Genomic DNA, 114309 nt, shown 5'->3' on the forward strand with positions numbered 1-114309 from the left:
ATACTGGAGAGCGAGAACGAGACCAACCATTGGGTCATGTGACCGACCTCGGTTGATACCTGCTGATAGACCGTGTTAACCGCCTCGGCCGAAATCAGATGGGGATACTCATCCGGAAGCAGTTCCATATAGGACTGCATTTCCCGAATGATCCGGGGAGTTTCACCAGCAAGATTACTGACCTGCGTCCAGATAAGCGGCAGCAGGCCAAAAATGAATCCGACCAGAACTCCCAGGAAAACAAAGAAAACACTGAGAATGGCGACCAGTTCGGGAACACCCAGCTTGATCAGCTTGGTCACCAGCCCCTGAAGAATGAATGCGATGATGAGCGAGGCAATCGCTGGCGCCAGCATGGCGCCAAACCAGATCACAAACACCGTTCCTATCACCAGGATCAGGAACAGGATGACAGCCTCTTCATCCGAAAAATATTTGTGAGCAAGACCCCGTAATACGTTAATCATATGTGTCTCCGAAGCCCTATCCGCCGCACTTGATGACAAACCGGTACTTTCCCCCACCCTCACTGCTACTCACCAGAGAGTGACGGGACAGCTCAATAAACGCAGGGATGTCGCGAGCCGAGCCGGAGTCTGTGGCAACCACCTCCAACTCCTCTCCCGCGACCATGGCGTTGAGCTCCAACTTGGTTTTCAACAGAGGCATCGGACACTGAAGCCCTGATGCATCCAACGTGCGATCAGCCATAAAACGGAAACACCTTGCCTGATATCAGTGTAAAAACATTCATGCAGGCATTATGCCGAGAGTGGTAATGTATTTCACTACAATAGTTTTTAATCGACGAGACCGAACTTTTTGTCAATTATTCCTGTCATTAGGGCCACCGGAACCGAGGACGCTTTGCTGTACATGATCCGAAAGAAAAGCCTGCGACCCAGCCTGGTGCCAGCGGCAAGTCTGGCTCTCATACTCACTCTGCCTCTCGATGCCGCGAAGGCCCAGGAAAATCCGCTCCCCACAATCGGCGGCGCAGGTGGTGGACTGATCTCGGACAAACTCGAATCCGATATCGGCCGGCAGGTGATGATCTCGATACGAAGGTCGACACCGAGAATCACCGACCCGCTGGTGTATGACTACCTGACCAACATAGTATACCGCCTGGTGCCTTCAGCCCCGCTTCAGAACCGGGACCTCACCCTGACACTCATCGACAATGCGGGCATCAATGCGTTTGCCGTCCCGGGAGGAATTGTCGGCGTCAACGGGGGGCTGTTCCTGAGCGCGGGAACGGAGCAGCAGTTTGCGTCGGTGCTTGCGCACGAACTTGCCCATCTGAGCCAGCGACACTTCGCACGCCGGATGGAACAACAGGAAGCCAGCGCACCACTGGCCATGGCCGGTATGATTGCAGGCATCATACTCTCTGCCGCCACGCAATCTGACATCGGCATTGCCGCCATCGCCGGCTCGCAAGCTCTGGCGATTCAAAACATGCTGGCATACAGCCGCGCACATGAGCAGGAAGCCGACCGTGTCGGACTCGAGATCCTTGCCAATGCAGGCCTCGACCCCAGAGGCATGCCCGAAATGTTTGAAATCCTGATGCGCGAGAACCGCCTTCAGGGCAACCAGATCCCCGAATACCTGTCGACCCACCCCCTGAGCCAGAGCCGGGTAGCCGACACGCGCAACAGGGCCGAACAGTATCCTGAAGAACGCATCCGGGATGATCAGGAATACCACCTCATACGCAGCCGCCTGCAGGTAAGGTACGCATCCTCTCCAAAGTTAGCGGTGGACACCTTCGAGGCTTACCTGGCGCAGACTACAGAAACACGGAACGATGTCGCTCGCTACGGCCTCGCCGTTGCCTATCAGCGCAACAACCAGGCTGGGAAAGCGATTGAGATTCTGAGGGACCTGCTCACACAGCAACCAGAGAGCATCACCTACACAGTAACCCTGGCAGAAGCGCTGCTAAGTGAAGATAAAATGGCCGAAGCCCGGGCCCTGCTACGAAGCGCGCTTGACCGGAATCCTGGCAACTACCCGATCACCTACCAGCTGGCCGAGACCGAACTCGCAGACGGAAGCGGCGAACAAGCCGCCCGACTGCTCCAGAACCTGACCCGGGATTTACCCGGCCAGGAGCACCTGTGGCTGAAACTCGCGGATGCGGAGGGTATGGCTCGTAACGTGGTGGGGGTTCACCGGGCACGAGCCGAATACGAAGCGCTGATGGGAGATCTGGAGTCCGCTCAACGACAATTGAGGCAGGCCCAGGAAAAACTGCCAGCCGGCTCTCCCGAGCGACAAATCGTCACTGAGAGACTGGCCGACATCACCCGACGCCTGAACGCCAAGCGAAGCGGTTAGCAGCCTCAGGCGTTGCCAGCGGCCTTAAGGTTCATGTTGGCCGTGAAATCCAGCATGCGCCGCAGGGGCCTGAGCGCCCGTTCGCGAAGCGAGTCATCCACAAAAACTTCCTGATCGCCCGTTTCCAGAACGTGCAGGAGGTTCTCGAGACCATTCATGGCCATCCACGGGCAATGAGCACAGCTGCGACACGTGGCACCATTCCCGGCTGTCGGAGCCTCCAGCAGGGTCTTGTTGGGCGCCAACTGCTGCATCTTGTAGAAAATGCCGTTATCGGTCGCGACAATGAACTTGTCGTTGGGAAGTGTCTGAACGGCATGAATGAGTTGGGACGTAGAACCAACCACATCCGCCATTTCCACAACGGCGTCAGGCGATTCGGGATGAACCAGGACCGCCGCGTCAGGATACAAGGCTTTCAGATCTTCAAGCCCACGATACTTGAACTCCTCGTGGACAATACAGGAGCCATCCCACAGGAGCATGTCGGCACCGGCTGTCTTCTGAACGTAATGACCAAGATGCTTGTCAGGAGCCCACAGAATCTTCTCACCGCGCGCATCGAGGTGCTCAACAATAGCCTGAGCACAACTTGACGTTACCACCCAGTCAGCCCGCGCCTTCACAGCAGCCGAGGTGTTGGCATACACCACCACGGTCCGATCCGGGTGCTGATCGCAGAATTCTGAAAACTCATCCGCAGGACAGCCTACGTCGAGGGAACAGGTCGCCTCCAGTGTCGGCATCAGTACGGTTTTTTCAGGATTCAGGATCTTCGCGGTCTCACCCATAAAACGAACACCCGCGACGACCACGGTAGAAGCGGGATGCTCGTTTCCAAAGCGGGCCATTTCCAGGGAGTCAGCGACGCAGCCGCCGGTTTCCTCAGCCAGCTGCTGTAGCTCGGGATCTGTGTAGTAATGCGCAACCAGAACCGCGTCCTTTTCTTTCAGCGCGGCTTTTATCTTCGCAATAAGCTCCACCTTCTCGTCAGCACTCAGCGGCTTTGGCTCCGCTGCGTGGGCGAGATGCTCCTGGACTAGAATGCGGTCTTCGGCTTGTGTCATTACTGCGTCTCTGTGTTGCTCACTATTGCCGGATTATACCATTTCAGGCCCGGTTTTCATGAATCACTCAACCCCGCAATGGAAACATTCACGGGGCACCTAAAAACCTAATTGGGAACTTATACGCAAAAAAAAAGAGCCCGGAGGCTCTTTTTTCAACGGATCTCTAAAATTGGAGAGATCCGGTATTGGTGGGTCGTGATGGATTCGAACCATCGACCAATTGGTTAAAAGCCAACTGCTCTACCAACTGAGCTAACGACCCGTAAACGGTGACCAGCGCTCATCCTGATCTGACCGAAAGCGAACCCAGGGTATCGCTTCCAGACTTGAATATGGTGGGTCGTGATGGATTCGAACCATCGACCAATTGGTTAAAAGCCAACTGCTCTACCAACTGAGCTAACGACCCAAGCGAGGCGCATATAGTAATGATTTTTTTGTGTTGATCAACCCCCATTTCGAAAGTTTCTCAACATTTTTTTCACGACGGCTCAGCCTGCCTCAGCGCCAAGGAATTTCCGAGCCAAATCGGCCGCACTGCTATCCGGATAACTGTCTATCACAGTCTGCATCCGCACCCTGGCCTGCTCTGCCTCTCCCAGTTTGTCCAGGGTCACACCGAGCTTGTACAGAGCATCGGGAGCTTTCCTGTGATCCGGGTAGCGCGTCGCGACGATGGTAAATGCTTGCTTGGCCTGTTCGAGCTGCGGTTTCACCAGGTAAACCTCACCCAGCCAATAATAGGCGTTTACGGTTAAATCGCCTTCTGGATAGGTATCGATGAACCCGTAAATCTGCGTGATGGCCTCATCGTAGTTTTTCTGGTTCCGGATCAAATCCTGAATCTCAGCATAGGCCTCACGCTCTTCCGCATCAGGCTGCCGGTATTCCCTGGCTTCGATCACCGGTGCTCCAGAGCCTGCTGACGAACCGGCCGATGCCGGCGCAGATGGCTGCTCCGCGAGCTTCTCTGACAAGCTCAGGATTCGCTGGTCCAGGTCGATATATCGATCCCGCCCCTGCTTTTGCAGACGGTCAATCTGGTACCGCTGCTCCTCGACTTCACCTCGTAGCCGACGAACCTCTTCCTGCAACTGCTGAATCATGTAGAACAGTTCGGCAGAACCCTGATTGTTGACCGCATTACGCTGGGCCGCCGAGTTGCCACTTTGAAAAGAGGGAGTAGATTGCGCCAGAGCCACTCCCGCCTGCCCCAAGGCAAACGGGAGTACCACTGTCGCCATGAGCGTCTTTCTCATGGACATACCTGTCATCAGGAGATCTTATTCAAACACCAGCTCCACACGACGGTTCTGAGCCCAGGAACTTTCGCTGGAACCCATAACAGCCGGCTTTTCTTCACCATAGCTGACGGTTTCGATCTGGCCACGCGAAGCGCCGTTCACGATCAGGAAACGCTGAACCGCATTGGCACGACGCTCGCCCAGTGCCAGGTTGTATTCCTTGGTGCCGCGCTCATCCGCGTGGCCTTCCAGACGAACCTGCTGACCCGGGTTGGATGCCAGGAAACGGGCATGGGCCACCAGAACATCACGAGCTTCCGGCTTGATTTCAGCCGTGTCGAAGTCGAAGTAGAATGTGGTGATTTCACGCAGCGCTTCCTGCTGGGCCTGCTGCTCGGCAGCCAGGCGCTCTTCTTCGGTCATCGCGGAAGAAGAAATGCCGCCATCCTCGCCGCCACCGTATACGGTAGCGCCGCCATCCTGATCAATTGCCGCCACGTCAGAGCCGTACTCACCTCCATCAGCTGTGTCACCAGTGGAGCTACATCCGGCGAAGAGGCCGACAGACAACATAACTGCAAAAGCCTTTGATTGGGCTGACAACTTCATAGTGCTTTCCTTTCGGTTGGTTAACTTTATGAATGAATCAATTGGCAGACGTTTTCAGCCTGCTACCGCACCAGCGGCCCCCACGCGGGCTCACGCACATCGCCCTCCGACGCGGGCAAGCTGTATGCTGCACCGCCGTCCGCAGAAATAACGGTGAGCACGCTGCTACCACCTTGCTTTGTGGCGTAGATCAGCATACGCCCGTTCGGGGAAACGCTTGGGGATTCGTCGGATTCTGTTCTGGTCAGAACGGTCTCCTCACCAGTTTCTAAATTGGTTCGTGCAATATGGAACGCCCTGTCACGTTGGTGAACATAGTACACGTATCGTCCGCTACTGTCCGGCCGTGGACGAGCGTTATAGCGACTACCAAAAGTGATACGTCTGGGCGCAGCATCAAGACGCTCCATGTAGTAAATCTGCGGGCCACCGGAACGGTCTGAGGTGAAGAACATTCCCCTGCCGCTGGCATCCCAGCTGGGCTCGGTGTCAATGGCCCAATGATTGGTTACCTTGGACAGCTGCCGGCTGGCCAGATCCATTCGGTAGATTTCCGCGTTGCCATCCTTTGACAGCGTCATCAGCAGCGAACGCCCGTCATCGGACCAGGCCGGGGCTGAATTAAGACCCGGAAAGTCGGCAATACGGGTACGCTGGCCAGTCGCCAGTTCGTGGACAAAGATCGCCGGCTTACCGGTCTCAAAGGATACATAGGCCAGCTTCTTGCCGTCCGGCGACCAGGCCGGTGACAGAATCGGCTCCCGGCTCTCGAGGCGGATAGACGCCCGCTTGCCGTCGACATCGCTCACTTGCAAGCGATACCGGGGCTGCCCATTAATCGATTCAAGCGTGATATACGCCAACTTGGTGGAAAAAGCACCGGGTACGCCGGTGATCGCCTGGTATACCTGGTCGCTGATGGCATGAGCCAGGGAACGGATGTTGGACAGAGAGGCTGAACTCGTGCGGCCCAGCAGGCGTTCCTCGGTACTCACATCGAACAATTCGTATCGGGCATTCACCCGATCGGCCTGGCGGGTGAGTTCACCCACCAGAACATAGCGCTGGCCAAGCAAACGCCAGTCCCGGAAAAACAACTCGGCACGCTTGGACGGCAGGCTGAGCATCTGGGACGGCGCCAATGGCTTGAATTCGCCACTCATGGCGAGATCGTCCTGAACGATGCTGCTGACTTTATCGCCCGGCGGAAAAGCGCTGCTTTCTGCAAATGGCACCACCGCAATCGGAATCGCGGCGTCAGCCCCTTCGGTGATACGAATGACCAGTTCCGCCCGAGCCACGCTGGCGCCCAGCAGAATCAGGCATGCGACAGTAGCGATGCCGCGTAACGATGCTTTCCAGATCCGTTGTCTCATAGAGCCGTCCGTTCCTTATTGCAATCCGCCCGGGGTGAATTCCAGGGTGAACTGACGAAAATATTGTTCAAATGTCTGCCGATCATCAGGGACCGGATATCGCCCAACAGCGCGGGCCGCGCTCAATGCCGTATTATCAAAAGCAGCATTTCCGCTGCTGCCAACCATCCGCACGTTAGCCAACTCGCCTGTTGGCAACAGCGTAATGCTCAGAGTGGTCTTCAGCCCCTCTGTGGCCGAGGATGGCTTGTACCACTCGCGCCTGACCCTCTCATAAATCAGGGCCCGGTATTTCTCGGCCTCGGTCAGCATCTGCGCCTCTTTGGCTCGTGCCGCTGCTGCCTCTGCCTGTCGACGAGCCTCAGCTTCCTCAGCCTTCCGGGCTTGCTCCGCCAATGCTTCCAACTGCTGTTCTTTCAGCCGACGTTCTGCTTCCTCGCGCTTTCGTTCCGCTTCCTTTCGCCGAGCCTCTTCTTCGCGACGCCGCTGCTCTTCCTGGCGCCGCTTTTCTTCCTCGGCTTTACGGCGAGCCTCTTCTTTGCGTTTTTCTTCCTCGGCCTTTCGACGTTCCCGCTCCTTGGCTTCCGCTTCGGCCTTTAGCCGCGCGGCCTCTTTGGCCCGCGCAGCCTCTTCCTCGCGCTTTCGACGCTCAGCTTCCTGTTTTTTACGTTCAGCCTCCTTGCGGGCGGCTTCTTCCTGTCGCTTTTTCTCAGCCTCGGCTTGTCGACGGGCTTCTTCCTGACGCTTCTGCTCTTCCCGGCGCTTTTGCTCTTCAAGCTTGCGTTCCTGCTCACGATCAACCTGCTCCACAGGTTCCACAACCTCGCTGGGAATTGGTTGCTGCTGAGTAATCAGGCGCGCGGAAATACTCCGGGGCGGAGGCTCCTGTTCAGGGCTGGTCCAGGACCACCCGGCCAGAGCTACACCTATAATGAGCGCATGAAGCCCGACCGAAAACGCTATCGGCGATTTCCATGGCGCATGCCCCGTGCTGATATCTTCGCGTTCGTGGCCTATCACAACGTTCCTGTCTGCGCCTGCATCACTTGTCCATGGCGGGAGCTTCGGTAATCAGCCCCACACTCGAAGCACCTGCCGCCTGTAATTCAGCCATGAGCCGAACCACAACCCCGTATTCCACATGCTCGTCTCCACGCACCAAGACCTCACTGTTGGAGCGCTGGGACAGGATTTTCGTGATTTGCTCGCGGATTTCCGGTAACGACATCGGGTCACTGCCCTGATCACCGATTTCCATGTAATACGCCCCATTGGTATCAACAGACACCACAATGGACTCGACGTCTTTGTCGGCCTGGATTGGCTCAGAGGTTGTTTCAGGCAACTCCACCTTCACGCCCTGGGTCAACATGGGCGCCGTCACCATGAAGATAATCAGGAGCACCAGCATCACGTCGATATAGGGTACGACGTTAATCTCCGACATCGGTTTGCGCCGATGCTGCGGCATCATTCCCATGCCTTTCATCGCGTCACCTCGGGGAACATATCGGAATCAATCACTTATACACCGCTTGCATCGCTACTGTGGACCCGGCGATGCAAAATGCTGGAAAACTCTTCCGCGAAGGTTTCGTAGTTCTTGAGCAGCGCATCGGCCATGGCCGAGAACCGGTTGTAGGCAATGACCGCGGGGATCGCGGCAAACAGGCCCATTGCAGTCGCAATCAACGCCTCCGAGATACCGGGAGCAACGGTCGCCAGTGTCGCCTGCTGAACCTGGGCGAGACCACGAAACGAATTCATGATGCCCCAGACGGTGCCGAACAGCCCAACATAGGGGCTGGTTGAACCAACGGTTGCTAAAAACGGAAGGTGCGTTTCCAAACGCTCCTGTTCCCGGGAGAACGCCACGCGCATAGCCCGTTGCGCGCCTTCCATCACGGCATCCGGATCACGGCTCTGCTGGCGAAGCCGGGAAAACTCCTTGAATCCCGCACGAAACACGGATTCCATACCAGAGAACGGGGTCGGTTCGGCACTGACCTCCCGGTACAACTGGCCCAAATCCATACCGGACCAGAACCGCTCTTCAAACTCATACTGTGACTGCTTGGCCTGACGGAATACCTTGATGCGCTGAAAAATGAGCGCCCAGGAAATGATTGATGCCAGCGCGAGCAGCAACATAACGAGCTGCACCAGTACGCCGGCGTTGGCAATGAGATACCAGACTGAAACTTCCGATTCCACCTTCTGCTCCTGGCTTATTGTTCGATCTGAATGTGTTTTTTCAGCATGTGCTGCATACTTTCAGGAAAGCGCCGGGGCCTACCCGTGTCCAGCGCCACACAGGCCACCCGTACATCGGCCGCGCAAAGCAGCTGCCTGTCTTCCGCCATCAGGACTTCCTGGCGCAGATCCATCCAGGCCCGCCCATAACCCACGGGCTCAGACGTGACCAGCAACTGGTCATCCAGTCGTGCGGGCCTGGCATAACGAATATTCATCTGACTGACCACATAGCTGATGTTCTCTACCAGCCCTGCCCGCAGCCCGACTCCACAACTACGAACCCATTCGGTTCTTGCGCGTTCCATGTAATGCAGGTACTTGGCATGAAACACAATACCTCCTGCGTCGGTGTCTTCTATATAGACACGCAGAGGCAACTCAAAAACGTTGGTCACCCCCTCTTCAACCAAAAGGCTCGCCCCCCGAACCAGATTTCGGCGGCACAACTCCAAAGTGCTGGTACGCACTGGAGGTCACCATCCGCCCACGAGGAGTTCGGACCATGAATCCCTGCTGAATCAGGAATGGCTCCAGAACGTCTTCAATCGTTCCCCGCTCCTCGCTGATGGCAGCGGCCAGGCTGTCAACGCCCACGGGACCGCCATCAAACTTTTCAATCATGGCCAGCAACAGGCGACGATCCATGTGATCGAAACCTTCGTTGTCCACTTTCAGCATATTCAACGCCTGATCTGCCACCTCGGCACCAATGTGCCCGTCAGCTCGCACCTCAGCAAAGTCTCTGACCCGCCGCAACAGTCGATTGGCAATTCGGGGCGTACCTCGGGAACGACGCGCTATCTCGAACGCACCGGCTTGGTCAATATCCACGGAACTCAAACGCCCGGAACGCTCGATGATATGGGTCAGATCAGCGGTATTGTAGAATTCGAGCCGCTGAACAATGCCAAAGCGATCCCGAAGAGGCGACGTCAGCAAGCCCGCCCGGGTGGTGGCTCCCACCAGCGTAAAGGGCGGCAGATCCAGCTTGATCGAACGGGCAGCAGGCCCTTCACCGATCATGATATCCAGCTGGTAATCCTCCATGGCCGGATACAACACTTCCTCTACAGCCGCGTTAAGCCGGTGGATCTCGTCGATAAACAGGACGTCGCCTTCCTCGAGATTGGTCAGCATGGCCGCAAGATCGCCGGCCTTCTCCAGCACCGGCCCGGACGTGGTCTTGATGGCCACACCCATTTCGTTGGCAATGATGTTCGCGAGGGTGGTTTTACCCAGCCCCGGCGGACCGAATATGAGCACGTGATCCAGTGCTTCCTGACGGGTGCGAGCGGCAGAGATAAAAATATCCATCTGTTCGCGCACCGTCGGCTGTCCGACGTATTCGTTCAGGAGAGTGGGCCGAATCGCCCGATCCTGTACTGCTTCGTAATCACCGGCCTGCGCTGAAATCAGTCGGTCGGATTCGATCATGAGATTGCCCGAGTGAATAAAAACAAAAATCGCCGCTTTCGCGCTTACCTGAACGATAACCTATTGTGACAATTGTACAAACCGTCCATCCGGTGTCACGTTACGCTCTATACAGGTTTGGCACCATAGAGGCGACATAGCAAGAAACGATTACTTGGTGGGAATCATGCTCCGGAGTGCCAGGCGAATCAGATCTTCGCTAGACATGCCCTCCTCCGCAACGCGCGTGATTGCCTTGGCAGCCTCCTGAGGCTTGTAGCCCAGAGCAATCAGAGCCGATTCAGCTTCATCGCGGGCATCCGATACCGACCCAGTAACCGGCTTAACAGCACCTTCCGGAAGCGAGCCGCCCCCGGCGGACGGCACAAACTGTCCTTCAAGCTGCTTGATGCGATCCGCCATATCGATCAGAAGCCGCTCCGCCGTTTTCTTGCCCACTCCGGGCAACTTGACCAGCGCGTTGACGTCCCGTGCTTCCACGCAACGAATGAATTGATCGGCGTCCAGCCCAGACAGAATGCCCGCAGCCAGCTTCGGGCCGACGCCATTGACCTTGATCAGCAGCCGGAAGAGGTCGCGATCCAGTCGCGATGCGAAGCCAAACAGACTCTGTGCATCTTCGCGAACGGCAAAGTGTGTATGGAGCGTGACTTCCTGCCCAGTGTCAGGAAGGTGAAAGAAGGTGGTGTAGGGAATATCAACTTCGTAACCCAGCCCGGAACACTCCACCAGGGCCTGACCAGGTGTTTTTTCTACCAGAATTCCTCGAATACGACCGATCAACGGGAATCTCCTGTCGCTCTTCAGAGCGGTTTATTGTTGTCTTACTCGCCCACCCCGGGCCCGGCCTTCGCCTCCGGCCACTCGCAGGATGCCTGCACTCATATGGGCATGACACAGCGCGATGGCCAACGCATCGGCGGCATCCGCCTGGGGCTTTCTAGACAGCCCCAATAGCGCCTGCACCATGTGCTGGACCTGGGACTTGTCTGCCCCACCCTTACCCACAACCGCTTGCTTTACCTGACGGGCAGAGTATTCATGAACGGGCAATCCACTGTTAGCAGCACTGACTATGGCCGCCCCCCGTGCCTGCCCCAGCTTGAGGGCAGAGTCCGGATTCCGGGCCATGAATACCTGCTCAATGGCAAACTGGTCGGGACGATATTCTCCAATCAGCGTGGCGAGACTGTGGAAAATAGCCTGGAGCCGCTCTGCCATGTTCTTGTCACCGACACGAATACACCCACTGTCGATGTATTCAATGCGCCGGCCCTCCGAGCGGATAACGCCGTAGCCGGTAATTCGAGATCCGGGATCTACGCCCAAAATAATGGCCAAACTGCTTCCCCAGCCACGTTAAAGTGACTCCATGATATCGGCAGATATGTCGGCGTTGTGGTAGACACTTTGAACGTCATCCAGATCCTCAAGCATATCGATCAACCTGAGGTTGGCTTCAGCGCCATCCTGATCAAGCTCGACCCGGGTTGCCGGGACCCAGGTAACCTCAGCGTTATCTGGCTTGAAGCCGGACTCGACCAGGGCATCTTTCACGTCCATATACCGATCAGGCGTGGTAACGATTTCAAAGGAACCATCACCCTGTTCCGCCAGATCCTCAGCTCCGGCACTGAGAGCCGCCTCCATCAGAGCGTCTTCCGATACATCCGGACCGTAACTGATCACCCCCTGCTTGGTGAACAGGTACGCAACCGAGCCTTCGGTACCAAGATTACCGCCCATCTTGCTAAAGGCATGACGGATTTCCGCCACCGTGCGGTTTTTATTATCGGTCATCGCCTCGACGAATATGGCGACCCCACCGGGCCCATACCCTTCGTACGTGAGCTCTTCGTAATCACTGTCGTCGCCACCACCGGCACCCCGTTCGACGGCACGCTCGATGGTGTCTTTCTTCATGTTTGCATTCAGCGCTTTATCGATCACCGCGCGCAAACGAGGATTGTCTTCGGGATTGCCACCACCCTGCCGAGCGGCCACGGTCAGCTCCCGGATAATCTTTGTGAAGATTTTGCCCCGCCTGGCATCCTGAGCTGCCTTGCGGTGTTTGATGTTGGCCCATTTACTGTGACCAGCCATGAAACGCCTCCATCTTCGTAGAGCCGGGGTGTAAAACACCCCGGCCTATTACCACTTTCCGAACTTACTCGCCGTCAGCCTTGTTGCCTTCAGCCTGCTTGGCAGACTTGCGCAGGCGGATATTCAGCTCACGCAACTGCTTTTCATCGACTTCACCCGGCGCCTGAGTCATCAGGCATGTGGCGCTCTGGGTTTTCGGGAAAGCAATCACGTCCCGGATCGAGCTGGAACCGGTCATCAGCATCACCAGACGATCCAGGCCAAAGGCCAGACCACCGTGGGGCGGGCATCCGAACTTGAGCGCGTCCAGCAGGAAGCCAAACTTCTCACGGGCTTCTTCGTCACCAATGCCGAGGATACGGAACACCGTTTCCTGCATGGTTTCGTCGTGGATACGAATGGAGCCACCGCCCAACTCGGTGCCGTTCAGCACCATGTCGTAGGCGCGGGACAGAGAGCCAGCCGGGTTCGCCTCCAGCTCTTCCGGCGTGCAGGAAGGCGCGGTAAACGGATGGTGGATAGCGGTCAGGCCGCCATCCGGCGTCTCTTCAAACATCGGGAAGTCCACGACCCACAACGGTGCCCACTCGCTGGTGAGCATGCCGAGATCGTGGCCCAGCTTCACACGAAGCGCACCCAGCGCCTCATTAACCACCGTAGCCTTATCCGCGCCGAAGAACACGATGTCACCGTCCTCAGCACCGACACGCTCCATGATCGCCATGGCAATGTCATCGCCCAGGAACTTGACGATCGGAGACTGCAGACCTTCCACACCGGCCGACAGGTCATTGACCTTGATATAAGCCAGCCCCTTGGCACCGTAGATGCCAACGAATTTGGTGTAGTCATCGATCTGCTTACGGGTCAGGTCGCCGCCCTTGGGCACGCGCAGTGCAGCAACACGACCTTTCGGGTCGATAGCGGGCCCCGCAAACACCTTGAAATCCACACTTTCAACGAGGTCGCCCACGTCCACCAGCTCCAGCGGAATACGCAGGTCCGGCTTGTCGCTACCAAAACGCTCCATAGCCTCGGCGTAGGGCATGCGGGGGAACTCCGGAAGATCAACCTCAAGCACGTCCTTGAACAGAGAACGAATCATGTCTTCGTTCAGCGCCATCAGGGAGGCTTCATCGATGAACGATGCCTCGATGTCGACCTGGGTGAACTCCGGCTGACGATCCGCCCGCAGGTCCTCGTCACGGAAGCACTTGGCAATCTGGTAGTAACGATCAACGCCCGACACCATCAGCAACTGCTTGAAGAGCTGGGGAGACTGGGGCAGCGCAAAGAAAGAACCCTGGTGAGTCCGGCTGGGAACCAGGTAGTCACGTGCGCCTTCTGGCGTGGCCCGGGTAAGAATTGGGGTTTCCACATCCATGAAGCCATTGGCATCCAGGTAGTTACGGATGTAGCTGGTGATCCGCGAGCGGAAGCGCAGGCGATTGATCATCTCCGGACGACGCAGGTCGACGAAGCGATAGCGCAGGCGAACATCTTCACCGACATCAACGTGCTCATCCAGCGGGAAAGGAGGCGTGGCGGCAGCATTCAGAATTTCCAGCTCTTTGCCCAACAATTCAACCTGACCGGTCGGCATGTTGTTGTTCTCGGTACCGGCAGGGCGACGACGCACCCGACCGGTGACCTTGACCACGAACTCACTGCGAATTTTCTCCGCCAGCGCAAAGCTTTCCGGGGTATCTGGGTCCACGACCACCTGTGACAGGCCATCCCGATCCCGCAGATCAAGGAAAATAACGCCACCATGATCGCGGCGGCGATGAACCCATCCGCAAAGAGTGACTTCTTGATCGATGTGGGATTCGTTGATCCCACCGCAATAATGACTGCGCATACCGGTTCCCGTTATGTCTGATATGTACTTGGTTTCTAGCAGGCAAAGATTGACGGCGGCCTGCTCTTCGGAAAATGCCGTGGCCGCAGAATAAGGCGACCACCTATTGGAAAAGCGGCCCATTATAAACACAATGACACCGAAAATCAGGCGGGATTCTACCCATCCTTGCGGGCAGGTGACTCACTGCGGACAGATGGCTAAAATGCCCCCTTACAGCAGTTAACGGAGTTCCACTTTGTCGTCCCGAGCCGAACAAAAATTACGCACCCGACGGGCACTCATGGACGCTGCACTGGCCCAGCTCAGTGCCGACCGCGGATTTGGCAGTCTAAGCCTGCGGGAAGTCGCGCGAGAAGCCGGTATTGCACCGACATCGTTCTATCGTCATTTCACCGAACTGGATGAGCTGGGCCTTGCCCTGGTTGACGAGGGAGGTGTCGCCTTGCGTCAACTGATGCGACAGGCCCGCAAGCGCATCGCAAGAAATGGCAGTGTCATATCCACGTCAGTTGATACCTTTATGGAGTATCTGGGCAACAATGCGAACCTTTTCAGGCTCATGCTGCGTGAGCGCACGGGGGTCTCGAAACCTTTCCGCACAGCCATAAAAGCCGAAATCGATCACTTCGTGACGGAACTGACCGTTGATTTAACCCGCGTCGCCGATGAGCGCAATCGACCTCTCTCCGATGCGCGGGCAGCTGCAGAAGCCATGGTTACCCTGGTTTTCAACCAGGGTGCGGAAGCGCTGGATGCGACGGCAAAAGAAAAAGAGGAACTCAAAGAAAAGCTCAAGATCGAGCTGCGGATGATTCTGACAGGCGCACAGACCCTGGCCCAAAAGAAACCAAACTGATCTCGCTGCCCTGACCTACTGAAGCTTGGTCACAATCGGCGCCAGCAGGCCCCGTACGCGATCCAGCTCAGCACTCGCGTACGGCACCGGCGCCTGCTTACCCCACACCGGCCCCGGCCAGGCCGGATCGTTCTCATGACGCACGATATGGTGCAGATGAAGCTGAGGCACCATGTTGCCCAGCGCCGCCACATTCATCTTGTCGCCGGAAAAAACATCCATCATGCCGCGACTGAGAAGGGATGACTCCCGGAGCAACCGCTGCTGCTGTTGCTCCGAAAGCTCATAGATTTCCCGGATGCCAGCCACCGCCGGCACCAGGATGACCCATGCCCAGGCACGATCATTCATCAACCGGATGTCACAAAGCTGGCTGCGGCCGAGACTGATTGTATCCGCAGCCAACCTGTCATGGAGATGAAAATCGGCGCCAGCCATCATCACTCCGGGCTGAACTGATTGGCACCACGACCGATGGCATAATAGATCAGGTCGTGACGGTCGAGCATTTCCGGCTCATAGAGATTTCGACCATCAAAGACAACAGGCTCATTGAGCGCAGTTGCGATAAGCTCAAAGTCCGGCGAACGGAATTCCTTCCACTCCGTGCAAATGACCAGAACATCCGCGCCCTTGAGCGCCTGCTCCTTGGTACCACACAAGACGAGCCCGTCGCGATCTCCATAGATCCGCTGGGTTTCTTCCATGGCTTCCGGGTCAAACGCCTGAACACTGGCACCCGCTTTCCAGAGGTTTTCCATAAGCGTTCTGGACGACGCTTCTCGCATGTCATCCGTATTCGGCTTGAACGCCAGCCCCCAGAGGGCGACAACCTTACCTTTCAGATCACCCTGGAAATAGTGACTGATCTTGTCGAAGAGCACATGTTTCTGGGCATAGTTTACGGCTTCGACTGCATTCAGAAGCTTCGCCTCATAGCCAATGTCGCCTGCCGTTCGCGCCAGGGCCTGAACGTCCTTGGGAAAACACGATCCACCGTACCCGCAGCCTGGGTAAATAAAGTGGTAGCCAATGCGGGGATCCGAGCCGATACCCTGACGCACGGCCTCAACGTCCGCACCCAGGCGCTCCGCCAGGTTGGCAATTTCGTTCATAAAGCTGATTTTGGTGGCCAGCATGGCATTGGCCGCGTATTTGGTCAGCTCGGCCGAGCGGATATCCATGAAGATCATCCGGTCATGGGAGCGGTTGAACGGGTAGTAGACTTCCCGAAGCAACTCCGCAGCCTTTTCACTGTCGGTACCCACCACAATCCGGTCAGGCTTCATGAAGTCCTGGATGGCAGCGCCTTCCTTGAGAAATTCAGGGTTGGACACCACGTCGAAATCCAGGTCCAGTTTTCGCTGGTCAAGCTCAGCCTGGACTGCCGCCCGAACCTTGTCCGCCGTGCCGACCGGCACCGTGGACTTGTCGATAACAACCTTGTAGTCATCCATGTGCTGACCAATGGATCGGGCTACAGCGGTCACGTACTGAAGGTCGGCGGAGCCATCCTCGTCCGGGGGCGTGCCTACGGCAATAAACTGCAAAACCCCATGAGCGACAGCCTCTTCCACATCTGTGGTAAAGGAAAGGCGGCCAGCCTCGACCGTGTGACTGACGATACTCTCAAGTCCCGGCTCATAAATGGGGATCTGCCCGTTCTTCAGGCGCTGGATCTTGCCTTCGTCCACATCCATACACAGGACTTCGTGGCCAACATCAGCCAGACACGCGCCCGTCACCAGGCCAACGTAACCGGTACCAAAAATCGTAATTTTCATTCGCTAAATCCCAATTCCTTCTCTGTAAACGGGTACACGCACCAACAGAACGTTCATCAGCTCTTAATGCGTTATTTTCTTCTTCTGCCAGATGGATTCCCAGTTAAGGGCGGTGCGCACGATGGTCTGGAGATCATCATAGTCCGGCGACCATCCCAGCACCTCGGTGATGCGCGTATTGTCGGCCATCAACGCAGCCGGGTCTCCCGCTCTGCGCCCTGTTTCCGTTACCGGGAAATCGACCTCGGATTCCTGCTTGACCACATCAATGACTTCACGCACCGTAAATCCGCGGCCATAGCCGCAGTTCAGCACCTGGGACTCACCACCCGCGGCCATATAATCCAGCGCCATAACGTGCGCCTTGGCCAGATCCTCAACGTGGATATAATCACGAACGCAGGTCCCGTCCCGGGTATCGTAGTCCGTACCGAAGATGTTCATCCCCTCACGCTGACCCGTGACACACTCGCAGGCCACCTTGATCAGGTGAGTGGCCTCCGGCGTGGCCTGCCCCAGCAACCCGTCCGGATTGGCTCCGGCCACATTGAAGTAGCGCAGAATGACATAGTTCAGGCTGGAGGCAGCGGATAGATCCATAATCATCCGCTCACTCATCATTTTGGAGGCACCGTAGGGATTGATGGGCGCCAGAGGCAGATCCTCGGTCAGCACGGTCTCAGCCGGCATGCCGTAAACGGCTGCGGTCGATGAAAAGACCATGTACGGAACCTGGTAGGCCTCAACGGCCTTAAGGAGGTTCAGCGTGTTACGCGTATTGTTACTGTAATACTTGAGAGGATTTTCTACCGATTCCGGCACCACGATGTTCGCGGCAAAGTGAAGCACTGCTTCAAACTTGTGAACCGCAAAAAGGTCGTTCAGGGCCGCTTCATCCGCCAGATCCCCGACCACGAGCTCGCCCGCTGTCACTGCCCACCGGTAACCGGTCGACAAGTTGTCATAAACAACGATGTCGTGCCCCGCCTGTGCCAATTGCCGAACAACATGGCTTCCGATATATCCGGCACCGCCGGTAACGAGAACTTTCATAAACTGTGTTACTCCTTCCCTGAGATTCCTTTACCCGGGATTGCTTTGCGCCTCTGTCGGATTTCCTTGCGCCGTGCGCTAAAAAAATCGCTCAACATCTGGCTACATCGATCCTGCAGCACACCGCCTGCAGATGAAACATTCCAATTGAGATGCGGCTCGTCCAGCGTGCGACGGGTGGATTCTACCGCGCCCGCCTTGGGTTCTATAGCACCATACACCAGCCGGCTTACACGGCTGTGAACCACCGCACCAACGCACATGGTGCAAGGTTCCAGTGTTACATACAGTGTGGCACCAGAAAGCCGATAATTCCCGACTCGCGAAGCCGCATCCCGAAGCGCGCGGATCTCCGCATGAGCGGTAGGGTCGCAACCGGTAATCGGCGCATTGAATCCCGCGCCGACCTCCCGCCCATCCAGAACCACAACAGCACCCACGGGCACCTCCCCTTTGCTGGCTGCCATGGCAGCCAGCTCAAGGGCCCTTTCCATCCAGTGCTCATCAGTGTTTTTGGGAGTCGATGACGATGTCATCTGTGACCGATCATTCCCACTCAATGGTCGCAGGCGGCTTGGAGGAAATGTCGTAGGTGACCCGAGACACACCCGTGATTTCATTGATGATCCGGTTGGATACGGTCTCGAGCAAATCATAAGGCAAGTGTGCCCAGCGGGCAGTCATGAAATCGATGGTCTCCACCGCACGAAGAGCGATTACATACTCATAGCGGCGGGCATCCCCTACCACACCGACAGACTTCACCGGCAAGAAGACCGCGAATGCCTGACTGGTCTTGTGGTACAGGTCGGCACGATGAAGTTCTTCGAGGAAGATCGCATCGGCCCTACGGAGAATATCGGCGTACTCCTTCTTAACCTCGCCCAGAATCCGCACACCTAGGCCTGGCCCGGGGAACGGGTGGCGGTATACCATGTCGTAGGGCAAGCCGAGCTCCAGACCAATCTTACGTACTTCGTCCTTGAAAAGTTCACGAAGCGGTTCGACCAGTTTGAGCTTCATGGTCTCCGGCAACCCACCCACATTGTGATGCGACTTGATCACATGGGCCTTGCCGGTTTTGGCAGCGGCGGATTCAATAACGTCGGGATAAATGGTGCCCTGAGCGAGCCAGTCCACGTCGGTGATTCGTGCCGCCTCTTCGTCAAACACGTCGATAAAGGTGTTACCGATAACCTTCCGCTTATCCTCGGGATCAGACACCCCCTTCAACTTGGACAGGAACAGGTCCTCGGAATCCGACTTGATGACCTTGACCCCCATATTCCGGGAGAACATGTCCATCACCTGTTCGCCTTCGTTCAGACGCAACAGGCCGTTATCAACGAACACACAGGTCAGTTGATCACCGATGGCCTTATGCAGCAGGGCGGCGGTTACCGAAGAGTCCACACCACCGGACAGGCCAAGCAGCACTTTGTCGGAACCTACCTGCTCACGAATCTTTTCAACCGCATCCTCGACAATCTTGGCCGGCGTCCACAGCGCTTCGCAACGACAGATATTCAGGGCGAAGTGCTCGAGAATTCGTTTACCCTGCAGAGTGTGGGTCACCTCCGGGTGGAACTGAACGCCGTAAAGGTGTCGGCTAACGTCCTGCATCGCCGCGATCGGCGCGCTTTCAGTGGATGCCAGCAGTTCAAAGCCGTCCGGCATGGCAACAACCTTGTCACCGTGGCTCATCCAGACATCCAGCAACGACGTGCCATTGGCGTCGAGATGATCCTTGATGTCCTTAAGCAGCGGCCCCTCGGCGCGGACTTTCACCTGCGCATAGCCAAACTCACGCTTTTCGGAGCTCGCAACACGCCCGCCAAGCTGTTCCGCCATAGTCTGCATGCCGTAGCAGATACCGAGGACAGGGATATTCCGGTCAAACAAACCCTCGGGAGCACGCGGACCGCCAAGCTCCGTGACCGACTCCGGTCCACCCGCCAGGATGACCCCTTTTGGATTGAATTCGTTCAACTCTTCGTCGGTAATGTCGAACGCTTTGATTTCACAATAAACGCCGATTTCCCGGACACGGCGCGCAATCAGTTGCGTGTACTGGGAGCCAAAATCGAGAATCAGGATGCGGTGGTCGTGAATGTTCTGGGCCATGGATTCCTCGGGTGCAGAATGAACAACGCGGCTCCGGGAGCCGCGTTCAAATATAGCGTTGATCAGCCAATACGGTAGTTTGGCGCTTCCTTGGTGATAGTCACATCGTGAACGTGGCTCTCACTCATGCCGGCGCTGGTAATGCGAACAAACTCGGGCTTGGTCCGCATTTCCTCCATGTTCGCGCTGCCGGTGTAGCCCATGGAGGCACGCAACCCCCCGACAAGCTGATGCACGATGTTGCGCATCGGCCCCTTGCAAGCAACCCGGCCTTCAATGCCTTCCGGAACCAGTTTTTCTATGCCTTTACTGGCATCCTGGAAGTAGCGGTCACTGGAACCCTGGCCCATTGCGCCAAGAGAGCCCATGCCACGGTAGGCCTTATAGCTCCGGCCCTGGAAAAGCTCCACTTCACCGGGTGCCTCATCCGTTCCTGCCAGCAGGCTACCGATCATGACACTGTGGGCACCTGCCGCAATCGCCTTAGCAATATCGCCAGAGAATCGGATACCACCATCGGCAATCACGGGAACGCCGCGCTCTTTCAGAGCTGCAGCCACATTGGAGACGGCTGAAATCTGGGGCACACCGATGCCCGCCACAATCCGCGTGGTGCAGATGGAGCCAGGACCAATTCCCACCTTCACAGCGTCTGCACCGGCATCGGCCAGGGCGATAGCCGCCTGAGAGGTCGCAATGTTACCACCAATAACCTGTACGTCCGGAAAGTTCTGCTTCACCCAGCGAACCCGCTCGACCACACCACGGGAATGCCCGTGCGCGGTATCCACAACGATCACATCAACACCGGCTTCTGCCAGCGCAGACACTCGCGCTTCCGTATCGCCACCGGTACTGACCGCCGCGCCAACACGCAGGCGCCCTTGATCGTCCTTGCACGCCAGCGGGTAGTCCTTGGCTTTCTGGATATCCTTTACGGTAATCAGGCCACGCAACTGGAAGGCATCGTTCACAACCAGAACTTTCTCGATGCGGTGGCGATGCAGCAATTCCTTCACCTGGTCAAGGCTGTCACCCTCCTTGACCGTAACGAGCTTCTCCTTCGGGGTCATGATGTCCCGAACCAGGGTATCCATCCGGCTTTCAAAGCGAATATCGCGACCAGTCACGATACCAACCAGATCATGCCCATCCACCACAGGCAGGCCAGAAATGTTGTTGGCCATGGTGATGTCGACCAGCTCGCGGACGGTTGTGTCCGGAGCAACGGTGATCGGGTCTTTCACCACACCGCTTTCGAATTTCTTGACCTTACGGACCGCGGCAGCCTGTTGCTCCACAGTCATATTCTTGTGCATGATGCCGATGCCGCCTTCCTGAGCCATGGCAATCGCCAGCTCGGCTTCGGTAACCGTATCCATGGCGGATGAAAGCAAGGGAATATTCAGGGTAATATCCCGGGTGAGTTGCGTCTGAAGGTCAACTTCGTGCGGAAGAACTTCCGAGTATCCAGGAACCAGCAGAACATCATCAAATGTGAGGGCTTCTTCGGCAATTCGCAGCATTGGGACCCGCCTTGTGAACATGCTAATTTGGAAATTTCAATGCTGCTCCAGGAGCGGAACAGCAAAGCAAAAACCGTAATCGATCTATTATAAAGTGGCTCAACTGGCCAGTAAACCGCACCCAAAGGGCATCAACTCCCCATCCCTTTGAAATAACAGTTTTTTTAAACATACGTCTCGGCTATTCCTTATGAATCAATCCGGTCCGCGCGCCCACATGCCCTCACTTGGCGATCCACGCCCCCGTGCGCTCAGTGTGAGTGAGTTGAATCACCAGGCTCGACACCTGCTGGAATCCAGCTTCATGCAGGTCTGGGTGGAAGGAGAACTGTCAGGGTTCTCGCGCCCCTCCTCCGGACACTGGTACTTCTCCCTGAAAGATGCCCGGTGCCAGATCCGCTGCGCCATGTTCCGGGGATTCAACCAGCGAATCCGCACCATCCCCAAGGAGGGCGACCAGGTTCGAATTCGGGGGAAAGTGACGCTCTACGAAAATCGCGGGGATTTCCAGATCATAGTAGAGCACATCGAACCCGCCGGACTGGGTGCACTCCAACAGGCCTTCGAGCAGCTGAAAGCCAAACTACAGGCCGAAGGCCTGTTCGACACGGCCCGGAAGAAACCCATTCCGGATCCGCCCAGACATATCGGCGTGGTCACCTCACCCACCGGCGCTGCGATCCACGACATCCTGACTGTGCTGGCGCGGCGCTGCCCGGCAATTCCTGTCACACTGTATCCGACCGCGGTTCAGGGAAACGAAGCAACATCAGACATCGTTCGCGCCATTGAGCGGGCGCAAGCCCACGGCAAAGCCGATGTGCTGATTGTCGGGCGCGGAGGCGGATCACTGGAAGACCTGTGGTGCTTCAATGAAGAGGCCGTGGCGCGGGCGATAGCCAACTGCACTATTCCGACTGTAAGCGCGGTCGGGCACGAAGTGGATGTCACCATCGCCGATTTTGTCGCGGATCTCAGGGCCCCGACACCATCCGCAGCCGCAGAGAAAATTTCACCGGACCAGAGCCACTGGCTGCGACAGATACGCGAGCAGGAGCTTCGGCTGGCCAACGCTGCCCGAAGAACCCTGAAGCGACTCGAAACCCAGCTTGGCCACCTGGGTGCCCGCCTGCGAGATCCACGCCGAACCCTGCAGGAAAAAGCACAACGCCTGGATGAGCTTGAAGTGAGACTGGCAAAAACCGCTCTTCAACGGCTCGAACAGAAAAAGATTCGCATTACGCACCTGGACCAGCGACTGGCCATGCAGTCACCCGTTCGGCAACTGGCGAACAGCGAACAGGCGCTCGGGTATGCTGCCAACACTCTGATGAACATCATGCGCCAGCAGCTGGAGCGACATAGTAACAAACTTGACCACACAGCTCAGACACTGCATGTGGTTAGCCCGCTGGCGACCCTCGGGCGGGGATATTCAATCTCACGAGATACCCACGGGCACATTCTTCGCGACACAACCTTACTGTCCCCGGGCTACACGGTAACCACCCGACTAGCCAGGGGGTCTTTTTCCGCCACCGTCACCAGAATTGATGATCAGGAGAATGGAACAACCGCTCAGGAAGACTAAGCCAATGGTCTACTAGTCCATGATTTCAAACCGCTTAGAGTTGGAGCTGTACAAGGGTTGTACAACAACAAGAAAAGATAAACGCGGTCTGAATGAAGGTGGAATGTATGGGCTACTACACGGAGTTCGGACGGTCTATCGACCATCCGGAAGACTTCTGGCGCGAACAGGCTGAACAAATCGACTGGATCAAGCCGCCGAAAACCATATGGCAACCGACGGAGAACGGACACGGCGTCTGGTTTCCCGACGGTGAACTCAACTCATCACACATTGCCCTGGATGCCAATATCGAAGCCGGCCGGGGCGACCAGACAGCGCTGATCTATGACTCCCCCGTCACAAACACCAAGCGCTCCTACACCTACCGCGAACTGACCGATGCCGTCGCCCGCTTCGCCGGCGCCCTTAAGAACCAGGGCATCACCAAGGGCGACCGGGTCATTATTTACATGCCCATGATCCCGGAAGCGGTCATCGGCATGCTGGCATGCGCCAGGATTGGCGCCATTCACTCGGTGGTATTCGGTGGCTTCGCGTCTCACGAACTGGCCGTTCGGATCGATGACGCCCAGCCCAAAGCGGTGCTGACGGCCTCGTGCGGAATCGAAATCAACCGAGTCATCGCCTACAAGCCTCTGGTGGACAGGGCCATTGACCAGGCCACGCACAAGCCCGAGTGCTGCATCATCTTCCAGCGCCCCGAGGTCCAGGCCGAATTTAATTCCGATCGCGATTTCGACTGGCAGGCAATCACCGAATCAGCTCAACCGGCTGACCCGGTACCGGTCAAGGCGACGGATCCGCTTTACATTCTTTATACCTCTGGCACTACCGGCAAACCCAAAGGCGTTGTCCGAGACAACGGCGGGCACGCCGTCGCCATGACCTACAGCATGAAGCTGGTGTACGACGCCAATCCCGGTGATGTCTACTGGGCCGCCTCGGATGTCGGCTGGGTCGTGGGTCACAGCTACATTGTGTACGGCCCCCTGTTTGCCGGTTGCACAACCATTCTTTACGAGGGCAAGCCGGTAAAAACCCCGGACTCCGGCGCCTTCTGGCGAGTGGTCCAGGATCACGGCGTCAACCTGCTGTTCACAGCACCGACGGCGTTCCGCGCCATCCGAAAGGAAGACCCGGAAGCCGACCAGCTGGCCCGTTACAACATCAGCTCACTGAAGCGCGTTTTCCTTGCCGGCGAAAGGCTGGACCCGCCGACCTATGACTGGCTAAAGGAACACACCAATCTGCCGGTACTGGACCACTGGTGGCAAACCGAAACCGGCTGGGCCATCTGCTGCAATCCGGTGGGCATCGAAATGATGAAAACCAAGCCCGGATCGGCCACGGTTCCCTCCCCGGGATTCAATGTGCAGATTCTGGATACCCGCGGCCATCAGTGCCCATCTGGCACTCAGGGTCAGGTTGTGGTCAAGCTCCCTCTTCCTCCGGGATGCCTGCTAACGGTCTGGGGCGACGACCAGCGCTTCCAGCAAAGCTATCTGAACCCCGCACCCGGCTACTACACCTCTGGTGATGGCGGTTTTATCGATGAAGAGGGGTATGTATTCATCATGGGCCGCACGGACGACGTCATCAACGTGGCTGGCCATCGGCTGTCGACGGGCGAAATGGAAGAGGTACTGGCCTCCCATCCGGCAGTTGCCGAATGCTGCGTTGTGGGTGCTCAGGATGAACTCAAGGGACAAATTCCGATTGGCCTGGTGCTGATCAAGGACAGCGCCACCATCAATCACGACGAACTTGAAGATGAACTGGTTGAAATGGTGCGGGAAAAGATCGGTGCCATAGCCTGTTTCCGCCGGGCCCTGGTCGTTGAACGCCTGCCCAAGACCCGATCCGGCAAGATTTTGAGGCGGGTTATCCGCCAGATTGCCGACGGCGAGGAATACACGGTACCAAGCACCATTGACGACCCGGCCATTCTGACGGAAATCAAAGAACAATTTGGCTAATTAGTGACCATTAACCTGTCAGCCAGCGACCTGAAAGGATCTGGATACTTTATCGACACACATTGCACAAACATTTGTTTTAAATAGCGAAATTTAATGACAAAAGGAGTGAAAATGCGTTGACGCCCAACTAAGTCGGTCTATACTGAAATTTGCTGTGAAAATGCAGCGGTATTTTGTGAATGTGATTTGACGTCCTGCCGAAGCGCTTTTCGTTATCCCTTTCTCAGTACTCCGTGATTTTCCCAGCACGCATTCCGAATGGAATAGAAGGTCCCCGTGAGGGAAAGATTGAAAAATACAGGAAAGATCATGTCCGATACAAAAACAGGCCACGTAAAGTGGTTCAACGACTCCAAGGGCTTTGGCTTTATCGCTCAGGACGGTGGCAGTGACGTATTCGTTCACTACAGTGCAATCAACTCATCCGGTTTCCGCTCCCTGGCCGAAGGTCAGCAGGTGCAGTTCACGATCACCCAGGGACCGAAAGGCCCCCAGGCTGAGAACGTGACCCCGGTGTAAGCTTGCCTTACCCGTCCACTGCCCCTCACGGGCATTGGAAATCTAAAAAGCCGGCATTCCTGCCGGCTTTTTTATGCTCAATTTTTGTGCTCGTATCTCAGGCGCCAAGGGCCACCGGATCCTCCTGCCGAGTTCCATGACGCTCTCCCACCACTTGGGCAACTGCAGACAACAGCGCCTGCAACGTAGCCGATGTGGTGTCTTCCGCCAGAGCCGCAGCGCTGCAATGCTGGTCGTTCACCGTCACCCGAATGCACGCCATGGCGTTGGCCTTGGTGCCTTCGCCCAGCGCAAACTCATCGTAAGCTTCGACGGCGATCGACAGATCGAACTGCCGCTCCAGGGCATCCGAAACCGCTTCGACCGCACCCAGTCCCTGCCCGGCCAGAGGCATGGCATTTTCCCGGCTACCCACGGAGATCTCGGCTTTCACCCCGGAGTCATCCCGGCGCAGGTCGTAAGATGACAAAGTCCAGCCTGCCGGTACATTCAGATAGCGTGACTCAAACAGGCGATGAATGGTTAGGGAATCAATCTCGCCACCATTGGTTTCGGCTTCACGCTGAACCACCTTGCTAAACTCAATCTGCAACCAGCGGGGCAGGCTGATGTCGTAGTCCCGTTCCAGCACGTAGGCCACACCACCCTTGCCAGACTGACTGTTGATGCGGACCACTTCCTCGTACCGGCGCCCCACATCGAACGGATCGATCGGCAAATAGGCCACGTTCCAGGTGTCATTCGACTGACGACGGGACAGGCACTTGCGAATGGCATCCTGATGGCTGCCGGAAAACGCGGTGAACACCAGCTCCCCGGCGTAGGGATGACGCGGATGCGTGGCAATCTCGGTACAGGCCTCGACCACTTCCGTGATTTCAGCCATACAGGCCAGATCCAGCTTGGGGTCAACGCCCTGGGAATACAGGTTCATGGCCATGGTGACCAGATCCATATTGCCCGTGCGCTCACCGTTCCCCATCAACGTGCCTTCCACACGGTCGGCACCGGCCATCACCGCCAGCTCTGCAGCTGCCACACCGCAACCACGATCGTTGTGGGTGTGCACGCTGATGCTCAGATATTCACGGCGCTGGATGTTATCGCAGATCCATTCGATCTGATCGGCGAACACGTTCGGCGTTGCCATCTCAACGGTAGCAGGCAGGTTAATAATGACAGGCTGCCCCAGATCCGGGCGCCACACCTCGGTGACCGCATCCACCACCTCGGCCGCAAAATCCAGCTCGGTACCGGTGAAACTCTCCGGCGAATACTGGAAGGTCCACTCGGTTTCCGGGTATTTGCCGGCGAACTCCTTCACCACACGGGCACCATTGACGGCGATATCGCGAATGCCCGCCCGATCCAGCCCGAACACCTGTTCCCGCTGAACCGTTGATGTGGAGTTGTAGACATGAACAATGGCTTGCTTTGCGCCTTTCAGTGCTTCATAAGTCCGCGCGATCAACTCCGGCCGGGCCTGAGTCAACACCTGAATCTTGACGTCATCCGGAATCCGGTTTTCATCGATCAACTTACGGCAGAAATCGAAGTCCGGCTGGCTGGCCGAGGGAAAGCCAATTTCAATCTCCTTGAAGCCCAGCTTCACCAGCAAATCGAACATGCGCTGCTTCTGCTGCACGTTCATGGGCTTGACCAGCGCCTGGTTGCCGTCTCGTAGATCAACTGCACACCACATCGGTGCCTTCTCAATGACCTTATCGGGCCACCGGCGGTCGGTTTTACCAATTGGTTTAAACGGTGCGTATTTACGATGATCAAAAGACATTTGAGTAAATCCTTGCATTAGCCAGGGCTGGATGGTGTCGATGTACCTAGCTTAACCTCACATCGTCAGAATTTGATTGCTATTTAGCGCCTTTAACTCTATTTTTTGACATATTATTTCAACCCAAATAAATACATAGCTATTTTATGTCAATCAAGTCTGAAACCCTGGTGAAAATCGACAAAACCGATCGCCGGATTCTGGAGCAGCTCCAGCAAAATGGTGCGCTTACCAATCAGGAACTGGCAGAAAAAATCGGCCTTTCCCCGTCGCCGTGCCTGAGGCGCGTCAGAGCACTGCAGGAAGCAGGCATTCTGCTGCGTACAGTAACCGTGCTGGACCATAAAAAACTCGGGCTGTCGCTCACAGCGATCATTCTGATCGGCATGGACAGGCACACACCGGAACGCTTCACAGCGTTTGAGGAACAGGTGTCCGAGTACCCCGAAGTTCAGGAGTGCTATCTGATCACCGGGCAGGATGCGGACTACATGCTGAAAGTCGTAGTGCCGGATATGGACCACTACCATCATTTCCTGTTGAACAGGATTACCCGCATCCCCGGCGTCAGCGGCGTCCATTCGAGCTTTGTATTACGACGGGTGATCGACAGTACCGCCCTGCCCCTGGGCTATCTTTCCTGACCAGCTATCGGCCCGATCAACCGGTTGAGAGATTCCATCCTTCCCGTCTGTACCTTGGCACAGTGCGTCCGTACAATATCGGCCACATGATATTCAGGCATGGGCCAACTACCCATTTCTGCCTGCCCACGAATCCAATAACTCTTGATTTGATCACACGGAAAACACCATGCGAGCAAGCCGTTATCTGATTGCAACCCAGAAAGAAACTCCGGCAGACGCCGAGGTTATCAGTCACCAGCTTATGCTGCGTGCCGGGATGATCCGCAAGCTTGCGGCCGGCTTGTACACATGGCTTCCCATGGGCCTGCGCACCCTCCGCAAGGTTGAGCGGATTGTTCGGGAAGAAATGGACAAGAGCGGTGCCCAGGAAGTCCTGATGCCAGCGGTTCAGCCGGCCGAGCTCTGGGAAGAATCCGGCCGCTGGGACCAGTACGGCGGTGAACTTCTGAGACTGAATGATCGCCACGGACGGGACTTCTGTTTTGGCCCGACCCACGAGGAAGTCATCACCGACCTGGTCCGCCATGAACTTAAAAGCTATAAGGAACTGCCGGCTAATTTTTACCAGATTCAAACCAAGTTCCGGGATGAGCGCCGCCCTCGCTTTGGCGTGATGCGGGCCCGGGAATTTGTGATGAAGGACGCCTATTCCTTCCACCTGAACGCAGAGTCTCTGGGCGAAACCTACGACGTCATGCACCGGACTTACTGCGCCATCTTCGACCGTCTGGGGCTCGATTATCGCCCGGTTCAGGCCGATTCCGGCGCCATTGGCGGCAGTGCGTCCCACGAGTTCCACGTACTGGCTTCCTCCGGCGAAGACGACATCGTGTTCAGCACCGAAAGCAGCTACGCCGCTAACATCGAAAAAGCAGAAGCGGTCGCACCGGCCGGCGAACGTGCCGCACCTTCTGAAGAACTCCAGGAAATCGCCACCCCGGACCAGCGCACCATCGAATCTGTCTCCCAATTCCTGGGTGTGGACACCACCCGCACCGTAAAAACGTTGCTGGTCAAAGGTGAAGAAGATGAGAACGGCCAGTCAGGTCTGGTGGCGCTTATCCTGCGTGGCGACCACACCCTCAACGAAATCAAGGCGGAAAAGCTGGAAGGCGTCGCGGAACCGCTGACCATGGCCACCGACGAGGAAATCGAGCAAGCCACCGGCTGCAAGCCGGGTTCCATTGGCCCCGTGAACCTGAACGTCCCGGTGATCGTCGACCGCAGTGCCGCTCACCTGGCGGACTTTGTGTGTGGTGCCAACAAAGAAGGCTACCACCTGACCGGCGTGAACTGGGATCGTGACGCAGACCTGGGACGCGTCGAGGACCTTCGCAACGTGGTTGAAGGCGATCCGAGCCCGGATGGTCAGGGCACCCTTGAAATCCGTCGCGGCATCGAAGTTGGGCACATTTTCAAACTGGGCGACAAGTACAGCCAGGCCATGAACGCCACCGTTCTCGATGAACACGGCAAGAGCATCGTGATGCAGATGGGCTGCTATGGCATCGGCGTTTCGCGGATTGTCGCCGCGTCCATCGAGCAGAATCATGACGACAAGGGCATTATCTGGCCGGACGCTATCGCACCGTTCGAGGTCGCGATTGTGACCCTGAATGCCCACAAGTCGCCGACCGTGGCCGAAGCCGGCGATAAGCTTTACGAGCAGCTGCGCCAGGCTGGTTTTGATGTATTGCTGGATGACCGGAACGAGCGCCCGGGTGTGAAGTTTGCCGATATGGAACTGATCGGTATTCCACACCGCTTTGTGGTTTCTGACCGGGGCTTGAGCGCCGGAACACTGGAATACAAAGGTCGCCGGGATACCGACAAGCAGGATGTGGCCATTGAAGACGCGCTGAGCTTCCTGATCAACCGCTCCCCGCGCAAAGGATTGTAAGTCAGACGATCCAGGCGGCCCGCCCGGGCCGCCTGGATTTATTCCCTCACCGCTTGGCTTACAACGCCGGGCTCCATTTCCAGCTTCACACCATACCTGGCTTTCACGGATTCCCGAATTTCCTTCGCCAGCGAAAGAATATCCGCTCCAGTGCCACCGGAGTGATTGATCAGCACCAGCGCTTGCCGGTTGTGTACGCCCACATGGCTGTTCCGAAACCCTTTCCAGCCACTCTGATCGATCAACCAGGCTGCCGCCAGCTTGACACCTTCAGGCTGGGGATAGCCGACCACCTCGGGAAACAGTGCCCTCAAGCGGTCGAACTCTGCGTTAGTAACCACGGGGTTTTTGAAGAAACTGCCGACGTTCGGCAAGGTCATAGGATCCGGTAACTTGCGGCGGCGAACGGCCATCACCGCCTCTACCACATCCATCACATCAATGTCCGAGGGAGCAAAATCACCGAGGTATTCCTGCAAATCCTTGTAACCGAGTTGCAGCGGTCTGTGGCGGGACAGGCGCAGACGGATATCCGTAATCACATACTGTCCGGGCTGCTCTTTGAAAAGGCTGTTACGGTAGGCAAACTGACACTCTTGGCCGGCCAGTTTCACCAACTCACCGGTGTGGCGGTCCAGTGCCGTCACAGATACCAGCGTATCGCACAACTCCACGCCATAGGCGCCAATATTCTGAACCGGGGCAGCGCCGGCCGTACCGGGGATCAACGCCAGGTTTTCAATTCCCCGGTACCCGGAACCAGCCGCATAGAGCACGGCGTCATGCCAGTTCTCGCCGGCGCCAAGTACCAGAGTTGCCTCACCGTCCGAGACATCTTCCCAGTACCTCGCACGGATACAGATGCGAATCACCAGCCCATCAAAGTCCCCATCGAACACCAGGTTGCTTCCACCGCCAAGAATCAGTGTCCGATACTGATTGGCGTCCGCCCATGCCAGTGCCGCCCGGAGGCTCTCGTTATCCGTCACCTCCACGTAGTATCGGGCGACAGACGCCACCCGGAGGGTATTGAGATCCTTCAGTTCAACCCACTCGCGGGGCTCCATCACAGCATTCAACTCAGGCGCTCCCGGATATCGGCCAACAGCCCTTCGCCGGCCTCGTGGATCAGGTCCAGAACCAGTTCGAAACCGTCCTCTCCGCCGTAGTAGGGATCGGGGACCTCGCGATGGGCCGACTGGCCGTAATCAAGGAACAGCTCGGGGCGGGTTCCACCGCAGCGATGCCAGGCCTCGGTAACATCCGTCAGATTCTGGCGATCCATCACCAGCACATGATCGAAACGGACGAGATCGTCACTGACGAACTGCCGGGCACGCAAATGACCAATATCGATACCCCGCTTTCGGGCCGCCTGAATAGCGCGGGCGTCCGGTGATTTGCCAACGTGCCAGCTGCCCGTGCCACAGGAATCCACCTCTACCCGATCGCTCAGTCCTGACTGGTCAACCAGGGATTGAAAAACGCCTTCCGCGCTGGGAGAGCGGCAAATATTACCTAGACACACAAACAGCACACGAACCTTGTCGGTCATTACTCCACCTTTCCCTGCATCCATTCACGAAGCCGTTCCAGGTCCGCCTCGGTATCCACACCTGCCGGTGGCGTTTCCGCCGCCACATCGACATGAATTCGGGCACCGTTGTACAGCGCTCTTAGCTGCTCCAGTGCCTCAACCCGCTCCAGAGGCGCCGGCGGCCAGCTGACAAATTGCTCCAGAACACGGGCCCGATACCCGTAAATACCAATGTGTCGGAAATACCCCACGGTTTCGGGCAAGGACACATCCGGATTTACCAGAGGGTTACCGCCCTGCCAGTGATCCCGGGCCCAGGGAATCGGTGCCCGGCTGAAATAATGGGCCATGCCCTCATGGTCGAACACCACCTTGACCACATTGGCATTAAAGACCTGGCCGGCATCGTGGAGCCTCTCGCACAGGGTTGATATCTCGGCATCCGGATGGAGCTCGAGATTGTCCGCCACCTGATTAATCAGCGCCGGGGGGATAAGAGGCTCATCGCCCTGCACATTGACGACCCGGTGCTCCGGCTCAAATTCCAACAACCGGGCTACCTCCTCCAAACGATCCGTACCGCTGGCGTGCTCGGGTGAGGTCATCACCACATCGGCCCCGAACGCCTCACAGGCAGAACGAATGCGTTCATCATCCGTGGCAATCACCACTCGCTCCGCACGGCTTTCCTGTGCACGCTCGAAGACGTGCTGGACCATAGGCTTACCTGCGATATCCGCCAGCGGTTTACCGGGCAGTCGAGAGGATGCGTAGCGGGCGGGAATAACAACCGTAAATGACATGAGATTGGTATCCTGGTTCGGTGTTTCAGCGCTTATCGAGACGTTCATCCGTGCTCAGCGTTCGGGCCTCCCCGGCAAGCATCACCGGGATCCCCTCGCGGATCGGAAACGCCATAGCGTCCTGATAACAGATGAGTTCAGTCCGCGCGTCATTCAGTTTCAGATCGCCCTTGCAAACGGGGCAGGACAACATAGCCAACAATCTCTTATCCATAATGACTCTTTTATCCACGTGATAGGCACGAATGCCCGAGACTATCCATTCAATGTCTGAGCGCTTTCGCGAATTCTTTCCAGCACTGATCTTGTGAAATCCTCTGACACCCTCGCTCTGACCGAAAATACCCAGGCGTTTTCAGGAGCGAATCCCTGGCACTTCACGGCATCCTTGGCGGTCATTACCACCCACTGCCCCGGTTCAGACTTCAGGTCGGCAGGTTCGAAGCGGTGATGGTCGGGAAAGGGGGACTCCTGCACTTTCGCGCCAAGTCCCTTCAGTGTATCGAAAAAACGATCAGGGTTGCCTATGCCCGCCACCGCTTTGACCGAACGCCCGCTCAAATCACTCAGCGGGCGCGATTCACCGGATTTCAGGTTTACCAGAGAGGAAGGCTCCAGATCCATGACATGGATTTCAGGGTGCTTGATGTCATGAAACGAGTCGAGCTTCTCGCCTGCGTCAAATGGTCCGCCGTTGACCACCATGAAGTCCACAGAGGACAACCGTGAAACCGACTCCCGCAGTGGCCCGACAGGGATAATGCCCCCATTACCAATCCCGCGGGCTCCATCGAAAACCGCCAGTTCGACATCTCTGGGCAACTGATAATGCTGCAGGCCATCGTCACAGACGAGAATGTCCCCCAGATCCTGCTCTAAAGCCCAGGCCGCTGCCCGACGACGCTGCGGGTCCACAACGACGGGAACGCCAGTCGCCTGGACCAGCATGACAGGCTCGTCGCCAACCACCTTGGGGTCGGATTCGCCTGACACAAGCTGAGGGTAGTGAGAGGATTTGCCACCGTAGCCCCGGCTCAGAACAACCGGACGCCAGCCTGCATTTCGCAATTCAGTGACCAGCCAGGCGGTTAGGGGCGATTTACCGGTGCCGCCAGCTGTAATGTTACCCACAACAACCACAGGAACGAGCAGCGCATCGTCTTTAACCTCCCAGGCCTTTTTACGCCGGGAGTTGGACACCGCCTGAAACAGCCAGGCGAAGGGTGCCAGAAACCAGAGAGGGCGCCCTTCTCCATACCAGAGCCGATCAACCAGGGAGCTCATGCCTGCTCGCTGAATTGCATCTGATGCAACTGAGCGTAGGCACCGCCTGCAGCAAGTAGTTCGTCGTGGCACCCGGACTCGATGATGCGCCCGTTATCCATCACCAGAATACGATCGGCCTTCTCGATGGTTGAAAGCCGGTGGGCGATCACGAGAGTTGTCCGCCCCTGCATGACGGTCTCCAACGCTTCCTGGATATGGCGCTCGGATTCGGTATCCAATGCTGAGGTGGCCTCGTCCAGAATCAGAATCGGCGCATCCTTGAGCAAAGCCCGAGCAATGGCCAAGCGCTGTCGCTGGCCACCGGAGAGCATTACACCGTTATCACCAATCATGGTGTCCAGGCCCTCCGGCATACGTTCAATAAATTCCAGAGCGTGGGCCTTCCGGGCGGCTTCCCGGATTTCTTCACGTGTGCAGTCTCTCAGTGCACCGTAGGCAATATTGGCTGCAATGCTGTCATTGAACAGCACCACGTTCTGGGTCACCAGGGCGATCTGGGCACGAAGCGCTTTCAGCGAATAATCGCGCAACGCATGATCATCAATGACAATCTCTCCCCCCGTGTACTCATAAAAACGCGGCAGAAGGCTCACCAGTGTCGACTTCCCGCTACCGGATTTGCCAACCAGCGCTACACTCTGGCCTTCCGGTATCTCTATTGAAATACCTTCCAGTACATTATCGAGCTGATTCCGGTAGCGAAACGCAACATCCTCGAATCGGATATTTCCCTTGACCCGCTCAGGCGCATAGGTGCCGGGGTCATCCTCCGGTATCTCATCGATGGTTTCGAACACATCGTAAGCGGCTGCCACACCCTTCTGGATCTTGGCGTGCACCGAAGTAACCTGCCGGATCGGCTTGGCCATGGTCGCAGCGGCCGTAATAAAGGCCACCAGCTGGCCCGTTGTCATGCCATCACGAATATCCGGTGCCAACATCGTCCATACCAGGGCGGCGATGGCGATCGCCACCAGCACCTGAATCACCGGTACGCTGATCGCCTGGGTGGAGGCCATTTTGAGGCTTTGCTTCAAGTTGCGATCGTTCACTTCGGCAAAGCGTTGCCGCTCATAATCCTCACCGCCAAAGGTTCGAACCACCCGGTAACCGGTAATAGATTCGGATGCCACATGGGTAATGTCACCCATGGACCCCTGTATCCGCTTGCTGATCCGACGGAACCGCTTACTGGCGTAGCTGACCACGGCGCCGATCAGCGGCCCAACCGCCAGGAAAATCAGGGTCAGCTTCCAGTTGGTGTAGAGCATGAATCCCAGCAGGCCGACCACCGTCAATCCTTCCCGAAGGGTAATGGTCACTGCACTGGTCGTCGCTTCAGCCACTTGCTCAACGTTAAAGGTCAGTTTCGAAACAAGCCGCCCCGAGGCGTTGTCGTCAAAATAACGTGAAGGAAGGGTGAGCAGACGATGAAACACATCCGTACGCAGGGCATTAATGACATGCCGCCCCACGTAGTTGATGAAGTACTGGCTCATGAAGGTGCCGACACCACGAAGGGCAAAAACCCCCACGATAATGGTCGTTAGCAGCAGGCGGTTGCCTTCGGTCGGATTCTCGATGGCCTTGATGACGTATTCCATTGCCGCGGCCATGCCGGTAGACGCACCGGCATAGATGACGTTGCCTATAATGGCCAGCGTGAACGCCAGCCAGAATGGCTTTACGTAGGCCAGCAGGCGTTTATAGGTTTCCCAGCTGCCGGGCGATGCCTCCTGGCCCGCAGAGGGAAGAGGATCGCTGCTGCTCACTGAGTTTCAGTCTCCCGCTCGGTCGTGATGCTGAGTTTAGCAAACCCAAGGCGGCCGGCAACGTCCATGGCCCGGACGACGAACTCGTGGGCGGTACGCGCGTCGGCCGTAATGATGTACGGCAGTGAGCTGTCGCCACCGGACAGCTCCTTGACTCCACGTTCCAGGGTTTCACGGCGATTGTTCACCAGTGACCGGCCATTGAGTATGTACTGGCCTTCGGCATTGATGACGACATCGATCTGCTCGACTTCATCGGGCGAAACCGGTTCGCCACTGGCTTCGGGCAATTCCACCTGGAGATGACTCTCCCGGGTGAAGGTGGTCGAAACCATAAAAAAGATCAGCAGCAGGAACACCACGTCAATCAAGGGCGTGAGATCGACACCAACTTCCTGACTTCTCTGGCGCTTGAACTTCACGGCGTTCAGGCTCCTTCCACGTCGATTTCACGGTCTCCGTGAACCACCTCGACCAGTTTGATGGCCTCCTGTTCCATACCCACCACGAGTTCGTCAACGCGACGGAGGAAGTATCGATGGGCAATCAGAGCGGGGATGGCGACGCTCAGGCCAGCCGCAGTGGTGATCAGTGCCTCGGAGATACCGCCAGCGAGGTTGCCGGCATTACCGACACCTGACAGCTGGATTTCGGCAAACACCTTGATCATGCCAATGACCGTACCCAGCAGGCCCAGCAATGGTGTGACAGTGGCTACGGTACCGAGCGGGTTGAGGAAACGTTCGAGATCATGGATAACCTGACTGGCCTCGTGTTCGATGCTTTCCTTCATGATCTCCCGACCATGTTTGGCGTTCAGCAGGCCACCGGCCAGAATGCGGCCCATGGGAGACGATGCCTGCAATGCCTTGAGCTTCCGGCCATTCAGCTCTTTTTTCTTGATCCAGCGCCAGAGTTCATTCACCGATTGGTTGGGGGCTACTCTGGAAGGACGCAGAGTCCAGAACCGCTCCAGGATAATCGCAAGGGCAAGAATGGAACAGGCAACAATGGGCACCATCAAAATGCCACCGGCTTTCAACAGCTCAAACACGCTCGGTCTCCCTGATTAATGACAAGCGGCGCTACTTTAGCATAGCTGCCGCGAGAGGCCACACCCGGAATGTCACGGTAGTTTGCAGGCCTCCCGGGTTTGCCCTTCGGCGCCAATCCAGAATGGCGTGTCGTGCCACGTTTCAAGAACATTCACCCTGCCTTTGTCCGCTGACATCGTCAGCGCTCCGCTACACGCTGTGCTGAAGGGCACGGCACCAAACTCCCGATACCGGCGGGTGACAGACGGGTGAGGATGACCGAAACGGTGTCGATACCCTGCCGAGAAAACCACCACATTGGGCCGGATATAAGCCACCCAGGCTCGGGAGGAGGACGTTTTACTGCCATGGTGGGGAGCAATCATCACCCGATAGACGGAGTTTTGCCAGGTGCCCGCCGAATGCGCCAGGTATTCTAGCTCCGTTTCCCGGCTGATATCCCCGGGCAAAACCCATTCAACACCGAGCTGAACACTTCGAACACGCAGAACGCAGGACGCATCGTTACCCTCGCTGCCTACCGATGACTGCCAGAAATCCACCTTGAGTTCGCCAACATTGGTCTGAACCTGCCGGCAGGGAGCCACCGCGACGCCAGACGCCATCCGTTGCCGGGCCTCCCCGGGCTCGCCACTCACCACCGAATCAATTTCAAACGTGTCTGACAGCCTGGTCAGACCGCCCGCATGATCGGTATCCGCATGACTAACCACCAGTTGATTGATGCGGCTTACCCCCAAGGCTCGCAAGTTGGGTTCGATCACGGACTCTACCGCTGAGAACACGCCGGGCAACTCGGGTCCGGTATCGTAAAGCAGAACATCGCGCTGGTGACGAACCAGGACCGACAACCCCTGCCCCACATCCCAAACCCTGACCTCTGGCTCTGACACAAACACATTCCCCGTCGAAGGATCGGCACGAAACAGCCAGACACCCGCAAGTAGACCAGCCGCCAGACGCATTGAGGCCGAGGGAACCCACAAGGCGACCAACACCATAACAGCGAACAGAGTCACTGCCAGGGCACCGCGAAATGTCGCGGGAAAAGGAAAGGCGGAGACAAACCCTAACCAATCCCAGAAAACATCCAGCGCAAGGTCCAGAACCGGCACGAAGAGCAGGCCCAAAGCTGGAAAAATGGCCGTCAACACCCCTGCGGCCATTAATAACGGCATTACCACAAAGGAGACCCAGGGAATGGCCACAAGATTTGCCAGGGCTCCGGCCAGCGGCTGGCTTTGCCCCATCAACAGCAAGACCGGCCAAAGTCCGGCAAAAACGCCACATTGAGCCATCAACAAGGTCCGAAACCACCCTGGCTGCCTTAACCGGCCGGCGAACACCCATACCAGAACGGCCACAGCGGTAAAGGACAGCCAGAATCCCTGATCCAGCGGTGCGAAGGGATCAAGAAAAATAACAGCTCCCAGCGCGTAAACCAGAGGGCGCCAGGCACCCCCGGTTCGAGCCACCAGGAGACTCCAGCCGACCACCAGCGCCATAATCAACGCCCGTTGGGTGGGCACCGTGAAACCGGCCAGCAGTGCATAACACAGGCAGCTGATGGCCATGATGGCGAAAACCCAATGGCGTCGGGCTGTCTCATCCAACCAGGACACCGGCACACGCCGGACGATCCCCCCCGCTACCAGGGTCGCGCCCAGCGCAACCAGCCCCAGATGCAATCCGGAAATGGCAACCAGATGAATCGTTCCGGTTGACTGCAGAAGCGCCCACTGTTCCGGTTCAAGCTCACCGCGGTATCCTACGAGTAGTGAAGCCACCATAGATGCGTTGCGAGCCTGAGCGAACTCCGCCTGAACCCAACGGGCCATCTGTCCATGAAGATTTGCGTACTGACAACGCAGGCCGCATGGGACCTCCAGATCCACCTGAAGAGCCCGAACGCTGCCGGTTGCACGATACCCGTTCCGGTACAGCCAGTTTTCGTATCGGAATCCCTCCGGATTCAATGAGCCGTGGGGGCGCTTGAGAACCACCGTAAGGTGCAACCGATGGTCGGGCATCCACCGGTCGTCAGCGTTATACCAGGCGAGCCTTAATGTTTTTGGCAAGACCCGATTACTGGCAATGTCGCCCGCTTGATGCCACTGAGTTACGCAGAAACTGAATTTGAGGCTTTGAAAACTTCCAGGCGAGGGTACGTCGCACACATACCCGGACACCGATACAGGAACCCCTTCCATGTCGGTCGGCAATCGTTCCTCAAGGCGCACCTCGGCATGCCAGAGGGCCCAGCCGATACCCGCACACCCCCCAATAAGGGCAAAGGCAACGTGACGAACAAAACGGGAGCCGGATCGGACTACAATGCAAAATGCTGTGATAAAGATCGCCAAGACAAAGGCGAGAGGTGGTAACTCAGACTGCCAATACAGTATGATTGCGCCACAAGAAAAGGCGATAACGCCAAGGACCGCAGAATAGCGTTCCGTCCCGGCCTGACCGCGACGACAAGAATTCCCGGACACTCCATGTCCTCCCGAATAAATCATGCACCGGCCGCATCCTTGCCGCCGTATAACGATCTTTAAGACACGCAGAGCTTCCGATGCCAAAGAAGTTCATGAAACGATATCTGCCAACACCTGAAAAGGTTAAGGCCATGAAGTCCCTGCACTTTCTGGGCGATATCCTGCATGAACCCAACCTCTGGCACATCAATCGTCACAGTGTTGCCAGGGCCTTTCTCGTCGGTATCTGGTTCTGCTTTATTCCGATGCCCTTCCAGATGGTGGCCGCGGCCTTCTTCGCCATCTGGTTCAACGCCAACCTGCCCTTGTCGGTGATGCTGGTATGGATCAGCAATCCAGTCACCATGCCACCCATGTTCTACTTCAACTACAAGGTGGGCGCCTGGATTCTGGACCGTCCGGTACTGAACTTTGAATTTCAGCTCACCTGGCAGTGGATCAGCGAACGCTTGCTCGACATCGGGATTCCTCTGTACCTTGGCTCCCTCATTATCGCAACGGTATCCGCCTGCGTTGCCTATCTGAGCATCCAGTACCTGTGGCGTCGCAAGGTACGCTCCAGCTGGCGACTCAGACAGCTGGGCCGGGTAAAGCGGACGCGACCCGCCGATCAGATTTCCTGAACAAGCCGGCCCTGCTCCAACCGCAGCACCCGACCAAGACTCCGGGCCATGGCCATGTCATGGGTTACCATGACGAATGAGATGGCTAGCTGGTCCCGCAGGGATTCAATCAACTCCCTTACACCCTCGGCCGTCTGCTCATCGAGGTTGCCCGTTGGCTCATCCATCAGCACGCAATCCGGCTCATTCACCAGCGCCCGCGCAATCGCAACTCGCTGACGCTCCCCACCGGATAACTCACCCGGTTTATGAGTCAGACGCTCTGCCAGACCAACCCGCTCCAGCAACACCTCCGCCTTCTCACGGGATGCGCGAACAGACATCCCCCCCAAAGCACAGGGCATCATGACATTCTCGACGGCAGTGAATTCAGGCAACAAATGATGAAACTGGTAGACAAAGCCCAGGTGGCCGTTCCGGAAACGCGCCCGACCTGCCTCGGACATCCCATGGATATCCTGGCCACAAATAAAGATGTGGCCAGAGGAAGGCCGATCAAGACCGCCCAGCAGATTCAGCAGCGTGGTCTTCCCCGCACCGCTGCTGCCGACTATTGCCACCGTTTCGCCCTTGGCAACCTGCAGGGAAATATCGGAAAAGATTGTCAAAGACGCCGGCCCTTCCTTGTAGGTTCGGGTCACCTGCCGGCAATCAATCACGCTGGATGCACTTTCCATTACTGCCTCAACCTCATTCATAACGAAGCGCCTCTGCCGGATCGACCCTGGATGCACGCCAGGCCGGGTAGATTGTCGCAAGCAAACTCATGACCAGCCCGGAACCGCTGATAATCAACACATCTTTCCACTGAAGCTGCGATGGCAGATAACTGATGAAATAGACATCCGCGCTCAGGAACTGATGCCCCAGCACCCCTTCCAGCCAGGAGATAAAGTCACTGATATTCAGGGCGCCGAGCACACCCAGGGCGGTACCAACCAGCGTACCGAAAATCCCGATCACCGCACCCTGAACAATAAAAATCCGCATGATACGGCCCGGCGTGGCGCCCATGGTTCGCAAAATGGCGATGTCGGCCGTTTTATCGGTTACCACCATCACCAGGGTGGAAACGATGTTGAAGGCCGCCACCGCAACAATGAACATCAGCAGCAACCCGATCATGGTTTTTTCCATACGAATCGCCTGGAACAGATTGCCGTGGGTACGCGTCCAGTCAGAAATGTAGTAACGGCCATTCAGCATGCGTGCTGTTTGCTCGACGACTTTAGGTGCCGCAAAGAGGTCGTCCACCAACAGCCGAACGCCCATGGCTTTGCCCCCGGTACGCATCAACTTGGCAGCATCGTCCATGTGAACCAGCGTGTAATTACCGTCCAGTTCTGCCCCCACACTGAAGATACCTTTCACCGTAAACCGCTTGAGCCTCGGCAATACACCTGCCGGTGTGACGGATGCCTCGGGCAGCACAACTGTGACCCTATCACCGATCTTCAGGCGAAGGCTTGCAGCCATCAGCCGACCAATGATGATACCGAACTCACCGGATTTGAGATCGTCCAGACTGCCTTCGATCATGTGGTTCTCAATAATCGAGACCGAAGCCTCCTCACTGGGCAACACCCCATTGAGCAGAACACCGCGAACATTGCCACCACCAGTCACCATGCCTTGCCCCTTGATAAACGGAGCGGCCGCCAACACCCGGGGATGGGCCTGCACTTCCTGATCAATCGCCTCCCAGTTATCCAGCGGACCAGCGCCCTCAATCACTGCGTGGGGCACCATCCCCAGAATGCGCTGCTTGAGTTCCCGATCGAAGCCATTCATGACGGAAAGCACAATGATCAGTACGGCCACCCCCAGAGTCAGGCCAATCATGGAGGTAAGTGAAATAAAGGAAATAAAGTGGTTACGACGCTTGGCGGCGGTATACCGCAAGCCGATATAGAACGATAAGGGTCTGAACATGGAGAGGCGCCCGCGCTACCTTCAGATCTGTCGTGGCTGTTATTCCCCCGCCGTCTTCAGGCAGCGTGGGAAACTGATAAACTTTACTTTGACAATAAAAACTCAACACCGGAGTCAGGGTGCCGTCCAGCAGCCCTCCCCCGCACCGGAGGAAAGCGCCCCTGAACGCAGGGACTTTTACCGGACTGATGATCAAATCGGACTGGAAATCCGAAAGTTCTCGCCGCCTTGACCAGGACGTTCGCACACACCCTAACGCACTCGCTGAGCGGGACAGGTTCCTGGCCGGGCTGCTCAAATCATTGAACGGTAAGCTGGATACGCTCGGGCGCATTATGGCCTTTGTGCAAAATCCGTTGCAACCGGAAGACTGGCAGGACGTGACCCGGAGCGAAGGTGGCCTGGTTTTCTCCACCGCAACCCCGGTAGGGAAAACCGGCGACTGGCTGGCGCTTCAGATGACGCTTTCCCCGGACCGGTAGCAACCCCGGACGATTGCCGAAGTCATTGGAACGGCGCCTGATCACGCCGGTGGTACCCCGGTGCATGCTCAATTTCACCAAATTACAGACGGTGACCGACAGCGGATTGCAAGACAGGTCCTGCGCTGGCAAATTCGTCAGAGACAAAATAATTAAACTTCGTAAAGCTGGTGACTTTTGCCCGCCGTTTTAAGATATTAGGTCTTTTCCATATCTGCCGAGCCAGGCCGTCGGCAGTACCCTGCATTAATGGAGAGTATTCATGAAGAAAAACAAGACTCTGCTGAGTTCCATAGCCATGGCAGCAATACTTGCACTGGCCCCCGCTGGTAGTGCAGTGGCTGAACAGATCGCGGTCCCCGTTGGCTCGCAGGCTGACCGCTCCGGAACCAGTACCCCATCAACCGGAATGACCAAAGAGTCGGTCCGGGCAAAGTGGGGATCTCCGCAGGACATCCAGGGCCCGGTTGGCGAACCACCTATCAGTCAGTGGCATTATCAGGGCTTTATCGTCTATTTCGAGCACGACCGCGTACTTCATTCTGTACTGAAACCCAACCGCTGATGGCCAACTGCACCAGATCCTCGACGATCTGTGGGGCAACGACCTGTGATCTATGAGCGCAATATTGGGCAGAATGGCGGCAAATAAAACAGATAAGGTGGCTGTACAGTGACTTTCAGACGCACACTTCCAGCCGAGTGGGCTCCGCAGAGTGCGGTCATGCTCACCTGGCCCCACTCAGGAACCGACTGGGCGGACGACCTGCCGGATGTTGAGCCAGTGTTTCGAGCAATTGCCAAAGCCATACTTCGCTTCGAACACCTGGTGATCAGTTGTGAAGACGAACGCCAGCTACAAACAGAAACCGGGGCACTGACCGATTTCGCCACCAAGCATGGGCTTCCGGGGCGAGTCGTCAGCGTGACCGCACCAGCCAACGATACCTGGGCTCGCGACCACGGTCCGCTCACTGTGACGGCAGGCACCGAAGCCCGTTTACTGGATTTTGGCTTTAACGCCTGGGGCGGGAAGTTCGAGTGCCAACAGGACAACGAACTGAACCGCCGGCTAAGCGACGCCGGAGCCTTTGGATCCACACTTCTTGAGTCTATCGACTTCATACTGGAAGGGGGCTCTATCGAATCCGATGGACAAGGCACCCTTCTGACCACGAGCGAATGTCTGTTGACCCCAACTCGCAACCCGGCCAGCGATCGTTCCGATATCGAACGCCTCCTGGGTGAAACCCTCGGCGCAGAACGACTGCTCTGGTTGAACCACGGGTACCTCGCCGGTGACGACACCGACAGTCATATCGATACCCTGGCCCGCTTCTGCGCCTCTGATCACATCTGCTATGTCGCCTGTCCAGACGTGGCCGATGAGCACTACAGCGCCCTTGCTGCCATGGAGGAGGAGCTCCAGGAGTTCCGCCAAAGCAACGGTCAACCCTACAGGCTCACCCCCCTGCCCTGGCCGGAACCGATTTACGATGACGATGGCGAGAGGCTTCCCGCCACCTACGCCAACTTCCTGATCATCAACGGCGCGGTGCTTCTGCCCACCTACGGCGTATCGCAGGACGAAGAAGCCATCAACGTTATGGCCAGCATTTTCCCGGATCGGGAAATAATCCCAATTGATTGCCTCCCCCTGATTCGCCAGCACGGGAGCCTGCACTGCATCACCATGCAACTGCCCGCCGGAGTCGTCCAGCCATGAGCACCAGCACATTGAATCTGGCCGCGATCCAGCAGACCTGCAACAACGACAAAGACGCCAGCCTGACCAAGAGCGAATCACTGGTCAGACACGCGGTGGCCGATGGTGCGCAGCTGGTGGTGTTGCAGGAACTCCACGCCACCTCGTATTTCTGCCAGACCGAAGACACCGAGATTTTCGAGCTGGCCGAACCGATTCCCGGCCCCACCAGTGAACGCCTTTCCAATCTGGCAAAGGAATTGGGCATCGTGCTGGTGGGGTCCATTTTCGAGCGGCGCATGAATGGCGTCTATCACAATACCGCCGTAGTGTTTGAGAAAAATGGGTCGATCGCTGGCCTCTACCGGAAGATGCACATTCCGGACGATCCCGGCTTCTATGAAAAGTTCTACTTTACTCCGGGCGACGCGGAGTTTAACGATGGCCGCAGCGGCTTTACCCCCATCCAGACATCCGTCGGCAAGCTTGGTGTACTCGTGTGCTGGGATCAGTGGTATCCGGAGGCAGCCAGGCTGATGGCACTGGCTGGTGCGGAGATCCTGATCTACCCCACGGCTATTGGCTGGGACACGAACGATTCCCCGGAGGAACAGGCCCGTCAGCTTGACGCCTGGATCACCGTCCAGCGTGGACATGCGGTGGCCAACAACCTGCCGGTTGTCGCCCCCAATCGCGTCGGTCTCGAGTCCGACCCGTCCGGACACAGTCAAGGCATCCGATTCTGGGGCAACAGTTTTATCTGCGGCCCCCAGGGCGAGTTCCTGGCTCGAGCCGACGACTCCAACGAAGGCGTGATTAAGGCCAGCCTCGACCGCTCCCGAACCGAATCGGTACGCCGGATATGGCCGTACCTGAGGGACCGGCGGATCGACGCCTACCAAGATCTATTGAAACGAGTGAGGGATTAACCCAAGCATGAAGAAACTGGTCGATTCCGTTGTCAGCGAACTGAACCAGATCCTTCTCGGCAAGGAACAGCAGGTGAGACTCTCCCTCTGCTGCCTTCTGGCAAAAGGTCACCTGCTGATCGAAGATATCCCGGGCATGGGCAAGACGACACTGTCCCACGCGCTCGCCAGAATCATGGGCCTGAGTTACCAGCGCATCCAGTTTACCAACGACCTGCTGCCGGCGGACGTGCTTGGCTACTCCATGTACGACAAGGAGGCCGGCAGTCTGGTCTTTCATCCGGGCCCCATTTTTGCGCAAGTAGTCCTGGCCGACGAAATCAACCGTGCCTCCCCCCGAACCCAGAGCGCACTCCTGGAAGCCATGGAGGAACGGCAAGTCTCCATCGAAGGCGAGACACGCCCACTGCCACACCCCTTTTTCGTCATCGCCACTCAGAATCCCATTGAGCAAGGGGGAACCTACCCCCTGCCCGAATCTCAACTTGACCGCTTCCTGATGAAAATCCGCTTGGGCTATCCCGATCCGCAAGCCGAACGGGAACTGCTCGAAGGCGACGACCGGCGCGCGATGACCGAAAAGCTGTCATCTACGCTGCCAGAGCAGCAATTGTCAGCGCTCCAGGAAGCCGCAAGCCGGGTGACCGCAAGCCCTGCCCTGCTGGATTATATCCAGCGACTGCTGGAACAAAGCCGCCGCATGCCCGGCTTACTCTACGGGTTGTCTCCACGGGCCGGCCTTGGCCTGCTCAGAGCCGGAAAGGCCTGGGCAATGATGAACGGCCGCCATCACGTCCTGCCCGATGACATCCAGGCCGTATTTCCAGCCGTAGCGGAGCACCGCCTTGAACAGGGCCAGTCCGGTAAAGGCGCGGAGCGGGTTCGGCAACTACTGGGCTCCGTATCCGTGCTTGAGTAAATAGCAAACTTTAATAGTAAGAATTGGCCAAAACGAATGGCAGAACCCGGCTTTCATGTTAGCCTGCCACCCTTTATTCCCCGGCTGGAACCGGCGGCAGGCTCCAGCATGAAAGCATGTGTAAGGAAGAGAACTCGATGAGCGACACCAAACATTCCCGACTGATTATTCTTGGCTCCGGTCCCGCGGGCTACACCGCAGCCGTCTACGCAGCGCGGGCGAACCTGACCCCCACCCTGATCACGGGCATTGAAGTCGGCGGTCAGCTCACCACCACCACCGACGTTGATAACTGGCCCGGCGATAACGATGGCGTTCAGGGACCGGAACTGATGCAGCGGATGCTGAAGCATGCGGAACGGTTCGAAACCAACATCGTTTACGATTACATTAACGAGGCCGACGTCCAGAGCCGTCCCTTTCGCCTCAAGGGCGACAGTGGCGAATACACCTGCGATGCACTGATCATCGCGACCGGCGCATCGGCCATGTACCTCGGTCTGGACTCAGAAGAGAAATTCAAGGGTCAGGGCGTTTCAGCCTGCGCAACCTGTGACGGCTTCTTCTATCGCAAGAAGAAAGTCGCGGTCATTGGCGGTGGGAATACAGCCGTAGAGGAAGCCCTTTACCTGTCCAACATCGCCGCGGAAGTGACTCTGGTTCACCGCCGGGATAGCCTGCGCGCGGAAAAGATCCTGCAGAAGAAGCTGTTTGAAAAAGCCGAGAACGGCAACGTGAATATCGTCTGGGATCACACTCTGGACGAGGTGCTTGGCGACGACACCGGAGTGACCGGCATGCGCATCAAAAGCACCAAAGATGGCACCACTCAAGACCTGGATCTGGCGGGCGTGTTCATCGCCATTGGCCACAAGCCGAACACTGGTCTGTTTGAGGGGCAGCTTGAGATGAAGAATGGTTACATTCAGATTCAGTCAGGCCTTCAGGGCATGGCGACCCAGGCAAGCGTCCCTGGCGTTTTTGCTGCGGGCGATGTTGCCGACCAGGTGTATCGCCAGGCCGTGACCTCCGCCGGCTTCGGTTGTATGGCAGCATTGGATGCAGAGAAATTCCTGGACGAACAGGAGTAAACTAAGCTCGAACCGGCCAACTATCCGTCCGTTGCACGAATTCAGCAGGCTGCCTTATAGCTCGAACCTCATGAACAGGTAGCCTGCTGCTTTCCTTTGCAGAGGAAGACGTATTACGATCACAACAAATCACTCAAGCAATGAAACAGGATGACATCTCTACCCTGGCTTGATCCTGACCAGCTCTGGTTCCCCCCCGCAGAGGAAGCGTTGGGCGATCCCGACGGGCTTCTGGCCCTCGGCGGCGACCTATCTACCGAACGAATTCTGCTTGCCTATAAAAACGGCATTTTCCCCTGGTACAGCGACGACCAACCCATTTTATGGTGGTCTCCCGACCCCCGCTGCGTCCTGATTCCCGGGGACATTCATATTTCCCGAAGTCTTCGCAGAACCCTGAATCGAGGCTATTTCCGAATAACCAGCAACAAAGCGTTCGGCAGAATCATTCGCCTTTGCGCAACAACCCGGGCAGAAGGTACCTGGATTACCGAAGACATGGTTGCGAGTTATTCCGAACTACACCGCCAGGGCTTTGCCCACTCGATCGAAGCCTGGAATCCTAACGGAGAACTGGCCGGAGGCATGTACGGGCTTGCTATTGGTCAGTGCTTTTTCGGGGAATCCATGTTCTCTTTGGAAACAAATGCCTCCAAGGTTCTGATGGTTCACCTGGCCAATCAACTGAAAGCCTGGAATTACCGGCTGATGGACTGCCAGGTTGAAAGCCGCCACCTGCTCACCATGGGGGCTCGTAGCATTCCGCGCAGCGAATTTTTATCTATACTCCGGGATTGTGTAGACCAACATCCCAGCCAGGCGGACTGGGAGCTACGCTGGCAGTGGCCCGGGCCGGAGGTGTGAATGAGCAATCTGAGAACGCTGGTATTCTTTGCCACGCCCCCCCACGACTGCAGCTACTTGCCAGACCGCGAAGCAACCACCATGTTTGTCGACCCCCGCGCCCGGGTCGACAAAAAGCTTTACAGCCAACTGACGTCGCTTGGTTTTCGTCGCAGCGGTTCTCACTACTACCGCCCTCATTGCGATCAGTGCAATGCCTGCGTACCGGTACGCCTGAGGGTGAAGGATTTTTTTGCGGACCGTAGCCAGAAACGCATACTGAAAAAGAACCGGGATCTGCAATGCGCGCTGGTCCCGGCGGCGTTTAACGAGCAGTACTACTCACTGTACGCGGATTACATTCGCCAACGTCACAGCGACGGCGATATGTATCCCCCGTCCCGGGAGCAGTTCACTTCATTTCTCGTCGACGGTGCCACAGACTCATGGTTTCTGGAAATTCGCCTGAACAAAGAATTAGCCGCACTGGCAGCCATTGATGTGCTTGATGACGGACTATCGGCCATTTACACAGTGTTCAAACCCGAACTGGAACACCGCAGCCTGGGTACCTATGCCATTCTGTGGCAGATCGAGGAAGCCGCACGGCGCGGGCTTTCTCACTTGTACCTGGGCTACTGGATCAAAGAGTGCCGAAAGATGAACTACAAGACCCGCTTCCAACCGATAGAAAAGCTTCAAAATGGCCACTGGCAGACAATGAGCCCAAACTGATTTTTGCCAAATGGCGGCAATTCAGGCAGAATTGCGCAATTTAAAATCACTGGAAGCACATCCAAGAGAGGTTTCTACTTAATGGCGAAGTCAGATGTCATTGAAATGGAAGGCGTAATTATCGACACCCTTCCGAATACCATGTTCCGAGTTGAACTCAGCAACGGCCACGTGGTGACTGCTCACATTTCCGGAAAGATGCGCAAGAACTACATTCGCATCCTCACCGGCGACAAGGTTAAGGTCGAACTGACACCCTATGACCTGAGCAAAGGCCGCATCGTATACCGCGCTCGTTAAGGCTGACCGACATCTGGTATCAGCCCCAACCAGGGGCTTTTTTGTTTGCTCGAAAGGTTATCCTGCAAACATAAAAAAACCGCTGCTCATGGCAGCGGTTTTTTGTATCCAATCAACGGACACTGTTCAGTTAAACGGCCTCAGCCGGTTCGTCCTCATATTCGAAGACCAGATCATCATCACGCAGATGAATAAACACGTCCCCCCCTTTCTCTGACAGACGACCGAACAGGATTTGCTCAGCCAGCGGACGCTTGATCTTGTCCTGAATCAGACGGGACATTGGGCGGGCGCCCATCGTCACATCATAACCCTTCTCCGCGAGCCACTGCTTGGCGGCATCGTCCACATGCAGAACCACATGCTTCTCATCCAGCTGAGCCTGTAGCTCAGTAAGGAACTTGTCCACCACGTGGGTGATGGTTTCCTTCTGAAGATCCGCAAACTGGATAATGCCGTCCAACCGGTTTCGGAACTCCGGTGTGAAGGTCTTGCTGATGATCTCCATACCGTCTGTGCTGTGGTCCTGCTCACTGAAGCCAATGGACCGGCGAGCCATGCTCTCAGCTCCTGCGTTGGTGGTCATCACAAGAATCACATGACGGAAGTCGGCTTTCCGACCGTTATTGTCGGTCAGGGTGCCGTGATCCATGACTTGCAGCAGCAAGTTGAAGACTTCCGGATGCGCCTTCTCGATTTCATCGAGCAACAACACGCAGTGCGGGTGCTTGTTCACCGCTTCGGTCAGCAAGCCACCCTGATCGTACCCCACGTAACCTGGAGGTGCCCCGATCAGGCGGGATACTGTATGCCGCTCCATGTATTCGGACATATCGAAACGAACCAGTTCGATGCCCAGTACTTTCGCAAGCTGCTTGGTGACCTCGGTTTTACCAACCCCGGTCGGCCCGGCAAACAGGAAGGCACCTTCCGGCTTCTCCGGCGCTTTCAGGCCAGCGCGAGCCAGCTTGATAGCCGTGGACAGGGACTCGATGGCCGGATCCTGACCAAAGACCACCATCTTGAGATCCCGCTCCAGGTTTCTGAGCAGATCCTTGTCGCTGGTAGACACATTCTTCGGAGGAATCCGCGCAATATTGGCGACGACATCCTCGATATCGCCAATATCCACCACCTTCTTGCGTTTTTTCTCCGGCTGCAGGCGTTGCCGCGCGCCTGCCTCATCAATGACATCAATAGCCTTATCCGGCAAATGGCGGTCGGTGATGTATCGATCAGCCAACTCGGCTGCGACCCGGAGAGCTTCGTCGGTATAGCTGAGTTCGTGGTGTTTCTCGAAGTTCGGTTTGAGGCCCTTGAGGATCTTGTAGGTGTCCTCAACGCTCGGCTCGTTCACATCGATTTTCTGGAAACGACGTGCCAGAGCGCTGTCTTTCTCGAAAATGCCACGGAATTCCTGAAAGGTAGTGGAACCGATACACCGGATTTCTCCGGAACCCAGCATGGGCTTGAGAAGATTCGACGCATCCATGACACCACCGGAAGCCGAACCGGCACCAATGATGGTATGAATCTCGTCAATAAACAAAATTGCGTGCTTCTCTTTCTTCAGCTCAGCCAGCAACCCCTTCAGACGTTTCTCAAAATCGCCGCGATACTTGGTACCCGCCAACAACGCACCTAGATCCAGAGAGTAAACCACGGCATCGGAAATAATATCTGGCACATGGCCATCAACAATGCGCTTGGCCAGACCTTCGGCGATGGCGGTTTTACCTACGCCGGCTTCGCCCACCAACAAGGGATTGTTCTTACGGCGGCGAACCAGAATCTGCACCACCCGCTCTACTTCGTGTTCCCGGCCAATCAGCGGATCAATCCGGCCTTGCCGTGCCTGCTCATTCAGGTTGGTTGCGTAGCTTTCAAGGGGTTTGGAGTGACCGCCTTCCTCTCCGGTTTCATCCGGTGCAACCTGATCATGTCCGTCCTGCTCTTCGGCACCCTGGACCCGGGAGATGCCATGGGAAACAAAGTTAACAACGTCAATACGGGCAATATTCTGCTTCTTCAGAACGTAAACGGCCTGACTCTCCTGCTCGCTGAAGATTGCGACAAGCACATTCGCGCCAGTCACCTCTTTCTTGCCTGAAGACTGAACATGGAAGACAGCTCGCTGGAGAACCCGCTGAAAGCCAAGGGTTGGTTGGGTTTCCCGCTCACTGTCGGTGCTTGGAATAAGCGGAGTGGTCGAATCGACAAACTCAACCAGTTCATCCTGCAGCCGCTGCAGGTCGGCCCCGCAGGCCTTCAATACGCCCACCGCGGATTCGTTGTCCAGAAGTGCCAGCAACAGATGCTCCACGGTCATAAATTCGTGGCGCTTGTCCCTCGCATTTTTGAAAGCGGTGTTAAGCGTTATTTCAAGATCTTTGCTCAGCATGGGCCACCCCAACGTCTGTCAATCCGCACGTTCAATCTCGCAAAGGAGCGGATGCTCGCATTCCGAGGAATACTGGTTCACCTGGGCCGCCTTGGTTTCAGCGATGTCGCGGGTGTAAACACCACACACGGCTTTACCCTGAGTATGCACGAGTAACATCACCTGTGTCGCTTTTTCCTCATTCATTCCGAAGAACTTCATGAGCACGTCCACAACAAAGTCCATGGGTGTGTAATCGTCGTTAAGAAGTACCACGCGATAACGCGCTGGTCTCTTCAAGGCGGGCTTCTCGGGCGCAACCGTCAGGTCATCCTGACGCCCTGGCTGATCATCCTCCCTTTGATTCAATACTAGTAGAGAATCTTCGATAGTCCGCATCATTTAATACCGGTCTTTTTCAAAACCCTTTAACGAGAAGGTGGTTGGCAGAAGCCCGGATTTCAAGTCACTCGGTAACCGGGCGCGTGAGATTTAACAATACGAGCATCATACCGGTTCCGGACCGTTGAGAACCACACATTCCCCGCACAGAAATATTGACTCCTCGCAGAGTTTGGTCGAAAGTTAGGCTGTAATGTTAAATATTGTAAACTTCGGTTTCAGTATTGTTATAGAATCCACGTCGACTGGCTCTTGGGGAGCCTGAAAACAGCAATAATAAGACAGCACATGAACAGGGGAGTTCATCATGCCTAGAGGCAAGGTCAAATGGTTCAACAACGCCAAAGGTTACGGTTTCATTATTGAAGATGGCTGCAGTGACGACCTGTTTGCCCATTTCTCTTCAGTGCAAATGGAAGGATACAAGACACTGAAGGCAGGCCAGTCCGTTACTTTTGACAAAAAACCCAGTGACAAAGGTGTCCACGCGATCAACATTGTCCCGGACGAAGGCGCACAGAAGCAGCCTCAGGACAAGAGCGACGAGTCGGCATCGCAGGAAACGGACGGCGAAGGCTATCCGTCACAGGCCGCCAACGGCTGATCTTGCCAAGTCCTCGGGAATGCTCGCGCCCACCTTAACGGGTGGGCCTGTGTTTTATTTTTGCCTGGAACTTTGCCAAGTACTGATTTCGCCCCAAATAGAATCCAAGCGCGGGGCCAAAGCAGGTTTTACATGCCCTTTCCTTTGAGTAACCTTGCGGCCCCGAACTCATTCGCCCGAGATGACCAACCGGAATGGCAAAACTCATTTTATTCAACAAACCTTTCCATGTGCTGAGCCAGTTCACCCCGCCAAAAGGCGATCCTGACAACGTTAGACGAGCCACGCTGGCTGACTGGATTGACATTCCGCAGATCTACCCTGCTGGTCGCCTGGATTACGACTCTGAGGGGTTACTGCTATTAACGGACAACGGCCGCCTTCAGCACCGTATTTCCTCCCCGAACCAAAAAATGCCCAAAACCTACTGGGTGCAGGTCGAAGGCGACATTACCGACAAAGCCCTGCGCCAACTGGAAAATGGCGTCAAACTCAAGGACGGCATGACGACACCTGCCAAGGTTAAACCGATGCCGGAGCCAGATACCTGGGAGCGCGTACCTCCGGTTCGGCATCGCCCCTCGATACCTACAAACTGGCTGGAGATAACCATTACCGAAGGCCGCAATCGTCAGGTCCGACGAATGACCGCGGCAGTGGGGCTCCCTACCCTGCGCCTTATTCGATACCGGATTGGCGACTGGACGCTGGATGGGCTGACACCGGGGGAGCACAGAATCATTCAGGTAAATCTGCCCACGACGTCAACACAACGACGCCAGTCGTCCCACAGTCCCAAACCAAAGTTCGCCAGGAGGTCACCCAAACGATGACATGGAAACCTCATGCCACAGTAGCCGTCATTGTTGAAGACGATCAGGGACGTTTTCTACTTGTGGAAGAAATGAGCAATGGCAAGGTGGTATTCAACCAACCCGCCGGCCATATTGAAGAAGACGAAGCCATTCTGGAGGCGGTCCGTCGAGAAACCCTTGAGGAAACTGGCTGGCTGATCGAACCGGAGCATTTTCTGGGCGTCTACACCTACAAGGCGCCGTCCAACGGAGCAACCTATTACAGGTTCTGCTACGCTGCCCGGGCAATAAGTCATCAAACCGACTCATTGGACACAGGCATCATAGCGGCACACTGGCTCGACCTTGAATCTGTCCGCAATCTTGGTAGCCGTCTGCGAAGCCCCATGGTGCTCCAATGCATAGAAGATTACCGAAAGGGCCGCCGTTTCCCGCTGGATGTGGTGGTTGACGAACAGACGTAATCGGCGCGAAGTGTTAGAATTTGAGGTTTTTACGGCGAACTGAAGTATTCATGGAAAACGCAGCTCTCTCATCAACTCCCGAAAATACCCGAGTCATCGTCGGAATGTCTGGCGGCGTTGATTCTTCCGTTGCCGCCTGGCTGCTAAAAGAACAAGGCTACCGGGTCGAAGGCCTGTTCATGAAAAACTGGGACGAGGATGACGGCACCGAATATTGCACGGCCATGACCGACCTCGCCGATGCCCAGGCCGTCGCCGACGCCATTGGCATCAAGCTACACACGGCCAGTTTTGCTGACGAATACTGGGACCGCGTGTTCGAACATTTCTTGTCGGAATACAAGGCCGGCCGTACGCCTAACCCGGACATCTTGTGCAACAAGGAAGTCAAGTTCCGGGCCTTTCTCGATTATGCCATTACCCTTGGCGCAGACTTCATCGCCACCGGCCATTATGCCCGCCAACGGCCGGGCAGTGTAGATTCCGAGCCTGCCAAGCTGCTGAAAGGGCTCGATAGCAACAAGGACCAGAGCTATTTCCTGCACGCGGTATCCGGCGAGCGCATTGCCCGCACCCTGTTCCCTGTCGGTGAACTGGAAAAGCCTGAAGTACGCCAGATCGCTGAAGAGCAGGGATTTGTCACCTATGACAAGAAAGACTCCACTGGGATTTGTTTCATCGGCGAGCGAAAGTTCAAGGACTTCCTGAGTCAGTACCTGCCCGCCCAGCCAGGTGATATAGAAACCCCGGACGGGCAAGTGATCGGCAAGCATCAGGGGCTGATGTATCACACAATCGGCCAGCGGCAGGGCCTTGGAATCGGCGGCCTGAGCGATTTCAGCGATGATCCGTGGTACGTGGCGGAAAAGGATCTGAGTCGAAATGTACTGATTGCTGTCCAGGGCAAGCATCATCCACTGCTGTTTTCCCGCGGGCTTCTGTCGGGGCCGATCGACTGGGTTGCAGGCGAAGCTCCTGCCCTGGAATTCCGCTGCAAGGCCAAAACACGTTATCGCCAGCCGGATCAGGACTGCGTCGTCCGAGTCCACCCCAAAGGCGTCAAAGTGGTCTTTGATGACGCCCAAAGAGCCGTTACACCAGGCCAGTCCGTGGTGTTTTATGACGGTGACATTTGCCTTGGGGGCGGTGTGATTGAGCAGACCTGGCGTGATGACGAGGCCGAGCCGCAGCATTCCCAGCAGCTATCGACAGAGGAAGCCGGTTCATGAGCCAATCCTCAAGCGACAAGATATATGCACTGGCAGGCATTTTTCAGGCGGCCCACCTAGTACATCAGGTTGCCACCAAAGGCGACTGCGCGCAGGAAGACCTCGAGACCTGCATACGCTCCCTGTTTGCCACCGAACCCGCGTCAGCGCTCGACGTATATGGCGGTGAGCTCAGCGATATTCAGGATGGGCTTACCGTACTCACCTCGGTACTGAGCAGGAGCGTCAACGATGGCGACGCCAATGTCCTGCGCTATGTACTGAACCTGATCCAGCTTGAATCCATGCTCCACAGGCGCGGCGATATGCTGGACGTTATTGGCAGCCGGATCGAACAGGCTCGCCACACCGCAAGTCACTTCGGCTACACCCACAGCAACCTGATCAGTAACCTGGCTTCCATCTATTCGGACACCATCAGCACATTCAAACTGCGAATCCAGGTGTCGGGTAACCCCTCGATCCTGCAGCGCGACGAAATGGCCAACAAGGTTCGCGCTCTGCTGCTTGCCGGCATTCGCTCTGCCGTGCTGTGGCGACAAACTGGCGGTCGCCGCTGGCAGCTTATTTTCTCCCGGGGCAAAGTTGTCCGGGAAGCCCGTTCTCTCGCCAAGAGAGCCAGCGAGTCTGCCTGACCCTCATAAAACTGATTCAGAAGCGCAGGTGGTGTATGATATGCGCCCCTGTTTTTGGCCCGTTTCTTTGACGATTTGAGAGGTTTTCGATGGAACTCACCGCACTGACCGCTATCTCCCCGGTCGATGGACGTTATGGCAGCAAAGTCAGCGTTTTCCGAGGCATTTTCAGTGAATACGGCCTGATCAGGAATCGGGTTACCGTCGAAATCCGCTGGCTGCAGAAACTGGCAGCACATCCCCAGATCGACGAAGTGCCGGCGCTTTCCGATGCGGCCAATGAGTTCCTCGACAGCATGGTCAGCGACTTCAGCCTCGCAGACGCCGAGCGCATCAAGGAAATCGAGCGCACCACCAATCACGATGTGAAAGCGGTGGAGTACTTCATCAAGGAAAAAATTGCCGGCGTACCGGAGCTGCAGGCCATCACCGAGTTCGTGCACTTCGCCTGCACCTCGGAAGACATCAACAACCTATCCCACGCGCTGATGCTGCGCGAAGGCCTTGATGAAGGCCTTCTGCCAACGATGGACCGTGTGGTCGAAAAACTGGCCGAGCTCGCGAAAGAACATGCGCAGCAGCCGATGCTGTCCCGGACCCACGGCCAGACCGCCTCCCCTTCCACAGTGGGCAAGGAACTGGCCAACGTGGTATTCCGTCTCCAGCGGCAGATCAAACAGATTCGCGGTGTTGAGCTGCTGGGCAAGATCAACGGTGCGGTTGGTAATTACAACGCTCACCTCTCCGCCTACCCGCAGATTGACTGGGCCACCAATGCCCGCGAATTCGTCGAAAGCCTGGGCCTGAACTGGAACGCCTACACCACCCAGATCGAGCCGCACGACTACATCGCCGAACTTTACGATGCCATCGCTCGCTTCAATACCATCCTGATCGACCTCGATCGGGATATCTGGGGCTACATTTCCCTTGGCTACTTCAAGCAGAAGACCGTCGAAGGCGAAGTGGGCTCCTCCACCATGCCCCACAAAGTGAACCCCATCGACTTCGAGAACTCCGAAGGCAACCTGGGTATCGCCAACGCATTGTTCGGTCATCTGTCTGCCAAGCTTCCCATCTCACGCTGGCAGCGTGACCTCACCGATTCCACGGTACTGCGCAACCTCGGGGTGGGCTTTGCCCACAGCCTGATTGCCTACGAGGCCACACTGAAAGGCCTTGGCAAACTGGAAATCAATCCCCCCCGTCTTGACGAAGACCTGGACCAGGCCTGGGAGGTTCTTGCAGAACCTATCCAGACCGTCATGCGCCGCTACAATATCGAGAAGCCATACGAAAAGCTGAAAGCACTAACTCGAGGCAAGGCCATGACTCCGGAACTGATTCGGGAGTTCGTAGACACTCTGGATATTCCCGAGGCTGCCAAGAAAGACCTGATGGCGCTCACGCCGGGCAACTACATCGGCAACGCCATCGAACAGGCAAACAACATCTGAACCCGGGGGCACACCCATGGACATGCTTGGCGGACTCACTGCTGCAGAGTTTCTGCGCGACTACTGGCAAAAAAAACCACTGGTCATCCGCCAGGCATTTCCCGGCCTGCAATGCCCCGTGAGCGCCGATGAACTGGCCGGACTTGCCTGCGAGGAAGGGGTGGAATCCCGCATCGTCATCGAAGACGACAAGGGTAAACCCTGGCAGTTACACAACGGCCCGTTCAGTCCGGACCGTTTCAGTGAGCTACCCGAACATGACTGGACGCTGCTGATTCAGGGGCTGGATCACTGGGTACCGGAAATTGCAGACCTGCTGGAACACTTCCGTTTTATCCCCAACTGGCGCCTGGACGATATCATGGCCAGTTTTGCGCCCAAAGGCGGCAGTGTCGGGCCCCATTACGACCAGTACGATGTCTTCCTGCTGCAAGCTCAGGGGCAAAGACGTTGGACCTTCGGCGGCCACTGCGACCACACATCCCCCCGGGTGGAAGGAACGCCCCTCCGAATTCTCAGCAGCTGGGAAGGGGAAGAAACCGTTACCCTCGAACCCGGGGATATGTTGTACCTGCCGCCTGGCGTGGGCCACCACGGCGTTGCTGAGAACGACTGCATCACCCTGTCGGTCGGATTTCGCGCGCCCACGGTAGATGACATCCTGACCGGCTTCACCGACTACCTCTGCAACCAGGCCGGCGCCGAGGCCCATCTGACGGACCCTGATCTGGCACTGCAGCACAACCCGGGCACCATCGGCCCGGAGGTCATCGACAAGCTTGACGCCCTTATTCGTGAGCAACTCAGCGACCGGCGCCAACTATCTCTGTGGTTCGGCCAGTACACCACGGCACCGAAGAACATGGATATCGTCGTACCCACTGAAGAACCGCTGGAACCAAAACAGATGGCAGACCTGATCCAGGATCAGCAACCACTTCGCTGGAATGAAGGATCACGTTTCGCCTACCACAATCTGGACGACGAAACGGCCCTGTTCGTCGACGGGGAACAGTACCTGTTGCGCGGTGACGCTCGCCCTCTCGCTCCCCTGCTTTGTGCCGCAGCCCGGGTGGATATGCACGAGCTGACCCGATTTGCAGAAGACGAGGCCCTGCTGGGACTCCTGTGCAACCTGTACAATCAGGGCTCCCTGTATTTCGAGTAACCAGGTGACATGAACCTCAAGTTCAGGAAGTACAGCTGGCAACTGGCGCCGGGACACATCCGGGACATCCGGGAGCAGGTGTTTATCCGGGAGCAACGTGTCCCTCCCGAGCTGGAATGGGATGACACCGACGAGATCGCCGATCACTATCTGGCGGTATTGCCCGGCAACACACCCGCCGGGGTAGCGAGGCTTTTCGGGACGCCGGGCGAGACGGCCCACATAGGCCGGATGGCCATACTTCCCGAGTTTCGCGGCCAGGGTATCGGCGAAGCCTTGCTTCGGCACGTCATGAACGATGCCGCTGTCAGCCACCCGGAAATTGTGCTCTCCGCGCAGGAGTACGCGATTCCCTTTTATCAGCGTTCAGGCTTCCACGTGTGTTCCGACCTCTACGACGATGCCGGCATTCCTCATGTAGACATGCGCTGCCTGTCGCCGGACCTGGTGAGCCAGTTCCTCAAGGATCGAAGTACCCCTCATATACTCGGCGAGGACGACACCAGCTGGCTGTTTAGCGAAGAAAAGCACATGCTCAGCCTAATGGACTCGGTGGCTGGACAGGCCCGGCAAAGAATCTGGCTGTATGACCGGTTTCTGGAGCACGAGCTGTACGATCGCTTCCGGTTTCGCGAACTGATATCCCAGCTCGCTCGCCGCCACAGGCTGAGCGAGGTTCGCCTGCTCATTCACGACGACAAACCGCTTGTGAAACGGCGGCACCGTCTGGTGGAATTGATGCGCCGGTTACCCAGCAAAATTGAGCTCCGACTGACCAGCGACGACCATCCGTCCGAAGACCAGCCGTTTCTCCTGGCCGATCGGGAGGGCGTGGTTTTCCGCCACGATTTCTACAAGCCCGAGGGGGTCGCCAAGTTCTCAGACAGCGGGCGGGTGAAACTGCTATCGGAGAATTTCCAGCGCATGTGGGACGCCGGTCGCAGCTCACTGGAACTAAGGGAGCTACCGCTCTGAGTGGCCGGTAGCCGGCAAATCACTGGACTCAAACTGCGCGCCAAATGGCACGAACTCCGCGTCCACCTCCTCGGCCACCTCAAGAATCAACTTCCGTAACCACTGATGATCCGTGTTGTGCTGCAGCAAAGGGCTCCACGCCATCTTCAACTCAAACGGAGGAATCTCGAAGGGGGGCACTTTCACCACCAGATCGGTGTTGCCTCGCTGGAGCCAGGCTGCCCGTGATGGCAGGGTAGCAATCAGGTCGTGCTGCTCGGCCAACAGCATGGCTACCTGGTAGTGCCGGGTGAACACAGAAATCTGCCGTTTCCGCCCCATTCGGGCAAGAGCCTCATCCACCCACCCCAGGCGCTGAACGTCTTTGGGATTCACCCCAACGCCAACACCAAAACCGGTTTTACTGACCCAGATATGACTGGCGTCCAGGTAGGTATCAAGGGTGAACGGCTGATTGACCATTGGATTCCGGGCACTCATCAAGCAGGCAAAGTACTCGGTCCAGAGAATTTTCTGGTGAAATGACTGGGGAATCTTATCGAAGCGGTTGATGGCCATATCCAGCCGACCCTGCTCCACGTCCAGAAAACTGACGTCACTTGGTGTTAGCACATCCAGGGTGACGTGGGGCGCCTCCTGGCGAATCCGACGAAGTACCCGGGGCATCAGGCAGGATTCGGCGTAGTCACTGGCCATAATCCGGAATACCCGGTGACTTTCCTGTGCCGAGAAAGGGTTTTTTTCCTGCACGGCCTGTTCAATATCCGAGAGAATGCCCCTTACCGCCGGCTGCAACTCGCGCCCTCGCTCCGTAGCAGTCATGCCCTCACTTGTGCGCACCAGCAAAGGGTCACCAAACAAGTCTCGCAGGCGTCTCAGGCCATTACTCATCGCAGGCTGGGTTATGCCAAGATGGTTGGCAGCCTTGGTGACATTTCGCTCCCGCAGGAGAACATCAAGATAAACCAGCAGGTTCAAATCGACTCGGGAAAGATCCATCAGCAGCTCCGGGAAAATGGCAACCTGAGATCGGTGCCTCGCTCACACATCATTCATTCGAACAATATACACAAGCAGAAAGATTCATGACATCTATGGCTGAATATCACCATCACCCTTCCGAATAAGGCAAACGATTCATTTCTGGTATTCTTTTATGTGAGTGGTTGAATGCTATCAAGACCTATAGGCCGCGATGGGCATCTGTTTCTTCCAAGTCCGGAGTTTGTGACTGACCGATGAACACAACAACTATCGTCTCCATCCTTGCCGCTGTGGTTGTCACCTCGATTGTCTTCATTGGTATCAGGCAAATGCGGAGACGCGCCCGGATTGAAAGGCTGCGAAAAACCACCGCCAATGAAAACACCTACAACCATGCCCTTGGACTGCTCTCGGACATTCCAGGCCAATACCTTAATGCCGAACTCAAGCTACTGCTTGTGAACCAGATGGAATACGCCAGCCGTCAACTGACACGCCTTAGGGCAGACCTGCCAGCCCAAAACTGGCTAGAATCCTGCCAACAGACCAAACAACAGATTCTCGACAACGGGGACGATCGGAAGCCGGTCAAAATTGACTCTCCGGAACGTGCAGGCGAGGTAAAGGGACGCCTCCAGAGTCTTGCTACTCTTATCGAGGGCATGCACAAAGACGGCAAGATAGATTCAGCCACCGCCAGGAAAAATCTTAAGTACCTTCGGTTCCTTGCTCATAAAACCGACGCCGACATGCACGTATTCCAGGCCAGGGAGTATGTAAAGCAGAACCGGATCCAAAAAGCGATCCAGGCCTACCACCTTGCCAGTACAGAACTCGGCAAATCGCGGGATAATCCCATCGCATTGCGCGCTATCAAGAGCTTCCGAACACGTATCAGGGAACTGGAAGCGCTGAATGTCGATGGTAAGGAAACCGCCAGCACGGGGCTTCAAGCCAGGCGGGACCGGGAATCGGGCCAGCCCCTCCACAAGGAAGAGCGGATGACAAAGCGGGCCGACAATGACAGTTGAGTATTTTCAGGGTACCGCCAACAGAGATTGGATAAAGCAGTGATGTCAGGATTCAGGCAACATCTGTCAAAACGCCTCACCCGGGACACCGTTCTGGTAGCCATGGCGCTGGGACTCATCCTCAACCTCATCCAGATCAATCTCGAATACTTCAAGGCACGGGACTCCATGGAGGATGAAATCCATGCGTTGATGGACATCAGTATCAGCCCTGCCTCCCAGATCGCCTACAACATCGATATTATCCTGGCCAACGAACTGCTGGACGGCCTGCTGAAGCACCCCGCAGTCATCGATGCCCGCATTATCGACAACGAAGACTTCACCATGGCCGCCTCGAGCGGCCGGAGCCCGGACTCCCCCTACCGCTGGGCCAGCGACCTTTTGTTCGAGGAAAACCGGGTCTTTACCCAGGATTTGCAGACGACCCAACACGACAACCTTGAGCTTGGGCGACTGACCCTCACCATCGACACCTACCACTACGGTGTTCAGTTTTTGGAGCGGGCCACTTACACGCTGATCAGTGGGCTTCTTAAAAGCCTTGCCTTGTCGGCAGCCCTTCTGGGCATCTTTTACCTCGCCCTTACCCGCCCCCTCCTGAATGTCATTGGCGCGCTGGGCAGAGTCGATACCAAATCGCCGGAAAAGACTCGCCTGCCGCTACCAAGGACTCACGAACAGGACGAAATCGGCACCCTCGTCACGATCATCAATCAGCACCTGAACACGATCGATTCAAGCCTGGCTCAGCTGCGCGCGGCGGAAAGCGCCATGAAAAACCACTCCAACCACCTTGAGCATGAGGTAAAAGACCGAACCCGGGAAATCTCCGAGAAAAACGAGGCCCTGCAACGAGGCAACCAGGCTCTTATCAAGGCCAAGGAAGAGGCCGTCCAGCGAGCCAGAACCCGGGCCAGTTTCCTGGCCAACATGAGCCATGAGATCCGAACGCCGCTCAACGGCTTGCTCGGGATGCTGGGATTAACCCTGCAGAGCGAACTGGAAGCGAATCAGCGGGAACGACTGGATATTGCCCTGAAGGCCGGTGAAAACCTGCTCTGCCTGCTGAATGACATACTGGACATCTCGAAGGTCGAAGCCGGCAAGCTCAATCTGGAAAACATACCGTTCAATCCCCGCAAACTGATTGAGGAGTCGGCGTCCCTGCACGCCCAGCAAGCGCACGAAAAAGGGATTGAACTGGTCTGCGACATCGACCCCACATTGCCCGATAGCCTGATTGGCGATCCGACCCGGATTCGCCAGGTTCTTAACAACCTGCTGAACAATGCGGTCAAATTTACCGAGGCCGGGACGGTTCGAATTGAGGCGAGTCATGACCGGGGCAGTTTGACCCTTGAGGTTACTGATACGGGCATTGGTATCCCGGAAGACAGTCTCAAGCGGATTTTTTCGCCCTTCTCCCAAGCTGATGCTGAAACCACCCGACTCTATGGCGGAACCGGGCTGGGCCTGACACTTTGCCAGCAGCTCGTGGAACACATGCACGGGCGAATCCAGGTGGAGTCGGAACAGGGAAAGGGCGCGCAATTCAGGGTTTCCCTGCCACTGGCCATCCAAGGTCAGTATGCACCCGGAAAATTACCAGAAGTTGCTGAAAGCCTCCGTACCATTGGTGTGGCCTTGGCCATACCGAAGTCCAACCCTCATCGCCGCCCCATCGAACGACAATTGTCGGCTTGGGGCATTCCCACCCGGGAGGTCGGGCAGTCCAAACAGGGCATTCTCATCGCCCTGATTGCCGATGATGATTCAAGCGGCATGGCCGTTGCCAAGCACTGGAAAGGACCTGGTGTGGTGCTTACCGATCGTCTTGGCGCCCACACCTCCAAACTGGCCGACACCAATGCACTGAATTTGCCGGTGCGCCGAGAGGAACTGTTACGATGCCTGTGTCACGCCGCCGGCCTGCCTTGGGGGCCACTCGAGGCGGATTCCAACGTCGACCTCGAACCGCCAGCAGCAGATCTGACGCTCGACATACTGTTGGTAGAGGACAACCGGGTCAACCAACTGGTGGCGGCCAGCATTCTCAAGAAGCTTGGCCACCGCGTTGCCACCGCCCAGCATGGCCGGGAGGCTCTGGAAGCATTCGAATCGGGATCGTACGACCTGGTACTGATGGACTGCCATATGCCCGTCATGGATGGCTATGAGGCCACGCGAGAGATTCGGAAGAATCCCAGTCTGAGAGACCTGCCAATTATCGCTGTCACCGCCAATGTCATGGAGGGCGACAAAGAGGATTGCCTGGCCTGCGGGATGAACGACTACCTGACCAAACCTTACAACCGGTCCCGGCTGGAGGAAATTGTCAATCGTTGGGCGCCGATGCCTCCAGCGACTTCAGAACTGCCCTGAGCTCCTTGCGCAGGGCCATGAGTCGGCCCTCATCCACACCCAGACCACACAGCAACCGCTCAGGCACAGACCTGGCCTGCGCTTTCAGGCTTCGGCCCTGATCCGTTAGCGACACGGTTACCACGCGTTCGTCCTGCTCACTCCGGCGCCGCTCAATCAGCCCCCGCTCGGCCAGACGCTTGAGCAAGGGCGTGAGGGTTCCCGAATCCAATCGCAGCCGATGCCCCAGATCAGACACCCGGATCACATCGCCGGCATCCTCCCCTTCCCATAATACCAGCATGACCAGGTATTGCGGGTAGGTCAGATTCAGCTCCGCCAGCAAAGGACGATAACGCGCTGTCACCGCACGATTGGCGGCGTACAGCGCGAAGCAGACCTGATTATCCAGCGCGAGAGGGTTGTCTGTTCCGGCCATGTCTACAGCAGCTTTTCTATGTCTTTGCGAATATCTTCCGGCTTGGCCGTGGGCGGATATCGGCGCACAACCTCACCGTCAGGACCCACCAGGAACTTGGTGAAATTCCATTTGACCTTTTCGGTTCCCATCAGGCCTTTGGCCTCTTTCTTGAGGAAGCGGTACAGGGGATGAGTTCCATCACCGTTGACCTCAATCTTCGCAAACATGGGAAAGCTAACCCCATAGTTCAGGCTACAGAATTCACTGATGGACTCGTTGTTGCCCGGATCCTGATTCATGAACTGGTTGCAGGGAAAGCCCAACACCTCGAGCCCTTTCTCCTGAAGATCCGAATACAGAGCCTGAAGCCCCTCAAACTGAGGGGTGAAGCCACACTTGCTGGCCGTATTGACGATGAGAAGGACTTTGCCGCGGTAATCCGCCATGCTCTTCTCGTTTCCCTGAATATCATTCACCGTGAAGTCGTAAATACTCGATTCGGACACGCGACTCTCCTTGATTTCTCCGAACATAAATTTCTTGCAATTAGATTGTGCACAATTTTAGGCGTAAAACAACCCTAGGCACACTCCCTGATGACCGGCCTCACCCACTCCCCGGCTTCGCTCCAAACCCGCAAAGCAGGCCACAATTCATCACAATTGCCCTGTTGTTGGCTCCCCGTGCTCAGCTAGAATAAGAGCCTCAAATCAATAACATTGATCACAGCACACTAACCAAGGAAGTGAGTCTCCCATGCAGAACTACCACAAGTCCGCCAAGCTGGATAACGTATGTTACGAAATACGCGGAGTGGTTCTTCGGGAGGCGCGCCGCCTGGAAGAAGAAGGCCATCGGGTCCTCAAGCTCAACATCGGCAACCCTGCGGCCTTTGAATTGGACGTCCCTGAAGAAATTCAGCAGGACGTAATCTACAACATGCACCAGGCTCAGGGCTATGTAGAATCCAAGGGACTCTTCTCCGCTCGCAAGGCCGTCATGCATTATTGTCAGCAGCGCGGCATCGACAAAGTCGATATAGACGACATCTTCCTGGGTAACGGCGTCAGCGAACTCATCGTGATGTCCATGCAGGCCCTGCTCAACACCGGTGATGAAGTACTGATCCCGGCCCCGGACTATCCGCTCTGGACAGCCGCAGTCACCCTGTCCAGCGGCAAGCCGGTTCATTACCGCTGCGACGAACAGCAGGACTGGTTTCCGGACCTCGACGACATCAAGAAAAAAATCACCTCTCGCACCCGGGCGATTGTTCTGATTAACCCCAACAACCCGACCGGTGCTGTTTACTCAAAGGAACTGCTGGAACAGGTGATTGAGCTGGCTCGCGAGCACAACCTCATCATCCTGTCGGACGAGATTTACGACAAGATCCTCTACGACCAGACCCAGCACGTCTCTACCGCGTCGCTGGCCGACGATGTGCTGTTTCTCACCTACAACGGCTTGTCCAAGAACTACCGCGCTGCCGGCTACCGGTCCGGCTGGATGATTGTCAGCGGCGCCAAGCACCGGGCCCGGGACCTGATCGAGGGCATCGAAATGCTGTCGAATATGCGTCTCTGTTCAAACGTCCCCGCCCAGCTCGCAATACAGACATCCCTCGGCGGCTACCAGTCGATCAACGATCTGGTCACACCGGGAGGTCGCCTCTACCAGCAACGGGAAACGGCCTGGCGCATGCTTAATGACATCCCCGGCGTCAGTTGCGTAAAACCACAGGGAGCGCTGTACCTTTTCCCGAAACTGGATCCCAAATACTTCCCGATTGCCAACGACGAGAGGCTGGTACTGGACCTGCTTCTGCAGGAAAAAATCCTTCTGGTCCAGGGCTCAGCGTTCAATATCGACGACAAGCAGCACCTCAGGGTTGTATTCCTGCCACGGGAAGACGTACTAGAGGACTCCATGGCCAGGCTTGGCCGGTTCCTCAGCAATTATCAGCAGTAACGGAGATCCCATGGCCGATATTCATGTGGAGGAATTCTACAAGGACGTTGCCATAGCCCTGGTGCAGCTCTACGGCTCGTTCCCCCGCCGGGTAAACGTCTTTGTCGAGGATATCGCCGGCCCCGACGAGCCGGACGAGTTCGGTCTGCACAGCAAACGCCACATGGCATGCTTCAGCGCCCTGCTCTGGCTTCAGGAGGAAGGTCTGTTGCGCTACGTGGACACCATTCGCCAGGACGCGTTGGATCAGGCGGTACTCACCCAGAAAGCCTTTGTGCGCCTAAGCAGCCCGACCCTGGAACACCAGGCTCTGCCTCGGGAGTCCGTCGAAAGGGAAGCGCTCCCGGACTCGGTGCAAAAAGATCTGTCCACCCACATCCACCGTATCCGCCAAGCCCTTAAGAGTGGACACTCAGGCCGGATCAGCGAGGCCGTGCAAACCGCTTTTTTCGAGGACACCCCGGGTTAAAGTTCTGCTAGAGGTATTGAACGTGTGAGCCACGCCCTCATATCAGAAGCTCGGGTTTTACTTCATCAGTGTTCGTTTACCAGTACGGAGACACGACATGCGAATTCTGCTGTTCCTGGCCACCAACCTGGCGGTGATTCTGGTCGCAAGCTTTACGCTTCGACTGCTGGGTGTCGACAGCTATCTATCCCAACACGGCATCCAGTACGGACCATTACTGGCGTTTGCGGCGGTGTTCGGTTTCGCCGGCGCCATCATCTCCCTGCTCATGTCGAAACCCATGGCGAAATGGAGTACCCGCGCCAAGGTTATTGAAACACCCCAAACGCCGGCCGAACGCTGGCTGGTGGAGACCGTTAGCGAACTCTCCAAGAAGGCCGGCATCGGCATGCCGGAAGTAGCCATCTTCCCGGCCAGCCAGTCCAATGCCTTTGCCACCGGCTGGAACAAGAACGATGCCCTGGTGGCCGTAAGCGAAGGACTGCTTACCCGCTTCGACAAGGACGAGATCCGGGCCGTTCTGGGGCACGAAATTGGCCACGTTGCCAATGGTGACATGGTGACTCTGGCATTGATTCAGGGTGTCGTGAACACCTTCGTGATCTTTGCCGCCCGGGTCATCGGTTCGTTCGTTGATCGCGCGGTTTTCAAGAACGAAAGCGGCCACGGCATTGGCTTCTTTGTTGTCAGCATCGTTGCCGAAATCGTGCTTGGCATTCTGGCCAGCACCATTGTGTTCTGGTTCTCCCGACGTCGCGAGTATCGCGCGGATATTGCGGGCGCCCAGCTCGCCGGGCGATCGGCCATGATCAACGCACTGGCGCGGTTGAAACAGGAAAGCGAAGTGCCGGACCAGATGCCAGACACCCTGCAGGCATTCGGAATCAACCGGGGAGCACGGGCCGGCCTGAGCGCCCTCTTTATGACCCACCCGCCACTGGAAGACCGCATCCAGGCCCTGCAAACAGCCAGCCTGTAACAAAAAAAGCCGGGGCATTGCCCCGGCTTTTTGCTTTGAATCTTCGAACATCAGATCTTGAGTTTGAACCCTACCGCCCGGAAGCTGTCCTGCAACGATTTGCTGGTACCTTTGAGCTGGACGTTCAGGCTCGAACACTCTCTGCGAACTGGATAGTTGCGCCGCAACCGGTCAAACGCCAGCGCCCGCTCTTCTGCATTGCCCTTCATTGCAGCGCGCAGGCGGCCATCGTCACCTCTTGGATCGTAACAAGCCCTCAACGCCACACAGATGGCGCGATCTTCTTCCGCCGCGCCGGTAAACGCAACTTTGCTCAATGCCGGCTCAGGAAGAAACTGTCCAGACTTCTTTCGTACCGGCAGGCCGAGAAAACCACTCAGAGCCTGATAAATCATCTCTGTGCCTTTTACCTTGCCTTCCAGGCTGTAGCCCGCAATGTGCGGCGTGGCAATCCAGACCCGATCCACCAGCCCCGGATCAATCCGGGGTTCCTGCTCCCAGACATCCAGAGCCACCAATGGTGCATTGGGCGCATCGAGCCGATCTGCCAGTGCCTGGGTGTCGATCACTTCCCCGCGTCCGGCGTTGATCAGCAATTGCTCGCCGGTGAGCCCTGCCAGCTGGTCTGCCCCGATCATATGGTAGGTGGCATGCTCCTCGTCTCGGGTGAGCGGGGTGTGAAGCGTCACCACATCGCAAGCGAGCGCCTGCTCCAGGGAAACAAATTCAGGTCCCTCGTCTCCCTCTCGCTCTGCTCTGGGAGGGTCACACAACCGGACCTCGAAACCCAGACGCTCCAGCTTGTGGGAAAGCTCGCCACCTACATTACCGGCACCGACGATGCCTACGGTCAGTTCGGTCCAGTCCTCAAGCCCCTGTTTCTCTGCATACACCGACACCACTGACAGCACATATTCAGCAACACTGTTGGCATTGCAACCGGGTGCAGAGGCGAACCGAATGCCGGCCGGCTCCAGCCACTCGAGATCAATATGATCAGTGCCAATGGTGGTTGTGCCCACAAACCGGACCCGACTGCCTTCAAGCAGTTCCCGACCGACCTTCGTCACCGAGCGGACCAGCAGTACGTCGGCCTCTCTGACGTCATCTGGCCCCATGTGGCGACCTGAGACCCGACGAATCTCACCAAAGTCGTCAAAGAACGAGTCCACCAGGGGAATATTTTCGTCTGCAACGATCAGCATGATGACATCCGTCCCTGTTAGTTCCTTCTCGGGCGCGGGCCACCACGCCCACCCTGACTGCGGCGACCACGTTTTCGGGTGATGGGAGGATTCTCCATCGGCTGCATCAACTCCTCATCGGGTACCGTTGTCTTCAGTTTCTGGCTGATGTAGGTCTCAATCGCCGGCAACGCAAATGAATCCTCCTCACCAGCAAAACTGACGGAAACGCCGCTCGTCCCGGCCCGGCCCGTGCGGCCAATACGGTGCACGTAATCCTCGGCATTCTCCGGGAGGTTGTAATTAAAGACATGGGTTACGCCATTGACGTGGATGCCTCGACCTGCAACATCCGTCGCCACCAGTACCTGAATCTGCCCTTTCTTGAACTTGTCGAGGGTCTTAAGACGCTTATTCTGAGCAATCTCTCCGGACATCAGCGCCACCTTAACGCCCTGATTTCGGAGGTCCTCTTCAAGGTCGCGGCACTGGTCACGGCGGTTAGCGAACACAATTGCTTTTTCCACCTCAGGGCGTTTCAGGTAGTTCACCAACACCTGCACCTTGTCGTCGTCTCCAACCAGGAACACGGTCTGTTCTACACGCTCGGCGGTCTTCTGTTCCGGTTCAATTTCGACAAACTCGGCATTCTGGGTCCACATGGAGGCAAGATTCAGCACGTCCTGGTTAAAGGTGGCACTGAACAGCAGGGTCTGTCGATCTTCCTTTTGAGGACACTTCCGAATGATCCGCTTCACGTCCGGAATGAAGCCCATATCGAGCATCCGGTCAGCTTCGTCCAGAATCAGGATATCGAGCTGGTCCAGGAACACATCCTGGGATCCGAGGAAGTCAATCAAGCGACCCGGGGTGGCCACCAGGATGTCAACGATCTGGTTCTGCAACTGGTCACGTTGCTTGTCGTAATCCATACCACCCACAACAGTCACCACGTTATGGCCGGTATGTTTGCACAACTCCTCGGCATCTTTGGCAATCTGCATGGCCAGTTCCCGGGTTGGGGCGAGCGCCAGCACCCGGGGTTCGGAAGCGAAGCGTTCCTTCGGGTCAATTGGAACTTCCAGCAGTGTCTGGATAGCGGTGATCAGGAATGCCGCGGTTTTACCGGTGCCGGTCTGGGCCTGGCCGATCAAATCCTCGCAAGCCAGGGTCCACGGCAAGGTTTCCGCCTGAATGGGCGTGCAATACTCGAAACCAATCGAGGTAATGGCGTCCAGGAGTCGCTTGTCCAGATTCAGATCACGGAAACGCAGGTCGCCAGTGTGTTTTGGGTCAGATGTCATACAGCCTCAGTTTTCCTCGAAAAATTCGATGTGCACGTCAGGGGAGCGATGCGTTCAGCATCTTGGCGCCACGCTTGTATCAACCCCGCTCTGGTGCCATAAAACGATAGTAATGCGTTAAAAAAATCATCAGCCCGGTCAGGCAGCCCCTGCTCAAGGTAATGCTGGGCTTGAGCCCTGACTTTCCGCCGGAACCCCGGCTCATCCGCGGCCCCGGCGCCGGACAGGTTATCCACACTGATGTGGAAACGGGAACCTGCAGCAAGGGAAAACAGCCATTCCATCGCCTGAGGCTTCACTTCCACCTGCTCAAACGCCTGCTGCTGTTCGGCGGTCCGGCCATCAGGACAGTACCAGTAACCGTAATCGTGGAGTGTGCGCCGATACTCACCAGCAATACACCAGTGGCTGATTTCGTGCAGCGCGCTGGCATAATAGCCATGAGCAAACACTACCTGCGCTAGCCCCTCTGGACCATCGGCAGGAATGTATTCGGGTTCGTGGCTGCCCTTGACGAGAATTGTCCGGTATCTTTCCCGAAACACGTCATTGAACAGCATGATAAGATCGTTCGGACTGAGATTCATAGTGGATGGCTATTGTGCGACTTTAAGCCGCTCAATACCAGAGGGAACTTAAACCGTTGATCGGTGTCCCTCGCAGCGGAAACAGCCAGGCTTCCACTCAACTGATAAACTGGCCTGCACCAGGCTCCCAGCAATCAGAGACAATGAGGATTCGGATTCACCCATGACAGCCGTACCCCAGGACATCCGACAAAGCACACTGAGCCAGATCCTGGCGTTGTTCACCAGCCTTTTCCTGTTCCTGGGAGCCTCCACTCCAGCACTGGCTCTTGGCTCCGGAGGCAGTAGCCTGTTCGGCCCGGGCAACAACGACTTCCTGCCCGTGGACGAAGCCCTGCCATTCAGCTTCAGAACAGAAGACGGAGCTGCCTTGCTGTTCTGGGATATCGAACCCGGACATTACCTCTACCGTGGCCGAATCAGTGTCTCTGCCAACGACTCTTCGGTCCAGTTGGGCACACCAACCTTTTCTCAGGACGGCGAGCGAATCGAAGACGAGTTTTTCGGCGAGGTGGAAGTCTTTTACGACCCGATCGAAGCCCGTGTCCCGGTCACTCTGCCGGCAGGCATCAAAGAAGCCGAGTTGCTGGTGACCTACCAGGGCTGTGCGAGTGCAGGGCTTTGCTATCCACCTCAAACCCGAGAAGTACTGTTTTACCCTGGGGGCTCAGACACAGCCTCAGACAGCGAGGAAAACAATGCTTCCCCGCCTTCCTCGAATGGCACTCGTATTAACCTGGACACGGATTCCGCTACCGGGCTCGCCGGTTTTCTGGAAAGCCAGTCGATCGCCCTGATTGCGGGGCTGTTTTTCCTCCTGGGCCTCGGCCTGACCTTTACGCCCTGCGTCCTGCCCATGGTTCCCATCATTTCCTCACTGGTGTCCCGGCGAAACACCCAGACCACCGGCCACGCGCTGGTGCTCTCGGGCAGTTACGTACTGGGCATGGCGCTCACCTATGCGGCAGCCGGTGTGCTCACGGGCCTGGCCGGAGCCAGCTTCAACCTGCAGGCGCACCTGCAATCGCCCTGGGTACTGAGCGTGTTCGCCGGCCTTTTCGTGCTGTTCGCGCTGTCCATGTTTGATGTGTTCGAACTTCAACTCCCGCGTTTTATCCGTGACCCACTCAACGAGGCCAGCCACCGGATTACCGGTACCCGGGTGTTCAGTTTGTTCGGGATTGGCGCAATCTCGGCACTGATTGTGTCGCCCTGCGTATCGGCCCCTCTGGCGGGCAGCCTGCTGTATATTTCCAGCACACAGGACGCGGTGATTGGCGGCGTCGCGCTGCTTTCCCTCGGGTTGGGTATGGGCGTTCCCTTGATTCTGGTTGCCGTTGGCGGCCGCAAATTTCTGCCCACTACCGGCCATTGGATGACGGCAGTCAAGCACCTGTACGGTGTATTGTTGATGGCTGTCGCCATCTGGCTTATTGAACGCCTGGTTCCGGCCTGGCTGGCTCTGACACTCTGGGCCTTGCTGGTGGCCATCACCGGTGTTCAGTTGGGGGCGTTTGATGCCGCCAGGGCAGGATGGGAAAGAACTCGAAAAGGTCTGGGACTGCTGCTGTTCGCCTACGGCCTGGCCTTACTGGCCGGCGCCCTCGGCGGTGCCAGCGACCCACTCAAGCCTTTGACGCCGTATACCGCCGCCGCACCGACTTATCCAGGCACCGCTGCGGTGCAGCATGGAGGGTTTAACAGGGTGGAATCCCCGGTTGAGATGCAAGCCATGCTCACCCGGGCGAAGGCGCAAAATCAGGCAGTCATCCTCGACTTCTACGCCGACTGGTGCGTCAGCTGCAAAATCATGGAACGCAATGTTTTCAGCGATCCTCAGGTGGCTCGGGCCATGTCAGATTTTGCCCTGCTGCAGATCGATGTGACCGACAATACGCCTGCCCAGCAGGCACTGCTGGACGATCTCGGACTGTTCGGTCCGCCCGCGATCCTGTTCTTCGGTACCGATGGGCAGGAACGATCCGACCGGCGGGTACTCGGGGAAATGGACCGCGACCAGTTTCTGAGACACCTACAGACCCTGGGCAGCTGACACCAGCCTCAGGCGTCTCCCTTGCGAATCACAAAGGTGAAGACGCCCTCCTGCTCCTCTTCCCGAACCAGTTCATGGCCGAGGAACTGACAGAAACGGGGAATATCTCGAGTGGTTGAGGGGTCCGTTGCCAGTACCCGAAGCAGCTGCCCCTCGTCCACATCGTTAATCCGGTTGTGCAGCATCATGACCGGCTCGGGACAGTAGAGGCCACGGGCATCCAGTTCGGCGTCATAGTGGTCAGCGGTCAAAGCAATCTCCTGTTGTTTACCTGATTTTTCAGGGGAATGTGCTAGTTTTTTCTTTAGTTAAGGACGAAAAATCGAGGTGATCCATGATCCGGGTACTGATTGAGCGTCACATTGCTGAAACCCTCGAATCCGCCTACGAAGAGCGGGCCCGTAAAGTACTCCAGCAAGCAGTCAGTGCGCCCGGCTTCATCTCCGGCGAGACCCTGTCTGACAGCCACGACCCAAACCACCGGATCACCCTCGCCAACTGGCGTTCCGAGGCGGACTGGGATCGTTGGTATCACTCCGAGGAACGCCGTAACCTGATGGCGGAACTGGTTCCCATGATGGATCAGGATGAGGCCATCACGGTTCTGGAGCAAAGCGCCTTCTAGAAAACCCGGAGTAACTCACCCCGTACGCTCGATAAAACAAGTAATTTCTTCCCGGTCGTGGTAAAGGTGGCGAGCCCTGAACCGGAATCCGAGGTTGGCCTCGGTCAAGCCCTGCAAGATGATATCACGGCAAATCAGCCACTCCTCATAACGCTTTTTCATCGGCAGCTTCAGGTTGAAGACCGTATAGCGGCAGTATCCACCAACGATCCAGTCCACAACCATTCTTGCCGTTTTGCGCGGCTGGTCAACAATGTCACACACCATCCAGTCGACGGATTTCCGGGGCCGCCAGCCGTATCCGTCGGCTTTAACATGCTCAACCTGCCCGGATGCCATCAACTCTTCGTTCATCGGGCCGTTATCGACAGCAGCTACCATCATGCCCTGACGAACCAGTTGCCAGGTCCAGCCACCGGGCGCAGCTCCCAGATCGACGGCTTTTTTCCCGCCACCGAGATAATCCAGCTCCTGCTCGGGTGGCAGGAATACTTTCCAGGCCTCTTCCAGTTTAAGCGCAGAGCGGCTCGGAGCCGAGGCAGGCAGGCGCAGTCGTGGAATACCGCCAACGTAGCGGGCGCGATTGTCCCGAAGACTGATGCCGATAACCGCCTCGGAAAAACTGCGAAGCAACACTTCGAATCGACCCGGCGTCGAAGCGTTTTGATCCGCCAGTAACAGCCCGGCTCCTCGCATGGCCTTAGAAAGTGGCGCCACCCACTTGCGGGCAAAATTACCCAGATCGCCATCGTCGTTATTTTCTGGCAAACGAACTTCCAGCCTCGCACACCCCGGATACCCCCGTTCCAGACCACGCACGCTTTCGATAACCGCACCCACGCGGTCCGTCTGTGGCAGCTCGATACGCTCCAGCACCATAATCCAGTCACGAACAAACACCAGATTCTGAAGATCGACCCTGTTCATGAACGCATCGGTCGAATTCTCATCAACGAGGGTAAACCAGACCAAGCCTTCATTTCGCTCAGGCTCGAAATAACCGAAGATCCCCTTTTCGATCGCCTGATCGGTGAGCTCCTGACCAGCTTCGGCTTCGAAACCAGGACGGCAAAACGCAAGAATTTGTTCCATGACATATCCGTAGGTTGCGAGCAGCGGACAACCACTCCAAAAATTTGAAACTATTTAACAGTCAAATGCGTCTATTTTGATTACACTTCAATATCGATACGTTTTCGGGGACTGATGATGTCGTCGGTATTGCGCCTGTTTTTGGCCCTTGGCCTGTGCCTTTTACCTGCCTTGGGTTTTGCTGATACAACTACGAAAAAGAATAGCTGCCCCACGCTCGATGCCAGTGACGACCGTGCCCGGCAATCTCTGATGACTTACGTGTGTTACCACACAGCTTCCCCTGAGACGCCCGCATACACCGCCCAGTCTCCCACTCAACTGCCCAATGACATGAGCTGGAGCAGTGCCCAGGGACACGACCTCGTATTCACCCAAACAGATTCGGTCTACTGGATTCAGGTAAACCTGAAGAACACCTCTGAGGAAACCGGATTCTGGTACCTGAAACTCAGCTACCCGTTGCTGGACAACGTCACCTTCTGGCAGTCCGGTCACGCGACCCCAGCCACGATGGCAACAGGCGACCGCCACGCTTTTGGCACACGGGCCGTAGATTATCGTTATTTCCTTCTGCCCGTCACCCTCGGGGCGGACGGTGCACGCACCATTACGTTGCGCATTCAAAGCAGCGGCGCGCTGAACGTCCCTCTCTCACTGGTTACGCCGGACGAGGTTATTGGCGAGAGCAACAAGCTCACCATGACTCACGGCATGTTCTACGGTGCTCTGCTGATCCTTGCCGTATTCAACATACTGCTGTTCTTCAGCTCCCGTACGGTCTATTACTTCCACAGCGCCTTTTTTATGACCACGCTGGGACTGTTCATGTTTGCCATGGGTGGTTTCGCCAATCAGTATTTCTGGCCAGACACCCCGGACCTGGCCAACACGTCGATTCCCGTGAGCCTGGCACTCTGTTCCCTGGCAATGCTGTTGTTCAGCCGCTCTTTCCTTGAAGCCGGCAAAAAGACATGGCCTGATCGCATCATGACCAGCCTGATCTGGGTGTCCAGCGGTTTTCTTGTTCTGACCTTTATCCTGCCCTACACGACGACTATCGCCATGAACACCATTCTTGGCGTGGCAGTCATCTCCTGCATGATGCTGGTTTCAATAGCCAGACTTCGACAAGGCTACCAGCCGGCACTCTGGTACGTATCGGCCTGGATCACCATGCTGGTCGGCGTGGTCATCTACGCTCTGGCCGCCTTTGGTTTCATTCCCAACTTCCTGGCCACCGAGGCAATGATGCAGACCGCCGTAGGCGGCCAGGTTGTGCTACTGAACTACGCCATGGTGCAACGCTGGCGCCTGCTGAACGAGAAGCTGCTCGCGGTTGAATCCCGGGCTCGATCGGAAATGGAATCCAGGGTTCACGAGCGCACCTCCCAGCTGCGAAATACCATGCGGGAACTTGAAAAAGCCAACCGCCAGCTGGCCGTGCTCAGCCTCAACGATTCGCTGACCGGCCTGAGCAACCGGCGTCACATGGACACCCGGCTGCCAGAACTTCGCGCCGAATCCATCCGAAAAGGAGCCCCTTTAACCATCGCATTGATTGATGCGGACCACTTCAAGCGAATCAACGACACCTGGGGGCACGGCTTTGGCGATGTCTTCCTCCAGATGATTGCAGAAGTGCTCAAGAAACACGCCCAGCGCCCGCGGGACATGGCTGTTCGGTTCGGTGGCGAGGAATTTGCCCTGTTGTTGCCGGATACGGACTTAACCGGCACGCTCAGCGTTTGCGAGAACATTCTGGACGACATCCAGAACACCGAGGTAGAGACACCGGATGGTAATTTCACATCCATCACGGTGAGCGCTGGCATTGCCGCCCTGAATGCCAACGAAAGCATCACCGACCTTTTCAAACGGGCGGATAAAGCCCTGTACAAGTCCAAATCCGACGGGCGCAACTGTGTTACCGTCGCCAGCAGCACCATTTTGAATCTGGCCTAGCCCGCCAGAATATTCTCGACAAACCGACCTGAAGCGACAGCGGCCTCTTCTATAAGGGTCCGCTGGCTGCTCTGCTGCTTGGCAAGGGGCTGGAAGTCGTGATTCCCACCTTCCAACCAGTGCAAATCGGCACGCTCTATAGACCGCCCAGGCTCTTCGACCTCGTCCCGCTTGCCGAACGGGTCGCGGGTACCCTGAATCAACAGAAACGGACAGTCGATCTTGTCAAAGTGGTCCGTGCGCCAGCGATCCGGCTTTCCGGGCGGGTGAAACGGATAACCGAAGCCGATCACCCCATCAATGCCTCCGCGCTGAGTCGCCAGGATACTGGCCATTCGACCGCCCATGGACTTACCGCCAACCAGCAGCAGGGCGTTACCGGGCATATCCTTGCGAACCGACTCAACCACCTCGGAGAAGCACTGAAGCAGTTTGGGCTGACGATCCGGCGGACGCTTCTTGCCGTCTTCTCGCCGTTTTTCCATATAAGGAAACTCGAAGCGAACGGTGGCGACACCCTGCGCTTCCAGTGCGTCTGCCAGCGTTTCCATAAACGGCGAATCAGCCGGTGCACCCGCTCCGTGAGCCAGAACCAGAAAGGCTCTGGGATGATTTTCAAAGCCCTGTTTTTTTATCCACACTACAATTTTCACCTTCACCAAATCAGGGTCTATCATTACAGGTCACTCAGCGACCTTTTGCCTTCTGGCATTCCGTATAAATACCTTGGTCGCCAAGGATGCCATGTTGCTGATTTGCGCGCACTTAACTGGGTTGAGGAGTTGACCTGAGTCATTGCAAAGAGCTAATGGTTTCTCCATACTTGCGCCCGCATATTTCCCCACTCTAAATCCATTGGTAAGGCTATGAGCACAGTGAATGCAAACCTGACATACAACTACAAGGTGGTGAGACAGTTTGCCATCATGACAGTGGTATGGGGTATTGTAGGAATGGCCATGGGCGTGCTGATCGCAGCGCAACTCTACTGGCCAGCCCTCAACCTCGACCTTCCCTTTACCCACTTCGGCCGTCTGCGGCCGTTGCACACCAACGCCGTTATCTTCGGCTTCGGTGGAAGTGCCCTGTTCGCGACCTCATATTACGTGGTCCAGCGCACGTGTCAGGCACGCTTGATTTCCGATAGCCTTGCTGCTTTTACCTTCTGGGGCTGGCAGGCGATCATCGTGGCAGCCGCTATTACCCTGCCGCTGGGCCTTACCAGCGCCAAGGAGTACGCTGAGCTCGAATGGCCGATCGACATCGCCATTGCCGTGGTGTGGGTGACCTACGCACTGGTTTTCTTCGGCACCGTGATGAAACGCAGCACGCCGCACATTTATGTCGCCAACTGGTTCTACGGTGCATTCATCATCACCGTGGCCTGCCTTCACATTGGTAACAACCTGGCCCTGCCGGCCAGCGCCTTCAAGTCTTACTCTGCCTACGCAGGTGTGACAGACGCGATGATGCAGTGGTGGTATGGCCACAACGCAGTAGGCTTCTTCCTGACCGCCGGCTTCCTGGGCATGATGTACTACTTCGTGCCGAAGCAGGCTAACCGTCCGGTTTACTCCTACCGTCTGTCCATCGTTCACTTCTGGGCACTGATCGCCACTTACGTCTGGGCCGGCGGTCACCACCTGCACTACTCTGCCCTGCCAGATTGGGCCCAAACCGCAGGCATGGTGATGTCCCTGATCCTGCTGGCTCCCTCCTGGGGCGGTATGATCAATGGCATGATGACCCTGTCCGGTGCCTGGCACAAACTGCGCACCGACCCGATCCTGCGCTTCCTGGTGGTTTCCCTGTCCTTCTACGGCATGTCCACCTTCGAAGGCCCGATGATGTCCATCAAGACTGTCAACGCGCTGTCTCACAACACTGACTGGACCGTCGGCCACGTACACTCCGGTGCGCTGGGCTGGGTTGCCATGATCAGTATTGGTGCGGTTTACCACCTGATTCCCAAGCTCTGGGGTCTCCCGAGCATGTACAGCACGGCGCTGATCAACGTTCACTTCTGGCTGGCAACGGTTGGCACCGTGCTCTACATCGTGGCTATGTGGGTTAACGGCATCATGCAGGGCCTGATGTGGCGCGCTGTGAACGCAGACGGCTCCCTGACCTACAGCTTTGTCGAATCTCTGGAAGCGTCCTATCCGGGCTACCTGGTCCGTTTCCTTGGCGGCGTTATCTTCCTGAGCGGCATGCTGATCATGGCCTACAACGTTTACATGACCGTTCGCAACAAACAGCCGGCCGCTGACAATGCGGCAGCTCAGGCGGCGTAACGGGAGAGACACCAGATGACTAAACACGAAATTGTTGAAAAGAACCTCGGTCTGATGATCGTGCTGATCATTCTTGCGATCAGCGGTGGCTTCCTGGTGGAAGTTGTTCCCCTGTTCTTCCTGAAAGAAACCAATGAGCCGGTGGAAGGCCTTGAGCCCTACTCCGCGCTTGAACTGGAGGGACGTGACATCTACATCCGTGAAGGTTGCCACGTGTGCCATACCCAGCAGATCCGCCCCTTCCGTGCGGAAACCGAGCGGTATGGCCACTACTCCGTGGCGGGCGAGTTTGTGTACGACCGCCCGTTCCTGTGGGGCTCCAAGCGTACCGGTCCCGACCTGGCTCGCGTTGGTGGCCGTTATTCCGATGCCTGGCAGCGCCAGCACCTGTACGATCCGCGCAGCGTGGTACCGGAATCCAATATGCCGGCCTTCCCGTGGCTGTTTGAAGATCGTGTAGACCACACCAAGACTGCGGACAAGATGGAAACCCTGCAGACCCTGGGCGTGCCCTACACCGATGAACAGATCACCAATGCCGCTGATGAGGTTAAGGGCAAGTTTGAAATCGAAGCTCTGGTCGCATACCTGCAACAGCTGGGTACTGTGATCACAGAGAAGCGGTGATCCCCATGGATTTAAACGAGTTTCGCGGAATTCACACCCTTGTGGTCATGGCCATCTTCCTTGGCATCGTCTGGTGGGCCTACAGTGCCCACCGAAAGAAGGCCAACGATGAAGCGGCGCATTTGCCATTCGACGATGAAGACGCTGACCAGCGAACTCTTGATCAGGAAAAAACGGAGAAAAAGCAATGAGTACCTTCTGGAGCATCTGGATCAGCGTGATCGTGCTCGGTACGATTTTCGGCTGCGCATGGCTGCTGTGGGCAGTTCGCAAGAGCCAGACCACAGACACTGAAACCGACCGTACCATGGGGCACTCCTTTGATGGCATCGAGGAATACGACAACCCGATGCCCAAATGGTGGCTGTACCTGTTCATCGGAACCTGCATTTTTGCGCTCGGTTACCTCGCCCTGTACCCGGGCCTGGGTAACTGGAAAGGCCTTTTCGGCTGGACGTCCCACAACCAGTGGGAAGCGGAAGTGGCAGAGGCTGAGGCGAAATTTGGCGAGATCTACGCACAGTATGGCAATACACCGGTTGCCGAACTGGCTGACAACGAAGACGCCCTGAAGATCGGTCAGCGTCTGTTTGCCAACAATTGCGCCGTTTGCCATGGCTCGGCCGCTCGCGGACAGGTGGGCTTCCCTAACCTGACTGACGATGACTGGCTCTACGGCGGCACGCCGGAGGCCATCCTGGAAACCCTGCACAACGGTCGTATGGGTAACATGCCTGCCAAGGGCGTCATGCCGAACATGACCAACGAGCAAGTGGACCAGGTGGTCAACTACGTGCTCAGCTTCAGCGGTCGCGAAAAAGACGCAGACGCAGCAGAAGCTGGCAAGGCAGTCTTCGCCCAGGCTTGTGCCGCATGCCACGGCCCGGAAGGCAAAGGCATGGAGTCCGTCGGTGCCCCCAACCTGACCGACGATGTCTGGCTGTACGGCTCCACTTACGAGTGGATAAAAGAAACTGTGGTCAATGGTCGCCAGAACCAGATGCCCGCCCAGAGCGGCCGTCTGACGGAGGACCAGATCCAGATTCTCGCTGCTTACGTGTACAGTCTGTCGAACGACTGACTGATCCGGCCGGGGCTTCTGCCCCGGTCTGGTCTTCTCCCGCCTGCATCCGGAAACTACCGGGTTCAGACAGGAGCGGATCCAAGGACACCACATCCCTGAACCGCAGGTTGTCTTTCATCGGGAGGTTTTGATGAGCAGTGAGATTCCGGTCAAACAGGTTGACCCATCCTCTGACCCCTCCGATAAGAATAAAAACACCGGAACCGTAGAGCTCTACGCCAGTCGCAAGAAAATCTACGTCAAGGAAGTCAAAGGCTTCTTCCAGCGGATACGGAACGTCAGTCTTACCCTTCTGATGGGCATGTACTTCCTGTTCGTATGGATCACACTGGATGGCCAGCCGCTGATTCATTTCGACCTTCCCGCCCGTGAGTTCCACCTGTACGGGGCCACCTTCTACCCGAAAGATTTCATCCTGCTGTCCGGCATGCTGATCATCAGTGCGTTCGGCCTGTTTTTTATCACCACCCTGTTTGGGCGGGTATGGTGCGGCTACACCTGCCCACAGACTGTATGGACATTCATTTTCATGTGGGTCGAAGAGCGCATTGAGGGCAGCCGCAACAAGCGGATGAAACTCGACAAGGCTCCCATGTCCGGTGAAAAGCTGGCGCGAAAATCCACCAAGCACCTGGTCTGGGTACTTATAGCCCTGGCAACCGGCCTTACCTTTGTTGGCTACTTCTATCCGATTCGCGAGCTGATCGCCGACCTGTTTACCTTCCAGGCTAACGGCTGGGCCTATTTCTGGGTCCTTTTCTTCACCATTGCCACCTACCTGAACGCGGGCTGGATGCGTGAGCAGGTCTGCCTGTACATGTGCCCCTACGCCCGATTCCAGTCGGTGATGTTTGACCCCAATACCCGGGTGGTTTCCTACGATCCGAATCGAGGAGAACCCCGGGGTGGCCGCAAGAAAGGGGTGTCACCTGCGGAAGCCGGGTTGGGCGACTGCATCGACTGCGGCCAGTGTGTGCAGGTGTGTCCGACCGGTATCGACATCCGTGACGGGCTGCAATACGAGTGCATCGGGTGCGCCCTGTGTATTGATGCCTGCGACGAGATCATGGAAAAAATGGATTATCCCAAAGGACTGATCCGCTATACCACCGAGAATGAACTCGAGGGCAAGCCCTCCAAACTGCTCCGCCCACGCACCTTCGGTTATGGCGCGGCGCTCGCGCTGATGATTTCGGCGGTCGCTGTTACCATCGCCACACGGGTTCCCGCAGAGCTGGATATCCTGAGAGATCGCGGGGCGCTCTTCAGCTTTAATGGCCAGGGCCGGATAGAAAACTCCTATACCGTGAAAATCGCCAACATGACTGAGGTTCCCCAGACCTTCGCACTGTCCGTTCGCGGCCTTGAAGACATACAGATCCTGACCCAGAAGACCGTGACCGTCGAAAGTGGCGAGAACCGTTCGCTGCCTACCGTCGTGGATGTTCCACCCGAGTCCATTGAGACCAGCAACAACACCATCTTCTTTGAAGCGCGGTCCGAAGTGGACGCAACCCTGGTACTGGAAACCGAAAGCCGGTTTGTCGGTCCCAAGCCTTGAATTTATATATCCCAAGCTCTCAATGCATTACCAAGAGAATGAGTAACATGTCTGATCAATCCCCGGTCGCACCCTGGTACCGCCAACCCTGGTTCTGGTTCCTGACCATTTTCCCCCTGGCTGCTATTACCTGGTGCGCTGTCATGCTGACCGTCGCCCTGAGCATGGAAGACACCATGGTGACCGACGATTATTCCAAGCAGGGACGAGGCATCAATTATGAAATCGCCCGGGACCAGAAGGCCACCGACCTGGGCCTGACCGGCGACATGGCCTTTGATGGCCGTCAGGTTACCCTCTCACTGAATTCCGACGAGGGTGCAGCAGACTTCGATTATCTGATCCTTAACCTGTTCCACCCCACGCTCTCCAAGTACGACCGCACTGTTCAGTTCCGCGCTATCGGTAACGGCAGGTATGAGGCGCAATTGCTGGAAGATATCGATGGTCGCTGGTATTTCGACCTGCGTGGCCCGGACAACACGTGGCGCCTGAAAGGCGAAGCCTGGTTGCCCAAGGAGTCCCTGGTTATCAAGGCAAAGGACGCTGAGCAGGAGTGACCTCACCGGCCTGTTACCACTGCGGTGAACCGGCGGCCGGTGAGCCGCCCATCACCCTGGAGCTCGACGGGCAATCGCGCCACTTTTGCTGCCAGGGCTGTAAAGCCGTGTGCGAAACCATCCACGCGGAAGGGCTCACCGGCTTCTACAACTTCCGTACTGAGCCCGCCGTCACCCCCAGGCAACTGACCAAACCGCAACTGGAACGGATCCGCGAACTCGATCACCCGCTCATCCAGCAGGCATTTGTCTCGCCGGTAAAGGGCGGCCAGGAAGCCCAGTTGCTGATTGGTGGTATCACCTGTGCCGCCTGTATCTGGCTGCTGGAAAACCACATGAAGAAACAGTCTGGCGTGCTGTCTTTTTCAGTGAATCACAGCACCCAGCGCGCCCGGCTCGTCTGGGCCCAGAATCAGGCGAAACTCAGCGATTTGCTGATTGCCATCCACGAACTCGGCTACACAGCCCGTCCCTATCAGGCTGACGAGGTGGAGCAGCAGTTACGATCCGAGCATCGCTCGATGCTGATCCGGCTGACTCTGGCCGGCATCGGGTCATTCCAGAGTATGATGCTGGCGTTCCCGCTCTACTTCGAGATGGTGAACGACTTATCCTCCGACTTTGTCAGCTTCTTTCGCTGGGTCAGCTTGCTGATCACCACACCGGTGGTGTTTTACAGCGCCGCGCCGTTTTTCAGGAATGCCCAGCGGGATATCCAGTCCCGGCACCTGACCATGGACGTTCCCGTGGCTATCGCCATTGGCCTGGCCTATCTGGCCAGCGCCTGGGTGACGGCTGTCGGGGGAGAGGAAGTGTATTTTGAGTCGGTGTGCATGTTCACCTTCTTCCTGCTACTGGGCCGTTACGTCGAAGTCCGCGCACGATTCCGGGCGGGATTGACCGGCAACGCACTCGCCGGGTTCCAGCCCACCGTTGCCACGAGGGTTCAGGACGGAGATACCAGCGTGGTTCCGGCCCACGAGATCCGGCCGGGCGACACCGTTCGCGTTCGGCCCGGTGAAACGCTACCTGTCGATGGCACGATTGTCAGCGGCCACTCCACCCTCAATGAAGCGGCGCTCACCGGCGAATACCTGCCCGAAACCCGGTCAACAGGCGATGCCGTGCACGCGGGTAGCGTTAATGGGGAAAACCCGATTGATGTGGAAGTCACCCGTTCCGGCTCTCAGACACGATTGTCCGGAATCCTTCGGGTGCTCGATCGTGTGCAATCCGAGAAGCCACCGGTGGCCCGCATGGCAGATCAGATGGCCGGCAAGTTTGTGGGACGCGTCCTGATTCTCGCCCCGGTCGTTTGGATTGGCTGGTGGCTGGCAGGTGCCGACAACGCATTCGACATCACCCTGTCGGTACTGGTGGTGACCTGCCCCTGCGCCCTGTCACTGGCAACGCCGACCGCCATCACTGCCGCCACCATGAAACTCCGGAGACTGGGCTTTCTGCCAACGAGGGGCCATACCCTGGAATCCATGAATGCCATCGACACGGTGGTGTTCGACAAAACCGGCACACTGACCGAAGGCCGGCTCAGACTGGCTTCCGTCAAGGTCACCGGGAGCATAGACGAAGCCAGCTGTCTGAAGCTCGCCGCTGGGCTCGAACGGCACTCCGAGCACCCCATTGCCAGGGTTTTCAGTGACCTGTCCGCCACCAGCGTGAGTCAGGTACAGAATCACCTGGGAGGAGGATTGTCAGGCACCCTTGGCGAAAAAGCCCTGTACATCGGTCACCGGGAATTTGTTCAGTCCCAGACAGAGCTGCCCGCCCCGAGCGTGGAATCCTCGAACGGCATGGAGGTCTGGCTGGCCTCAGGCTCAGAATGGCTGGCTTGTTTCTGCCTCGACGACCAGCCCAGGGCAGACGCCCAGAAGGCCATAGCCGATCTCAAAGATCGCGGTATCCGGGTTATGCTGCTCAGTGGCGACCGCTCGAATCACGTCCAACAGGTGGCTACGGCGTTGGGGATTGATGACGCCATTGGGCAAGCATCGCCGGAACGAAAACTCGAGGTGCTGCAGGATTTAAGCGAGCAGGGTCATAAAGTCATGATGGTGGGGGATGGCATCAACGACCTGCCATCCATGGCGGGCGCGGGCATTTCCGTGGCCATGGGCTCGGCCGCCGACCTGACCCAGCTGCATGCGGACGCGGTATTACTGAATGGCCAATTGAGCCAGCTCTCCGAAGCCATCAAGACCAGTCAGGATACCCGCCGGGTGATTCGCCAGAACCTGATCTGGGCACTGGTTTACAACGTAACTGCCTTGCCCCTGGCCGCGGCAGGAATGGTACCGCCCTGGCTTGCAGCCCTTGGCATGTCTGCAAGCTCGCTGGTGGTGGTGTTGAATGCTCTTCGCCTGGCCCGCCCACCCCTGCTTCACGCCCCGGAAGAAGGCGCGAGAGTTGGCGCACAGCTTGTGTCCTGATACCGTAGCCGGATAGTGTCCAAGAGGTTAGATCGTGCAAATAGTCATTATTCTTGTCCCCCTGGTGTTGCTGGTGGTGGCCATTGGCATCCTGCTCTTTTCCTGGGCGGTAAAGAGCGGCCAGTACGACGACCTTGAAGGGCCTGCACACCGCATCCTCTACGATGATGACGAGGACAAGATTCCGGACGAGGCTCGCGTCGACAAATCGACCTCCCCTGGCACTTCCGCCAATACAGAAGATGACGCGGCAAACAGCGCCAAGGACCCGACCAAAGACGCATGAGCCCGGAGCTTTACCTCAGTTACCCAAGCGCGTTTCTGATCGGACTGCTGGGCAGCGCCCACTGTCTCGGTATGTGCGGTGGAATCAGTGCGTCACTGTCCATGGCCCTGCCCGTTGGGCAGGGATTCCGGCTCCGACAAACCCTGATGCTGCTGGCGTTTAACGGCGGCCGAATCACCAGCTATGCGCTCATCGCAGCCATCGTTGCCCTCGCGAGTACTTCTGCAGCCCATCAATGGTCCCAGTTGGCGCCGGTTTTGAGGAGTATAGCGGGGGCGCTTCTGATCCTGATGGGACTGTCGATGGGCCAGTGGTGGCAGGGAATTCGTTACGTGGAGCGCGTGGGAGCCCCGATCTGGAAACGCCTCTCCCCGCTTACCCAGCGCTTTTTGCCCGTACACCATACGGGGCAGGCTCTGGCACTGGGTGCATTATGGGGCTGGTTGCCCTGTGGGCTGATCTACAGCACCCTTGGCTGGGCAGCGCTTCAACCCACGGTCGGTTCAGCAGCCCTGACCATGGTCTTTTTCGGGCTGGGCACCCTGCCTTCCATGCTGGCCACAGGTTATGCTGCTGGTTGGATCAAAGCATTACAGGGACGCACCGGTGTGCGCCGGGCAGCGGGCGTCCTCCTGATCCTCTTCGGGATCTGGACCCTCCCCCTGCCCTGGCTTGCAGGCCACTAAACGTCAGATATTGAGTACGTCCAGCCGCCCATAGTCGGTTGTTTCGGCAGGCTCGCAGGCCTCAACACCCTGAACGACGGCCTGGCGCTTGCCCCCAAGCCGCTTGTTTTCGCGGAAATCGTACAGGTCGTTGTCTGCCAAGTGGGAAGGCTCTACGTTGCACATAGCCCGGAACATGGTTTCGAGACGCCCGGGGTGCTGCTTATCCCAGGTCTGAAACATATCCTTGATCACCTGCCGTTGCAGATTTTCCTGCGAGCCACAGAGATTACACGGAATAATCGGAAACTCCCGCAGGGCGGCATAACGGGCAATGTCTTTTTCACGGGCATACGCCAGAGGTCGAATGACGGTGTTCCGGCCGTCATCACTGTGCAGCACTGGCGGCATGGATTTCAGCTTGCCACCATAGAACATATTCAGGAAAAGAGTTTCCAGAAGATCGTCGCGGTGGTGCCCCAGCGCGATCTTGGTCACTCCGTGCTCTTCGGCAAAATTATAAAGAATTCCGCGACGTAGGCGCGAACAAAGGCCGCAGGTGGTCTTCCCTTCGGGCACTTTTTCCTTAACAATACTGTAGGTATCCTTCTCGATGATGTGGTACTCGATACCCAGAGTTTCCAGATAGCCCGGCAATACCTCCTCCGGGAAACCCGGCTGCTTCTGATCAAGGTTGACAGCAATCAGCTCAAAGGAAACCGGGGCGCTCTTCTGCAAATTCAGCAGAATGTCCAGCATGGCATAGGAATCCTTGCCTCCGGACAGGCAGCACATGACTTTATCGCCGGCCTCAATCATCGAGAAATCAGCAATGGCCTGCCCCATCTCTCGGCGCAGACGCTTCTGCAGTTTATTCAGCTCCAGCTTCTGTCGGCGCTCCAACTCGGAGCCCTGCGTTGTTTCGGGACTGGCAATCATTGCTTTGGACATACCCATCAGGTTCAGAAATTTACGAGCGACGAATTATACTCGTCACAAGGATGCAGTGACATACAGGAAAACAACATGGATATGTTGCCAAAAAACCGGAAGCTCCCGGGGAAAAGAGAGCAGAACCGGATTCGAAACCGCAAAGCCATTCTCAATGCGGCCCGGGAATGCTTCAGCGAACTGGGCTACGACAACGCGACCATTCGGGACATCATAAAACGCACCGGCCTGGCTGCCGGCACCTTCTACAATTCTTTCTCCAGTAAGCAGGACATATTTGTTGCCCTGCTAACGGACTTCCTGACTCAAATGAATCAGGACCTGACCAAAAGCCGGCGCTCTGCGGGAACCACCAACGAATTTATTCACTCAGCTTATCTTGCGCTCTATTCAGCCACCGCCAGGGATCCCCTGATCTACGAGTTAGCGCACCGCAATGACCAGGCCCTGCAAAAGCTGTTCGGCTCGGGTCTGCTCAGGTTAAGTATGCTATCGCTTGAAGCCGATGTGCAGGAAGCCAAGGAACGCGGGCTCCTGCCGGATATCGATACCGAATACCTGTGCGCAGCTTTTTTCGGAGTGGCATACGAACTCAGCCTGAAAGTTGCGAGGCGAGCTCACCAGAAACCGGAATCGGCGGACACCGAGGCACATCGCGCGGCACGGTTTTCGACTGCGCTGTTCCTCGGGGGAATTCCGGAGCTAACGAAGGTTTCCTGAACGGTCCAAGTACCCTAAGATTGGGCCATGAACCATCCTAGCCCTTCCGCCCGGCGTCGTAATGATGTGCCGGGCGCCTATCATCAAGCCCTGGAACAACGAATCCTGCACCTGATGGTGGCTGTCGAGCACGAGCTCAGGCTGGCACCGGATGGCATGAGTGAATTGCATTTGTTGAAAGCACTGCAGAATCCCCCCTGGGAATTATTCGGCAGCATCCAGTTCAGCGAACCCGAGAAACTTTACCCCGTTCACTTTTTGCTGTTTCACGTGCTCTTTCGCCTGCGGGACCAGTTGGCCGACTCGGATATGAGCCTCAGCATTTCAGCGCTCAACATAAGCCTCTCGGCCCAACCGATGGTCAGTGGAGACGGGCTACCAGATGCGACTGACAAGCTCCGGGAGTTTTATCTGGATCTTTCGCACTACCAGCTAGGAGACTCCGTCATTCAGCAAATGATGGACGATTTCTTGGCTGGCAGAACCGGGCGCAAACCGGCAGAAGGCGACCTGAAACACGCCTCGGCAGTTCTCAATTTCGAGGGTATACCAACGTCTTTTTCCGAGGTAAAACACCGTTTCCGGCGCGCCGTGATGCAGGCTCACCCGGATCGCGGCGGCGATACCGGGGAAATTCAGCGGCTAAATGAAGCCTTCTCCGTTTTCAAAACTCACTTCAATCGCGGCAGCTAACTCAACGCGGTATAGTTTTCTTGAGGAAGCCCCATGTTTTTTCGACTGATCCATCAGTTTGCCCTGTTTTTGGCAATTCTTTTGGTCCCTGGTTATCTTTCAGCTGACCTTGTAGTCCTGCAATACCATCATGTCAGCGACAAAACCCCTCCGGCCACCAGCACATCGCCATCCCTGTTTGATGCCCAGATGGACATGATTTCCCGGCTCGGACTGGAGGTCGTAGTTCTGGAGAGCGGCACTCAGGATGCCCTGGCCGGCAATCTCGACGAAGAGAATCGCATCGCCCTGACCTTCGATGACGCCTACGAATCGGTTATTAGCAATGCGCTCCCGACCCTGGCCGAACACAACTATCCGTTTACGGTGTTCGTCAATACCCAAGCCATAGGATCCCCCGGTTATCTGACCTGGAAGCAACTGGAAGAGCTGGCCGGTAATGAGCTGGTAACGCTGGCAAATCACAGTGCAGACCACGGCCACCTGGCTCGGAGGTTAGATGAATCCATGGATGGTTGGAAAAAGCGTATCGAGGCAAGCCTCGACCAGGCACAGCAGGCCCTCAAAACAAACGTGGGCACCACGGCATCCATGTTTGCCTACCCTTATGGCGAGTTTGACCGGGCGCTGGAACAGCACATCGCCGAAAGAAACTGGTATGGTTTCGGTCAGCATTCCGGAGCTATCGGTCCCTCCTCGTCGCCAACACGCTTGCCCCGGTTTCCCATGGCCAACGCCTTTGGTCGGCTTGAATCACTCGAAACCAAACTGCTGAGCAGGGCCTTGCCTGTGTCAGCAGATCAACTTCCGGACAGTGTGATCAAGAGCAACCCTCCCCACTTGTCAATTAGGCTGTCCGCCGGCTTCAGCCCAAAGCGCCTGAACTGCTTTGGCTCGGGTATGGGAAGAATCAAGGTGAAGGTAAATGACAGCAGCGCCAGCATCCGTGCCCCGCAAGCGTTTGACACTCGGCGTTTCCGTTACAACTGCACCTACCCCGACGGAAACGGGCGATATTACTGGCTGTCGCAGCCTTGGCTCGACCTCAATCAGCCAGAGGACTAACCACTGATTTCAGTCCTCAACCCTCATGAGCCCCAACTCACCCGCTGCGACGTGGGGTATAGCGCGGGGCCCCCTGCGTCCCTCGACGACTGTTTGCCCGGCCAGGTCTTCCTGTCGGGTGAAAATAACGACCCAGCGCTCGCCTTCGCCCGGGAAAACCGGAATAAACGACTCGAGAAATCCGAGCCGACTCCAGGACTCCGGGGTGTAGGCGCTGACCATATCCGTCACCAGACGCAGTGGCTGAAAATCACGGTCCAGGAACAACAAGGATGGAACAAACACCCCATCCGATGCGTAGGAACGAAGGCGCATAATAAAATCGGGCTGGTCTATGACGCTGGACAACGCCACAAGATGATAGGGGCTGCTTCCTGACAGGAAGTCATGGGCTGGCGAATCTTCGGAAATATCAACTCCGAACGCCCGCCCCTGCTGCCACTCTGAGTGTTCGCCCCTTCTCAACGCAAGGCAACAGGATTCGCCAAAGCGGGCCAGGTAGTCGTCAGCGCCGGATTCGATTCCAAGAATGGCAAACGCATTGGGATCAGCCCCTTCGACCTGATCCGGCAAAGGCATGACTGACGACCCGGTCTGATAAATACTGGCGGGAGAAAGCTCAACCGGTGCGGCGACTGTTCCCTTCTCCAACTCCGAACGAGTGTCCGGACGGAAATAGCTGACCCGGACATTTCCCTCTGCGTCCCGCCAGGTGAAATAGGGCAAAGGCTCACCAGGTCGAATGTAACCATCTCGCTCGAGCTGATTACCGTCGGGATAATTCTCGAGGGTAAATTCGGTGTCTTCGTCGAGGGATTCAACAGGGACTTCCGCTAGTTTGGCGTGGACAGGATCTTCGCTGGCATCATTTTCGTCCTCCGGATTATTCACAATCCGGGAATACTGGACGCGCCCCATTTCATCAACCCAAGTGAAATAGCCGTCCCTGTCAGAAACGGGCGCTCCGCCAATCTGGCAACCTGAAACCATAAAAGCTATCAGAGACGCCAAAACCACTTTATTTGGCAGAACTGCTCTCATCCAACGATTCCACTTGGTAACTTCAGCCAACCGCGTCAGAACTTGGTTCGAAAACTGAGGCCAGCCATGGCTATCCTCATCGAGGTTTTAATATCCAGTCCTGCGTATGGGTTATAGATGATATTGGTCAGGTTATCGCAGTTAACGTTACAACTACCATTGGCAGGTATGTATTCGATGGTCTGCATGTAGGCCAGGAACAGGTCGACATTTGTATCCCGATCCCACTTATAGCCCATACCCAGACTATACAGTTTTGCATCGCCCAAGGGCGCCAAAACCTGCATCTGGTCATCGGGAATGGCTGAATCCCGTATCTCTACACCAGCTCTAAGATCCAATCGGCTTGACGCATGAAACTCTGCACCAAAGCCCCAGTTCCAGGTGCTTTTGAATCCAAGCGGCAAACGCAAAGAGTTGGGGGTCGCATTCTCTGGCGACAAGATTCGAGCCGCGTTCAGGAATTCCAGGTTCCGGTCGAACTTGAACTCAAAAGCATCCCACTGAGCAAAATCCGTCCAACCAATATCGGCATTCAGGGTAAGCTTCGGGTGGACATCAACGCTGATGCCTGTCTGAAAATGCTGGGGGTAGACGAGATCCGCACTCACGTTACCAGCTTCTTTGGGCGCACCGGACGGCAGACTGAGGATGGCCGCACTGATAGCACCAAGAACGGAGCTGTTCAAGCCCTGCCAGAAACCGGACCAGTCATCCGTATACTGAATCTCAAAGGTGCCTTTGAGGTTCATGTCGGCTTCGGAGGAATAGCTGGCCCCCCACGAAAACCAATCCGTTGGTTCCCACATAACACCCAGAGTGTAGGTCGGCGATATGGTTTCCTGAACCTGAATGCTCAGTGCACCAATGTCGTCCCACGGGCCTATGTTACCCCCGCACAGGGCAATCCACGGTGCCAGTGGCTCATTTCCGCTTTCGCAGTTAAACGCATCCTGAAGGATTTCCGCAACACCCAACAGCATGTTCGGTGCCCGCATGAACTGGTCGGCGGCAACGCCCATATGGGACAGATGTATCCCCGCACCAACCGACCATTGGTCATTAATCTCGTAACCAACGGTGGGTGAAAGATAAGTCGTTCGCTGCAGCGCGTTGGCCTGGGCCTGATAGCGGCCGGAGTCATCCTTATCCCGGTAATAACCAGCAACAAATGGGAGATAAAATGCGTTGGCGAAAGTCAGTTTTGATCCCGGAGGCTGAATACTGATCCCCGCAGACGGAGCCACACCCGGGCCTGGAGGCATTCTCAAAATGCCATAGCCCGGCACAAACAATGCGAGCGTATTGGTATGGCTGTGCGTATTGGCCACTGGATCCTTTTGCTTGCCAGTCAATGGATCCGTTTCCAAACCATCGATGCCAAAAATCTCATACCCTTCTGGCGCCATGAAGTCGGCATCGATGTCCAGATAAACATTCAGGAGGTTCACTTCAAGCTGGCGATCATCAAGCTTGGTCAACCCGGCAGGGTTATAGTGAATAGCCATCATACCCGGGGGATCTGCAGTCACCGCATTGCCCAGTGAGATCGCCTTCGGATGAATCGTAAGATTCTGCGCAAGTTGGGCACTGGCCCCACCAGAGATCGACCCGGCAACGAGAGCTGCAAGTAACGTCCGCTTGTAGCTAGAACTTCCCATGAAAACCTTCCCTTTCCCGCATAACGTCGGAGCTCATCACTCTTTGAGACCAGAGAAATCAATGGGTAGAGAGACTCCCAGGGAGAAGTCCGGCGCGTCCTCGGTCAAGCCGATCCCCACGCTGGTGTTCACAATTGTGGTATCGCTCACCCGTGTTCCAAGGGACATACTCAGGAAGCCCGACATCTGATCCTGAGCAACGGCCTGGCCACCCCGGCTGAAGGTAAGGACTGTTTCGTCGCTATAGCTGAACTGGGTAGAGACACTCAACGAAATGTCATAGGAAAGCGAATAGGCAAAACCGGCGGATCCGGAGAGGCTAAAGCCCGGGTCGACACTTACAAGGCGTCTGGCGCCACGCACCTGATCAAGGCCATCCACGGAAAAATTGTAGGTAACACTGGTAGACCCAAAGATCACGACCGGATCCAGAACTTTTGAGAAACTCGCTCCCCCGGCTACAGAGTAGTACCCACTCCCTGTAGAGAGCTGTTCCTTTATATCAATCTCGTAAGGACTCACACCGGTTTTGGTCGTAAAAGTGCCGAAGAAGGTGGTGGACATCCGCCCCGGAACATAAGCAAATGGCTGCCAACGAGCAGTAAATGAAATATCCCCGAAATCATAAACGGAGAGTTCATCCTGAGTGTCATACTTCACCACGAGCGGAATCCGGGTTCCGACCGTGAGGTTATTCAGAAGACCGTAGTCGTAAGAAAAAGAGTTCGTGAAACTGTGGGTTGCAGATGGCACGACATCCAGATTCCGTATCGCGCCATCAATAAGATCAAGGTCGAGTCGCTGGTCGCCCGTATAGGAGTAATCAAACGAGTAATTCAGTGAGTGAGTACCCTTCTGCTGCAGTGAATAATTCTTCTCAGCAGCCTGAAAAACCTCTTCCAGCTGGCTGGACGAATCCTCGTCCCCCTCCTGTTTGGCCAAGGCCTCCCGCGCCTGCTCCACGCTAGATTGCTGCGCCAGGGCTACTCCCGGCAGGAAGCTAGCCGTGGAAACAAGGATAACGCCTCGCACAAACCAACGATTCATCCTGACTCCCTTTCTTTATAATTTTTCCTGATCCGAGTGCGTTACCCGGCAAATTAATGACGACGGTAATGCAATTGCTTCCGCGTGTTCTCAACGGTACCGTCCGGATTGTTTTTCTGACGTTCCAACAGGTTCTGGATACGTCTTTCTGTCGCCTCGTGAAATTCTGGAATCTGATCCAGAGCCAGAAGCGTCAGGGTCTGATCGTCCACAAAGCGAAGGTCTTCTTCCTTCAACTCCAGGTTGTCGAGCGGCTTATCGCTCCCGGGAAACACGATGAAGAGCACGTTGTCGTCCCACTTCTCTTCGAATTCCGCCAGCGGGAACGAAATGTTCCCGACCGCAGGATCCGCCAGAAAAACACGACCATCCCGAATGGTCCTGAGTACGACGAAATGTTTAAACCCTGCATGGTTGATCGGCACGATGGCGGGATGGTCCAGATCTCTCAGGTCATCAATCCCTGCTCGAAAACCTCCAGCCGGATAGCCCAATGCCGTCACCAGTCGTTTCATATCCAGCATCGAAAACGCCCGGCGCTCAACGATCCGCTCGCTTTCCCCGTAGTGCAACAGGCCTTCCATCACCTGACGCTCGTTAAGTTGCCGCCCGATGTAGAAATTGAGAACCGTGGTCAGCGCTGCACTGCCGCAACTGTAGTCATAGGCCTGGCGAACAATATTCCGGTATTTCTGCTCGACCAGCGGCTCAACCCGAACGTCAGTGCGAAACTCTACTGGCCCGGAATCGACGTCCTGCTCAATCACGATGGTGCCCTTTTCGATGGGCTCAACCACAGTGGCTTCTTGCACTATGGTGAATGTGAGAATGGATCCGGCGAGCACCAGCAGCATGTCAGAAGACGTCCCTGTTTTTATTCGTTTGGCGGTTTATTAGGGGTTACAAGTTGTTACGGTAAGATACCGAAAAGACTGAGCTCTTAAAGATAACTGTGCCTCAAATCTATCCCTGCAGCGGGGGCCACGAAAACCCGTGGTGAGAACTGGTTCAAGACTAACCGACGCTGGATTACGAATGGCAAAAGTGGCGTGATTGCGAGAGCAAGGTCGTCCAGCAACCGTGGATATCCCGAAGCGGATTTTCCGCTTCAGGGCGGCTACGTGGTTGAAGGCTAACGATGTAATTCGAGGATTTGTTGATCGTGCAGACGGGACAGCAAAGCCAGTGCCAGAATGGAGCCTGACAGCGCCCAGGCCATGTCAGACTGTGTATCCCAGACATACCCCTGGGTACCCAGAAACGCGTCGGCAGCCTCGTCACTGACCAGGGCTACCCACCATTCGATCAGCTCATAGAACGCGCTCAATGCGAGACAGAAACACACAACAAAAAACGACATCCAGCCCCGGCCACTGAACACCCCGAAACGAATGACCAGTTCCCTGGCGATGAGTGCAGGAACGAAGCCCTGCGCAAAATGACCTAGCTTGTCATAGTTGTTGCGCTGCCAGCCGAACCATTCACTGAACCGGTCAAAAAGGGGAACGTCGGCGTAGGTGTAGTGTCCGCCCACCATCAGAATCACGGCATGTAGCAAAATCATCCAATACACCAGCGGCGTCAGTGGAAAACGCAGGACACACCAGCCCACCAGAAACAAACCAACAACCGCAGGCAGCACCTCCAATACCCAGGTCGCGCGGTCCTTTGGTTCGATCGCAGACCACACCAGTACCGCAATAAAGATCACGAACCAGACAACACCGGAAACTGAAAATCGGGTCATGGAATTCCTTTCCTTGTTAGAGTCATCAATGTGTGTTCAGCGTGCGCGAACGCGATCACCGTCCTCAAGGTTTCTGTCAGGATGGCGAATCACCCGATCCCCGGCAGCAAGCCCGTCATTAATAGCGGTATAAAGACCGTTGCTTTCGCCTTCAGATACCTGAACTTGCTGCGCCCTGCCCTCACTTACCCGAAACACATAGGTTCCTTCGTCATTCTGAAACACCGCCGATGCAGGCACCTGTACCACATCATCTTCCGACCAAAGAACGAAGGTGGCATCAACACGATAGCCATCACCCAATGCCTCCCAGTTCTCCGCCGGACTGATAATATCGGCCACTACCTGCACCCTTCGCTCTTTCACGCCAAGTGCCGACACATCCTCAAACCCAACCGGCTCCACCCGACTGACGACAGCCTGCAGCGTCTGTCCACCCCAGCCACTCAGTCGAACATTCCCGCCCTGAGCCAGATTCACCGCGTCGAAACTCAGTACATCAACCACCACCTCCAGAGCCTCGGGATCACCCACCTCCAGGATGGGTTCACCAGCCTGAATTACCCCTTCACTTGTCCGGATTATGCCCAGAACCGCGCCCTGAACGGGTGAGCGCACACCGACACGCTCCAGAGCTTCCCCACCATCGGAATGGGCAGCCGACACTTCAAGTCGTGTTCGTGCAGCGGCCAGTTCATGGGCCATGACTTCTTCATCAAACCTGGCAGAATTCAGAAAGGCCTGTGCCCGGTTTTTGGCCGCCACCGCCTGTTGCAGACGCTCCTCGGAGACAAACTGCTGGCGATTCAGTGACTCAAGCCGGTTTAGCTCATCAGCCGTAAAGCGAGCCTCGGCTTCAGCCGCCGCGACTTTCTGACGTGCAGAGTTGAGTGCGGAGCGAGCAGCCCCCACCCGAGCCTCGGCTTCCGCTCTGCTGCGGGCGTCGAGAATACCAGCGGGCATTGGGTCGACTTCTGTCAGTAACTGTCCGGGTTTTACCGGATCGCCGATATCGAAATTCACCCTATGCAGGTACCCTGCAACCGGTGACGAGACGAGATATCGGTCCTTGACGCGCGTCTTGCCCTCCTCGGTTATCGACACCTCGAAGCGTCCACGCTCTACCTCCGCCAGATCAACCCAGACTGGCTCGGGGCGAATAGCCCAAAACAGGGCTGCGGCCACGAGTCCCGCAAAAGCCAACCAGAAGATCCATTTTCCAACAGCACGCTGATCAGTCATTTGTTATCTGTTCCGCCTCGGATTGCTCCGATCGCTCTCCCAATTGAACTATTCCCTGGTTTTTAAAACAGCCACAAGGTCCAGAGCTCGCAGTCGACGCCAGGCGACCGCCCCGGAAACAAGCGCGGACACAAGCACCACCGCTGCAGAGATCCCCAGCGTCTGCCCAGTGATGATCAACGGCACACGGTATAGCTCTGTTTGCATGGCTGTCGTTAGCCAGTAGGCGAGCCCCTGGCCAATCAACCAACCGACGCCAATTCCAGCAATCAGAACAACGGCCACTTCACCGAACAGAATATGGGCGGTTTCATGGTGGGTATAACCCAGCACCCTCAGGCTGGCCAACTCCCGGCCCTTTTCCGCCAAGGAAATTCGGATGGTGTTGTATATCACCCCAAAAGCGATGATCCCGCCCAGTAAACTATTGAAGAACGTGAACGTCAGGAACGTCTTTCCCAGAGTGTCGTAAAAACTCTCAAGCATGGCACGACGTGTTGCAACCCCCGCCACTCCTGGCGTATCCCGGAGCTCGCGAAACACATGGGTTTCATCATCGGGATCATTGGTCAGCAAGATCTGGTTGATCAGCGGCCCGTTGCCAAGCAACCGGTTCAGAGAATCGATACGCATGTAAGCACCGGTGCCGAGGAATTCCCCGGTAACCGCTGTCACTTGGACCTGAACACTTCGTCGCTCGCCTTCAAGTATGTCCACAGTCAGCCAGTCCCCGGGCTGAACATTTAGCTCGCGGGCGAGGTAGTCCGTAAGCAGCACCCCACCCACCGGCAATGGCACCGATTCCAGGTGTTCGTTCAGCACAAACTGCAGTTCGGCATCTTTCGGAATGCCCGTTAGCGCGCTGCGCCACTGGCGGTGACCATTGATCAGCTTTACCGGCACTGTTCGACGCCCCTCGGCAAAGCGCACTCCCTGCTGGCGCTGGATGCCATAGAGCGCAGCAGCATTAACCGGATCAACCAGAGTTGCAGTCATGTCCTGCTTCTGGACGGAAGCAAACTGGGTTTGCACCATCAGGGATACTGAATCGAACTGGAAATTTCCGACCAGCACGGTTGCCGTTGCCATGGCGACCCCTATGATCGACAAGCCTGCTCGTACAGGCCGGCGGGCAAACTGACGCAAGATCATGCGTGACGGCTGGGACCAACGAATACCGGATAACCATGATTCAGCGGTCGTCACCGTGAACCTGGCGGGGCCTTCCGGTCTCATGGCCTCGGCTGGAGGCAGTGCCGTACCCTGGCGGATCGCCCGCCAGCCACCCAGGAGCGACACCAGAAAAGTCAGCACAGTTATCAGCAGCAACCAGACGGGATGCAACTGGTAGGCAAGACCAGGAAACCGATAGAACTCCATATAAAGTTCGCTCATGGCGCGGCCAAGCCACAAACCAACACCGATACCGAGTACCAGCCCCAGGGCTGCAATGACCAGCACCTGCTTGCTGTAATGCAGGCCGACCTGTCGGGTGGTATACCCGAACGCTTTCAGGACGGCGATGATGTCGCGCTGCGTATTGACCAGCCGGGAAATGACCACATTCAGAAGAAACATGGCCACACTCATGAAAATCGCCGGCAGCAGGGTCGCCATGATCTTGAGTTGCTCAAGGTCGTCGTTCAGGAAGCGGTGGGACACCTGATCAACACGGGCATAGGCACCGGTGGACCCAAACGGTGCCAGCGTGCGGTCCAATGCATCGATCACGCTTGCCAGAGAATGATCTGACCGGACCCGAACAACCACACTGTTGAACGCGCCCTCCATCTCCATGGCGGCGGCCAGATCATCCCGACTCATCCAGAGCACGCCAAAGCGCTGAAAGTCCGGGAGCAGGCCGCCAGGCGGAATCACAAAAATAAACTCGGGCGACTCCACCACACCGGTAACGGTCAGCGTTTGTTCCCGTCCATTAATAATCGCCGGAAAGCGGTCACCAGGCTTAAGGTCATGGGCCTCCGCAAAAGAGCCAATCACCGCAACTTCCGCACTGCGTCCGGGTGACGGCAAGCGCCCACGATGGACGAACAGACGATTAAGCGAGGGCTGTCCTTCACGGGGCAGTGAAATGATTCGGGCAGACACTGGCTCGTCGAATCCCGGCATTCGCAATTTCGCTCCGCCCTCCACCCGGTCGCTCAGTTCAGCAAGGCCCGGAATCGACTTCATCTGTTGCAATCGATGAACCGGTGCTCGCTTGATCGTCGCAAATACCTCCCCAAAGCGGTACTGCTCGTAATACTGGGCACGGGTTATCGACAAAGTGCTATAGGACAGAATGGACATGACACAAACAGCCACCCCGCCGGCAATCACAAATGCTATGGCCAGCACAGGGCCTTTCATCTGCCAGAGTTCACGAACAACCTTGGTATTGAGGACTCCGGATACTGAAAACATCAGAGTCACCAACTCAGGTCTTGAGGGGAGGCTCGGGTGGCGTTTCTCTGTTCGCCACTGATCAGGCCATCGGAAAGCGTGATTACCCGGTCTGCCATGCGCGCAATGGATGCGTTGTGGGTAATGATGACCGTGGTGGTACCGGTCTCTCGGTTGGCCTTTTCCAGTGCTTCGAGAACCAGTATGCCGGTGGCCGAATCCAGAGCACCGGTTGGTTCGTCGCACAGAAGCACTTCAGGACATTTTGCAATGGCTCTGGCAATGGCGACCCGCTGCTGTTCCCCCCCTGAAAGCTGGGCAGGAAAGTGATGAATCCGTTCTTTCAGACCGACCATGGCCAGCGCGTCCTCCGGCGCCATGGGGTGCTCGGCGATCTCCGTTACCACGGCAACGTTTTCCCACGCCGTCAAACTCGGGATGAGGTTATAGAACTGAAAAACGAAGCCCACGTGATCCCGCCTGTAGGCAGTGAGCGCCCGATCATCGGCCCGGCTCAGATCCGTGTTCCGGTACCAGACCTCTCCGGAAGAAGGCACATCCAACCCACCGAGGATGTTCAGGAGAGTGGACTTTCCGGAACCGGAAGCCCCCAGCAAAACCACCAGCTCGCCGGCGTAAAGATCCAGATCAACGCCTCGCAGAGCCCAGATTCGCACATCGCCCTCACCGTAGGATTTAGTGAGACCGCGGGTTCGGAAAACCGATTGGGCATCCATCGCTACCATCCCTGGCAGAGGCGGGTCAGTCTTCGGCGCAATCCACACAGACAGTGGTATAAGGCAGCACCTGAAGACGCCGGGGATCTATCGGCTCTCCGCAAGACTCGCACTCGTCACCCAGACCATGGGCAATCCGCTCAAGAGCCCGTTCGATCTGCACCAGCTCAACACGGACTTCAGATTCAAGGGAATCAACCACCTCATCGTTCTGAGTTTGTGTCGCCTGCTCCTCAAAATCCTTATCCAGCGCACCATCTTCCCGGTGCTGATGGGCTTCATATCGCGCCAGTCGGGCTTTCAAGTCCGCCCTGAGGGTTTCAAGTTCTGCCTTGCGGTTATTCATAAAAACGCCTCCTGCCTGCCAAAAAGTCCGGTCTCTCTGATCATGGATATCACCCTAAAGCATAAGCCCAACCAGAGCTTGATGCTCATCAAATTTTGACAGAGGCGTGTAAAGGGAGGCTCAGCGCTCGGAGAGTGACTGCTCGTGCTCAAGAAGTGCACGTTTACGCTGCAGGCCCCATCGGTAGCCTGACAGACTGCCATCACGACGAAGCACCCTGTGACAGGGTACGAGCACAGCAACCGGGTTGGCTGCACATGCACTGGCTACAGCCCTGGAGCCGGTAGGCATTCCCAGCTGGCGAGCCACTTCGCTGTAGCTGGCGCAACTGCCGGTGGGGATTTCCCGCAGCGTTTTCCACACCTTGCGCTGGAAAGCCGTGCCACGGAGATCGAGGCGAACACTTGACGCCTTTCGGCTATCCACCAGGGAATCCATCACCCCCTGGAACCAGTCTTCCCGGTAGCTGCCGCAATGTTCCAGTTCGGCGCCGGGAAAGCGACGGGCCAGTTCGGCAACCAACTCCTCAGGCGAGTCCCCAGGCAGGACGGCACAAACACCTTTTGACGTTCGGGCCACCAGCACATTTCCCAGATAGCAATTTCCCACCTGCCAAACGATGGGTTCACCTTTCAAGTCGTGCTTTTTCGTCATTGTCTTGCCCTCGTAGGCCCGCCCCTTCAGCTCGTCAAACACCCTAGCCGATTGGGCCAAAACATCGCGAGAGCTAGTATGACGCAAATATGACCAAGTTGGGAAATTTACAGTCGTGACAAAAAAGCCAGCCCTTTGCAGGACTGGCCTGTGTTACTGACAACATTCACCTGCTGGTTCAGTGGCCGCGATCGGCAATGTAGTCCGTAATCGCTGCATAGAACTCCATCTCGTCAAAGGTATCTGGGCCGACACCAATGACATCCAGATGATCCTGATTAATGACGTAGGTTGATGATGTCGCCTGAGTGCTGTTCGGGTGGTTAATGTCGGACACATAACCCAACTCGGTTCGCTCCCAAACATAATCCAGACAGCCGAAGCACTCATAATATTGCAGTCGATAACCCTGCTGCTGACTGTTTATGCCGACCAACCCGTCGTCATCACGCTCGTTGGGATTTCCATCACCCTGGCCAGCCGCGCCGTCGTTGTTGCAGTCCTCATAGCAGTAGCCGTCGCCATCGATGTCATAGATCAGTTCACTGAGCAGCCAGAGGGCGGGGTTTACGCCGGAACCATCCTGGGCCGTCATGAGCGACGCGGAATGTTCCATATAGGTGCTGCTCACCGGGTACTTCTGGTTAAACGCCTTCATACCAGTGGTTACGCCATCGTTCGGATCGTAATCGTTGAAGACCAGCTGCTTGGCACCAGCGATGGCATCATTACCGTTGTTGTAAACGATATTGCCGAAGTAGTTCGCCAGGGTCTCGGTGACCCGGTTGGCGTAGTGATCCAGGATGTATTTGGCAACGGGGGAACCACGATGCGGTGAGGACACGCTCACATGGGTTTTCACAACCCGGTAGCCCTTGCGCTCGCGGAGCAACCTGGCCGCCTTGCGGGAGTCAATACCGCCCTGGGAGTGGGACACAATGTTCACATAACTGGTGCCAGAGGTGGCCATATAGCTTTCGATGTTATTGGCCAGTTGATGGCCACGGACTTCGGAGCTCTCGAAAGGCGTCACCTGAGAAACGTAACTCCTCTGGTTGTCATTGATGCCGCCATTGCAGTTTACTTCCAGGAATTTATCGCACGCATCCAGCACGTAGGTCCCATAGTCGTCACCCCAGTAGTCGTAACCAAGGATATCGTCGAAACCGGCCATGCCGTGGGCGAATACAATTGGGAATTTCGTCTGGTTTGCGGTCCGGGCAGCCGCTTGGGAAGCGGTCATTGCGGCAGCCACAAAGCAGGCAGCTACACCAAGTGTTTTCAGGGGTTTCATGTTGTTCATGGTTGTTAGCCTCTTGTTTTTTTTGTGAGCCTAACCACGGTACTTACTGTCTGGAGTCACACTCCCACCCAAATTACTAAGGGGCCAATCTCCTTTTCCTACTACTCATCCCTGAACTTCCCCCTCAGGTTTTCGGCAGCACTATTCACTGCCGTCCAGACAACCGGGCTGTCTAATTATTAGACAATTAATTTGTATCGTATCCACTCGCGCGTTTTTGTGACCACTATCACGTGTGCATTTTTTGATCGATCGTTTTTTCCTACCGCGACTTGGCAACCAATCAGAGTCACGGCAACCTATCCGCACCAGACCATAACGACAAAAATAATCAGGAGATCTTCAGCGTGAACATGAAAGGTGTCTCCGGTATCGCCTGCGCCAGCATTGCCATCGGTATTGCTGCATTTTTCTGGCACGACGTCCGGAACGAAAAAGTGCCCATTCCGCCCGCCAACGATGCAATAGCGACCACACCGGCCAATAAAACGACGGAAGTCGCCACATCCCTGGTCACGACACAGACTGCTGCCAAAGATGAGAATCTGGAAGACATTCGCGCGCAGCTAAGGGCACACTATGGCCAGCATCTGAGCGAACCCAAAATCCAGATCCGACTGCTCGAGGAAATGATGCGCTACCTGTCTGCCATCGATCCGGAACATTGGCAGGAAAACCTTCTCGCATTGCTTGACCTCTGGTTTCCCGAACACGGAGAAGCGTTAAAACAAAGGCTCACCGCCCTGCTCGACTACAAGACGTTCATGGAGCAAGAGCGCTACACGCTGAAAGCCATGACGCCTGAGGAACGCCACGCCTTTATGTGGGCCAAGCGGAGAGAGCTGTTCGGCGAAGATGCCGAAGTGATCTGGCAGGCTGAAATCCGAAACTACGCATTGGCCACCTCGCTTCAACAGATTGACGCTGGCACCGGCTCCCCCCTCAGCAAAGTACGCACCTATTCGGAAGTCATCCAGCAAACCTATGAAGATCAGGCGGATCTGGTACTGGAAAACCGACGTCAGGAACTGACGGATCGCTTCCTCGCGCTCCCCTCCATCCAGGCCGACCTTCAGCAGCAGCCGGCCTCGGAGCGCTACGATACTCTCCGGGGCATTCGCGCAGAATTGGGCATGAACGAAGACGCCCTTAACCGGTGGTCCGAGCTTGATCGCACCAGAGACCAACGCTGGAGCAAAGGCGAGCAATACCAGGCAAGACGCGAGACCATTCTGGAAACCTACGAATCAGGCCCGGATCGTGACAAAGCGTTGAATCAGGCTGCCAGAGAGATTCTTGGCCAAGAAATGGCGGAAATCATTCAGGCGGAGGAAGAAGCCGGCTATTACCGCTATGAGCGGGAACGGGTTTACGGCCAGAACTGAACTGATGCCTCAAGAAAAACCACATCGAGTGCCCGCCGGTTCGAAACCTTGTCCGAACCGGCGGGTATGACCTCAATGCTTAGCTCTGACGAGCATCTTCCCAGGTTTTCAGCAGTTCCTGATAGGGAACCGTCTTGCCCTGTGGCTTCTCATTATCCAGTTTCGCCTTGGGCGAGCCAGGCTGATCCAGCCAGTACTGAGGGTCCCGAGGCTCATTGAGTTTGGGTCCACAGGTTGCCATCACATTGGCGCGCTCCAACCGCTCAAGCACCCGGTCCTGAGCCTTGGCCAGGCCGTCCAGCGCTTCTTGTGGCGTTGCCTCACCACTGGCCGCCTGGGCGATAAACTGCCACCACAGCTGAGCCAACTTGGGGTAGTCCGGAACGTTGGTGCCGGTGGGCGACCACTGAACCCGTGCCGGGCTGCGATAGAACTCCACCAGGCCACCCAGACGCGGTGCGGCTTCGGTCATTTCATCCGAGTTGATGTCCGACTCTCGAATCGGCGTCAGGCCAGCCAGGGTTTTCTCCAGCGATACGGTCTTCGACACGGTGAACTGAGCATACAGCCAGGCCGCCAGCCGGCGTTTTTCCGGCGTGGAATCGAAGAAAGTCCAGGAACCCACGTCCTGATACCCCAGCTTCATGCCCTCTTCCCAGTAGGGCCCCCGCGGAGAAGGTGCCATGCGCCACTTGGGTGTACCGTCTTCGTTCACCACCGGCAGGCCGTCTTTCACCATGCTGGCCGTAAAGGCGGTGTACCAGAAGATCTGCTGTGCCACATTGCCCTGAGCAGGAACCGGTCCGGCTTCGGAGAAGGTCATGCCCGGAGCTTCAGGCGGCGCGTACTTTTCCAGCCAGTCCACGTATTTGGTGGTGGCGTACACCGCAGCCGGGCCATTGGTGGCACCACCGCGGCTGACGCTGGAACCCACCGGATGACACTCCTCGACGCGGATACCCCACTCGTCCACCGGCAGGCCATTGGGCAGGCCTTTGTCACCGGCACCCGCCATGGAGAACCAGGCATCGGTAAAGCGCCAGCCCAGTGAGGGGTCTTTCTTGCCGTAATCCATGTGCCCGTAGACACGTTTACCATCAATCTCTTTCACATGAACAGAGAAGAACTCGGCAATGTCTTCATAAGCGGACCAGTTGACCGGAACACCCAGGTCGTAACCGTAGATCTCCTTGAACTGACTCTTCAGGTCGTCGCGCTCAAACCAGTCAGCACGGAACCAGTACAGGTTGGCAAACTGCTGGTCCGGCAACTGATACAGGGTGCCGTCCGGCGCAGTCACAAAATCCAGACCGATGAAGTCGTCCAGATCCAGAGTCGGAAGAGTGAGGTCTTTACCCGCCCCTTCCATGATCGACTGCACCGGGACCACCTTGCCGTAACGGAAATGGGTGCCGATCAGATCCGAGTCGTTGACGTAGGCGTCGTAGATATTCCGGCCCGACTGCATCTGGGTCTGTAACTTCTCGATCACATCCCCTTCCTGAATCAGCGTGTGCGTCAGGTTGATGCCGGTGATATCCGTAAAGGCCTTGGCCAGAGTACTGGCTTCGTATTCGTGGGTAGCGATGGTTTCCGACACCACGTTGATATCCATGCCCCGGAACTGTTCTGCGGCCTTGGTAAACCAGGCCAGTTCCTCCAGTTGCTCTTCCTTGGTCAGGGTCGACCGTTTGAACGACTCATTCACCCATTTTTCGGCCGCATCGGAATACTGGTCGGCACTAGCGGGAAAACTCACTGCTACCCCCGCAGCGCCAACGGCAGCGCTGAGCAAAAGAGCGCTCGGATAGTTATTGTTCTTGAACATATCCAACCTCATTCATCGTCTATTGGATGGGACGAAACAGACTCCGTTTCGTTCACCTTTCATAGCGTTGTTACCGCTATCCCTTGCTTCGAACCCGGACAACGCCGGATCCATTCTTCTTCCCCTTCCGCACTGATGGACAAGCCGGGCCAAACGTCGCCCCGTCAGCCCCAGCGCAACAACACCAACAGCCAGATCACCGAAACAACGAGGGCGATCCAGAGACTCACATTGCTGACAGCCAGAAACGCCAGATGGATGTAAGCCGCCGAAAGCAAACCAATAAACAGGCGATCCCCCCGTGTGGTGGCAATGGGCAGAAACCCTTTGCGCTCAACACAGGGCGAGACTAGTTCGTAGATGGTCATCACCAGCAGGATGGCCGCAATCACACCAAAAAAGGTGGCGACCGCCGGTGTCCAGTTCATCCATGCAAGCATCGCAGTTCTCCCCTCAAACCCGTCCGAGGGCAAAGCCCTTGGCCACGTGATTTCGCACGAACCAGATCACCAGCAGGCCCGGAATAATCGTGAGCGAACCAGCCGCCGCCAGCACCCCCCAATCTATGCCGCTGGCCCCCACCGTCCGGGTCATGATGGCAGCAATGGGTTGAGCGTCCACCGAAGTCAGCGTGCGCGCCAGCAACAGTTCCACCCAGGAAAACATGAACGCGAAAAAGGCGGTCACGCCAATTCCGGAGCGGATCATCGGCAGGAAGATCTTCACGAAAAACTTCGGAAAGCTGTAACCGTCGATGTACGCCATTTCGTCGTATTCCCGGGGCACCCCGGACATGAAGCCTTCAAGAATCCACACCGCCAGCGGCACGTTGAACAGGCAATGCGCCAGCGCAACCGCAATGTGGGTATCGAACAGGCCAATCGAGGAATAGAGCTGAAAGAACGGCAGCAGGAAGACCGCCGGCGGCGCCATGCGGTTACTGAGCAACCAGAAGAACAGATGCTTGTCGCCCAGAAACTTGTAGCGGCTGAAGGCATAGGCGGCCGGCAGCGCCACCAGCAGGGTAATGACCACGTTCATGGAGACGTAGATCATCGAGTTGATATAACCGTTGTACCAGCTCGGATCGGTGAAGATCACCTCGTAATTGTGCAGCGTGAAGTTCTCTGGCCACAGGGTCAGGCCGCCCAGTATTTCCTGGTTGGTCTTGAACGACATATTGAGCAACCAGTAGATCGGCGTGAGTAGCAGTACGATAAAAATTGTTATACCAATGTTCTTGCCCCGACTGTTTTCCATCACCGCCTCCTATTGCTTCTTGTCCGCGTGGGTGATGGCGGTAAAGAACAGCCAGGACACCAGCAGCACAATGAGGAAATAAATGAGCGAGAAGGCCGCCGCCCGGCCAAGGTCAAACTGGCCAATCGCCATGGTGGTCAGGGTCTGGCTCAGGAAGGTGGTGGAACTGCCCGGGCCACCGCCGGTCAACACGAAGGGCTCGGTGTAGATCATGAAACTGTCCATAAACCGCAACAGCACGGCGATGATCAGGACGTTTTTCAACCGGGGCAGCTGGATGTAGCGGAACACCGCCCACTTGGAGGCTCGGTCAATTTCCGCCGCCTGGTAAAAGGCTTCTGGAATCGCCCGCAGGCCCGAATAGCACAGCAGCGCCACAAGCGGCGTCCAGTGCCAGACATCCATCAACAGCACGGTAAACCAGGCATCGCCGGTGTCACCGGTGTAGTTATAGTCAAAGCCCAGTTCGTTCAGCCCCCAGCCGAACAACCCGATATCTCCCCGACCAAAGATCTGCCAGATGGTACCTACCACGTTCCAGGGTATGAGCAGCGGAATGGCCAGCAGGATCAGGCAGAGCGACGCCTTGATGCCGGTCTTGGGCATCATCAGGGCCACCGCAATGCCGAGGGGAATCTGGATGAGCAATACGGCGCCCGAAAACACGAACTGGCGAATCAGCGATTCCTGCAGCCGCTCATTCGTCAGCACCTCACGAAACCATTCGGTACCCACAAAATACGCCTGCCCTGGCCCGAAAATGTCCTGAACCGAGTAGTTCACCACCGTCATCAACGGCACCAGCGCGGAAAACGCCACCAGAATGAAGACCGGCAGTACCAGCCACCAGGCCCGATTGTTGGGTATCTTGTCCATCACTGATGCTCCTGTACCAGAAATTCATCCACGTACAGCTTCAGCCACTGGCGGGGAAACGAGACGTAGATCTGCCCGCCAACACGAACTTCGAATTCTTCGCTTTGCCGGACCTTGAGCCGCTCATCTCCCAACCGAACCGTCACGATCTTGTAGGTGCCCAGATCCTCCACGTCCAGCACCTCGGACTCGAAGGCGTCGTCCGACGGCTGCCGGGCCAGCTCGACAAATTCCGGCCGGATACCGACTTTGACGTTGGCGGATTTCATCAGCTCCAACCGATCGATTTGCCAGGGCTCAAGGGGGATGACGGTCGTTCCGAAGCACACCCCTTCGGCACACCGCTTTACCTCGATCAGGTTCATGCCGGGACTGCCGATAAAGAACCCGACGAACGTGTGATTGGGTTGCTCGAACAGTTCCGTGGGCGTGCCGAACTGAACAATCTGGCCGTCGTACATCACTGCAATCTTGTCCGCGAAGGTGGAAGCTTCCAGCTGATCGTGGGTGACGTACACCATGGTGATGTCGAACTGCTCGTGAATCTGCTTGAGCTTGCGCCGTAACCGCCATTTGAGCTGCGGATCAATGACCGTGAGCGGTTCATCGAACAGGATGGCAGAGACATCCTCGCGCACCAGACCACGGCCCATGGAGACCTTCTGTTTTTCATCCGCCGTCAGGTTCTTGGCTTTCCGATAGAGCTTGTCCTCAATCTCCAGGACCTCGGCAATCTCATGCACCCGGGCCTTGATCCTGGAGCCAGCCATTTTGTTGTTCTTGAGGGGAAACGCCAGGTTGTCGTACACGGTCATGGAGTCGTACACGACCGGGAACTGGAACACCTGGGCAATATTGCGCTCCCGGGGAGACATCTCATTCACCCGCCGCCCGTCGAACAACACCTCACCCTCCGACGGCTGAACCAACCCGGAGATGATATTGAGCATGGTGCTCTTGCCACAGCCGGAGGGACCGAGCAGTGCGTATGCCCCACCCCGTTCCCAGACATGGTCCAGCTGCCGGATGGCATAGTCCGCGGGATCTGAAGGTGTGGAGCTATAACTGTGTGCCAGTGACTTCAGTTGTATCTCAGCCATCAGCCACCTCCTGTCGGTTGTGCCGGAGTCAGTACCAACTGCTCATGGCTGTCGAACACGAATAACTTGTTGATGGGCAGATAGACTTTCACCGGGGCTCCGGTGTGATACTGGTGCACCCCCATCAGTTGAAGCACCATTTCGAAGTAACGGTTCTGCACATGCATGAACGTCTCGGAGCCGCTGATCTCGCTGAGCGCCACCTCCATGGACATCTCCAGATCGTCGTCATTGGCAGGGACCAGGCCAATGTGGCTAGGCCGAATGCCAAACCAGTATTCGCCGGGCTTCAACGCCGCCAACTCCTGAGTCAGCGCGTGATGGGAATACTCGTCAAAGGTAACCTCGGTTTCGGTCACCCGGCCCCGAATCAGGTTCATGGGCGGTTCGCTGAAGAGCTGGGCTGCCAGGGTACTGACGGGCGCCCGATACACGTCCATGACCGGCCCGGTCTGTACCACCCTCCCTTCGTGCAACAGGGTCGTGGTTCCGCCCAGTGCCAGCGCTTCGTTGGGCTCGGTGGTGGCGTACACCGCAATACACTGACGTTCCCGGAACAGGCCACGGAGCTCGGCCCGAAGCTCTTCCCGCAGCTTGTAATCCAGATTGACCAGCGGCTCATCAAACAGAATCAGGGTGGCGTCTTTGACCAGTGCCCTGGCCATGGCGGTGCGCTGCTGTTGCCCGCCGGACAGCTCCAGTGGATGGCGCTTGAGCAGCGGTTCGATGTGCAGCATGGCCGCGGTTTCCTTCACCCGCCGGTCGATCTCACTGTCGGACATCCTGGCCAGTCTCAATGGAGAGGCGATGTTCTCGTAAACCGTCAGATTGGGATAATTGATGAACTGCTGGTAGATCATGGAGATGTTGCGCTTCTGGACCGATTGCCCGGTTACATCCTCGCCCCGGTACAGGAGTCTGCCCGTGGTCGGTTTGTCCAGCCCGGCCATCAGGCGCATCAGCGAGGTTTTTCCCGCCAGGGTCCGGCCAAGCAGGACATTGAACGAGCCTGCCTCGAAGGTCAGGTTGGCGTTGTGAATGTAGTCCACGCCATCAACGACACGGGAGATATTCTCCAGTGTTAGGGACATAGGCTTTCCTTGTTATTCTTTTGTCATCAGATCCCGCCGTTGCGACCCACTTACTTCCCTGATCGCCGATCACGGTGTGCACTCGACAACGCAAGCCCCGTACCAGTTCAGGCTGACGCCGATCCTCCAATCACCCAACCCTCTGTTTAGCTGTCGTTTTTTCAGGCATGAAAGACCCGCGAGTCCGAGCCCAAAAACTTTCGTTTCCGCAAACCTTGTCTAGACTGAACACAGCATTGAACAGTGCCTGAACAACGGATTGAACAGTTCCGGTGTCTTGATTGAACACTGATCTGACAACGGGCAATAACAACAACCAACCCGAAGGTACAGCCCATGGGGAACAACGACTGCTCCAACGAACGCCAGGCGATACGGGAATCATGGAATCGATGCACAGCCTGGGGCCTGAAACACGATCAACGGCCGTCACCCACGGGCAGCAGGCCAGCCGCCGGCATCCGAGAAGATTCAGAGCATTCTGAATTAATCTCTGTGACCGACACCGAGGTCGTGCCCTACTACCGTAACGTGCTCTCCAACAGCCGCTGCCTGATCTTGCTGGCAGACGCTCAGGCAACGGTCCTGCAAAGCTGGGGGGATGGAAGCATTACCGACCGCAACCTGAAACCCTGGTTCCTGAAAGGCGCCAACTGGCGGGAGCAAACCTGTGGAACCAACGCCATCGGCACCGCCATCGCCACGGGCGCAGCGATTCAAATACAGCGCAACGACCACTTCCTGAAACTGCACAGGAACCTGATCGGTTCCGCCGCGCCCATCTACGATGCGGGCAACGAACTGGCAGGTGTTCTGAGTGTGTTTACTGATGCCTACCTGCCCCAGGCCCATACCCTGGGCATGGTTCGCTTACTGTCCCAGTCCATTGAAAACCGGCTTATCAGCAGGCGTTTTGAAGGTAGCCACTGCCTGATCACACTCAACACCAACGCCGACAACTTTGACAGCCCCTGGTCCGGGATTATCGCCTGCGAGGGCAACGGAACTGTTATCGCGTGCAATCAGCGTGCGAGTCAGCTGCTCGGCAGCAATCCTGTGAACCACGCTCTGGATGAGCTGTTCTCCGGGTCTGGGAGGCGTATTCTCCAGCAGTCGAATCGAGCGCCCATGCAGCTCGTTACCCGCAACAAAGTGCGCCTCAGTGCGCGGATAACGCAACCGGAACAACCTGCACCAGAACGCCCGGTTCGCCAGCTTGCCCGGGAAACCGAAATTGAAGAGCCCTCAGGCCCGAACCTTTCGGAGCTTGAGTTTGGCGACGCAGCCGTTCGCCGCTGCGCCGATCTCGCCAGCAAAGTGCTTAAACGAGGTGTACCGCTGGTCATCACCGGCGAAACCGGTGTTGGCAAGGAGGTTCTGGTCAAGGCACTGCACAACGCCAGCGAACGACGCGCTCAACCACTGGTGTCCGTCAACTGCGCCGCCATCCCATCCGAACTGGTTGAATCCGAACTGTTCGGCTACCAGCCCGGCGCCTTCACCGGTGCCCGCGCAAAGGGTGCCATCGGATTCATCCGCAAAGCCCACAGAGGCATTCTGTTTCTCGATGAAATTGGCGAAATGCCGATGGCAGCGCAGTCTCGGTTACTCAGGGTCCTGCAGGAGCGGGAGGTCATCCCCGTTGGTTCGACAGACAGCGTACCCGTCGACATCCTGCTGATCACCGCCACCAACCGCTCCTTGCAGTCCCACATAGATTCGGGCCAGTTCCGCAGCGACCTGTATTACCGGATCAATGGCCTGAGCGTGGAGCTGCCGCCACTGAGAAAACGCTCGGACAAGCAGGAACTGTTTCAGCAGATCTACCGCCAGCACCGGGATGACGGACAGCCAGAGGCATTAAGCGATTCGGTTCTGGCAACCCTGACCCAGCACCCCTGGCCGGGCAATATCCGACAACTTGAGAACGTGATTAAGGTGGCGGTAGCCATCGCAGACGGAGACCCCGTCCAGCTCTGGCACCTGCCAGAAGACTTCCTGTCCGCTCCTGAGTCAACCTCAAACAACGCCGTAGAGCCATCGGGTAACCGTGCGACTCACCAGACCCTGTCCGACGGTCTTTCCCAAACCCTCGACGCGTATCGCGAGTGCATGGGCAATATCTCCCATACCGCCCGGGCGCTCAGCATTAGCCGTAATACGGTTTACAAGCGTTTGCGGGAGCTGGGGGTTCGTTAGTCGAAAACGACCAGGGATTTGGAGCCCTTGCTTGTGGGAAGGCGCCACCCGAACCGCTTCAGATCCGCACCTGCACCTTCCCATGCCGCACCCTCACCTCCAGCCCCCTTATCGCCCGCGTTGCGGGCGCGGCGATGGGCTTACCGTCACGAACGTCAAAGGCCCCCTGATGCAGGGGGCATTCGATGACATGATTGTCGAAATACCCATCGCACAGGTCGGCACCCGCATGACTGCACAGCGCGAGCGAGGCATAGATTCCGGTAGGCGTATCGTAAACGGCTATGGTCGTCCGCCCGACCTCGACGCGAGTGACCCAGTCCTTTTCAAGGTCATCCACTGCTATGACGTCTCGCCAAGGCTTCTCGCTCATGCCCGTGCCTCCCTGATTTGCCACAGGATCTCCCTATGCGCACCGAAATAGCCGCGCGGCTCGACGTAAATATGGTCGCGCAGCTTTTCATGCAGGCGCGGCAGGGCGTGATACGGAACCAGCGGGACATAGTGATGCTCCGCATGGTAGTTCATGTTCCAGCACAGAAACCGCCACGGGGCGGAAATCAGGTTCGTGCGGGTGTTTTCGCTCATCTGCGCCACGGTCGGGCGACCTACATGTTCCGTCATCCGGATAAAACGCATCACCGGTTCGCCAAGGAAGAGCGGAATGATCCAGTACCAGATCAGCCCCCACCAGCCTGTGACCGCCATGCCCGAAAAGATCAACGCATATATCCCCAGCATTATTCGCGCGTCCCGGTATACGGCGGCATGCTCCGCCTTCGGAATGAAGCGTTTTTCGGTGTCCGACAGCCGCCCCATCGCGTGACGGGCAACCTCGGTGAACTTGGCCGTCCAGTAAGGGATCGCAGACAGGTAAAGCAGGTATTCACCGAAGGTTTTCGGCATGGGGATCAGCTCAGGGTCCTGGCCGGTCAGCTGCGTATAGGTGTGGTGGTCACAATGCTCATACCGAAAGAAGCGGTGCGGCAGCAGGATAATCAGTCCGCAGATCTGCCCGACGATGTTGTTCAGTTTGCGGGTGCGGAAAACGGTGTAATGCACGCATTCATGCTGAAGCGAAAAATGATGGACCAACACAATCCCATGCAGGAACATGGCCGGCCAGATCAGCCAGCTGTTCCATGCAAGCGTGATCAGTGTCGTGGTTCCGGCCAGCACCAGCATCCACAGCGCCAATTTACAAAGGGCGGGGCCGTCCGAACGCTGCATCAGGGATTTCAGCTCGCTACGGTTCAGCTTGCCTTCTTCAAGCGCCTGGGTCAGTGGTGTGACAATGGCTTGTGTCATCGCTGGTGATCCACGAGTGCTGCCGGTCGAGGCGGCCTCACCTCAGGGCCATTCCGCTCAGGGCAAGCGCCGGATACGGTTATACTGCTCACCGTAGCACGCCCCATTTGGGTCCTGCAAAACGGCCTGCCCCTGGGTCCTGCAAAACGGCCTGCCCCGGAGAAATTGCCATGGCGCTCGAGGTCGATGACGGCGGTACAATTCACGCGCCCCACCGCTGCATAACCCCCTGAAAAACGGTACACTGATGTTCGTTTTAATCTTTACATCATTCGTTTACGAACAATACGAACAAAAAAAGAGGCGTATTGAATGGCACAGGCGCGTCGCAAGGATCTGATTCTGGAGCTCATTCAGGAAACCGGTTTTGCCACCACGGATGAGCTGGTTGAGCGATTCAAGGTCACGCCACAAACCATCCGCAGGGACCTCAACGACCTCGCCCAGGAAAAGAAGGTGCGTCGGCACCACGGGGGCGCAGGCATTGACTCCAGTACGGTGAACACGGCCTACCAGGCCCGGAAGATCATGGATCTGGAGGCCAAGGAACGCATTGCCCAAGCACTGGTTGAGATGATCCCGGATGGTTCCTCCATGTTTATTAACATCGGCACCACCACCGAAACCATCGCCAGGGCCCTGCTGGGGAAAAGAAACCTGCAGGTTGTGACCAACAACTTGCACGTTGCCTCCATCCTGTCCGCAAAGGAAGACTTTCACGTCATCATTGCCGGTGGTGAAGTCCGGCACCGGGATGGAGGGATTGTGGGCGAAGCCACCCGGGACTTCATCAATCAGTTCAAGATGGATTTCGGCATTATCGGTATCAGTGGCATCCACGAGGACGGCTCGCTGCTGGATTTTGACTACCGGGAAGTGCGCGTCGCTCAATCCATCATCGCAAACTCTGCGCAGGTCTTGCTCGCGGCTGACCATACCAAGTTTGGCCGTAATGCCATGGTACGCCTTGGCAGCATCACCCAGGCTCATCACGTCTTTACCGACCAGCAACCACCCGCCCCCATAAAACGCCTGCTCAGCGAACACAACGTCGATCTGCATATCGTCTGAATCGCGTTTTCGTTAACAGGTAGTGACTCACCCTTATATTTTCGATTTTATTCGTTTGGTTCCTTTACGAACTTTCCTTTGTTTCGCATAATATTTCTCATCGCTCAAAAAGCACTCAATCAGGGACAATTTTTTCGATTTCAGTCAGGAGATGACTCGCAATGGACCAAGCGAAGGACCAGTACGATGTGGTTGTAGTGGGTGGTGGCGTCAACGGCACCGGCATCGCCATGGATGCCGCCGGACGCGGCCTGAAGGTATTGCTGTGTGAAATGAACGACCTGGCCTCGGCCACATCGTCCAGCAGCAGCAAACTGATCCACGGCGGGCTGCGTTATCTGGAGCATTACGAATTCCGACTGGTTCGCGAAGCACTGGCCGAGCGGGAATCCCTGCTGCGCAATTCGCCCCATATTATGTGGCCCATGCGCTTTCGGCTGCCCCATCGCCCTCACCTGCGGCCAGCCTGGATGATCCGTACCGGCTTGTTCCTGTACGACCATCTTGCCAAACGGGAACTGCTCCCCGGCTCCCGCTCCATTCGATTCGACTCATCCGATCCGCTGAAACCGGAACTGACCAAAGGATTTGAATATTCCGATGGCTGGGTGGATGACGCGCGGCTAGTGGTATTAACCGCCAAGAAAGCCCAGCAGCGTGGCGCCACAATCCTTACCCGAACCAAGTGCGTAAAAGCGGACCGGGGAACCGATGAGTGGACCGTGACCCTGCGGGATGAGCTGGACGGCTCCGAGCGGGTGGTCAAAAGCAAAGCCATCGTCAACGCGTCTGGCCCATGGGTAAGCAAACTGTTCGGCGAAGCCCTGGAAATGCCCGCCCCCAAAATGATTCGCATGGTGAAAGGCAGCCACATTGTGGTTCCCCGGCTCAACAAGGGCACCGAGGCCTATATCCTGCAGAATGAAGACCAGCGAATCGTTTTCGTCATTCCTTATGAAGACCAATTCTCACTCGTTGGTACCACCGATGTGGAATATCAGGGGGATCCAAAGAAGGCGACGATCTCCCCCGAAGAGACCGAGTACCTGCTGAACATCGTAAACGACCATTTCAAGCAGCAACTGAACGACAAGGACGTGGTCTGGTCCTACTCCGGCGTTCGCCCGTTAATGGATGGGGAAGAGGAAAACGCCCAGAAAGCGTCGCGGGATTATTCGTTCGAGGTCAATGCCGAGCCGGGCAAGGCTCCCCTGCTCTCGATCTTTGGCGGCAAGATCACCACCTATCGCAAACTGGCGGAATCCGCCACAAACACCCTCTGCAAGTTCTTCCCTAACGCGGGTGGAACCTG

At 56.7% G+C, this 114309-nt stretch carries 113 protein-coding genes and 2 tRNA genes (2 of these 115 cut by a window edge); 49 read left to right on the forward strand and 66 right to left on the reverse strand.

The features are described from left to right. Nucleotides 1-467 carry the start of an AI-2E family transporter gene (locus QVZ43_RS11990; protein ID WP_302910128.1) on the reverse strand. 613 nt of this gene lie to the left of the window's left edge, so the window shows 467 of its 1080 coding nt (coding positions 1-467); its start codon is at nucleotides 465-467; its stop codon lies beyond the left edge, outside the window. A 16-nt stretch (nucleotides 468-483) separates the two neighbouring features. Continuing rightward, complete coding sequence (locus tag QVZ43_RS11995) at nucleotides 484-711, reverse strand: sulfurtransferase TusA family protein (protein WP_223793329.1); 228 nt, start codon at nucleotides 709-711, stop codon at nucleotides 484-486. Between the two features lie 165 nt (nucleotides 712-876). On the opposite strand from QVZ43_RS11995, the gene QVZ43_RS12000 reads away from it, so the two are divergent. Beyond that, on the forward strand, nucleotides 877-2346 hold the full coding sequence (locus QVZ43_RS12000) for a M48 family metalloprotease (RefSeq protein ID WP_302910129.1): 1470 nt from the start codon (nucleotides 877-879) through the stop codon (nucleotides 2344-2346). 5 nt (nucleotides 2347-2351) lie between these two features. Here QVZ43_RS12000 and nadA read toward each other — a convergent pair whose 3' ends face one another. The 15 genes from nadA to aspS form a co-directional block, all read right to left on the reverse strand. Beyond that, the gene (gene nadA / locus QVZ43_RS12005) at nucleotides 2352-3413 is read right to left on the reverse strand and encodes a quinolinate synthase NadA (protein WP_302910130.1); all 1062 of its coding nucleotides are present in this window, start codon (nucleotides 3411-3413) and stop codon (nucleotides 2352-2354) included. A 189-nt stretch (nucleotides 3414-3602) separates the two neighbouring features. Beyond that, a tRNA-Lys gene (locus QVZ43_RS12010) sits at nucleotides 3603-3678 on the reverse strand. A 71-nt stretch (nucleotides 3679-3749) separates the two neighbouring features. Next, nucleotides 3750-3825, reverse strand: a tRNA-Lys gene (locus QVZ43_RS12015). Between the two features lie 82 nt (nucleotides 3826-3907). Further along, nucleotides 3908-4675: a tol-pal system protein YbgF gene (gene ybgF, locus QVZ43_RS12020; RefSeq protein ID WP_302910131.1), complete on the reverse strand. Its 768-nt coding sequence runs from the start codon at nucleotides 4673-4675 to the stop codon at nucleotides 3908-3910. Between the two features lie 24 nt (nucleotides 4676-4699). Continuing rightward, complete coding sequence (gene pal / locus QVZ43_RS12025; protein WP_223793325.1) at nucleotides 4700-5269, reverse strand: peptidoglycan-associated lipoprotein Pal; 570 nt, start codon at nucleotides 5267-5269, stop codon at nucleotides 4700-4702. Between the two features lie 62 nt (nucleotides 5270-5331). Further along, the gene (gene tolB / locus QVZ43_RS12030; protein ID WP_302910132.1) at nucleotides 5332-6645 is read right to left on the reverse strand and encodes a Tol-Pal system beta propeller repeat protein TolB; all 1314 of its coding nucleotides are present in this window, start codon (nucleotides 6643-6645) and stop codon (nucleotides 5332-5334) included. 15 nt (nucleotides 6646-6660) lie between these two features. Further along, the gene (tolA, locus tag QVZ43_RS12035) at nucleotides 6661-7665 is read right to left on the reverse strand and encodes a cell envelope integrity protein TolA (protein ID WP_420890914.1); all 1005 of its coding nucleotides are present in this window, start codon (nucleotides 7663-7665) and stop codon (nucleotides 6661-6663) included. Nucleotides 7666-7687: 22 nt separating this feature from the next. Then, complete coding sequence (gene tolR / locus QVZ43_RS12040; RefSeq protein WP_302910133.1) at nucleotides 7688-8134, reverse strand: protein TolR; 447 nt, start codon at nucleotides 8132-8134, stop codon at nucleotides 7688-7690. Nucleotides 8135-8169: 35 nt separating this feature from the next. Continuing rightward, nucleotides 8170-8859 (reverse strand): protein TolQ, encoded by a 690-nt coding sequence (gene tolQ, locus QVZ43_RS12045; RefSeq protein WP_223793321.1) that lies wholly within the window; start codon nucleotides 8857-8859, stop codon nucleotides 8170-8172. A 14-nt stretch (nucleotides 8860-8873) separates the two neighbouring features. After that, entirely contained in the window at nucleotides 8874-9296 is a 423-nt protein-coding gene (gene ybgC, locus QVZ43_RS12050) for a tol-pal system-associated acyl-CoA thioesterase (protein WP_302910134.1), read from the reverse strand. Between the two features lie 7 nt (nucleotides 9297-9303). After that, a complete protein-coding gene (gene ruvB / locus QVZ43_RS12055; protein WP_223793319.1) occupies nucleotides 9304-10335 on the reverse strand; it encodes a Holliday junction branch migration DNA helicase RuvB in 1032 nt (343 codons plus the stop codon). Nucleotides 10336-10485: 150 nt separating this feature from the next. Next, nucleotides 10486-11118 carry a Holliday junction branch migration protein RuvA gene (ruvA, locus tag QVZ43_RS12060; RefSeq protein WP_302910135.1) on the reverse strand — a complete coding sequence of 211 codons (633 nt, stop codon included), beginning with the start codon at nucleotides 11116-11118 and terminating at the stop codon, nucleotides 10486-10488. Nucleotides 11119-11148: 30 nt separating this feature from the next. Further along, the gene (gene ruvC, locus QVZ43_RS12065) at nucleotides 11149-11676 is read right to left on the reverse strand and encodes a crossover junction endodeoxyribonuclease RuvC (RefSeq protein WP_302910136.1); all 528 of its coding nucleotides are present in this window, start codon (nucleotides 11674-11676) and stop codon (nucleotides 11149-11151) included. An 18-nt stretch (nucleotides 11677-11694) separates the two neighbouring features. Beyond that, on the reverse strand, nucleotides 11695-12438 hold the full coding sequence (locus QVZ43_RS12070; RefSeq protein ID WP_302910137.1) for a YebC/PmpR family DNA-binding transcriptional regulator: 744 nt from the start codon (nucleotides 12436-12438) through the stop codon (nucleotides 11695-11697). 64 nt (nucleotides 12439-12502) lie between these two features. Continuing rightward, nucleotides 12503-14299, reverse strand: coding sequence for an aspartate--tRNA ligase (gene aspS, locus QVZ43_RS12075; protein ID WP_302910138.1), 1797 nt, complete (start codon nucleotides 14297-14299; stop codon nucleotides 12503-12505). Nucleotides 14300-14537: 238 nt separating this feature from the next. Here aspS and fabR point away from each other — a divergent pair, with 238 nt between their 5' ends. After that, entirely contained in the window at nucleotides 14538-15158 is a 621-nt protein-coding gene (gene fabR / locus QVZ43_RS12080; protein ID WP_223793314.1) for an HTH-type transcriptional repressor FabR, read from the forward strand. A gap of 15 nt (nucleotides 15159-15173) precedes the next feature. Here fabR and QVZ43_RS12085 read toward each other — a convergent pair whose 3' ends face one another. From QVZ43_RS12085 to guaB, 6 genes are all read right to left on the reverse strand, one after another. Beyond that, nucleotides 15174-15596, reverse strand: a complete 423-nt coding sequence (locus QVZ43_RS12085; protein WP_302910139.1) for an HIT domain-containing protein — start codon at nucleotides 15594-15596, stop codon at nucleotides 15174-15176. Between the two features lie 2 nt (nucleotides 15597-15598). Continuing rightward, complete coding sequence (locus QVZ43_RS12090) at nucleotides 15599-16942, reverse strand: UDP-glucose dehydrogenase family protein (protein WP_223793312.1); 1344 nt, start codon at nucleotides 16940-16942, stop codon at nucleotides 15599-15601. A 63-nt stretch (nucleotides 16943-17005) separates the two neighbouring features. Then, nucleotides 17006-17995, reverse strand: coding sequence for a UDP-glucose 4-epimerase GalE (galE, locus tag QVZ43_RS12095; protein ID WP_302910140.1), 990 nt, complete (start codon nucleotides 17993-17995; stop codon nucleotides 17006-17008). A gap of 8 nt (nucleotides 17996-18003) precedes the next feature. Further along, on the reverse strand, nucleotides 18004-18531 hold the full coding sequence (gene tadA / locus QVZ43_RS12100) for a tRNA adenosine(34) deaminase TadA (RefSeq protein WP_223793310.1): 528 nt from the start codon (nucleotides 18529-18531) through the stop codon (nucleotides 18004-18006). 10 nt (nucleotides 18532-18541) lie between these two features. Then, nucleotides 18542-20119 carry a glutamine-hydrolyzing GMP synthase gene (gene guaA, locus QVZ43_RS12105; protein ID WP_302910141.1) on the reverse strand — a complete coding sequence of 526 codons (1578 nt, stop codon included), beginning with the start codon at nucleotides 20117-20119 and terminating at the stop codon, nucleotides 18542-18544. A 62-nt stretch (nucleotides 20120-20181) separates the two neighbouring features. Continuing rightward, complete coding sequence (guaB, locus tag QVZ43_RS12110; protein WP_302910142.1) at nucleotides 20182-21645, reverse strand: IMP dehydrogenase; 1464 nt, start codon at nucleotides 21643-21645, stop codon at nucleotides 20182-20184. 190 nt (nucleotides 21646-21835) lie between these two features. Between guaB and xseA the strand changes: the two genes are divergently transcribed. From xseA to QVZ43_RS12125, 3 genes are all read left to right on the forward strand, one after another. Beyond that, complete coding sequence (gene xseA / locus QVZ43_RS12115) at nucleotides 21836-23236, forward strand: exodeoxyribonuclease VII large subunit (RefSeq protein WP_302910143.1); 1401 nt, start codon at nucleotides 21836-21838, stop codon at nucleotides 23234-23236. Between the two features lie 107 nt (nucleotides 23237-23343). Next, the gene (locus tag QVZ43_RS12120; RefSeq protein ID WP_302910144.1) at nucleotides 23344-25215 is read left to right on the forward strand and encodes a propionyl-CoA synthetase; all 1872 of its coding nucleotides are present in this window, start codon (nucleotides 23344-23346) and stop codon (nucleotides 25213-25215) included. A gap of 312 nt (nucleotides 25216-25527) precedes the next feature. Continuing rightward, nucleotides 25528-25737, forward strand: a complete 210-nt coding sequence (locus tag QVZ43_RS12125; protein ID WP_223793305.1) for a cold-shock protein — start codon at nucleotides 25528-25530, stop codon at nucleotides 25735-25737. 97 nt (nucleotides 25738-25834) lie between these two features. On the opposite strand, the gene leuA is transcribed toward QVZ43_RS12125, so the two are convergent. Beyond that, on the reverse strand, nucleotides 25835-27529 hold the full coding sequence (leuA, locus tag QVZ43_RS12130) for a 2-isopropylmalate synthase (RefSeq protein WP_302910145.1): 1695 nt from the start codon (nucleotides 27527-27529) through the stop codon (nucleotides 25835-25837). Between the two features lie 146 nt (nucleotides 27530-27675). Between leuA and QVZ43_RS12135 the strand changes: the two genes are divergently transcribed. Next, nucleotides 27676-28173: an Lrp/AsnC family transcriptional regulator gene (locus tag QVZ43_RS12135; RefSeq protein ID WP_302910146.1), complete on the forward strand. Its 498-nt coding sequence runs from the start codon at nucleotides 27676-27678 to the stop codon at nucleotides 28171-28173. 169 nt (nucleotides 28174-28342) lie between these two features. Continuing rightward, nucleotides 28343-30076 (forward strand): proline--tRNA ligase, encoded by a 1734-nt coding sequence (locus tag QVZ43_RS12140; protein WP_302910147.1) that lies wholly within the window; start codon nucleotides 28343-28345, stop codon nucleotides 30074-30076. Between the two features lie 38 nt (nucleotides 30077-30114). Here the strand turns inward: QVZ43_RS12140 and murB are convergent, their stop codons facing one another. The 9 genes from murB to QVZ43_RS12185 form a co-directional block, all read right to left on the reverse strand. Further along, nucleotides 30115-31155, reverse strand: a complete 1041-nt coding sequence (gene murB / locus QVZ43_RS12145) for a UDP-N-acetylmuramate dehydrogenase (protein WP_302910148.1) — start codon at nucleotides 31153-31155, stop codon at nucleotides 30115-30117. Beyond that, complete coding sequence (locus tag QVZ43_RS12150; protein ID WP_302910149.1) at nucleotides 31152-31631, reverse strand: low molecular weight protein-tyrosine-phosphatase; 480 nt, start codon at nucleotides 31629-31631, stop codon at nucleotides 31152-31154. The genes murB and QVZ43_RS12150 overlap by 4 nt, the downstream gene beginning before the upstream one ends. Further along, nucleotides 31631-32416 (reverse strand): 3-deoxy-manno-octulosonate cytidylyltransferase, encoded by a 786-nt coding sequence (kdsB, locus tag QVZ43_RS12155; protein ID WP_223793300.1) that lies wholly within the window; start codon nucleotides 32414-32416, stop codon nucleotides 31631-31633. Before kdsB ends, QVZ43_RS12150 begins: the two co-directional genes overlap by 1 nt. 25 nt (nucleotides 32417-32441) lie before the next feature. Beyond that, nucleotides 32442-32630 (reverse strand): Trm112 family protein, encoded by a 189-nt coding sequence (locus QVZ43_RS12160; protein ID WP_223793299.1) that lies wholly within the window; start codon nucleotides 32628-32630, stop codon nucleotides 32442-32444. A gap of 41 nt (nucleotides 32631-32671) precedes the next feature. Continuing rightward, nucleotides 32672-33700 carry a tetraacyldisaccharide 4'-kinase gene (gene lpxK, locus QVZ43_RS12165; protein WP_302910150.1) on the reverse strand — a complete coding sequence of 343 codons (1029 nt, stop codon included), beginning with the start codon at nucleotides 33698-33700 and terminating at the stop codon, nucleotides 32672-32674. Next, nucleotides 33697-35475, reverse strand: a complete 1779-nt coding sequence (msbA, locus tag QVZ43_RS12170; protein WP_302910151.1) for a lipid A export permease/ATP-binding protein MsbA — start codon at nucleotides 35473-35475, stop codon at nucleotides 33697-33699. Before msbA ends, lpxK begins: the two co-directional genes overlap by 4 nt. Next, a complete protein-coding gene (locus QVZ43_RS12175; protein WP_223793296.1) occupies nucleotides 35472-35897 on the reverse strand; it encodes an ExbD/TolR family protein in 426 nt (141 codons plus the stop codon). Before QVZ43_RS12175 ends, msbA begins: the two co-directional genes overlap by 4 nt. Before the next feature lie 5 nt (nucleotides 35898-35902). Continuing rightward, complete coding sequence (locus tag QVZ43_RS12180; protein WP_223793295.1) at nucleotides 35903-36529, reverse strand: MotA/TolQ/ExbB proton channel family protein; 627 nt, start codon at nucleotides 36527-36529, stop codon at nucleotides 35903-35905. Between the two features lie 72 nt (nucleotides 36530-36601). After that, nucleotides 36602-39025 carry a DNA internalization-related competence protein ComEC/Rec2 gene (locus tag QVZ43_RS12185; RefSeq protein ID WP_302910152.1) on the reverse strand — a complete coding sequence of 808 codons (2424 nt, stop codon included), beginning with the start codon at nucleotides 39023-39025 and terminating at the stop codon, nucleotides 36602-36604. Nucleotides 39026-39105: 80 nt separating this feature from the next. On the opposite strand from QVZ43_RS12185, the gene QVZ43_RS12190 reads away from it, so the two are divergent. Further along, the gene (locus tag QVZ43_RS12190) at nucleotides 39106-39651 is read left to right on the forward strand and encodes a DUF2062 domain-containing protein (protein WP_302910153.1); all 546 of its coding nucleotides are present in this window, start codon (nucleotides 39106-39108) and stop codon (nucleotides 39649-39651) included. Here the strand turns inward: QVZ43_RS12190 and QVZ43_RS12195 are convergent. Continuing rightward, nucleotides 39639-40349, reverse strand: a complete 711-nt coding sequence (locus tag QVZ43_RS12195) for an ABC transporter ATP-binding protein (RefSeq protein ID WP_420890915.1) — start codon at nucleotides 40347-40349, stop codon at nucleotides 39639-39641. The two genes, QVZ43_RS12190 and QVZ43_RS12195, sit on opposite strands and share 13 nt — an antisense overlap. Then, nucleotides 40342-41583: a lipoprotein-releasing ABC transporter permease subunit gene (locus QVZ43_RS12200; RefSeq protein ID WP_223793292.1), complete on the reverse strand. Its 1242-nt coding sequence runs from the start codon at nucleotides 41581-41583 to the stop codon at nucleotides 40342-40344. Before QVZ43_RS12200 ends, QVZ43_RS12195 begins: the two co-directional genes overlap by 8 nt. A 188-nt stretch (nucleotides 41584-41771) precedes the next feature. Here QVZ43_RS12200 and QVZ43_RS16445 point away from each other — a divergent pair, with 188 nt between their 5' ends. The 9 genes from QVZ43_RS16445 to infA all read left to right on the forward strand — a co-directional run bounded on the left by QVZ43_RS16445 (nucleotide 41772) and on the right by infA (nucleotide 48587). Next, on the forward strand, nucleotides 41772-42065 hold the full coding sequence (locus QVZ43_RS16445; RefSeq protein ID WP_338140895.1) for a hypothetical protein: 294 nt from the start codon (nucleotides 41772-41774) through the stop codon (nucleotides 42063-42065). A gap of 262 nt (nucleotides 42066-42327) precedes the next feature. Continuing rightward, the gene (locus tag QVZ43_RS12210; RefSeq protein WP_223793291.1) at nucleotides 42328-42630 is read left to right on the forward strand and encodes an outer membrane protein assembly factor BamE; all 303 of its coding nucleotides are present in this window, start codon (nucleotides 42328-42330) and stop codon (nucleotides 42628-42630) included. Nucleotides 42631-42789: 159 nt separating this feature from the next. Continuing rightward, nucleotides 42790-43791, forward strand: coding sequence for an agmatine deiminase family protein (locus tag QVZ43_RS12215; protein WP_420890916.1), 1002 nt, complete (start codon nucleotides 42790-42792; stop codon nucleotides 43789-43791). After that, a complete protein-coding gene (locus QVZ43_RS12220) occupies nucleotides 43788-44699 on the forward strand; it encodes a carbon-nitrogen hydrolase (RefSeq protein ID WP_302910155.1) in 912 nt (303 codons plus the stop codon). Before QVZ43_RS12215 ends, QVZ43_RS12220 begins: the two co-directional genes overlap by 4 nt. Nucleotides 44700-44706: 7 nt before the next feature. Then, nucleotides 44707-45618, forward strand: a complete 912-nt coding sequence (locus tag QVZ43_RS12225; RefSeq protein ID WP_302910156.1) for an AAA family ATPase — start codon at nucleotides 44707-44709, stop codon at nucleotides 45616-45618. Between the two features lie 137 nt (nucleotides 45619-45755). After that, the gene (gene trxB, locus QVZ43_RS12230; protein WP_302910157.1) at nucleotides 45756-46709 is read left to right on the forward strand and encodes a thioredoxin-disulfide reductase; all 954 of its coding nucleotides are present in this window, start codon (nucleotides 45756-45758) and stop codon (nucleotides 46707-46709) included. A 150-nt stretch (nucleotides 46710-46859) separates the two neighbouring features. Next, nucleotides 46860-47573 (forward strand): leucyl/phenylalanyl-tRNA--protein transferase, encoded by a 714-nt coding sequence (aat, locus tag QVZ43_RS12235; RefSeq protein WP_302910158.1) that lies wholly within the window; start codon nucleotides 46860-46862, stop codon nucleotides 47571-47573. Next, complete coding sequence (locus tag QVZ43_RS12240) at nucleotides 47574-48287, forward strand: arginyltransferase (protein WP_223793286.1); 714 nt, start codon at nucleotides 47574-47576, stop codon at nucleotides 48285-48287. Nucleotides 48288-48368: 81 nt separating this feature from the next. After that, nucleotides 48369-48587 carry a translation initiation factor IF-1 gene (gene infA, locus QVZ43_RS12245; protein WP_014421226.1) on the forward strand — a complete coding sequence of 73 codons (219 nt, stop codon included), beginning with the start codon at nucleotides 48369-48371 and terminating at the stop codon, nucleotides 48585-48587. 130 nt (nucleotides 48588-48717) lie between these two features. Here infA and clpA read toward each other — a convergent pair whose 3' ends face one another. Both clpA and clpS read right to left on the reverse strand, forming a co-directional pair. Further along, nucleotides 48718-50988: an ATP-dependent Clp protease ATP-binding subunit ClpA gene (clpA, locus tag QVZ43_RS12250; protein WP_302910159.1), complete on the reverse strand. Its 2271-nt coding sequence runs from the start codon at nucleotides 50986-50988 to the stop codon at nucleotides 48718-48720. A gap of 18 nt (nucleotides 50989-51006) precedes the next feature. Continuing rightward, entirely contained in the window at nucleotides 51007-51366 is a 360-nt protein-coding gene (clpS, locus tag QVZ43_RS12255; protein ID WP_223793719.1) for an ATP-dependent Clp protease adapter ClpS, read from the reverse strand. Nucleotides 51367-51676: 310 nt separating this feature from the next. Between clpS and QVZ43_RS12260 the strand changes: the two genes are divergently transcribed. The 8 genes from QVZ43_RS12260 to QVZ43_RS12295 all read left to right on the forward strand — a co-directional run bounded on the left by QVZ43_RS12260 (nucleotide 51677) and on the right by QVZ43_RS12295 (nucleotide 58716). After that, nucleotides 51677-51973, forward strand: coding sequence for a cold shock domain-containing protein (locus QVZ43_RS12260; RefSeq protein ID WP_302910160.1), 297 nt, complete (start codon nucleotides 51677-51679; stop codon nucleotides 51971-51973). A 194-nt stretch (nucleotides 51974-52167) separates the two neighbouring features. Further along, a complete protein-coding gene (locus QVZ43_RS12265; protein ID WP_302910161.1) occupies nucleotides 52168-52806 on the forward strand; it encodes a pseudouridine synthase in 639 nt (212 codons plus the stop codon). Beyond that, the gene (locus QVZ43_RS12270; protein WP_302910162.1) at nucleotides 52803-53252 is read left to right on the forward strand and encodes an NUDIX hydrolase; all 450 of its coding nucleotides are present in this window, start codon (nucleotides 52803-52805) and stop codon (nucleotides 53250-53252) included. The genes QVZ43_RS12265 and QVZ43_RS12270 overlap by 4 nt, the downstream gene beginning before the upstream one ends. A 50-nt stretch (nucleotides 53253-53302) precedes the next feature. Continuing rightward, nucleotides 53303-54481 (forward strand): tRNA 2-thiouridine(34) synthase MnmA, encoded by a 1179-nt coding sequence (mnmA, locus tag QVZ43_RS12275; protein WP_302910163.1) that lies wholly within the window; start codon nucleotides 53303-53305, stop codon nucleotides 54479-54481. Continuing rightward, the gene (hflD, locus tag QVZ43_RS12280) at nucleotides 54478-55116 is read left to right on the forward strand and encodes a high frequency lysogenization protein HflD (RefSeq protein ID WP_302910164.1); all 639 of its coding nucleotides are present in this window, start codon (nucleotides 54478-54480) and stop codon (nucleotides 55114-55116) included. Before mnmA ends, hflD begins: the two co-directional genes overlap by 4 nt. Nucleotides 55117-55205: 89 nt before the next feature. Continuing rightward, nucleotides 55206-56573: an adenylosuccinate lyase gene (purB, locus tag QVZ43_RS12285; RefSeq protein WP_223793280.1), complete on the forward strand. Its 1368-nt coding sequence runs from the start codon at nucleotides 55206-55208 to the stop codon at nucleotides 56571-56573. 16 nt (nucleotides 56574-56589) lie between these two features. Continuing rightward, entirely contained in the window at nucleotides 56590-57741 is a 1152-nt protein-coding gene (locus QVZ43_RS12290; RefSeq protein ID WP_302910165.1) for a cupin domain-containing protein, read from the forward strand. A 9-nt stretch (nucleotides 57742-57750) separates the two neighbouring features. Beyond that, nucleotides 57751-58716, forward strand: coding sequence for a GNAT family N-acetyltransferase (locus QVZ43_RS12295; RefSeq protein WP_302910166.1), 966 nt, complete (start codon nucleotides 57751-57753; stop codon nucleotides 58714-58716). On the opposite strand, the gene QVZ43_RS12300 is transcribed toward QVZ43_RS12295, so the two are convergent. Beyond that, complete coding sequence (locus QVZ43_RS12300; protein WP_223793277.1) at nucleotides 58705-59715, reverse strand: LysR family transcriptional regulator; 1011 nt, start codon at nucleotides 59713-59715, stop codon at nucleotides 58705-58707. The genes QVZ43_RS12295 and QVZ43_RS12300 overlap by 12 nt on opposite strands. 239 nt (nucleotides 59716-59954) lie before the next feature. Between QVZ43_RS12300 and QVZ43_RS12305 the strand changes: the two genes are divergently transcribed. Both QVZ43_RS12305 and QVZ43_RS12310 read left to right on the forward strand, forming a co-directional pair. Continuing rightward, entirely contained in the window at nucleotides 59955-60731 is a 777-nt protein-coding gene (locus QVZ43_RS12305) for a hypothetical protein (protein WP_302910167.1), read from the forward strand. A gap of 42 nt (nucleotides 60732-60773) precedes the next feature. After that, the gene (locus QVZ43_RS12310; RefSeq protein ID WP_338140896.1) at nucleotides 60774-63116 is read left to right on the forward strand and encodes a hybrid sensor histidine kinase/response regulator; all 2343 of its coding nucleotides are present in this window, start codon (nucleotides 60774-60776) and stop codon (nucleotides 63114-63116) included. Here QVZ43_RS12310 and QVZ43_RS12315 read toward each other — a convergent pair. Further along, entirely contained in the window at nucleotides 63070-63534 is a 465-nt protein-coding gene (locus QVZ43_RS12315; RefSeq protein WP_223793274.1) for a MarR family winged helix-turn-helix transcriptional regulator, read from the reverse strand. The two genes, QVZ43_RS12310 and QVZ43_RS12315, sit on opposite strands and share 47 nt — an antisense overlap. A 2-nt stretch (nucleotides 63535-63536) precedes the next feature. Continuing rightward, nucleotides 63537-64022, reverse strand: a complete 486-nt coding sequence (locus tag QVZ43_RS12320) for a glutathione peroxidase (protein ID WP_302910169.1) — start codon at nucleotides 64020-64022, stop codon at nucleotides 63537-63539. 250 nt (nucleotides 64023-64272) lie between these two features. On the opposite strand from QVZ43_RS12320, the gene QVZ43_RS12325 reads away from it, so the two are divergent. The 3 genes from QVZ43_RS12325 (at nucleotide 64273) to htpX (ending at nucleotide 66935) form a co-directional block, all read left to right on the forward strand. Further along, nucleotides 64273-65487 (forward strand): pyridoxal phosphate-dependent aminotransferase, encoded by a 1215-nt coding sequence (locus tag QVZ43_RS12325; RefSeq protein WP_302910170.1) that lies wholly within the window; start codon nucleotides 64273-64275, stop codon nucleotides 65485-65487. Between the two features lie 10 nt (nucleotides 65488-65497). Beyond that, nucleotides 65498-65956, forward strand: coding sequence for a hypothetical protein (locus tag QVZ43_RS12330; RefSeq protein ID WP_302910171.1), 459 nt, complete (start codon nucleotides 65498-65500; stop codon nucleotides 65954-65956). Nucleotides 65957-66053: 97 nt separating this feature from the next. Continuing rightward, nucleotides 66054-66935 carry a protease HtpX gene (gene htpX, locus QVZ43_RS12335; protein ID WP_302910172.1) on the forward strand — a complete coding sequence of 294 codons (882 nt, stop codon included), beginning with the start codon at nucleotides 66054-66056 and terminating at the stop codon, nucleotides 66933-66935. Between the two features lie 50 nt (nucleotides 66936-66985). On the opposite strand, the gene pdxB is transcribed toward htpX, so the two are convergent. Genes pdxB through QVZ43_RS12350 form a run of 3 tightly spaced genes read right to left on the reverse strand, consistent with a single transcriptional unit; the run spans nucleotide 66986 to nucleotide 70010 of the window. After that, on the reverse strand, nucleotides 66986-68140 hold the full coding sequence (pdxB, locus tag QVZ43_RS12340; RefSeq protein WP_223793269.1) for a 4-phosphoerythronate dehydrogenase PdxB: 1155 nt from the start codon (nucleotides 68138-68140) through the stop codon (nucleotides 66986-66988). A gap of 17 nt (nucleotides 68141-68157) precedes the next feature. Further along, nucleotides 68158-69423, reverse strand: a complete 1266-nt coding sequence (gene rhlB / locus QVZ43_RS12345; protein WP_302910173.1) for an ATP-dependent RNA helicase RhlB — start codon at nucleotides 69421-69423, stop codon at nucleotides 68158-68160. Continuing rightward, complete coding sequence (locus tag QVZ43_RS12350; RefSeq protein WP_223793267.1) at nucleotides 69420-70010, reverse strand: elongation factor P hydroxylase; 591 nt, start codon at nucleotides 70008-70010, stop codon at nucleotides 69420-69422. Before QVZ43_RS12350 ends, rhlB begins: the two co-directional genes overlap by 4 nt. Before the next feature lie 163 nt (nucleotides 70011-70173). Between QVZ43_RS12350 and dsbD the strand changes: the two genes are divergently transcribed. Continuing rightward, on the forward strand, nucleotides 70174-72063 hold the full coding sequence (gene dsbD, locus QVZ43_RS12355; RefSeq protein WP_302910174.1) for a protein-disulfide reductase DsbD: 1890 nt from the start codon (nucleotides 70174-70176) through the stop codon (nucleotides 72061-72063). An 8-nt stretch (nucleotides 72064-72071) separates the two neighbouring features. Here the strand turns inward: dsbD and tusA are convergent, their stop codons facing one another. Then, entirely contained in the window at nucleotides 72072-72314 is a 243-nt protein-coding gene (gene tusA / locus QVZ43_RS12360; RefSeq protein WP_223793265.1) for a sulfurtransferase TusA, read from the reverse strand. An 83-nt stretch (nucleotides 72315-72397) separates the two neighbouring features. On the opposite strand from tusA, the gene QVZ43_RS12365 reads away from it, so the two are divergent. Next, nucleotides 72398-72688 carry an antibiotic biosynthesis monooxygenase family protein gene (locus QVZ43_RS12365; protein ID WP_223793264.1) on the forward strand — a complete coding sequence of 97 codons (291 nt, stop codon included), beginning with the start codon at nucleotides 72398-72400 and terminating at the stop codon, nucleotides 72686-72688. Between the two features lie 15 nt (nucleotides 72689-72703). On the opposite strand, the gene rlmM is transcribed toward QVZ43_RS12365, so the two are convergent. Continuing rightward, complete coding sequence (gene rlmM, locus QVZ43_RS12370; protein WP_302910175.1) at nucleotides 72704-73780, reverse strand: 23S rRNA (cytidine(2498)-2'-O)-methyltransferase RlmM; 1077 nt, start codon at nucleotides 73778-73780, stop codon at nucleotides 72704-72706. 252 nt (nucleotides 73781-74032) lie between these two features. Between rlmM and QVZ43_RS12375 the strand changes: the two genes are divergently transcribed. Next, complete coding sequence (locus tag QVZ43_RS12375) at nucleotides 74033-75745, forward strand: sensor domain-containing diguanylate cyclase (protein WP_302910176.1); 1713 nt, start codon at nucleotides 74033-74035, stop codon at nucleotides 75743-75745. Here QVZ43_RS12375 and QVZ43_RS12380 read toward each other — a convergent pair. Next, nucleotides 75742-76386: an alpha/beta family hydrolase gene (locus QVZ43_RS12380; protein WP_338140898.1), complete on the reverse strand. Its 645-nt coding sequence runs from the start codon at nucleotides 76384-76386 to the stop codon at nucleotides 75742-75744. The two genes, QVZ43_RS12375 and QVZ43_RS12380, sit on opposite strands and share 4 nt — an antisense overlap. Nucleotides 76387-76611: 225 nt before the next feature. Between QVZ43_RS12380 and ccoN the strand changes: the two genes are divergently transcribed. From ccoN to QVZ43_RS12425, 9 genes are all read left to right on the forward strand, one after another. Continuing rightward, a complete protein-coding gene (gene ccoN / locus QVZ43_RS12385; RefSeq protein WP_302910177.1) occupies nucleotides 76612-78039 on the forward strand; it encodes a cytochrome-c oxidase, cbb3-type subunit I in 1428 nt (475 codons plus the stop codon). 15 nt (nucleotides 78040-78054) lie between these two features. Next, nucleotides 78055-78666 carry a cytochrome-c oxidase, cbb3-type subunit II gene (gene ccoO / locus QVZ43_RS12390; RefSeq protein ID WP_302910178.1) on the forward strand — a complete coding sequence of 204 codons (612 nt, stop codon included), beginning with the start codon at nucleotides 78055-78057 and terminating at the stop codon, nucleotides 78664-78666. A gap of 5 nt (nucleotides 78667-78671) precedes the next feature. Further along, nucleotides 78672-78857, forward strand: coding sequence for a cbb3-type cytochrome oxidase subunit 3 (locus QVZ43_RS12395; RefSeq protein WP_206642800.1), 186 nt, complete (start codon nucleotides 78672-78674; stop codon nucleotides 78855-78857). Then, entirely contained in the window at nucleotides 78854-79747 is an 894-nt protein-coding gene (gene ccoP, locus QVZ43_RS12400) for a cytochrome-c oxidase, cbb3-type subunit III (protein WP_302910179.1), read from the forward strand. Before QVZ43_RS12395 ends, ccoP begins: the two co-directional genes overlap by 4 nt. 133 nt (nucleotides 79748-79880) lie before the next feature. Further along, a complete protein-coding gene (gene ccoG / locus QVZ43_RS12405) occupies nucleotides 79881-81311 on the forward strand; it encodes a cytochrome c oxidase accessory protein CcoG (RefSeq protein WP_302910180.1) in 1431 nt (476 codons plus the stop codon). Between the two features lie 47 nt (nucleotides 81312-81358). Beyond that, nucleotides 81359-81871: a FixH family protein gene (locus QVZ43_RS12410; protein WP_302910181.1), complete on the forward strand. Its 513-nt coding sequence runs from the start codon at nucleotides 81359-81361 to the stop codon at nucleotides 81869-81871. Then, nucleotides 81868-84318, forward strand: coding sequence for a heavy metal translocating P-type ATPase (locus QVZ43_RS12415; protein ID WP_302910182.1), 2451 nt, complete (start codon nucleotides 81868-81870; stop codon nucleotides 84316-84318). The genes QVZ43_RS12410 and QVZ43_RS12415 overlap by 4 nt, the downstream gene beginning before the upstream one ends. A gap of 34 nt (nucleotides 84319-84352) precedes the next feature. Next, nucleotides 84353-84604 carry a cbb3-type cytochrome oxidase assembly protein CcoS gene (gene ccoS / locus QVZ43_RS12420; protein WP_302910183.1) on the forward strand — a complete coding sequence of 84 codons (252 nt, stop codon included), beginning with the start codon at nucleotides 84353-84355 and terminating at the stop codon, nucleotides 84602-84604. Beyond that, nucleotides 84601-85290, forward strand: a complete 690-nt coding sequence (locus QVZ43_RS12425; protein WP_223793253.1) for a sulfite exporter TauE/SafE family protein — start codon at nucleotides 84601-84603, stop codon at nucleotides 85288-85290. The genes ccoS and QVZ43_RS12425 overlap by 4 nt, the downstream gene beginning before the upstream one ends. Nucleotides 85291-85293: 3 nt before the next feature. Here the strand turns inward: QVZ43_RS12425 and ttcA are convergent, their stop codons facing one another. Beyond that, entirely contained in the window at nucleotides 85294-86220 is a 927-nt protein-coding gene (ttcA, locus tag QVZ43_RS12430) for a tRNA 2-thiocytidine(32) synthetase TtcA (RefSeq protein ID WP_302910184.1), read from the reverse strand. Nucleotides 86221-86295: 75 nt separating this feature from the next. Here ttcA and QVZ43_RS12435 point away from each other — a divergent pair, with 75 nt between their 5' ends. The 3 genes from QVZ43_RS12435 to QVZ43_RS12445 are packed head-to-tail and all read left to right on the forward strand — an operon-like array spanning nucleotide 86296 to nucleotide 88698. Beyond that, entirely contained in the window at nucleotides 86296-86940 is a 645-nt protein-coding gene (locus tag QVZ43_RS12435) for a TetR/AcrR family transcriptional regulator (RefSeq protein ID WP_302910185.1), read from the forward strand. A gap of 27 nt (nucleotides 86941-86967) precedes the next feature. Then, on the forward strand, nucleotides 86968-87633 hold the full coding sequence (locus QVZ43_RS12440; RefSeq protein WP_302910186.1) for a DNA-J related domain-containing protein: 666 nt from the start codon (nucleotides 86968-86970) through the stop codon (nucleotides 87631-87633). A gap of 33 nt (nucleotides 87634-87666) precedes the next feature. Beyond that, nucleotides 87667-88698: a polysaccharide deacetylase family protein gene (locus QVZ43_RS12445; RefSeq protein WP_302910187.1), complete on the forward strand. Its 1032-nt coding sequence runs from the start codon at nucleotides 87667-87669 to the stop codon at nucleotides 88696-88698. A 9-nt stretch (nucleotides 88699-88707) separates the two neighbouring features. On the opposite strand, the gene QVZ43_RS12450 is transcribed toward QVZ43_RS12445, so the two are convergent. From QVZ43_RS12450 to QVZ43_RS12500, 11 genes are all read right to left on the reverse strand, one after another. Beyond that, complete coding sequence (locus QVZ43_RS12450; protein ID WP_302910188.1) at nucleotides 88708-89616, reverse strand: MalM family protein; 909 nt, start codon at nucleotides 89614-89616, stop codon at nucleotides 88708-88710. A 158-nt stretch (nucleotides 89617-89774) separates the two neighbouring features. Continuing rightward, nucleotides 89775-91400 (reverse strand): OmpP1/FadL family transporter, encoded by a 1626-nt coding sequence (locus tag QVZ43_RS12455; protein WP_302910189.1) that lies wholly within the window; start codon nucleotides 91398-91400, stop codon nucleotides 89775-89777. Between the two features lie 36 nt (nucleotides 91401-91436). Further along, nucleotides 91437-92447, reverse strand: a complete 1011-nt coding sequence (locus QVZ43_RS12460) for a transporter (RefSeq protein WP_302910190.1) — start codon at nucleotides 92445-92447, stop codon at nucleotides 91437-91439. Between the two features lie 53 nt (nucleotides 92448-92500). After that, complete coding sequence (locus QVZ43_RS12465; RefSeq protein WP_223793245.1) at nucleotides 92501-93301, reverse strand: C39 family peptidase; 801 nt, start codon at nucleotides 93299-93301, stop codon at nucleotides 92501-92503. A gap of 278 nt (nucleotides 93302-93579) precedes the next feature. After that, a complete protein-coding gene (locus tag QVZ43_RS12470) occupies nucleotides 93580-94194 on the reverse strand; it encodes a DUF2238 domain-containing protein (RefSeq protein WP_302910191.1) in 615 nt (204 codons plus the stop codon). Nucleotides 94195-94230: 36 nt separating this feature from the next. Next, a complete protein-coding gene (locus tag QVZ43_RS12475) occupies nucleotides 94231-95436 on the reverse strand; it encodes an efflux RND transporter periplasmic adaptor subunit (RefSeq protein ID WP_302910192.1) in 1206 nt (401 codons plus the stop codon). 48 nt (nucleotides 95437-95484) lie between these two features. Further along, entirely contained in the window at nucleotides 95485-97860 is a 2376-nt protein-coding gene (locus QVZ43_RS12480; protein ID WP_302910193.1) for an ABC transporter permease, read from the reverse strand. Nucleotides 97861-97865: 5 nt separating this feature from the next. Beyond that, nucleotides 97866-98576 (reverse strand): ABC transporter ATP-binding protein, encoded by a 711-nt coding sequence (locus QVZ43_RS12485; protein WP_223793241.1) that lies wholly within the window; start codon nucleotides 98574-98576, stop codon nucleotides 97866-97868. A gap of 25 nt (nucleotides 98577-98601) precedes the next feature. Next, nucleotides 98602-98922: a TraR/DksA family transcriptional regulator gene (locus QVZ43_RS12490; RefSeq protein ID WP_223793240.1), complete on the reverse strand. Its 321-nt coding sequence runs from the start codon at nucleotides 98920-98922 to the stop codon at nucleotides 98602-98604. A gap of 120 nt (nucleotides 98923-99042) precedes the next feature. Beyond that, nucleotides 99043-99576, reverse strand: a complete 534-nt coding sequence (locus QVZ43_RS12495) for a methylated-DNA--[protein]-cysteine S-methyltransferase (protein WP_302910194.1) — start codon at nucleotides 99574-99576, stop codon at nucleotides 99043-99045. A gap of 178 nt (nucleotides 99577-99754) precedes the next feature. Continuing rightward, on the reverse strand, nucleotides 99755-100879 hold the full coding sequence (locus QVZ43_RS12500) for an esterase/lipase family protein (RefSeq protein ID WP_223793238.1): 1125 nt from the start codon (nucleotides 100877-100879) through the stop codon (nucleotides 99755-99757). A gap of 347 nt (nucleotides 100880-101226) precedes the next feature. Between QVZ43_RS12500 and QVZ43_RS12505 the strand changes: the two genes are divergently transcribed. Further along, nucleotides 101227-102264 carry a hypothetical protein gene (locus QVZ43_RS12505; protein WP_302910195.1) on the forward strand — a complete coding sequence of 346 codons (1038 nt, stop codon included), beginning with the start codon at nucleotides 101227-101229 and terminating at the stop codon, nucleotides 102262-102264. Nucleotides 102265-102343: 79 nt separating this feature from the next. Here the strand turns inward: QVZ43_RS12505 and QVZ43_RS12510 are convergent, their stop codons facing one another. The 6 genes from QVZ43_RS12510 to QVZ43_RS12535 form a co-directional block, all read right to left on the reverse strand. Next, nucleotides 102344-104092 (reverse strand): ABC transporter substrate-binding protein, encoded by a 1749-nt coding sequence (locus QVZ43_RS12510; protein WP_223793236.1) that lies wholly within the window; start codon nucleotides 104090-104092, stop codon nucleotides 102344-102346. A gap of 164 nt (nucleotides 104093-104256) precedes the next feature. Beyond that, nucleotides 104257-104532, reverse strand: a complete 276-nt coding sequence (locus QVZ43_RS12515; RefSeq protein ID WP_223793235.1) for a DUF2160 domain-containing protein — start codon at nucleotides 104530-104532, stop codon at nucleotides 104257-104259. Nucleotides 104533-104545: 13 nt separating this feature from the next. Beyond that, nucleotides 104546-105352, reverse strand: coding sequence for a carbohydrate ABC transporter permease (locus QVZ43_RS12520; protein ID WP_223793234.1), 807 nt, complete (start codon nucleotides 105350-105352; stop codon nucleotides 104546-104548). Between the two features lie 9 nt (nucleotides 105353-105361). Then, nucleotides 105362-106228 carry a carbohydrate ABC transporter permease gene (locus QVZ43_RS12525; RefSeq protein ID WP_223793233.1) on the reverse strand — a complete coding sequence of 289 codons (867 nt, stop codon included), beginning with the start codon at nucleotides 106226-106228 and terminating at the stop codon, nucleotides 105362-105364. Next, nucleotides 106228-107328, reverse strand: coding sequence for an ABC transporter ATP-binding protein (locus QVZ43_RS12530; RefSeq protein WP_302910196.1), 1101 nt, complete (start codon nucleotides 107326-107328; stop codon nucleotides 106228-106230). The genes QVZ43_RS12525 and QVZ43_RS12530 overlap by 1 nt, the downstream gene beginning before the upstream one ends. Then, nucleotides 107328-108419, reverse strand: a complete 1092-nt coding sequence (locus QVZ43_RS12535) for an ABC transporter ATP-binding protein (protein WP_302910197.1) — start codon at nucleotides 108417-108419, stop codon at nucleotides 107328-107330. Before QVZ43_RS12535 ends, QVZ43_RS12530 begins: the two co-directional genes overlap by 1 nt. A gap of 336 nt (nucleotides 108420-108755) precedes the next feature. Here QVZ43_RS12535 and QVZ43_RS12540 point away from each other — a divergent pair, with 336 nt between their 5' ends. Then, entirely contained in the window at nucleotides 108756-110618 is a 1863-nt protein-coding gene (locus tag QVZ43_RS12540) for a sigma-54-dependent Fis family transcriptional regulator (RefSeq protein WP_302910198.1), read from the forward strand. A 58-nt stretch (nucleotides 110619-110676) separates the two neighbouring features. Here QVZ43_RS12540 and QVZ43_RS12545 read toward each other — a convergent pair whose 3' ends face one another. Both QVZ43_RS12545 and QVZ43_RS12550 read right to left on the reverse strand, forming a co-directional pair. After that, nucleotides 110677-110991 carry a non-heme iron oxygenase ferredoxin subunit gene (locus tag QVZ43_RS12545; RefSeq protein ID WP_302910199.1) on the reverse strand — a complete coding sequence of 105 codons (315 nt, stop codon included), beginning with the start codon at nucleotides 110989-110991 and terminating at the stop codon, nucleotides 110677-110679. Then, nucleotides 110988-111926: a fatty acid desaturase family protein gene (locus QVZ43_RS12550; RefSeq protein ID WP_302910200.1), complete on the reverse strand. Its 939-nt coding sequence runs from the start codon at nucleotides 111924-111926 to the stop codon at nucleotides 110988-110990. The genes QVZ43_RS12545 and QVZ43_RS12550 overlap by 4 nt, the downstream gene beginning before the upstream one ends. A gap of 312 nt (nucleotides 111927-112238) precedes the next feature. On the opposite strand from QVZ43_RS12550, the gene QVZ43_RS12555 reads away from it, so the two are divergent. Together QVZ43_RS12555 and glpD are read left to right on the forward strand one after the other, a co-directional pair. After that, a complete protein-coding gene (locus QVZ43_RS12555; RefSeq protein ID WP_302910201.1) occupies nucleotides 112239-112997 on the forward strand; it encodes a DeoR/GlpR family transcriptional regulator in 759 nt (252 codons plus the stop codon). Nucleotides 112998-113158: 161 nt separating this feature from the next. After that, a protein-coding gene (gene glpD / locus QVZ43_RS12560) for a glycerol-3-phosphate dehydrogenase (RefSeq protein WP_223793226.1) crosses the window boundary here: on the forward strand, nucleotides 113159-114309 show its 5' portion. It continues 379 nt past the right edge of the window; the window shows 1151 of its 1530 coding nt (coding positions 1-1151); it begins with the start codon at nucleotides 113159-113161; its stop codon lies off the right edge, out of view.

Source organism: Marinobacter suaedae (genome assembly GCF_030519635.1).
Lineage (GTDB): Bacteria > Pseudomonadota > Gammaproteobacteria > Pseudomonadales > Oleiphilaceae > Marinobacter > Marinobacter suaedae.

What these genes read in the sequence shown, in the direction of transcription:
- QVZ43_RS11995 (WP_223793329.1), bottom strand. Translation starts at nt 711, where the DNA reads ATGGCTGATCGCACGTTGGATGCATCAGGGCTTCAGTGTCCGATGCCT.
- QVZ43_RS12000 (WP_302910129.1), top strand. Translation starts at nt 877, where the DNA reads ATGATCCGAAAGAAAAGCCTGCGACCCAGCCTGGTGCCAGCGGCAAGT.
- nadA (WP_302910130.1), bottom strand. Translation starts at nt 3,413, where the DNA reads ATGACACAAGCCGAAGACCGCATTCTAGTCCAGGAGCATCTCGCCCAC.
- ybgF (WP_302910131.1), bottom strand. Translation starts at nt 4,675, where the DNA reads ATGAGAAAGACGCTCATGGCGACAGTGGTACTCCCGTTTGCCTTGGGG.
- pal (WP_223793325.1), bottom strand. Translation starts at nt 5,269, where the DNA reads ATGAAGTTGTCAGCCCAATCAAAGGCTTTTGCAGTTATGTTGTCTGTC.
- tolB (WP_302910132.1), bottom strand. Translation starts at nt 6,645, where the DNA reads ATGAGACAACGGATCTGGAAAGCATCGTTACGCGGCATCGCTACTGTC.
- tolR (WP_302910133.1), bottom strand. Translation starts at nt 8,134, where the DNA reads ATGAAAGGCATGGGAATGATGCCGCAGCATCGGCGCAAACCGATGTCG.
- ruvB (WP_223793319.1), bottom strand. Translation starts at nt 10,335, where the DNA reads ATGATCGAATCCGACCGACTGATTTCAGCGCAGGCCGGTGATTACGAA.
- QVZ43_RS12070 (WP_302910137.1), bottom strand. Translation starts at nt 12,438, where the DNA reads ATGGCTGGTCACAGTAAATGGGCCAACATCAAACACCGCAAGGCAGCT.
- aspS (WP_302910138.1), bottom strand. Translation starts at nt 14,299, where the DNA reads ATGCGCAGTCATTATTGCGGTGGGATCAACGAATCCCACATCGATCAA.
- QVZ43_RS12085 (WP_302910139.1), bottom strand. Translation starts at nt 15,596, where the DNA reads ATGGCTGGCGCCGATTTTCATCTCCATGACAGGTTGGCTGCGGATACA.
- QVZ43_RS12090 (WP_223793312.1), bottom strand. Translation starts at nt 16,942, where the DNA reads ATGAAAATTACGATTTTTGGTACCGGTTACGTTGGCCTGGTGACGGGC.
- galE (WP_302910140.1), bottom strand. Translation starts at nt 17,995, where the DNA reads ATGAAAGTTCTCGTTACCGGCGGTGCCGGATATATCGGAAGCCATGTT.
- tadA (WP_223793310.1), bottom strand. Translation starts at nt 18,531, where the DNA reads ATGACATCGTCATCGACTCCCAAAAACACTGATGAGCACTGGATGGAA.
- guaA (WP_302910141.1), bottom strand. Translation starts at nt 20,119, where the DNA reads ATGGCCCAGAACATTCACGACCACCGCATCCTGATTCTCGATTTTGGC.
- guaB (WP_302910142.1), bottom strand. Translation starts at nt 21,645, where the DNA reads ATGCTGCGAATTGCCGAAGAAGCCCTCACATTTGATGATGTTCTGCTG.
- xseA (WP_302910143.1), top strand. Translation starts at nt 21,836, where the DNA reads ATGAATCAATCCGGTCCGCGCGCCCACATGCCCTCACTTGGCGATCCA.
- QVZ43_RS12120 (WP_302910144.1), top strand. Translation starts at nt 23,344, where the DNA reads ATGGGCTACTACACGGAGTTCGGACGGTCTATCGACCATCCGGAAGAC.
- QVZ43_RS12125 (WP_223793305.1), top strand. Translation starts at nt 25,528, where the DNA reads ATGTCCGATACAAAAACAGGCCACGTAAAGTGGTTCAACGACTCCAAG.
- leuA (WP_302910145.1), bottom strand. Translation starts at nt 27,529, where the DNA reads ATGTCTTTTGATCATCGTAAATACGCACCGTTTAAACCAATTGGTAAA.
- QVZ43_RS12135 (WP_302910146.1), top strand. Translation starts at nt 27,676, where the DNA reads ATGTCAATCAAGTCTGAAACCCTGGTGAAAATCGACAAAACCGATCGC.
- QVZ43_RS12140 (WP_302910147.1), top strand. Translation starts at nt 28,343, where the DNA reads ATGCGAGCAAGCCGTTATCTGATTGCAACCCAGAAAGAAACTCCGGCA.
- QVZ43_RS12150 (WP_302910149.1), bottom strand. Translation starts at nt 31,631, where the DNA reads ATGACCGACAAGGTTCGTGTGCTGTTTGTGTGTCTAGGTAATATTTGC.
- kdsB (WP_223793300.1), bottom strand. Translation starts at nt 32,416, where the DNA reads ATGTCATTTACGGTTGTTATTCCCGCCCGCTACGCATCCTCTCGACTG.
- QVZ43_RS12160 (WP_223793299.1), bottom strand. Translation starts at nt 32,630, where the DNA reads ATGGATAAGAGATTGTTGGCTATGTTGTCCTGCCCCGTTTGCAAGGGC.
- lpxK (WP_302910150.1), bottom strand. Translation starts at nt 33,700, where the DNA reads ATGAGCTCCCTGGTTGATCGGCTCTGGTATGGAGAAGGGCGCCCTCTC.
- QVZ43_RS12190 (WP_302910153.1), top strand. Translation starts at nt 39,106, where the DNA reads ATGCCAAAGAAGTTCATGAAACGATATCTGCCAACACCTGAAAAGGTT.
- QVZ43_RS12195 (WP_420890915.1), bottom strand. Translation starts at nt 40,349, where the DNA reads ATGAATGAGGTTGAGGCAGTAATGGAAAGTGCATCCAGCGTGATTGAT.
- QVZ43_RS12200 (WP_223793292.1), bottom strand. Translation starts at nt 41,583, where the DNA reads ATGTTCAGACCCTTATCGTTCTATATCGGCTTGCGGTATACCGCCGCC.
- QVZ43_RS16445 (WP_338140895.1), top strand. Translation starts at nt 41,772, where the DNA reads ATGATCAAATCGGACTGGAAATCCGAAAGTTCTCGCCGCCTTGACCAG.
- QVZ43_RS12210 (WP_223793291.1), top strand. Translation starts at nt 42,328, where the DNA reads ATGAAGAAAAACAAGACTCTGCTGAGTTCCATAGCCATGGCAGCAATA.
- QVZ43_RS12215 (WP_420890916.1), top strand. Translation starts at nt 42,790, where the DNA reads ATGCTCACCTGGCCCCACTCAGGAACCGACTGGGCGGACGACCTGCCG.
- QVZ43_RS12220 (WP_302910155.1), top strand. Translation starts at nt 43,788, where the DNA reads ATGAGCACCAGCACATTGAATCTGGCCGCGATCCAGCAGACCTGCAAC.
- QVZ43_RS12225 (WP_302910156.1), top strand. Translation starts at nt 44,707, where the DNA reads ATGAAGAAACTGGTCGATTCCGTTGTCAGCGAACTGAACCAGATCCTT.
- trxB (WP_302910157.1), top strand. Translation starts at nt 45,756, where the DNA reads ATGAGCGACACCAAACATTCCCGACTGATTATTCTTGGCTCCGGTCCC.
- aat (WP_302910158.1), top strand. Translation starts at nt 46,860, where the DNA reads ATGACATCTCTACCCTGGCTTGATCCTGACCAGCTCTGGTTCCCCCCC.
- QVZ43_RS12240 (WP_223793286.1), top strand. Translation starts at nt 47,574, where the DNA reads ATGAGCAATCTGAGAACGCTGGTATTCTTTGCCACGCCCCCCCACGAC.
- infA (WP_014421226.1), top strand. Translation starts at nt 48,369, where the DNA reads ATGGCGAAGTCAGATGTCATTGAAATGGAAGGCGTAATTATCGACACC.
- clpA (WP_302910159.1), bottom strand. Translation starts at nt 50,988, where the DNA reads ATGCTGAGCAAAGATCTTGAAATAACGCTTAACACCGCTTTCAAAAAT.
- clpS (WP_223793719.1), bottom strand. Translation starts at nt 51,366, where the DNA reads ATGCGGACTATCGAAGATTCTCTACTAGTATTGAATCAAAGGGAGGAT.
- QVZ43_RS12260 (WP_302910160.1), top strand. Translation starts at nt 51,677, where the DNA reads ATGCCTAGAGGCAAGGTCAAATGGTTCAACAACGCCAAAGGTTACGGT.
- QVZ43_RS12265 (WP_302910161.1), top strand. Translation starts at nt 52,168, where the DNA reads ATGGCAAAACTCATTTTATTCAACAAACCTTTCCATGTGCTGAGCCAG.
- QVZ43_RS12270 (WP_302910162.1), top strand. Translation starts at nt 52,803, where the DNA reads ATGACATGGAAACCTCATGCCACAGTAGCCGTCATTGTTGAAGACGAT.
- mnmA (WP_302910163.1), top strand. Translation starts at nt 53,303, where the DNA reads ATGGAAAACGCAGCTCTCTCATCAACTCCCGAAAATACCCGAGTCATC.
- hflD (WP_302910164.1), top strand. Translation starts at nt 54,478, where the DNA reads ATGAGCCAATCCTCAAGCGACAAGATATATGCACTGGCAGGCATTTTT.
- purB (WP_223793280.1), top strand. Translation starts at nt 55,206, where the DNA reads ATGGAACTCACCGCACTGACCGCTATCTCCCCGGTCGATGGACGTTAT.
- QVZ43_RS12290 (WP_302910165.1), top strand. Translation starts at nt 56,590, where the DNA reads ATGGACATGCTTGGCGGACTCACTGCTGCAGAGTTTCTGCGCGACTAC.
- QVZ43_RS12295 (WP_302910166.1), top strand. Translation starts at nt 57,751, where the DNA reads ATGAACCTCAAGTTCAGGAAGTACAGCTGGCAACTGGCGCCGGGACAC.
- QVZ43_RS12300 (WP_223793277.1), bottom strand. Translation starts at nt 59,715, where the DNA reads ATGGATCTTTCCCGAGTCGATTTGAACCTGCTGGTTTATCTTGATGTT.
- QVZ43_RS12305 (WP_302910167.1), top strand. Translation starts at nt 59,955, where the DNA reads ATGAACACAACAACTATCGTCTCCATCCTTGCCGCTGTGGTTGTCACC.
- QVZ43_RS12310 (WP_338140896.1), top strand. Translation starts at nt 60,774, where the DNA reads ATGTCAGGATTCAGGCAACATCTGTCAAAACGCCTCACCCGGGACACC.
- QVZ43_RS12315 (WP_223793274.1), bottom strand. Translation starts at nt 63,534, where the DNA reads ATGGCCGGAACAGACAACCCTCTCGCGCTGGATAATCAGGTCTGCTTC.
- QVZ43_RS12325 (WP_302910170.1), top strand. Translation starts at nt 64,273, where the DNA reads ATGCAGAACTACCACAAGTCCGCCAAGCTGGATAACGTATGTTACGAA.
- QVZ43_RS12330 (WP_302910171.1), top strand. Translation starts at nt 65,498, where the DNA reads ATGGCCGATATTCATGTGGAGGAATTCTACAAGGACGTTGCCATAGCC.
- htpX (WP_302910172.1), top strand. Translation starts at nt 66,054, where the DNA reads ATGCGAATTCTGCTGTTCCTGGCCACCAACCTGGCGGTGATTCTGGTC.
- pdxB (WP_223793269.1), bottom strand. Translation starts at nt 68,140, where the DNA reads ATGCTGATCGTTGCAGACGAAAATATTCCCCTGGTGGACTCGTTCTTT.
- rhlB (WP_302910173.1), bottom strand. Translation starts at nt 69,423, where the DNA reads ATGACATCTGACCCAAAACACACTGGCGACCTGCGTTTCCGTGATCTG.
- QVZ43_RS12350 (WP_223793267.1), bottom strand. Translation starts at nt 70,010, where the DNA reads ATGAATCTCAGTCCGAACGATCTTATCATGCTGTTCAATGACGTGTTT.
- dsbD (WP_302910174.1), top strand. Translation starts at nt 70,174, where the DNA reads ATGACAGCCGTACCCCAGGACATCCGACAAAGCACACTGAGCCAGATC.
- QVZ43_RS12365 (WP_223793264.1), top strand. Translation starts at nt 72,398, where the DNA reads ATGATCCGGGTACTGATTGAGCGTCACATTGCTGAAACCCTCGAATCC.
- rlmM (WP_302910175.1), bottom strand. Translation starts at nt 73,780, where the DNA reads ATGGAACAAATTCTTGCGTTTTGCCGTCCTGGTTTCGAAGCCGAAGCT.
- QVZ43_RS12375 (WP_302910176.1), top strand. Translation starts at nt 74,033, where the DNA reads ATGACTTACGTGTGTTACCACACAGCTTCCCCTGAGACGCCCGCATAC.
- ccoN (WP_302910177.1), top strand. Translation starts at nt 76,612, where the DNA reads ATGAGCACAGTGAATGCAAACCTGACATACAACTACAAGGTGGTGAGA.
- ccoO (WP_302910178.1), top strand. Translation starts at nt 78,055, where the DNA reads ATGACTAAACACGAAATTGTTGAAAAGAACCTCGGTCTGATGATCGTG.
- QVZ43_RS12395 (WP_206642800.1), top strand. Translation starts at nt 78,672, where the DNA reads ATGGATTTAAACGAGTTTCGCGGAATTCACACCCTTGTGGTCATGGCC.
- ccoP (WP_302910179.1), top strand. Translation starts at nt 78,854, where the DNA reads ATGAGTACCTTCTGGAGCATCTGGATCAGCGTGATCGTGCTCGGTACG.
- ccoG (WP_302910180.1), top strand. Translation starts at nt 79,881, where the DNA reads ATGAGCAGTGAGATTCCGGTCAAACAGGTTGACCCATCCTCTGACCCC.
- QVZ43_RS12410 (WP_302910181.1), top strand. Translation starts at nt 81,359, where the DNA reads ATGTCTGATCAATCCCCGGTCGCACCCTGGTACCGCCAACCCTGGTTC.
- QVZ43_RS12425 (WP_223793253.1), top strand. Translation starts at nt 84,601, where the DNA reads ATGAGCCCGGAGCTTTACCTCAGTTACCCAAGCGCGTTTCTGATCGGA.
- ttcA (WP_302910184.1), bottom strand. Translation starts at nt 86,220, where the DNA reads ATGTCCAAAGCAATGATTGCCAGTCCCGAAACAACGCAGGGCTCCGAG.
- QVZ43_RS12435 (WP_302910185.1), top strand. Translation starts at nt 86,296, where the DNA reads ATGGATATGTTGCCAAAAAACCGGAAGCTCCCGGGGAAAAGAGAGCAG.
- QVZ43_RS12440 (WP_302910186.1), top strand. Translation starts at nt 86,968, where the DNA reads ATGAACCATCCTAGCCCTTCCGCCCGGCGTCGTAATGATGTGCCGGGC.
- QVZ43_RS12445 (WP_302910187.1), top strand. Translation starts at nt 87,667, where the DNA reads ATGTTTTTTCGACTGATCCATCAGTTTGCCCTGTTTTTGGCAATTCTT.
- QVZ43_RS12450 (WP_302910188.1), bottom strand. Translation starts at nt 89,616, where the DNA reads ATGGGGCGCGTCCAGTATTCCCGGATTGTGAATAATCCGGAGGACGAA.
- QVZ43_RS12455 (WP_302910189.1), bottom strand. Translation starts at nt 91,400, where the DNA reads ATGGGAAGTTCTAGCTACAAGCGGACGTTACTTGCAGCTCTCGTTGCC.
- QVZ43_RS12460 (WP_302910190.1), bottom strand. Translation starts at nt 92,447, where the DNA reads ATGAATCGTTGGTTTGTGCGAGGCGTTATCCTTGTTTCCACGGCTAGC.
- QVZ43_RS12465 (WP_223793245.1), bottom strand. Translation starts at nt 93,301, where the DNA reads ATGCTGCTGGTGCTCGCCGGATCCATTCTCACATTCACCATAGTGCAA.
- QVZ43_RS12470 (WP_302910191.1), bottom strand. Translation starts at nt 94,194, where the DNA reads ATGACCCGATTTTCAGTTTCCGGTGTTGTCTGGTTCGTGATCTTTATT.
- QVZ43_RS12475 (WP_302910192.1), bottom strand. Translation starts at nt 95,436, where the DNA reads ATGACTGATCAGCGTGCTGTTGGAAAATGGATCTTCTGGTTGGCTTTT.
- QVZ43_RS12480 (WP_302910193.1), bottom strand. Translation starts at nt 97,860, where the DNA reads ATGTTTTCAGTATCCGGAGTCCTCAATACCAAGGTTGTTCGTGAACTC.
- QVZ43_RS12485 (WP_223793241.1), bottom strand. Translation starts at nt 98,576, where the DNA reads ATGGATGCCCAATCGGTTTTCCGAACCCGCGGTCTCACTAAATCCTAC.
- QVZ43_RS12490 (WP_223793240.1), bottom strand. Translation starts at nt 98,922, where the DNA reads ATGAATAACCGCAAGGCAGAACTTGAAACCCTCAGGGCGGACTTGAAA.
- QVZ43_RS12495 (WP_302910194.1), bottom strand. Translation starts at nt 99,576, where the DNA reads ATGACGAAAAAGCACGACTTGAAAGGTGAACCCATCGTTTGGCAGGTG.
- QVZ43_RS12500 (WP_223793238.1), bottom strand. Translation starts at nt 100,879, where the DNA reads ATGAACAACATGAAACCCCTGAAAACACTTGGTGTAGCTGCCTGCTTT.
- QVZ43_RS12510 (WP_223793236.1), bottom strand. Translation starts at nt 104,092, where the DNA reads ATGTTCAAGAACAATAACTATCCGAGCGCTCTTTTGCTCAGCGCTGCC.
- QVZ43_RS12515 (WP_223793235.1), bottom strand. Translation starts at nt 104,532, where the DNA reads ATGCTTGCATGGATGAACTGGACACCGGCGGTCGCCACCTTTTTTGGT.
- QVZ43_RS12520 (WP_223793234.1), bottom strand. Translation starts at nt 105,352, where the DNA reads ATGGAAAACAGTCGGGGCAAGAACATTGGTATAACAATTTTTATCGTA.
- QVZ43_RS12525 (WP_223793233.1), bottom strand. Translation starts at nt 106,228, where the DNA reads ATGGACAAGATACCCAACAATCGGGCCTGGTGGCTGGTACTGCCGGTC.
- QVZ43_RS12530 (WP_302910196.1), bottom strand. Translation starts at nt 107,328, where the DNA reads ATGGCTGAGATACAACTGAAGTCACTGGCACACAGTTATAGCTCCACA.
- QVZ43_RS12535 (WP_302910197.1), bottom strand. Translation starts at nt 108,419, where the DNA reads ATGTCCCTAACACTGGAGAATATCTCCCGTGTCGTTGATGGCGTGGAC.
- QVZ43_RS12540 (WP_302910198.1), top strand. Translation starts at nt 108,756, where the DNA reads ATGGGGAACAACGACTGCTCCAACGAACGCCAGGCGATACGGGAATCA.
- QVZ43_RS12545 (WP_302910199.1), bottom strand. Translation starts at nt 110,991, where the DNA reads ATGAGCGAGAAGCCTTGGCGAGACGTCATAGCAGTGGATGACCTTGAA.
- QVZ43_RS12550 (WP_302910200.1), bottom strand. Translation starts at nt 111,926, where the DNA reads ATGACACAAGCCATTGTCACACCACTGACCCAGGCGCTTGAAGAAGGC.
- QVZ43_RS12555 (WP_302910201.1), top strand. Translation starts at nt 112,239, where the DNA reads ATGGCACAGGCGCGTCGCAAGGATCTGATTCTGGAGCTCATTCAGGAA.